Origin of the sequence: Peribacillus kribbensis DSM 17871 (genome assembly GCF_000430765.1) — a bacterium.
GTDB classification, from domain to species: domain Bacteria; phylum Bacillota; class Bacilli; order Bacillales; family DSM-1321; genus Paraperibacillus; species Paraperibacillus kribbensis.
This window is the reverse complement of the sequence record NZ_AUMQ01000016.1, coordinates 173,014-288,356: the sequence shown is the minus strand read 5'-3', so window position 1 is coordinate 288,356 and position 115,343 is coordinate 173,014. Positions and strand designations below refer to the sequence as shown.

At 40.4% G+C, this 115,343-nt stretch carries 97 protein-coding genes and 8 pseudogenes (1 of these 105 running past the window's edge); 83 read left to right on the top strand and 22 right to left on the bottom strand.

The genetic code is table 11. The features are described 5' to 3' along the window. Positions 1 to 117: 117 nt before the first annotated feature. From H539_RS0101340 to H539_RS0101290, 12 genes and pseudogenes are all read left to right on the top strand, one after another. Positions 118 to 423, top strand: a complete 306-nt coding sequence (locus tag H539_RS0101340; RefSeq protein ID WP_051348391.1) for a hypothetical protein — start codon at positions 118 to 120, stop codon at positions 421 to 423. 188 nt (positions 424 to 611) lie between these two features. Then, entirely contained in the window at positions 612 to 953 is a 342-nt protein-coding gene (locus tag H539_RS0101335; protein ID WP_051348390.1) for a DUF6678 family protein, read from the top strand. A gap of 111 nt (positions 954 to 1,064) precedes the next feature. Continuing rightward, positions 1,065 to 1,412, top strand: coding sequence for a hypothetical protein (locus H539_RS29960; RefSeq protein ID WP_051348389.1), 348 nt, complete (start codon positions 1,065 to 1,067; stop codon positions 1,410 to 1,412). 1,018 nt (positions 1,413 to 2,430) lie between these two features. Then, positions 2,431 to 2,697: a hypothetical protein gene (locus tag H539_RS0101325; protein ID WP_026692012.1), complete on the top strand. Its 267-nt coding sequence runs from the start codon at positions 2,431 to 2,433 to the stop codon at positions 2,695 to 2,697. Then, positions 2,694 to 3,074, top strand: a complete 381-nt coding sequence (locus H539_RS0101320; protein WP_026692011.1) for a spore coat protein — start codon at positions 2,694 to 2,696, stop codon at positions 3,072 to 3,074. Before H539_RS0101325 ends, H539_RS0101320 begins: the two co-directional genes overlap by 4 nt. A gap of 18 nt (positions 3,075 to 3,092) precedes the next feature. After that, positions 3,093 to 4,229, top strand: a complete 1,137-nt coding sequence (locus H539_RS0101315; RefSeq protein WP_026692010.1) for a zinc-dependent alcohol dehydrogenase — start codon at positions 3,093 to 3,095, stop codon at positions 4,227 to 4,229. A 19-nt stretch (positions 4,230 to 4,248) separates the two neighbouring features. Further along, complete coding sequence (locus H539_RS0101310) at positions 4,249 to 4,446, top strand: hypothetical protein (RefSeq protein WP_026692009.1); 198 nt, start codon at positions 4,249 to 4,251, stop codon at positions 4,444 to 4,446. 13 nt (positions 4,447 to 4,459) lie between these two features. Further along, on the top strand, positions 4,460 to 4,759 hold the full coding sequence (locus tag H539_RS0101305; protein WP_026692008.1) for a spore coat protein: 300 nt from the start codon (positions 4,460 to 4,462) through the stop codon (positions 4,757 to 4,759). 465 nt (positions 4,760 to 5,224) lie between these two features. After that, positions 5,225 to 6,031: an aldo/keto reductase family protein gene (locus H539_RS0101300; protein WP_026692007.1), complete on the top strand. Its 807-nt coding sequence runs from the start codon at positions 5,225 to 5,227 to the stop codon at positions 6,029 to 6,031. Between the two features lie 151 nt (positions 6,032 to 6,182). Then, positions 6,183 to 6,962: a PAS domain S-box protein gene (locus H539_RS0101295; RefSeq protein ID WP_026692006.1), complete on the top strand. Its 780-nt coding sequence runs from the start codon at positions 6,183 to 6,185 to the stop codon at positions 6,960 to 6,962. Positions 6,963 to 7,220: 258 nt separating this feature from the next. Continuing rightward, positions 7,221 to 7,304, top strand: a pseudogene (locus H539_RS31265) (VOC family protein); the annotation flags it as partial. Positions 7,305 to 7,464: 160 nt separating this feature from the next. Next, entirely contained in the window at positions 7,465 to 7,899 is a 435-nt protein-coding gene (locus H539_RS0101290) for a S1 domain-containing RNA-binding protein (RefSeq protein ID WP_026692005.1), read from the top strand. Between the two features lie 158 nt (positions 7,900 to 8,057). On the opposite strand, the gene H539_RS0101285 is transcribed toward H539_RS0101290, so the two are convergent. Together H539_RS0101285 and H539_RS0101280 are read right to left on the bottom strand one after the other, a co-directional pair. After that, entirely contained in the window at positions 8,058 to 8,240 is a 183-nt protein-coding gene (locus H539_RS0101285) for a hypothetical protein (RefSeq protein ID WP_026692004.1), read from the bottom strand. 635 nt (positions 8,241 to 8,875) lie between these two features. After that, positions 8,876 to 9,067 (bottom strand): hypothetical protein, encoded by a 192-nt coding sequence (locus H539_RS0101280; RefSeq protein ID WP_026692003.1) that lies wholly within the window; start codon positions 9,065 to 9,067, stop codon positions 8,876 to 8,878. Between the two features lie 321 nt (positions 9,068 to 9,388). Between H539_RS0101280 and H539_RS31260 the strand changes: the two genes are divergently transcribed. The 6 genes and pseudogenes from H539_RS31260 to H539_RS30500 form a co-directional block, all read left to right on the top strand. Continuing rightward, positions 9,389 to 9,487 carry a hypothetical protein gene (locus tag H539_RS31260; RefSeq protein ID WP_155889911.1) on the top strand — a complete coding sequence of 33 codons (99 nt, stop codon included), beginning with the start codon at positions 9,389 to 9,391 and terminating at the stop codon, positions 9,485 to 9,487. Between the two features lie 852 nt (positions 9,488 to 10,339). After that, complete coding sequence (locus H539_RS0101265) at positions 10,340 to 10,651, top strand: hypothetical protein (RefSeq protein WP_026692001.1); 312 nt, start codon at positions 10,340 to 10,342, stop codon at positions 10,649 to 10,651. Positions 10,652 to 10,921: 270 nt separating this feature from the next. After that, positions 10,922 to 11,023, top strand: a pseudogene (locus tag H539_RS31255) (ATP-dependent DNA ligase); the annotation flags it as partial. A gap of 276 nt (positions 11,024 to 11,299) precedes the next feature. Beyond that, positions 11,300 to 11,545 carry a hypothetical protein gene (locus H539_RS0101250; protein ID WP_026692000.1) on the top strand — a complete coding sequence of 82 codons (246 nt, stop codon included), beginning with the start codon at positions 11,300 to 11,302 and terminating at the stop codon, positions 11,543 to 11,545. Positions 11,546 to 11,943: 398 nt separating this feature from the next. After that, entirely contained in the window at positions 11,944 to 12,234 is a 291-nt protein-coding gene (locus H539_RS0101245; RefSeq protein WP_026691999.1) for a ribosomal protein L7/L12, read from the top strand. A gap of 130 nt (positions 12,235 to 12,364) precedes the next feature. After that, a pseudogene (locus H539_RS30500) lies at positions 12,365 to 12,752 on the top strand (transposase); the annotation flags it as partial. A gap of 210 nt (positions 12,753 to 12,962) precedes the next feature. Here H539_RS30500 and H539_RS0101240 read toward each other — a convergent pair. Both H539_RS0101240 and H539_RS0101235 read right to left on the bottom strand, forming a co-directional pair. Next, positions 12,963 to 13,193 carry a hypothetical protein gene (locus H539_RS0101240; RefSeq protein WP_026691998.1) on the bottom strand — a complete coding sequence of 77 codons (231 nt, stop codon included), beginning with the start codon at positions 13,191 to 13,193 and terminating at the stop codon, positions 12,963 to 12,965. Between the two features lie 470 nt (positions 13,194 to 13,663). After that, positions 13,664 to 14,072 (bottom strand): annotated as a pseudogene (locus H539_RS0101235) (IS110 family transposase); the annotation flags it as partial. A gap of 707 nt (positions 14,073 to 14,779) precedes the next feature. On the opposite strand from H539_RS0101235, the gene H539_RS0101230 reads away from it, so the two are divergent. The 6 genes from H539_RS0101230 (at position 14,780) to H539_RS31250 (ending at position 19,047) form a co-directional block, all read left to right on the top strand. Further along, positions 14,780 to 15,124 carry a hypothetical protein gene (locus H539_RS0101230; RefSeq protein ID WP_026691996.1) on the top strand — a complete coding sequence of 115 codons (345 nt, stop codon included), beginning with the start codon at positions 14,780 to 14,782 and terminating at the stop codon, positions 15,122 to 15,124. Between the two features lie 871 nt (positions 15,125 to 15,995). Further along, a complete protein-coding gene (locus tag H539_RS0101225) occupies positions 15,996 to 16,499 on the top strand; it encodes a DUF2716 domain-containing protein (protein ID WP_026691995.1) in 504 nt (167 codons plus the stop codon). A gap of 220 nt (positions 16,500 to 16,719) precedes the next feature. Further along, complete coding sequence (locus tag H539_RS0101220) at positions 16,720 to 17,160, top strand: GyrI-like domain-containing protein (RefSeq protein ID WP_035321715.1); 441 nt, start codon at positions 16,720 to 16,722, stop codon at positions 17,158 to 17,160. 118 nt (positions 17,161 to 17,278) lie between these two features. After that, on the top strand, positions 17,279 to 17,650 hold the full coding sequence (locus H539_RS0101215; RefSeq protein WP_026691993.1) for a VOC family protein: 372 nt from the start codon (positions 17,279 to 17,281) through the stop codon (positions 17,648 to 17,650). A gap of 128 nt (positions 17,651 to 17,778) precedes the next feature. Next, entirely contained in the window at positions 17,779 to 18,621 is an 843-nt protein-coding gene (locus tag H539_RS0101210) for a pentapeptide repeat-containing protein (RefSeq protein WP_035321772.1), read from the top strand. 165 nt (positions 18,622 to 18,786) lie between these two features. Further along, positions 18,787 to 19,047, top strand: a complete 261-nt coding sequence (locus tag H539_RS31250) for a hypothetical protein (protein WP_155889910.1) — start codon at positions 18,787 to 18,789, stop codon at positions 19,045 to 19,047. Between the two features lie 357 nt (positions 19,048 to 19,404). Here H539_RS31250 and H539_RS0101200 read toward each other — a convergent pair whose 3' ends face one another. From H539_RS0101200 to H539_RS0101185, 3 genes are all read right to left on the bottom strand, one after another. After that, positions 19,405 to 19,776, bottom strand: a complete 372-nt coding sequence (locus tag H539_RS0101200) for a cyclic-phosphate processing receiver domain-containing protein (RefSeq protein ID WP_026691991.1) — start codon at positions 19,774 to 19,776, stop codon at positions 19,405 to 19,407. Between the two features lie 616 nt (positions 19,777 to 20,392). Further along, positions 20,393 to 20,656 (bottom strand): GlsB/YeaQ/YmgE family stress response membrane protein, encoded by a 264-nt coding sequence (locus H539_RS0101195; RefSeq protein WP_026691990.1) that lies wholly within the window; start codon positions 20,654 to 20,656, stop codon positions 20,393 to 20,395. 963 nt (positions 20,657 to 21,619) lie between these two features. Beyond that, positions 21,620 to 22,381, bottom strand: a complete 762-nt coding sequence (locus tag H539_RS0101185; protein WP_026691989.1) for a PAS domain S-box protein — start codon at positions 22,379 to 22,381, stop codon at positions 21,620 to 21,622. 390 nt (positions 22,382 to 22,771) lie between these two features. On the opposite strand from H539_RS0101185, the gene H539_RS0101180 reads away from it, so the two are divergent. The 4 genes and pseudogenes from H539_RS0101180 (at position 22,772) to H539_RS0101160 (ending at position 27,552) form a co-directional block, all read left to right on the top strand. Next, the gene (locus tag H539_RS0101180; protein ID WP_051348388.1) at positions 22,772 to 23,605 is read left to right on the top strand and encodes an STAS domain-containing protein; all 834 of its coding nucleotides are present in this window, start codon (positions 22,772 to 22,774) and stop codon (positions 23,603 to 23,605) included. A 934-nt stretch (positions 23,606 to 24,539) separates the two neighbouring features. Next, positions 24,540 to 25,382, top strand: a pseudogene (locus H539_RS27480) (metallophosphoesterase family protein). A gap of 576 nt (positions 25,383 to 25,958) precedes the next feature. Further along, positions 25,959 to 26,921, top strand: coding sequence for a cation diffusion facilitator family transporter (locus tag H539_RS0101165; protein WP_026691987.1), 963 nt, complete (start codon positions 25,959 to 25,961; stop codon positions 26,919 to 26,921). Positions 26,922 to 27,126: 205 nt separating this feature from the next. Beyond that, positions 27,127 to 27,552, top strand: coding sequence for a MaoC family dehydratase (locus H539_RS0101160; RefSeq protein WP_026691986.1), 426 nt, complete (start codon positions 27,127 to 27,129; stop codon positions 27,550 to 27,552). A gap of 340 nt (positions 27,553 to 27,892) precedes the next feature. Here the strand turns inward: H539_RS0101160 and ade are convergent, their stop codons facing one another. Next, a complete protein-coding gene (gene ade / locus H539_RS0101150) occupies positions 27,893 to 29,653 on the bottom strand; it encodes an adenine deaminase (protein ID WP_035321712.1) in 1,761 nt (586 codons plus the stop codon). Positions 29,654 to 30,231: 578 nt separating this feature from the next. Between ade and H539_RS29955 the strand changes: the two genes are divergently transcribed. Then, the gene (locus H539_RS29955) at positions 30,232 to 30,675 is read left to right on the top strand and encodes a DUF5063 domain-containing protein (protein WP_162144673.1); all 444 of its coding nucleotides are present in this window, start codon (positions 30,232 to 30,234) and stop codon (positions 30,673 to 30,675) included. A gap of 430 nt (positions 30,676 to 31,105) precedes the next feature. Here H539_RS29955 and H539_RS0101135 read toward each other — a convergent pair whose 3' ends face one another. After that, positions 31,106 to 31,999, bottom strand: coding sequence for a DMT family transporter (locus tag H539_RS0101135; protein WP_026691983.1), 894 nt, complete (start codon positions 31,997 to 31,999; stop codon positions 31,106 to 31,108). A 699-nt stretch (positions 32,000 to 32,698) separates the two neighbouring features. On the opposite strand from H539_RS0101135, the gene H539_RS0101130 reads away from it, so the two are divergent. Then, positions 32,699 to 33,106, top strand: a complete 408-nt coding sequence (locus H539_RS0101130) for an NUDIX hydrolase (protein ID WP_026691982.1) — start codon at positions 32,699 to 32,701, stop codon at positions 33,104 to 33,106. A gap of 432 nt (positions 33,107 to 33,538) precedes the next feature. On the opposite strand, the gene gltC is transcribed toward H539_RS0101130, so the two are convergent. Then, positions 33,539 to 34,435: a glutamate biosynthesis transcriptional regulator GltC gene (gene gltC, locus H539_RS0101120; protein WP_026691981.1), complete on the bottom strand. Its 897-nt coding sequence runs from the start codon at positions 34,433 to 34,435 to the stop codon at positions 33,539 to 33,541. Between the two features lie 111 nt (positions 34,436 to 34,546). Between gltC and H539_RS0101115 the strand changes: the two genes are divergently transcribed. Next, the gene (locus H539_RS0101115) at positions 34,547 to 35,791 is read left to right on the top strand and encodes a cation:dicarboxylate symporter family transporter (protein WP_026691980.1); all 1,245 of its coding nucleotides are present in this window, start codon (positions 34,547 to 34,549) and stop codon (positions 35,789 to 35,791) included. Between the two features lie 273 nt (positions 35,792 to 36,064). On the opposite strand, the gene H539_RS0101110 is transcribed toward H539_RS0101115, so the two are convergent. Together H539_RS0101110 and H539_RS0101105 are read right to left on the bottom strand one after the other, a co-directional pair. Beyond that, positions 36,065 to 36,730, bottom strand: coding sequence for a phosphatase PAP2 family protein (locus H539_RS0101110; protein ID WP_026691979.1), 666 nt, complete (start codon positions 36,728 to 36,730; stop codon positions 36,065 to 36,067). A 402-nt stretch (positions 36,731 to 37,132) separates the two neighbouring features. Then, the gene (locus tag H539_RS0101105; RefSeq protein WP_026691978.1) at positions 37,133 to 38,053 is read right to left on the bottom strand and encodes a tetratricopeptide repeat protein; all 921 of its coding nucleotides are present in this window, start codon (positions 38,051 to 38,053) and stop codon (positions 37,133 to 37,135) included. A gap of 147 nt (positions 38,054 to 38,200) precedes the next feature. On the opposite strand from H539_RS0101105, the gene H539_RS0101100 reads away from it, so the two are divergent. The 27 genes and pseudogenes from H539_RS0101100 to H539_RS33335 all read left to right on the top strand — a co-directional run bounded on the left by H539_RS0101100 (position 38,201) and on the right by H539_RS33335 (position 76,073). Next, complete coding sequence (locus tag H539_RS0101100; protein WP_026691977.1) at positions 38,201 to 39,736, top strand: response regulator transcription factor; 1,536 nt, start codon at positions 38,201 to 38,203, stop codon at positions 39,734 to 39,736. A gap of 14 nt (positions 39,737 to 39,750) precedes the next feature. Beyond that, the gene (locus H539_RS0101095; RefSeq protein WP_026691976.1) at positions 39,751 to 41,511 is read left to right on the top strand and encodes a cache domain-containing sensor histidine kinase; all 1,761 of its coding nucleotides are present in this window, start codon (positions 39,751 to 39,753) and stop codon (positions 41,509 to 41,511) included. Between the two features lie 180 nt (positions 41,512 to 41,691). Beyond that, entirely contained in the window at positions 41,692 to 42,981 is a 1,290-nt protein-coding gene (locus H539_RS0101090) for an ABC transporter substrate-binding protein (RefSeq protein ID WP_026691975.1), read from the top strand. Between the two features lie 294 nt (positions 42,982 to 43,275). Beyond that, complete coding sequence (locus H539_RS0101085) at positions 43,276 to 44,124, top strand: carbohydrate ABC transporter permease (protein ID WP_245602109.1); 849 nt, start codon at positions 43,276 to 43,278, stop codon at positions 44,122 to 44,124. Continuing rightward, a complete protein-coding gene (locus H539_RS0101080; RefSeq protein ID WP_026691973.1) occupies positions 44,121 to 44,945 on the top strand; it encodes a carbohydrate ABC transporter permease in 825 nt (274 codons plus the stop codon). The genes H539_RS0101085 and H539_RS0101080 overlap by 4 nt, the downstream gene beginning before the upstream one ends. A gap of 23 nt (positions 44,946 to 44,968) precedes the next feature. After that, positions 44,969 to 47,998 (top strand): beta-galactosidase, LacZ type, encoded by a 3,030-nt coding sequence (gene lacZ, locus H539_RS0101075; protein WP_026691972.1) that lies wholly within the window; start codon positions 44,969 to 44,971, stop codon positions 47,996 to 47,998. Positions 47,999 to 48,482: 484 nt separating this feature from the next. Continuing rightward, entirely contained in the window at positions 48,483 to 50,729 is a 2,247-nt protein-coding gene (locus H539_RS0101060) for an alpha-galactosidase (protein ID WP_026691971.1), read from the top strand. 429 nt (positions 50,730 to 51,158) lie between these two features. Continuing rightward, a complete protein-coding gene (locus H539_RS0101055) occupies positions 51,159 to 53,063 on the top strand; it encodes a glycoside hydrolase family 3 protein (protein ID WP_218970907.1) in 1,905 nt (634 codons plus the stop codon). Positions 53,064 to 53,780: 717 nt separating this feature from the next. After that, on the top strand, positions 53,781 to 55,256 hold the full coding sequence (locus H539_RS0101050) for a CoA-acylating methylmalonate-semialdehyde dehydrogenase (RefSeq protein WP_026691969.1): 1,476 nt from the start codon (positions 53,781 to 53,783) through the stop codon (positions 55,254 to 55,256). A gap of 99 nt (positions 55,257 to 55,355) precedes the next feature. Then, positions 55,356 to 56,171, top strand: a complete 816-nt coding sequence (gene iolB, locus H539_RS0101045; protein WP_026691968.1) for a 5-deoxy-glucuronate isomerase — start codon at positions 55,356 to 55,358, stop codon at positions 56,169 to 56,171. A gap of 16 nt (positions 56,172 to 56,187) precedes the next feature. Next, complete coding sequence (gene iolC, locus H539_RS0101040; protein ID WP_026691967.1) at positions 56,188 to 57,183, top strand: 5-dehydro-2-deoxygluconokinase; 996 nt, start codon at positions 56,188 to 56,190, stop codon at positions 57,181 to 57,183. 3 nt (positions 57,184 to 57,186) lie between these two features. Further along, positions 57,187 to 59,094, top strand: a complete 1,908-nt coding sequence (iolD, locus tag H539_RS0101035; protein ID WP_026691966.1) for a 3D-(3,5/4)-trihydroxycyclohexane-1,2-dione acylhydrolase (decyclizing) — start codon at positions 57,187 to 57,189, stop codon at positions 59,092 to 59,094. A gap of 15 nt (positions 59,095 to 59,109) precedes the next feature. Continuing rightward, on the top strand, positions 59,110 to 60,003 hold the full coding sequence (gene iolE / locus H539_RS0101030; protein WP_026691965.1) for a myo-inosose-2 dehydratase: 894 nt from the start codon (positions 59,110 to 59,112) through the stop codon (positions 60,001 to 60,003). 18 nt (positions 60,004 to 60,021) lie between these two features. Next, positions 60,022 to 61,486: pseudogene (locus H539_RS27470) on the top strand (sugar porter family MFS transporter). Between the two features lie 41 nt (positions 61,487 to 61,527). After that, complete coding sequence (gene iolG, locus H539_RS0101020; protein WP_026691964.1) at positions 61,528 to 62,565, top strand: bifunctional inositol 2-dehydrogenase/D-chiro-inositol 1-dehydrogenase; 1,038 nt, start codon at positions 61,528 to 61,530, stop codon at positions 62,563 to 62,565. Between the two features lie 91 nt (positions 62,566 to 62,656). After that, a complete protein-coding gene (locus tag H539_RS0101015; RefSeq protein ID WP_026691963.1) occupies positions 62,657 to 63,520 on the top strand; it encodes a sugar phosphate isomerase/epimerase family protein in 864 nt (287 codons plus the stop codon). 126 nt (positions 63,521 to 63,646) lie between these two features. Then, entirely contained in the window at positions 63,647 to 64,486 is an 840-nt protein-coding gene (gene iolI / locus H539_RS0101010; protein WP_026691962.1) for a 2-keto-myo-inositol isomerase, read from the top strand. Between the two features lie 79 nt (positions 64,487 to 64,565). After that, positions 64,566 to 65,405: a class II fructose-1,6-bisphosphate aldolase gene (gene fba, locus H539_RS0101005; RefSeq protein WP_026691961.1), complete on the top strand. Its 840-nt coding sequence runs from the start codon at positions 64,566 to 64,568 to the stop codon at positions 65,403 to 65,405. 133 nt (positions 65,406 to 65,538) lie between these two features. Then, a complete protein-coding gene (locus tag H539_RS0101000; RefSeq protein ID WP_026691960.1) occupies positions 65,539 to 66,303 on the top strand; it encodes a DeoR/GlpR family DNA-binding transcription regulator in 765 nt (254 codons plus the stop codon). A gap of 1,263 nt (positions 66,304 to 67,566) precedes the next feature. Then, on the top strand, positions 67,567 to 68,535 hold the full coding sequence (locus H539_RS0100990; protein ID WP_026691959.1) for a sugar ABC transporter substrate-binding protein: 969 nt from the start codon (positions 67,567 to 67,569) through the stop codon (positions 68,533 to 68,535). 70 nt (positions 68,536 to 68,605) lie between these two features. After that, a complete protein-coding gene (locus H539_RS0100985; RefSeq protein WP_026691958.1) occupies positions 68,606 to 70,102 on the top strand; it encodes a sugar ABC transporter ATP-binding protein in 1,497 nt (498 codons plus the stop codon). 33 nt (positions 70,103 to 70,135) lie between these two features. Beyond that, entirely contained in the window at positions 70,136 to 71,134 is a 999-nt protein-coding gene (locus H539_RS0100980; protein ID WP_026691957.1) for an ABC transporter permease, read from the top strand. A 101-nt stretch (positions 71,135 to 71,235) separates the two neighbouring features. Continuing rightward, positions 71,236 to 72,285: pseudogene (locus tag H539_RS27465) on the top strand (Gfo/Idh/MocA family oxidoreductase). Between the two features lie 230 nt (positions 72,286 to 72,515). Further along, positions 72,516 to 73,376, top strand: coding sequence for a helix-turn-helix transcriptional regulator (locus H539_RS0100970; RefSeq protein WP_026691956.1), 861 nt, complete (start codon positions 72,516 to 72,518; stop codon positions 73,374 to 73,376). Between the two features lie 406 nt (positions 73,377 to 73,782). Further along, positions 73,783 to 74,706, top strand: a complete 924-nt coding sequence (locus H539_RS0100965) for a sugar phosphate isomerase/epimerase family protein (RefSeq protein ID WP_026691955.1) — start codon at positions 73,783 to 73,785, stop codon at positions 74,704 to 74,706. A gap of 36 nt (positions 74,707 to 74,742) precedes the next feature. Then, the gene (locus tag H539_RS0100960) at positions 74,743 to 75,909 is read left to right on the top strand and encodes a Gfo/Idh/MocA family protein (RefSeq protein WP_026691954.1); all 1,167 of its coding nucleotides are present in this window, start codon (positions 74,743 to 74,745) and stop codon (positions 75,907 to 75,909) included. Positions 75,910 to 75,917: 8 nt separating this feature from the next. Next, on the top strand, positions 75,918 to 76,073 hold the full coding sequence (locus H539_RS33335; RefSeq protein ID WP_162144671.1) for a VOC family protein: 156 nt from the start codon (positions 75,918 to 75,920) through the stop codon (positions 76,071 to 76,073). 1,597 nt (positions 76,074 to 77,670) lie between these two features. Here the strand turns inward: H539_RS33335 and H539_RS31240 are convergent. Beyond that, entirely contained in the window at positions 77,671 to 77,814 is a 144-nt protein-coding gene (locus H539_RS31240) for a hypothetical protein (RefSeq protein ID WP_155889908.1), read from the bottom strand. A 103-nt stretch (positions 77,815 to 77,917) separates the two neighbouring features. Continuing rightward, positions 77,918 to 78,355 (bottom strand): GlcG/HbpS family heme-binding protein, encoded by a 438-nt coding sequence (locus tag H539_RS27460; RefSeq protein ID WP_035321706.1) that lies wholly within the window; start codon positions 78,353 to 78,355, stop codon positions 77,918 to 77,920. Between the two features lie 202 nt (positions 78,356 to 78,557). Between H539_RS27460 and H539_RS0100940 the strand changes: the two genes are divergently transcribed. Further along, on the top strand, positions 78,558 to 78,815 hold the full coding sequence (locus H539_RS0100940; protein ID WP_026691953.1) for a hypothetical protein: 258 nt from the start codon (positions 78,558 to 78,560) through the stop codon (positions 78,813 to 78,815). Between the two features lie 263 nt (positions 78,816 to 79,078). Here H539_RS0100940 and H539_RS0100935 read toward each other — a convergent pair whose 3' ends face one another. Both H539_RS0100935 and H539_RS0100930 read right to left on the bottom strand, forming a co-directional pair. Continuing rightward, complete coding sequence (locus tag H539_RS0100935; RefSeq protein WP_026691952.1) at positions 79,079 to 80,383, bottom strand: ammonium transporter; 1,305 nt, start codon at positions 80,381 to 80,383, stop codon at positions 79,079 to 79,081. Between the two features lie 5 nt (positions 80,384 to 80,388). Next, on the bottom strand, positions 80,389 to 80,748 hold the full coding sequence (locus H539_RS0100930; protein ID WP_026691951.1) for a P-II family nitrogen regulator: 360 nt from the start codon (positions 80,746 to 80,748) through the stop codon (positions 80,389 to 80,391). Between the two features lie 486 nt (positions 80,749 to 81,234). On the opposite strand from H539_RS0100930, the gene H539_RS27455 reads away from it, so the two are divergent. Then, a complete protein-coding gene (locus tag H539_RS27455) occupies positions 81,235 to 82,752 on the top strand; it encodes a phospholipase C (RefSeq protein ID WP_035321704.1) in 1,518 nt (505 codons plus the stop codon). A 208-nt stretch (positions 82,753 to 82,960) separates the two neighbouring features. On the opposite strand, the gene H539_RS0100920 is transcribed toward H539_RS27455, so the two are convergent. After that, positions 82,961 to 84,469 (bottom strand): S8 family serine peptidase, encoded by a 1,509-nt coding sequence (locus tag H539_RS0100920; RefSeq protein WP_026691950.1) that lies wholly within the window; start codon positions 84,467 to 84,469, stop codon positions 82,961 to 82,963. 230 nt (positions 84,470 to 84,699) lie between these two features. On the opposite strand from H539_RS0100920, the gene H539_RS0100915 reads away from it, so the two are divergent. Next, positions 84,700 to 86,202, top strand: a complete 1,503-nt coding sequence (locus H539_RS0100915) for an amidase (RefSeq protein WP_026691949.1) — start codon at positions 84,700 to 84,702, stop codon at positions 86,200 to 86,202. Between the two features lie 34 nt (positions 86,203 to 86,236). On the opposite strand, the gene H539_RS0100910 is transcribed toward H539_RS0100915, so the two are convergent. After that, positions 86,237 to 87,733: a methyl-accepting chemotaxis protein gene (locus H539_RS0100910; protein WP_026691948.1), complete on the bottom strand. Its 1,497-nt coding sequence runs from the start codon at positions 87,731 to 87,733 to the stop codon at positions 86,237 to 86,239. Positions 87,734 to 87,947: 214 nt separating this feature from the next. Then, entirely contained in the window at positions 87,948 to 90,416 is a 2,469-nt protein-coding gene (locus tag H539_RS27450) for a discoidin domain-containing protein (protein WP_051348385.1), read from the bottom strand. A gap of 181 nt (positions 90,417 to 90,597) precedes the next feature. Here H539_RS27450 and H539_RS30490 point away from each other — a divergent pair. The 22 genes and pseudogenes from H539_RS30490 to H539_RS0100785 all read left to right on the top strand — a co-directional run. Further along, positions 90,598 to 90,807 (top strand): annotated as a pseudogene (locus tag H539_RS30490) (DUF2255 family protein); the annotation flags it as partial. A gap of 44 nt (positions 90,808 to 90,851) precedes the next feature. Next, entirely contained in the window at positions 90,852 to 91,832 is a 981-nt protein-coding gene (locus H539_RS0100900) for an aldo/keto reductase (RefSeq protein ID WP_026691947.1), read from the top strand. 136 nt (positions 91,833 to 91,968) lie between these two features. Further along, a complete protein-coding gene (locus tag H539_RS0100895) occupies positions 91,969 to 92,943 on the top strand; it encodes an aldo/keto reductase (RefSeq protein ID WP_026691946.1) in 975 nt (324 codons plus the stop codon). Between the two features lie 177 nt (positions 92,944 to 93,120). Beyond that, positions 93,121 to 93,360, top strand: coding sequence for a hypothetical protein (locus tag H539_RS0100890; RefSeq protein WP_026691945.1), 240 nt, complete (start codon positions 93,121 to 93,123; stop codon positions 93,358 to 93,360). Between the two features lie 489 nt (positions 93,361 to 93,849). Continuing rightward, positions 93,850 to 94,191 (top strand): YciI family protein, encoded by a 342-nt coding sequence (locus H539_RS0100875; RefSeq protein WP_026691944.1) that lies wholly within the window; start codon positions 93,850 to 93,852, stop codon positions 94,189 to 94,191. A gap of 330 nt (positions 94,192 to 94,521) precedes the next feature. Beyond that, complete coding sequence (locus H539_RS33025; RefSeq protein WP_281171365.1) at positions 94,522 to 94,647, top strand: hypothetical protein; 126 nt, start codon at positions 94,522 to 94,524, stop codon at positions 94,645 to 94,647. A gap of 236 nt (positions 94,648 to 94,883) precedes the next feature. After that, complete coding sequence (locus H539_RS0100865; RefSeq protein ID WP_026691943.1) at positions 94,884 to 95,360, top strand: CarD family transcriptional regulator; 477 nt, start codon at positions 94,884 to 94,886, stop codon at positions 95,358 to 95,360. A gap of 601 nt (positions 95,361 to 95,961) precedes the next feature. After that, positions 95,962 to 96,384, top strand: a complete 423-nt coding sequence (locus tag H539_RS0100860; protein ID WP_026691942.1) for an SRPBCC family protein — start codon at positions 95,962 to 95,964, stop codon at positions 96,382 to 96,384. A gap of 207 nt (positions 96,385 to 96,591) precedes the next feature. After that, positions 96,592 to 97,842: a Zn-dependent hydrolase gene (locus H539_RS0100855; protein WP_026691941.1), complete on the top strand. Its 1,251-nt coding sequence runs from the start codon at positions 96,592 to 96,594 to the stop codon at positions 97,840 to 97,842. 12 nt (positions 97,843 to 97,854) lie between these two features. Further along, a complete protein-coding gene (gene hydA, locus H539_RS0100850; protein ID WP_026691940.1) occupies positions 97,855 to 99,282 on the top strand; it encodes a dihydropyrimidinase in 1,428 nt (475 codons plus the stop codon). Positions 99,283 to 99,472: 190 nt separating this feature from the next. After that, positions 99,473 to 100,942, top strand: coding sequence for an NCS1 family nucleobase:cation symporter-1 (locus H539_RS0100845; RefSeq protein ID WP_026691939.1), 1,470 nt, complete (start codon positions 99,473 to 99,475; stop codon positions 100,940 to 100,942). A 566-nt stretch (positions 100,943 to 101,508) separates the two neighbouring features. Continuing rightward, the gene (locus tag H539_RS0100840) at positions 101,509 to 102,465 is read left to right on the top strand and encodes a sugar kinase (RefSeq protein ID WP_026691938.1); all 957 of its coding nucleotides are present in this window, start codon (positions 101,509 to 101,511) and stop codon (positions 102,463 to 102,465) included. Between the two features lie 162 nt (positions 102,466 to 102,627). Further along, entirely contained in the window at positions 102,628 to 103,638 is a 1,011-nt protein-coding gene (allD, locus tag H539_RS0100835) for an ureidoglycolate dehydrogenase (RefSeq protein WP_026691937.1), read from the top strand. A gap of 8 nt (positions 103,639 to 103,646) precedes the next feature. Beyond that, positions 103,647 to 104,666 carry a zinc-binding alcohol dehydrogenase family protein gene (locus tag H539_RS0100830; protein WP_026691936.1) on the top strand — a complete coding sequence of 340 codons (1,020 nt, stop codon included), beginning with the start codon at positions 103,647 to 103,649 and terminating at the stop codon, positions 104,664 to 104,666. Positions 104,667 to 104,680: 14 nt separating this feature from the next. After that, positions 104,681 to 105,322 (top strand): bifunctional 2-keto-4-hydroxyglutarate aldolase/2-keto-3-deoxy-6-phosphogluconate aldolase, encoded by a 642-nt coding sequence (locus tag H539_RS0100825; RefSeq protein ID WP_026691935.1) that lies wholly within the window; start codon positions 104,681 to 104,683, stop codon positions 105,320 to 105,322. Then, positions 105,319 to 106,395, top strand: coding sequence for a mannonate dehydratase (gene uxuA, locus H539_RS0100820; RefSeq protein WP_026691934.1), 1,077 nt, complete (start codon positions 105,319 to 105,321; stop codon positions 106,393 to 106,395). Before H539_RS0100825 ends, uxuA begins: the two co-directional genes overlap by 4 nt. Next, positions 106,392 to 107,228 carry an SDR family oxidoreductase gene (locus H539_RS0100815; protein WP_026691933.1) on the top strand — a complete coding sequence of 279 codons (837 nt, stop codon included), beginning with the start codon at positions 106,392 to 106,394 and terminating at the stop codon, positions 107,226 to 107,228. Before uxuA ends, H539_RS0100815 begins: the two co-directional genes overlap by 4 nt. A gap of 108 nt (positions 107,229 to 107,336) precedes the next feature. Continuing rightward, entirely contained in the window at positions 107,337 to 108,344 is a 1,008-nt protein-coding gene (locus H539_RS0100810; RefSeq protein WP_026691932.1) for a LacI family DNA-binding transcriptional regulator, read from the top strand. A 134-nt stretch (positions 108,345 to 108,478) separates the two neighbouring features. Further along, a complete protein-coding gene (locus H539_RS0100805) occupies positions 108,479 to 109,744 on the top strand; it encodes an MFS transporter (protein WP_026691931.1) in 1,266 nt (421 codons plus the stop codon). A gap of 287 nt (positions 109,745 to 110,031) precedes the next feature. Further along, entirely contained in the window at positions 110,032 to 110,382 is a 351-nt protein-coding gene (locus tag H539_RS29950; RefSeq protein WP_081415739.1) for an alcohol dehydrogenase catalytic domain-containing protein, read from the top strand. Positions 110,383 to 110,584: 202 nt separating this feature from the next. Continuing rightward, a complete protein-coding gene (locus H539_RS0100795) occupies positions 110,585 to 111,082 on the top strand; it encodes an LURP-one-related/scramblase family protein (RefSeq protein WP_026691929.1) in 498 nt (165 codons plus the stop codon). Between the two features lie 238 nt (positions 111,083 to 111,320). Beyond that, on the top strand, positions 111,321 to 112,277 hold the full coding sequence (locus H539_RS0100785; RefSeq protein WP_026691928.1) for an alpha/beta hydrolase: 957 nt from the start codon (positions 111,321 to 111,323) through the stop codon (positions 112,275 to 112,277). Positions 112,278 to 112,528: 251 nt separating this feature from the next. Here H539_RS0100785 and H539_RS0100780 read toward each other — a convergent pair whose 3' ends face one another. The 3 genes from H539_RS0100780 to H539_RS0100770 all read right to left on the bottom strand — a co-directional run. Then, positions 112,529 to 113,956, bottom strand: coding sequence for an amidohydrolase family protein (locus tag H539_RS0100780; protein WP_035321766.1), 1,428 nt, complete (start codon positions 113,954 to 113,956; stop codon positions 112,529 to 112,531). Positions 113,957 to 114,046: 90 nt separating this feature from the next. After that, positions 114,047 to 115,006, bottom strand: coding sequence for a dimethylarginine dimethylaminohydrolase family protein (locus tag H539_RS0100775; RefSeq protein ID WP_245602106.1), 960 nt, complete (start codon positions 115,004 to 115,006; stop codon positions 114,047 to 114,049). A gap of 12 nt (positions 115,007 to 115,018) precedes the next feature. Next, positions 115,019 to 115,343, bottom strand: the 3' end of a protein-coding gene (locus H539_RS0100770) for an amino acid ABC transporter ATP-binding protein (protein ID WP_051348384.1). Its footprint extends 404 nt past the window's final position; the window shows 325 of its 729 coding nt (coding positions 405–729); its start codon lies beyond the right edge, outside the window; it ends in the stop codon at positions 115,019 to 115,021.

Here is a 115,343-nt window from a genome sequence, read left to right as displayed (position 1 = left end):
ACCTTCTCCTTTCTATCAGGAACTTACCCTCAAAGTAAAAGATAAGAAATCGAATATGATGTTTAGAGAACAATACTGCTAATATAATAACAACCTTGGATTGCGGAGGAAATAGCTTTGAAGAAATGGCTTGCTATTCCAATTGTCCTTATTTTTTTATATCTTGTTTGTCATACGACACCTGAGTTATCCCTAAGAAGTCATGTTGGTTATATGGGGTATTTTAAATCTGCATTTACTAGCAGTATTGTAGAAGATGAGTATCATAATAAAATGGATAAAAAGAAGCTTCAAAAGGATAACGCTAAGTGTTACACATTAACAAAACCTCCGATAGAGGAAGCAACACAAGGAGTTTTAAGGAACTTTAAAGTGAAAAAGGTAGGTTTCTTATATTACACTGATTATTATGGGGAATTATAAAGCCACCTATCTGGGACTATTTAGGCCCTTTTTTATATTCGTAATGTAATATAAACATTTAACAGAACCAATTTTTTAAACAAGATTGTGAGATTTATTAAACAAACGGGTGGGGTAGTTGAAGTAGGTATCCCATTAATTGCCGTCGAATACATACATCAATGCCAAAGAATTGTGGTGATTAAATAATGAATGTTAATCAATACCAGCCTGCCATGAATAATACAGAGTGGGAAGAAATTAGATCAGCAATGCTTGATTCTCCAAATGCTCATCAATGGAGGACCAAAGACATTGAAACGGGTTACATATGCCCATGGGATGGAGAATGGTTCTACCATTTCAAAATTGATGGTGAATTGGATAGTTATAAGTCCATTTTGTGGCTAGAAATAAAGGCAGAAACTGAAGAAATAAGGAATGAGGTTTTAGAAATACTTAAAAAGATCCACGTCCCTGGAGAGGTACATGATAAAGTGATTAGGGTTTATGGCTTTATTGAAATGGGAAAGCCGGTTGACTATCTATAAATATTTTTTTACATATTTTACGGGTGCAAGAGTTGTAGATTAATCTGTCATTCTGAAGAGAATCTAGATACTCTGAATAATTATAAATCATATTAGACCGAGGTGTAATTGGTGGGAAGAAACCGATATGTAGGCAGCTGGTCTGAATCAGCTTACATCGAAATCGATTGGCCGTTTGATGAGGAAAACCTAGTTGATTTGTTAAAGGGTGTGGTAAATAAAACAAATCAATTTACTCATCAGCAGATTTGTAATTGGTGTGATAAGCACTATATGAAATATATAAATGAGGAAAAATCAGGTGATGAAAAGCTTTACGGCATATTAGGGGATATTTCTGCACAGTGGGATTTATATTTAACTAATACGTTCTCGCTTATAGAACTGCAACAGCTGGATTTTTCTAAAATAAAGCTCCCAATTGTATGGTTCGAGGACTGGTTAAAAGAATTAACATAAATTCTTTCTATCTAGTTTGTGAATTACGCTAAAGATACGTTGGTTGTAGAAAGGGTAGAGGGGTTCTAAGCATACGTTAATAGGAATGTGGGGAACTTTTATTTAATCATTATCTAGATCCTTATCAAGGAAAGAAGGATTTTTTATTTCTTTGATGCCTAACTTTGCCTTTAAGTAAGAAACCTCTTTAATTATCATCTGTGTATTTAACCGATTTAATAAACAACATCATTCGGCTGCTGAGGCAGCCTTTTGTTGTTGTGCTAACTAACAGGGCAGGTTTGTTAAAGAGGAATATAAATGATATCGGTAGAATAAGTAAATTGGATATAAATCTAATGTCTAAATATTAATAAAGGAAACTAACGAAGTAAACTAAAGTAAAGCTCAGGAGGGGGGAATATGAAACATTTGGGGAAGTTGTTTTTACAACTGCAATGAATTTGCTTTTTTGTTCAATCAGGATATCTTATCAAGCTGAAGAATATCCTGATTGAACAAATACAAAAAATGATTGGAGTCCTCTTATATGCATAGATTTCACTTACTTTTAATATTCTCCTTTAATCCCAAAAAACGAGCCGCGAATTGATCCAGCTAGTTTACTGATTCCCCTTTTACAACGAGGTATTCTCCACACTTGGTGACATAACAGAGAAAGTTACATTTAATAAATAAAATTCTTGAGGTCAGTTTACTTTATAGGAAACTGACCTTTTTAATTGGGCACAACTACTTCTAATTTTACATTGACCGGCCATAAATAGAGGCGGCTGGTTTTAACAATACAGACACGAACTTACGTACACTGACCAATAACCACAGCATAAGGAACTTTAATCCCCCTTTTTGTAAAACCTCTAATTTATGGACAAACATTGAAGTATATAAAGTCTCTACACTGTTTTCAACCACAGATGATTAATTTTCTTCCATCATTGTATTTCTGAGAGTATGAAAAATTTTTTTTTCGGCATAATACTATTGATTCAATTTGAATACATGGAGGGTGAAATGAATGGATAATCAAAAATTAGCTGCCCATGAGTCCTTGGACTTACATGAAGTCATAAATTTTAAGACGCTTTGTGTAGGGAAATCGAAATTAATGCAAGGACTGGTTTTTGATGATGATTTGAGAAATTTAATGAAAAAAGATGTTGAACAATCGATACAAGCGCTTGGACAGTTACAGGAAGTCTATAAACGAGCACCATTCGAAGCTCCTGTTCCTGAAAACCGCCCAACACCAACAGTAAACTTGAAAGGAGTGCATATGCATTGAACAATGACTATTTAGACCCAATAAACTCCATACATGTACCTGAGCTTGCAGACACCACTTTTGCTATGGACCTCCTTCTTCGTGCAAAAGAAGGGGTTCGGAATGTTGCTGTGGCATTAACCGAATCCGCGTCACCTGATGTTAGGGCCCTTTTGCGGGATCAGCTAATGCAGGGGATTGCGATGCATCAGGAAATTACAGACCTTATGATTAATAAAAAATGGTTCCATCCATACGAACTAAGTGAACAGTATAAACTAGATCAGCTCTCTGCAAATAATACGGTCATGATTGGCAAAATGAATCTTTTCCCTGTGGAGACTAATAGAAAAGGTTTGTTTGCCCAGACACCTGATGAACATTCTGATAAACAATAACCAAGGAGGCTGTATAGAATGAAGGCTGTAACGTATCAAGGCATTAAAAACGTTGAAGTGAAGGAAGTTGAAGACCCGAAGATTCAAAAGCCTGATGACATGATCATCAAAGTAACCAGTACAGCTATCTGTGGTTCCGATTTACATCTAATACATGGGATGATTCCTAATCTGCAGGAAAACTATGTTATTGGTCATGAGCCAATGGGAATCGTTGAAGAGGTGGGACCAGAGGTTACGAAGCTGAAAAAAGGTGACCGTGTAATTATTCCATTTAACATTGCATGTGGTGAATGCTTTTACTGCCAAAACCATTTGGAAAGCCAATGTGATAATTCTAATGAAAACGGTGATATGGGAGGATATTTTGGATATGCAGGAGTAACTGGCGGTCATCCAGGCGGGCAGGCAGAATATTTGCGGGTGCCTTTTGCTAACTTTACTCATTTCAAAATCCCTGAGTCGGTTGAAGAACCCGATGAAAAGCTTTCAGTTATCGCTGATGCGATGACCACTGCATTTTGGACTGTTGACAATGCGGGGGTAAAGAACGGAGATACAGTTATTGTTCTGGGCTGCGGTCCAGTAGGACTTTTTGCACAAAAATTTTGCTGGTTAAAAGGTGCAAAACGCGTGATTGCCGTTGATTATGTGGAATATCGTTTGCAGCATGCCAAACGTACGAACAAGGTGGAAACCGTAAATTTTGAAAAATATGAGAATACAGGCATGCATCTGAAAGAAATGACAAAGGGTGGAGCAGATGTTGTCATTGATGCGGTAGGCATGGATGGAAAAATGACTGATATGGAATTCCTTGCAAGCGGCCTCAAACTTCATGCCGGAGCATTTGGTGCGTTTATCATTGCGTCACAGGCCGTTCGAAAAGGCGGGACAATCCAAGTTACAGGTGTTTATGGCGGAAAATATAATGGATTCCCAATGGGTGATATTATGAATCGTAATGTTACCATCAAGACGGGACAAGCCCCTGTGATACACTATATGCCATATATGTTTGAATTAGTTCAAACAGGCAAAATTGATCCGGGAGATGTAGTGACTCATGTGCTCCCGCTCAGTGAAGCCAAACGGGGCTATGAAATGTTTGATACAAGAACAGATAATTGTATAAAAGTCGTATTGAAACCATAAGAAGGAGGTTTTTATAAGTATGAATTACGCTTTACATGAAGTTCTTGAGGTCCATGAAATGGCTGTATTTAAGACCACTTGTTTAACTAAGTCCAAAACTATGAAAGCCCTGGTTACAGATGAAACGCTAAAAGGTATTATGCAGCAGGACATTGATGTGTCCAGTAAACAGTTACAGGAATATGCTTCTATTTTATCTAACGCAGAGCAGCAGTGAGGAGATGAATAATATGAATCCAATCATTGAAAATTTAACTGGCATGAATGCACTCTCTGACCAAGTAATTGCCATGGATTTATTGATTTCAGCAAAAAGCGGAGTCAGAAATTATGCAATGGCAGTTACCGAATCAGGCACACCTGAAGTTAAAGAAATCCTAACCCGCCATTTAGTGGAGGCGATTGATATGCATGAGCAAATCTCTGCTTATCTTACAGAAAAAGGATACTACCACGCTTGGAATCCGAATGAACAATTCAATTTAGATGTTCAAAATATTAATACAGCATTAAATTTACCAACTCTATAAACAATGAAAGGAGGCTGACCCTTAGCCTCCTTTCATTTTGACTTGCATTTGATTATCACTGTCAGTTATATATATGCCATGGTTCAAAAGATTACTTATTCCGTATTGGAGTGTACTGGAGAAAGAGATAGTGAAAGAATACTTTAGAATAGTTGAAAAAGAGGAATGCCTTAAGCAAAAATGTTCATAGCTAACATTCGAAGATAAATAGAAAATACAGGCTCGATTCCACTAAAATAGGAACCGAGCCTATATTTAATTAAACCCACCGGCACCTTTTGTTGCCACATACACTCTGCACATGTTGAGTGCTGTGCGTTGCTGGAATTGAGAAAATAATTAGCAGAGGTTTCCCGATAATCTATAATGGATTCTCCGACTGCCATCTGATTTAGTCATATTGATTGATTCTTTATTCTAGTAAAGTTAAGGTAAGGTAAGAAACACAGCATAGGAGGAATTAGGATGAAAAATTTTAAATTAAACAATGGCGCTGGAATTCCAGTTGTTGGTAGCGGTGCAAATACTTACGGTAAAGAGGGGAACCAATACTCAGGTGCCTTAAGAGGAGACACTCAAGAGATCGACTGGGCAATTGAAAATGGCTACCGTCATTTTGACACTGCTCAAGCCTATAACAATGAAGAAGTACTCGGAAAAGGATTAAAAAAATCCTCTCTACCACGTGAAGATTTCTTTATCACTACAAAGCTAAATACATTTAAAGGTTTCAGCGGTGCAGACTGGGCGCACGCTGAAATCAAAAAAAGTTTAGAGAAATTACAAACTGATTATATTGATTTATTCCTAATCCATTCCCCTTGGGATAATCAAGATGAAATTTTGGAGGCTTGGAATATTTTAGAAGACTATTATAACCGCGGTGTATTTAGATCAATTGGCGTTTCGAACTTTGAAAAAGAACATCTTGATTTAATTCTTGAAAATGGCAAAATTAAACCTGCTGTTAACCAGATTGAATCTCACATTGGAAAATGGAATGAAGAATTAATTGATTATAATAAAGGAAATGAAATTGCAACTGTAGCATGGTCTCCATTAAGCGGAATCGATGAAAATGCTAAGAAGGTTCTAGATGAAATTGGTGACCAATACGGAAAGACATACGCACAAGTTGTATTACGTTACCAAATTGAACGTGATGTTATCGTCATTCCTAAGTCTCATAATAAAGAGCGTCAAGCACAAAGTTTAGATATTTTTGACTTTGAGCTAACAGCAAATGATCGGGAACGTATTGCTGCCCTTTAATTAAAGACAGATTTTAGCATTTCATTTTTGGGGTTTTGGAAGAATCCTCTAAAATGAAATGTTTTTTATTGAAATACAATAACTATTTATTTATTGTATAATGTTCATAGTTGAAAACTTAAAGCTTTTTGGTTAGGAGTGTTGGATTTTCATGGGAAATAATACGGATGAAAAATTATATCGTCATATCGTTGAATCGTCCACGGAGGCAATTATTATTCAACAAGATGAGAAATTTAAGTATATAAACCCTGCAGGAGTAAGCTTTTTGCGGGCCGATTCCAGTGAGTCAGTTATAGGTAGATCTATATACGATATCATACCAGAGGAGTATAGAGAGCTGACAGTAAGACACGCAAAATCGATCTTTGTTGAAAATAAACCAACTGGAATTGTCGAAAAACAATTAAAACGGTTTGATGGTTCACTCGTGGATGTAGAAACAAATTGTAGTCCCTTTTTGTATGAGGATAAAAAAGCGATTCAATCTGTCGTAAGAGATATAACAAAGCGTAAAGAAATTGAAAGAACACTCAAAAAAGTGTCCAAAGAAATTAACACACTATCAGCTCCAGTCGTCCCTATATTGGAAGGGGTCGCTGTGTTACCCCTAGTAGGTTCTATCAATTCTGAAAGAGCGAATTATATTTTAGAATATGTGCCTTTAAAAGTACAGGAACAGAATGTCCACACCTTGATTAGCGACTTTTCAGGCATCTATGAACTTGATGCAATGGTAATCCAATGTCTGTTTGAAACTAGTGCAATACTTGGTTTGCTTGGTGTTCGTTCTATTGTAACGGGAATAAGACCCCAAATTGCCCAAAGTGTTGTTCAACTCGGAGCCGATTTATCCCTAATACAGATATTTGGAACTTTAAAACAGGCAGTACAAGAGTTGGTGTTAAAGGATAGCTACGTAAGTATTTGAAAAGGATATCAACTAAATTCTGTGACTATTTTCTTATCCTTCTTCACTGCAGATTCGTTCTCTGGAGTAGGAGCCGCCATGAGACGGCTTTTTCTTATTGCTAATGGGGCAGGTTGGTTGAAGAAGGAATTTGTTTTTATATCTTGAATTTCTAATCTAATGGAAAATAAAGTAATCGAGCCGGTTTATTATGAGGCTGCCGAGGAATGTTTTGGATAACTAAAGTCAAAATGATATAAAAAAGTGGTCTGAAGAAATGAAACTATCTATTCTTTCTTTACAGAAGATGCGCTTTCCTTCCCAAAGGAACAGCAAGTAATGTTGAATTTTCAAGTTAATAATTTCTAAACGAAGCTATTCATGTTTGTTGAACAAACTGGTGCGTTGGTTGAAGTCTGATTTAGGTGCTTCAATTCTATCTATAAACTATCTAATTTGATATTACAACTATTCCTTTGTTATAATAAACTGTTTGTAACATATCGAGGAGGCACATTTTTTAATGTCAATAGAAATAGGAAGTAAGGTACAAGGGAAAGTAACTGGTATCACTAATTTTGGAGCATTCGTAGAATTACCTGGAGGAACAACAGGTCTTGTGCATATCAGCGAAGTTGCTGATAGCTATGTAAAAGATGTTAATGATCATTTGAAAATTGGCGATATCGTTGAAGTAAAAGTGTTAAGTGAGAAAGAAGGGAAGGTTGCCTTATCCATTAAGCAAACCATAGATAAACCTGAAAGGCAATCTTCTTATAAGGAACGTCCTCGCCCAGCTCAAGGAAGAGGGAATGATCGTTCTAAAGGTAACTTTAAACCAAGAGAAACCTTTGAGGATAAAATGTCTCAATTCTTAAAGAGAAGTGAAGAGAGCTTAACTTCTCTAAAACGTAATACGGAAGGAAAACGAGGTGGACGAGGAGGAAGACGTGGTTAACTTGCTGCGTTTTCATTTCTTCATCATTTAGAACAGAGGATCGCTGCGGCGGTTCTTTTCTTTTTGCGACCTGAACGTTAAATTGTAAATTCAATATACGGTAAAGCACTGTAAACAAAATTAATTAAAGGACTTCAAGGTGTGAAGTCCTCTGACCACTATCTTCCCTCTATCTCAAAGGTGGCATATCGTGTCAAGAGCTTTCCTTGCTCATTAAGCAATTCGGCTATTTTATCAAGGTCACCTTCCCATGTACCAGTATTGTAAAGCTCCCTCACTGCCATTTCAAATGAGAGCTGTTTTGATTTTCCATCCTTTTTGCTCGTCTTTATTACTCGCATGATAAAACTCCCTTTCAACTAATTATTATATTCCATCCAAAGGTAATAACATTCCTTACTATCAAGTTCTGCTAATCCGGCAGGAGAAATAATTGCTTGTTCTTGGCCCCAAGTGCTAACCTGAAATGTAACCTACAATATCATTTCGAGTATCATCATTGCTATTCTCATCTTCCTACCCATGCTGAAAATCTATATACAATATAGGATTGACATCCCCGCGAAACCAGTCGTGATGGACGTACGAAAAACCATTGCCGTCCCGCTCTGACAGTTGTGTTTGCTATGACTGCCGTCATGGGTCCGGGATGTAAGACTACAGCTACGGCCAAAGGTGGAATTCTTCGATTGTAGACTTAAAAGGACTCTTCACTGGTGTGGCCATGATTAGAGCAGGCAACATAACGCTCTTATTAACCTTACCATATTTTCCGTCATTGCAGGACGAGCTTATTTAATAAACTTAGTTTCTAGCAACAGCTTCGAAACGCGGGAAAACCGCAATCTGATGCATGAGGAGATTAACCTAACTCCTAATGGGAGAACTTTAACGGAAAAGTAAATAAAGAACGAATAAAAAACACAAGGGGGGATATTGCCGGTGCTTGAAGCCAAGAAGGGGTCGGCAGATTGACCTACCCCTTAGGCAAGTCAAGTGCTTGGTATGCTACCTGATATTTTCCTCCTTCAGCAACTTCTGCATGGTACAAAGCCTTCAGGGCAAAGTTTTTCTCAAGGTTGAGTTCATCCATCATTTCTTTTAAACGATTTTGCAATTCTTTATTTTCTTTGATCAGCTGTTTCATTTGCGATTTAATGTATTTCAAGTGATATTTTCCTCCTTTCGATCCCGTATTTGCTATCAAGTATTGCATTATCTTATCAAATATTTTAAATTTAGTCCTGTTTCCCCGGCAAACTACACATTTTCTTTAACTACCATGAAAATAGTTTCCTCTATATTGGAAAAAAGGCAATGACTATGAATACTCTGCTCAAACTTCTAAAAATAGAGGTCAGCGTTATTTTATATATTGGGTGGACTAAATTAAGGTCAGTATTAGTATTGACACGTCTAACTATTATCATTCTCTGTGGTGAATCGCTAATTTTTGTGATTCAGGGGTGGCTAACGGTGGGGGAGACAAATGTATAAAGAAAAGCACCGTTCACAGATTCATTTTTCACCAAAAGAAAAGTGGATCAACGATCCTAATAGAATGGTCTTTTTTAATGATGAGTATTAAACAATTTTAAGTCCGGATTTATTTTTGAATGGTTATTTATTAAACTATTAGGAAATAAAGATCAAGAAATCAGCAAGCTCTGAATACTACTTGCTGGTGCTATTGTAGTAACTATTTAAATGTTTTATAGTCAAAGCTGAACAATTCTATGCTTTGATAATTTTGGTTATATTGTTTGTTGGAGAGATTTAATACGAATCAAGAATATGGTATAGCAGCCTGGGCAATGGCTTTCGAATAGACCATGCATTTGTTACATCTGGTCGGAGAAGCAAACTAAGGAAGCTTCCTATAATCATTTGTATAGAGAACAAAAGAATAGCATCTCTTATGAAGAAAAACCTACAAAAAAAGGTTAAATTCAGTTATTTAAGGTAGTGAAGCAATAAGGTGTTGATCTCTGAAGGAATCTTCTGCAACCAGGAGGAATTCATATGAGACTAGAAATTATCATCTTAGGGGAAGGAGACTTGAAACTGACGATTTAGATTTTTTGATTCGTTTCCTAGAGAGGATGACAAGATAATCTTCAAGAAAGACAATCATTTAGTTGATCCAGCATTGTTCAGAAGAGTGCTTCGATTAAGCTTGCAGCCTCTGGGCGAGCCTAAAGTTCCACTCTATAGCACTCCAACAGACAAGAAAAAAGCTTTTCATGTTATCAAAGGGAACAAAAAGTGAAATAAAAATTCTATTAACCTTTATATATGTTGCCCTGGCTGCTATTGATATTTATCTTGTAAAACCATCTTATTCTGATATTTTTTGGTGGATTGTAATTTTAATTCTAATATGGTCAATGGATTTTAAACGTAACAAATAACCTGGAGGTTTTATCTGAGGAAATGAGTTTTGATTAATCATATCGTTGTTTATTCTGTAACAGGCGAAATAATGAAGTCGAATGGTTCAAGCTTATTTATGACTGGAAAAACAAGGACAGAATTTCTGAGTATTATTGCGAACGACATTATGGCGAAGTGGTCGCCTATGAAAACAAACAGCGCGCGGCATATGAGGAAACGATGCAACTATTTTAATGAAGTCAGCTCAATGCAACTTGCGATCCTACAGCTTGCAATGAAGGATTATGTTGAGAAGGTTAAAGCAGCTCCAGCTGAAAATGAGGAAGATAAAAAATTCTTGCAGGAGGTGGAGATTTGAAAGATATTTTACATCGATATAAATAATTGGGGGATTTGTTCATGACAAAAGTAATTGCGACAGACTTGCAAAATAATGAAGCCCTAAAAAATATTAATACATTTAGGGTAGCGCAAATGGCGGTTTGCTCGTTCAAATGTTTTGTTATTTTTAAGAGTCCTATATAATCGGTAGGACTTTTTTATTTGCACATAAAAAGACTCCAAGACACACGAACCTGGAGTCTCAATTCAGTCTAATTTTTAAGGAGACTAATCATCTATGACTAAAACAATAAAGTTATATACACGGCATAACAACGAAGTAACAAGTAAGTTACCGTAGTTGCAACAGGTAGATGTTCCGGATGGAACAGTACTGGATGGGGAAATCAAGAGGAAGGTTGCAATAAATTTTATTTAAGTGGAAGTTTACTAAGGATGAAAACATCCTCGAGTAAACAAGACAATAAATTTTTTACATTCGTACAGATTATCAAATAAATCAGCAGAAGTGCAAAAATTACCATCTTCACTTAAATCCCTCCTATCCAATTGCTACTACTATATTTTATAGGTTTTTACATTGGTTTGTTAATCAAAACTATAGGATATGCAGGAGAATATCTCCTCCTGTCGAAGTTTAGACAGGAGGGGGTGGGGAAACACAATGGAGACCTTTTATATTACTTTTTACATGAATAATGGTGAAAAGGTACAAACGAATATTGTAGAGAATGAAAGCTACGACTATTCAAAAATATTAGAACGTAGCGAAAGATGGCTCCAGGTAGATGAAAAAATCCTGAATTTAGACAATGTAAGTTATGTTATGGTTACCACTGATACTCAAGTGAAGGAAGAAGAAAAAAAAGCAAATGAAATATGGGGTAACATGAATAACATTAAATTTTAAAGGTCATCCCTCGGGGTGTTTTTTTAGAGTTATATCAATGGACTGGTCTATATAATCTCTATTAATGAACATAATAAAAGGGGAACATCTTACTTAAAAAGTAAAAGAAGAGTTAGATCCAGAATATAAAATAGTATTTATACCTGACAGTCTATGTGGCGTAAAGGTATCTGAAAAAGGGTAACGGTTCAGTTTGTCCAACAAGAAATTTAATGGGAAAATATATTGCTTTAAGCATCAAAAACCCTAATCACCTTACCCGATATGACTTATGGGGTTATATTCGTGAAAATAGATTTTAATCCGTTGAAGCCGTTCGCATTGGCTGATGGAGGATTAATTAAGACTAGGAGAATGTTTAAAGAATATTCCTGTATTATGAGTAAAGGAGAGATTGAATGGATGAATATTTTCATTGGATTATTGGAGGAATCTTACTGGTAAGTATGGCAATAGATAATCGCCTATTACGCAGTGAAATTGCCGAATTAAAACTAAAATTAGATAAAATCGCTAAGCATATTGGAGTAACTGATCAGGTTCCGGAAGAGATAGTTGCTGAATTGAAAGGTCTTATTGCAGAAGGTAAAAGAATTAAGGCGATTAAAAGATTAAGAACGGTTACTGGTTTTGGATTAGTGCAAGCAAAAGAGTATATTGATTCCTTAATTAGTAATGAAAAAACTTAGATATTCCTACGGGGCATTATTACTAGAATGATTGCCTTCGATTTGTAAATAAGGAGATTATTTAACTACGAGTGTATTAATCTATCAACGAGTAATCCAAACTTTTGTTTGAAGTATCTTGTTAAGCTAATATAAAATTATCCAATCCATTCCCGGGATAGTAGGAAAAACCGCGGCAACGATTATTTCCGATATCGGGGAAATTGACCGGTTTAATCACCCCAAAAAACTTGTAGTATATGCTGGAATCGATCCTAGTGTCTAATCATCAGCGTAAGTTTACAGCTACGATCAATCATATTACAAAAAGAGGTTCAAGCCGTTTACGGTACACTCTGTATATGGCCGTATTATGCGGTATAAAAAGCTCCGGAAACAAGAAATTAAAAGAATATTATGATTGAAAACGAAATGAGGGAAAGCCTTCAAAAGTAGCAATGATCGCTTGTGTAAACATGCTCTTACACTGGATTTATTCAATCCTAAAAAGGAATGAACAATTCCTAGACTTGGCTTAATCCACATGAAAATTGCACCTTATGAAAACCTTCCAATTGATAGTTGGAGAGTTATTTGGCATGTTTTTAAAAAGTAAAACACGGAAGAAAATATATCTTAATAAGAAGTTCTCGACTCCTATTAGCCAGTTTAGTTAAATAACGTTAATTAATACAACGCGTTTTTTTGAAGTAAAAAAAGGACTTTTTCAAGCCCTTTTTTTGGTGAATTTAATCTTTTGTTAGTAAATATGTTTTTTCCTGTATGTGAGGAGATAAAGATACTTCTTCAAACGATATTGTTCCAGTATCTTTTCCTTTTTCATCAGTAAGGAAATTTCCGTATAGTCGGTAAACTTGTTTATACATGCACTCCAGGTTCTTAGCAACTATGACAATCTGGAGTGTTTCACTATTTCTCTCTAGTTTTACAATATATCGTTTTCTTTGTTCGATTGCCATTTTGTTTCTCTCCTCGAAGGTTATCTGTTCTTTTTACCCTCGATTTACAAATAGAAACCAGGTAACCGGAGAATATTTGTGGATGAACAACAATAGAGCAAGAAAATAACGAAATGTTAATATTACTACTCGTTATCTCTTTTAGCTATTATGATTGGTTTTGTACTAATGTCAGGATTAATTTAGGATTTTTGTTTTTAATCCTTTACTTGTGAAGAAATGCACTTAAAGCTACGTGTGCTTATGTGAAAGATGGAATGGCTGCGGCAATCCCGTTCTCTAATGCAAACGGTACAGTTTAATCCATAAGGCATTGATAATATAGAAAAAGGAATTGTGTGAGAGGCAGAATTTTGAATAAAGATACTTTTTTGGAATTTTTTATAATGATATGATTATAGATTTAACAAAAGGCTTAAATATTATGGATAGTTGGATATTGACGCAAATAGTTAGATTTTTACTTAGTTTTATAGTACGCAGATTTAATAACTGAATTCCACGTTTTTTATAAGGCTCTAAATCCTCTTTATAGTACAGCTCACAGAGGTGGTGGGCATCGATCACATCTGTCTTTACCTTTCGTAAACTGGAATTCTTTGCCCGAAAAGAGATAAGGGGATTCACGATAATCATTAAATAATCTCTTTCCTCAAAGTATTGAACAATAGGTGTGTGATAATGTCCTGTGGATTCTAAAACAATGGGAGGACGAACTCCAGTCACACTTTCGATGTCTTGAAGAAATAAAGATAAGCTCTCTAATCCTTCGAGGGTATGTGCCCCCTTAAAACTATTTTTATAAGGTTTTTTCTTTTCCAAGTATGCTTGAACCTGACTTTCACCTTTTGCGATATCCAGACCTACCACTGGATTCATTCTTAGATCTCCTCCTCCTAAAAACTAACCGGTACCCCTAATCCTTCTTGTAGTATGACAGCTTCGCTTGTTATACGGGATCTAGTCCCAACCAGCCTCAATCGTTTTTCTACAAGTAGGGGGCGAACTGTTTACTTGACGGGATCTATGCTTAGTCCCACGGGTGCATCCGTTCTACCCCGGCTACCGCTATCATATATCGATATAAAAAATGATCAACCAAATATCTGGCTGACCTTATAATACGAACGGGTGCGTTAGTTAAATAAAGAGGCTGCTAAGCAGCCTCTTTTCTTGTTCAATAAACGGAGCGTTTTAGCTGAAGAAGGAATGGTATAATTTTTATTAAGTTGAATTGTCTATTGGTCATTTAGGTGGAGGAATTTGAGGCCTTTTTCGACCTTATGTATTAAAAATATATAAGAGTGAAATACGGGTGGAATTTTATGGGCAAAAGAGTCTTTATTTCTATATTGATCGCTGCAATTCTTTCCGTTGTTATTTCGTTCCATACTTCGTGCCATTGGCATTCACAATTTTCTTAGTGAAACTTCAACTGGTCAAGCATTTTTATATTTGGTTATTTGTTTATTGATTTTCTTTGTTTTTGGCTCTGTTAATGTATGTTGGCGATTTTCTTATTCAACTAACAGGGCAGATTAGTCGAATAACTTGATGGAGAAATTCTATTTTTGGGAGATGATTTATTGATATTAAAAGATGTTTGTAAATGCAAATTTACTAATTCATTTAAACTAGAAGCAGATTTTTCGGCTGACCCTATTTGGTGCAACGTTTGTGGCTGGAATCTTGATATAGAGGATTTCCCTTTATCAGATAATTTACAGAAAGAACTTTGGGAATGGGTATCGGAATATGGTAATTGGATTGACTTAGAAACCGATTCATTAAAGGAAAATGGTTTAAAAATAGAGGGGAATCACAATGAAAAAGGGTTTCAACTATTCCAAGAGGTGGAGAAACAGTTAGGTGAAAAATATCCAATCGTATTTGTTCCATCCAAATCAGCACAACTGTATAACATTTTTTGAAAAAGGTTAAATCTAAATTATTTTAAAGGAATGTTAAAATCTCCATAAGATAAAAAATTACCATCTTTACTAATAGAATAGTTATTATTAGAAAAATTTATAAAAGTTTCACTAGAAGAAGGAACAAACTTGGAGTATCTACCCTGTTTAGTGAAAATTAAAGGGAATTCCTTATTATAGACGAAGACTGAGAGGTATCTTTTTCCATCGTTTACCCCATCAGATTGATGCTTCGATATTATGTAATTACCATTAGTCATACTACTATCTATAGACCAATAATCACTTGAAAATGCAAATAGAGGAAACAATTTAACTATGCATATCAACATTATAAGAAAATTAAAAAGTGAAGGGACTGTCGACTTGCAATAAAAGAATAGAGCAAATGAGGCTGAAAGTGATATAACAATATCCATAAACCAGGCAAAGTGAGTCAAATTGAGGTTTAAAACCTTTGAATATAGAACAATATCATACTTTGTAGTCAATATTGTGATAAAAATCCTTATTAATAAATATAGAGCTGAAATAGCAATAATTCCTCTATAAAATTTTTCCTTTATAGGAGTCCTTTTTCATCTTTATCTTCTCCTTACTCAGACTTAATCCTGTACTACTTATCCGTCTGCTTTTTACTTTCAAAATTATTATCAGGTGATTATCTCACTCTCCAAATATTGTTTCCATCCAATTTATACTATAGCACATTAAAAAAAGGAAGATACTGGTTCTTCAACCAAAGGGTGCGTTAGTTTAAGATCTGTTGGCTGCTAGGCGGCCTTTTTTTATTCCACTAAAGGGGCAGGTTAGTTCCACAATAAATGATATATTAAACCTGATTAAAAGCGTCGTAAAGGTGGCTATTCAAATGCGAAATTGGATTGAATTATCTAAAATAGAAGCTAAAGAGGTATGGAATAGGATATATGATGAATTTAGTTTTGAACCAAGCATATCAAAGTTCCCATCTTTTGAAGTGCCAAGTGCATTTATCACATATGATGTATCCCCGTATCTAAATTGGTCCGGAGATTCAGATACTTATGATGAGATTTACAATGATCTAGAGGATAAGTCATTGCTGGTTTTTCAAGAACTCATACAGGAAAATGAATATATGTATGCATTAGATTGGCAACATCCAGGTTATTGGATAAACCCCCGTATGGAGTTTCCGAAAAGTGAATTTGATGAATGGACGGTACCTATTTTTCCAAACGGTGATTATTACTTTTTTATTCATAAGAATTTTGAATGGGGATTATTAGGACACCCTTGGGAAAAAACCATCACTATTTTTGGAAAAGAATTGATCAAAGGTTTTGAAAAACATAAACCAAGAATGTTTCAAAAAATATTACGTCAGGGATAATGTAAACCTTGTTTAACTAACGGGTGCTTGTTAATTAAAGAAGAAATGCCTACTTAGGCAGCCTTTTGCCTTGTTATTTTACTAACGGGGCAGGTTAGTTGGATAACTTTTTTATATATCAAAATGAAATCCTTACTTTAATGCAGGAAGTAAGGATTTTTTTGTTGAATAAATAAAATTAGGATATTTTGGAATTTTTATGTAAATAGGAGAGGTTAATATGTCAATGGTTAATAAAGAATTTAAACTAGTTGGATTAAAAGGTAGTGGGGAGTTTGTTAACTTTGGTAATGAAGTACCCTTGCTTGCAAAGCAACTATTAAGTCGCTCAAACGAAATCCTAAATCCTACAGAAACCGAAATTGCATTATTTGAGCCCAAAAAGAATGAGGAGCATAGGATCGGTCATTATTATGTAGGGTTAATTGTGAATGAGAAATTAAATGATGTACCAACAGGGATGGATTATATTGAAACAAATAAAAGTTACATAACTACAAGAGGCGATATATCTAAATTGGGTGAACTTCATCATAACTTATTGATTTGGGCAGAAGAACAAGGTTACCAAAGAGACCTTGATTCTTATATTATCGAAACATACCATCCTATGAGGGAAGGGGCAGAAGAGGTACAGATTTACTTACCAATTCAAGTATAAAAGTGCAGAACAAAACCTATTTCAACAAACGGGGCAGGTTAATTCAATAATAGGAAGGAAAAAGGTATATAGAAAGGGAACTATTTGATTTACCAGATTAAATAAAGGAGAAAAGGCTATGAGTAAATCATTTATTGAACAAGTACATTATATTAGAATTCCTGTAAAAGATTTAGAACTGTCTGCACAATGGTATAGAGATGTATTAGGGCTCCAGTTACTAAACATTACTGAGGAACTTGCAATTTTAAAAGTAAATGAAGGACCTTTCTTACTTATCTTAGTTCCTACCGAAGATGAAACATTTGCACATTTTACAATTGATAATGAACAAGAATTTAGCATTGGCTTTACAAGTCCAGAATTATCTAGATTTCATCAACACTTAATTAATAATCAAGTTAAGGTCGAGGATATAAAAGAAGATAATGGTTATGCCTTTTTCCACTTTTATGACCCAAATGGTAATAAACTTCAAGTACACTGGTAAGATTATAATAAAGAAATTACCTTATTCAACAAACGGGCAGTTACTTTAATAAGGATTTCATCCATCAACCCTAGAATAGTAATATCCAGTTAAATCAAAAGGGTGTGTAAGTATTGCCTCATAAATTGATGAATAATACCAATAATAAAAAATATTTGAGTGCTGACTGCGAGATTTGTTTTGGTTTATGTTGTGTAGCTTTATCATTTGCTGCCTCTTCAGATTTTGCTTTTGATAAAGGAGAAGGGACTCCTTGCAGAAACTTACAGACAGATTATCGTTGTGGAATTCATAAAAACCTAAGAATGAATGGCTTTCGAGGATGTACGGTATATGAATGCTTTGGGGCAGGTCAAAAGATTTCCCAAGTGACATATAAAGGAAATGACTGGCGGGAAAGTTCAGATACAGCGAAGGAAATGTTTGCTGTATTCCCTATTATGCAACAACTTCACGAAATGCTTTATTACTTAAATGAGGCTCTTAATTTAGAAGATGCTCGACCTATCTATATGGATTTAGAGCAGGCAGTGCAAGAAACCGAACATCTCACTTATTTAAGCCCAGAATCTATCTTAGCCCTTTATGTACCAAGCCATCGGGACAAGGTTAACGATTTACTTAAAAAAACGAGTGAACTAGTTCGAACAAAAGTCAAGAATAACAAATATCATAAAAGTATGAGAAAGAGAAAAATGATTAGGGGTCTTGACCTAATCGGTGCGAATTTAAGAGGTGCAAACCTTAGAGGATTCAATTTGAGAGGATCTCTACTTATTGCTTCTAACCTTCGAGACGCAGACTTAAGAGAAACAGACCTTATTGGTGCTGACTTGAGAGACGCTGATTTAAGAGGTGCTAACCTAAAAGGAAGTATTTTTCTTACTCAAGTACAAGTAAACTCGGCTAATGGCGATATTCATACTAAACTGCCGGCTTCACTAAATATTCCTGAACATTGGCTAGCTTAAGTTTTTATAAATCCATTCAACGTGCTTACATAAAAACGGGGTTGCGGAAGCAAACTTTTTAATTTCTAGAGGGCAATTTTGTGAAGAATAGCACTTAAAGTAACGGGGCGTTAGTTTAAGTACTTAAGACGCCAAAAAACTAGGTTGGTACCCTTTAATGATCTTGTGCAAATTACTTTATTCAAAAATAACCAACATATTACTAAGCAAGTTTCAGGTTATGGTACAGAAGATTACGGATTAAGTCCCGTACAAATGAATACAGAGGCATTTAGTCTGACATTAAATTTAACCTTAGAGGACGAAGAATTAGCTGATGTATTAACAAACGATGATATTAGTGAACTGGTAGAAGAAATGGAAAAGATATTAAACCTTTCAATTGAAGAAGGTGAAGGAAAAGAAGAGTTTTTTCTAGTCAAATAATGAATTTATTATTGCATTAACAGAATTACTCTTTTGAACTAACGGGTGCGTTAGTTGAAGATTCTTCGGCTGTTTAGGCGGCTTTTTTTTGTTTCACTAAGGGTAGGATAGTTAAGAAGAATTCTTTAGCGTTTTTTCTTATTGTTCTCACTGGGAAGGTTTATTTATAAGAGTATAAAAAAGAAAAAGTCCACAACACTGGCAGACTTTAAAATTGCTTTCTTTTTTCCTTGTCTTTTATTTCAAACGAGCTATCTCTTTTGGGCGGCATCTAAAAAAATTAATAATATAGTTCGGTATAGTAACTGAGTTAAATAAATAATGAAAATCCAGTGTTGAAATGTAAATGAGAAGGGTTTACCGTAGTTCCAAATAATGTTGAAGAACCTTTGGCGGGAAGAAATTTAGCGGCAGTGGTCTTAAGGATACAATAATGCTAGGGGACATAATAAAGTCGTGTTGTGCTTGTTTTAAACAGTTGTACATAGCTTTACCGCCAATGGAATTGGCAGAATGAATAGTTATACGTTTTGCGAATAGTTTTTCCTTAATCATTTCTTGAACAAGCATAAAACCATTTCTTGTTTTATTTAATAAATCGTGATCCAAAGAGAGATGTTTAATATCAAAGTTTTTCAACAGCTCTATACATTCATCAATGGTCTCGGCTAACACATAGCCATCAGGTGCTTTGCGATAGTCATCCAGGAAAATACTAATTGTCTCCATTTCTTATACTCCTTCCCTCATACAAGGGATGACTAAAAAAAGTCAGATATTCCTTGGATAAAATAGTTTTATATATTAAGTCTAACACAGCATTGAAACACCGATGGGATATTCGACTTTAAAAGTTAAAAAAAAACAAACTTTTTAAAATTATACTCTTTGTGTGCTTATTAAACTAAAAGGTGGTGCATTAGTTGAAGACTATTCGGCTGCTTAGGCAGCCTTTTGTTGTTGTACTAGTCGAACAGTAAAATAGAAAAAATGGTTATTTGACCATCTGGTGCAACGATTTATTAAGAAAAGAGGTGAAATATGAGGCAAATCTCATTGATTATATCAACGGAAATGTAAAAACAGACCAGGAAGCTTTTAAATTGTTTCGTAAATGGGTTTAGAAAGTATTGATTCCGCACCTACGGGATACAAGAAAGTAGCCTATTTTTCACTAACGGGTGCGTTAGTTGAAGAAGATATGCTGCTACGGCAGCCTTATTAATGAAGCCAATGAGGGCTATTTCGTGATAAAACAAAAAAGGTAAAACTCAGAAAATATAGAGTTTTACCTTTTTTTGAAGGGTCATTGCCTTCTATTAATTAAGTTAATATCATAGTGTTATTAATGTCTGTGATTTCGTCCTCTTACAGATTTCATAATAAAACTAACAATAAGGATTAAAATTATAGCTCCGATCAATGCTGGAATAATGGCAAAACTAGCAATATGAGGACCCCAATCACCAAAAATCAATCCGCCTAACCAGGCACCAATAAACCCGGCGATGATATTTCCAATTACGCCTCCTGGAACGTCACGGCCTAGAATCATTCCAGCTAACCAACCAATAATGCCACCTATAATTAATGACCATAAAAATCCCATTATATCAAGTCTCCTTCACTTATTTTCTGCGTCACCGCATATTTATATCTGCCCTCAACAGATATCTTTTAAACCAAAGAAGATTTTTTCAGACTTTTCAATAATAAGTGGCGAAAGATAATTGAAATCATACAACCCGAGTGTTTAATAGTGGGCAGGTTGAAGATGTTTTATAATCCCTGGTTGAAAAGCAAATCCCTAAAACTGAATTCCCGAGAATCGACTTCACCTTGCTAAGCTAACGGGTGCGAAAGTTGAAGAAGGCTGGGCTATTTACTGTCCCTCAATTCATCTTCCTGAATCAGAGAATAACCTCCGGAATTTTCCTAACATTACAAAAAAAATGTGGACTTTTGGTTAAAATCCCTATAACTTTTACACGAGGGGGTTAACTTGCTCCTTTACTATAAGGGTGAATAAAATTGAAGAATGATGAGTTATCCATTTTTGTAAAAGAAACTGAGATGTTGCTCAAAGAATACAAGGTTTGTGAAAACCTGGAAATAAAAAAGTTTATCCTTTTAGATCTTTACCTTATATGTAAAGCGATGAGGAAGAGTAAATAAAGGTTCTGGAGCAAGCTTTAATCCCTTCATTTTAGTTAGATAAATAAAAGAAAAGGGCAAAATTAGCGAAAGCTTAAACGCTCTGCCTAAAAAGATTCATATTTAACGGAGACAGGTAAAAGAATATAATCATACCTGTCTTTTTTTATTTTAGATTTATCTGTTGGTCGGAAAAAAGACGAAAATTGTGATGGAAACATAGCTTACTATTTGTGAATCAGTGCACTTAAACTAATGGGTGCTTTACTGCAATAATGGAATAAGGCTTTTATAATAAGTAACGGGCAGGTTACTTGAAGAAGGAAACAGATATACTTTGTGGAATTCAGTTATAAATATAGTCTTGGGGTGGTTAATACGGATAGTCTTATAAAAAGATTTAGATAAAAAAGGGAACTTAACGCTCCCTTTTTCGCTGGATGCAAAATTCTACCCCCTTCTGGAGGGTGGAAAACGTCCGGACGCCGGACAGGTTGATTTCGTAACGGGTCAGTCCGATGGCGAGTTCCGGGGAGATTCCAACGATGAAGCATTCAGTTCCCAGAAGGCGGACGGACGTAATCAGCTGCTGCATCCCTGCAAGGGAAAGATCATCGGCATGAGTGTATCCGGTTACATCAAGGAGAAGGACTTCTGCCTTTCCGTTCGATACATGGGTCAATGCCGTATGGATCAGGTCCGACATCCTCTCCCTCGTGAACCTTCCGATCAACGGAATGACAAGAATGCCGTCTAATACCGGTATGACAGGGGAGGACAGCTCTTTCACCAGGGAAGCGAGTTCCTCCTCCGCTTGTTTCCGGTCAGTAATGTCACGCCCGACGCTGATGGTCTGGATGATGCTGCCGGATGGATCCCGGATAATCTCGGTGGTCGTCTCATACCAGCGGTATTCGCCGTTTTTATGCCGGACTCGCCCGGTAAAGCGGAATGTGTTCTCGTCGATGAAAAGCGATTTACGGTAATCCTGCCATTTTCTGTTGGTATCCGGCGGGTTGAAGGAGGCAGCCGGCTTCCCGATGACCTCATCAGGGGAATACCCAAGGAGAGCCTCGACGGTCGGGGAAATATAGGTGAACACCCCGTCGGCAGAAAGGATGGAGATGATATTCTGGGATTTCTCGGAAATAAACGAGAACAATTCCTGTTTATTGACCATAGACTTGGACGAACCCCTTATCTGCTTCATTTTCTTATCATTATAACAGATGTAAGACAGGTTATGCCTGCCTTTTTCGTATTTTCTCATTCTATCATATGTCGATATAAAAAATGATCAACCAGAAATATCTGGCTGAACATATAATACGAAAGGGTGAGTTAGTTGAAAATAATAGAGACTGCTAAAGCAGCCTTTCTTAGAAATATTTATTGTAGATCTTGCCTTATTTTCCCGTTAAGATAGGCGTAGACTTATACAATCATCATGCGATACCTGTATGCCGAGTCGTTAACCGCAGTTATTTTTTCTGTTGTTTATCGTTGATAGACAAGTTTGCTTGCAACCAATATACTTAAAGAAAATATATACACTTAGGAGTATTGCTCTATGGGTTTTGAAAAGGTAAATACAATTGGAGAATTCGCACATTTTCTAAGTAAGAATGCTGAATCAATAAGCAGGGAAATTGTTAAATATAGTGTGAGTAAGATAGAAATAACATTACCGCAAGAATTAATAGATAAATCAATTGATACTAATGCTGAGTTTCTTCATTTTTTAGGGAATACGCTCTCATTTTCGAATGAAGAGGTTGAACCTAGATTCATTGAATGGCTCATTAAACAGGAAACACCGGAAGATGCTCAATATATTGAGGAATTATCGAGTCTTATAAAACCCTATGCGGAAACTAGACAGCTATTAATAAGAATCTTGTCTCGATTATGCATAGACCATAGACTAACTACTGAGGAAATTATCACTGTTACCAGTAGATTAAGTTATCTTCTCGATTTAAGTATTACTGAAACGATTCTTAAGCGAGAGAGAATAACAAAAGAAAGAGAAGAAAGGCAGAACCAGAAGATCACAGAACTATCTTCACCCATAATCCCTATACAAAATGGCATGGCGGTTCTCCCAATAATTGGAGATGTTGATGTAGAAAAAAGTGAATTTATTATGAATAGAGTCATACCCAAAGTTACTGAGTTGAAAATTGAATGTGTTATTATTGACTTCTCAGCTACTGCCAATATAGATTCCGAAATTGCGGCTCGAATCTTTACAATATATGATGTTCTTAGGCTGCTAGGGATCAATGCGGTGTTTACAGGGATTAGAACGGAATTAGTATCAAGAATTATCAACTCTGGTATCAATTTTTCGAGTATTAAAACTTACGCCACACTTCAACAAGCTTTACAAGATATTAGGTAATCGGTGCCTCTATAATGGGTAAGTTAGGTTTAGAAGCAGTGTGAACCATTATCATAGGTGACACGTTTTACTAAACAGCATATAGAACAGCAAAGGATCGCTGCGGCGGTTCTTTTCTTTTTGCGACCCGGAAGTTATTAGGGTGCTTCTAGAACTGTGAAATTTTTTTCAGGATTAAATTGGGAGTAAATCTTATTAAGCTAACGGTGCAAAATTTGAAAAAGGCAGGGCATTTACACCAGCCCTTTCTATTATTTGAATAACTCGGAAGTATCATTATACTTCCATCAACTTCATCTTCCTGGATCAGATGATTAATACCCTCTCATTTTTTCTCAATATTGCAAAAATGATTGGACTTTTGGTTTAAACACCTATAACGTTAACACTGAGGGGGTTAACTTGCTCCTTTACTATAAGGGTGAACTAAATTGAAGAATGATGAGTTATCAATTTTTGTAAAAGAAACTGAGATGTTGCTCAAAGAATATAGGGCTTGTAAAAACACGGAGATTAAGAAGTTTATCCTTACAGATCTTTACCTTATATGTAAAGCGATGAGGAATAAGTAAATATAGGTTCTGGAGCAAGTTTAATCCCTTCATTTCATAGAATTGTGTTTTCCTTGTCGGGGAGAGGGGAAGTCATCCGTAACAAAAAAAGAAGAATAAGTAAAAATTAGGGAGCTTAAACGCTCTTCCTAACCGATCGATATTTAACGGAGACAGGTAAAGAATATAATCATACCTGTCTTTTTAATGTAAGATCCACTCTGTTGTGGGTAAAGGTCCGGCTGCCAATCCAGGCAGCTTTCCTTATTTTATAACGTGAAGTTTATTTTACTGGGTTCCACTATATTCAATAAAATAATACGATAGGAATGTACGTTCGATTCCGGTTATTCTGTAAATTTTAGAGGAGGCAAAAAAAATATATGAAACATAGAATTGCTTTACTAGCAGATGTTCATGGAAATGTAAGTGCTTTAAAAGCAGTAGTAGAAGATTCTTTCAAGGAAGGTGTAACTGACTATTGGTTTTTAGGGGATTTAATCATGCCTGGTCCAGGAGCAAATGATTTATTTGAAATATTAGATAGTATTAAAGTGGCTGATTATGTTAAAGGGAATTGGGAAGACAGCTTCCTAGACGTACTGAATAAAAGGGTTGATTTTGATAATGCTACTGATATTTATATTTCTAGGTTAGTTCAGTATCAGTGTGAAAACCTGGATGAAAGCCATATTACACTTATCAGGAATTTACCATTACACATAACAAAAATAGTTAATAATTTATCTATTAGTATTAGCCATAATCTACAAAATAAAAATTATGGAGGAGATTTATCGCCCACAAATAATCAGAAAAATTTTGATTAGTTATTTGAGCATGATCACGATATTGCGATTTATGCACATACCCATCACCAATTGTTACGATATAGTAGCAATGATCAATTAATTATTAACCCAGGAACTATTGGACAGCCCTTTTACAGATGGGGCAAGTTCGGTTCTGACCTGCGTGCTCAGTATGCAATTCTTGAAATTGATGAGACCGGGATTGCTGAGGTGAGATTTAAAAAAGTTTTTTATGATGTAGAAAATGAATTAAAAAGAGCTATTATTCATAAACTTCCTTATTTTGATTTATATAGAGAAATGCTTGAGACAGGAAAAACCCATACCCATGATATTGAATTATTACAAAAGCTTAATGATAGACATAATTATACAGATGAAATACACAACTTTTTTGAAAAAAACTATTGGTAATGAAAGAAGAGCATCTAACAGGTACAAGAATTTCATATTTTTGCTGTGATATAAGGCGACATTTTACTTATTTTTATTAAAGGAGTAGTTTAGAAAAAAAATCTCCCTTGGCTTTGCAACTGAAGCAGCTAAAAGTTGATGGCTAAGTAGATGAATTCGCCCCCATTCTCCGTGTAGGCGGTAAATTATCGTTCATTGAGTTTGAAGGTTGTGACAAAATTTTTGGAACATCTTAATGTTTATCCCAAGAATGATAATTCGCATAATAGGAAATATTTGGTGGGATAGTTAGTAAGGGGCAGGTTAGTTAGAATAGTGAAAACGTGGTAGTATTTAAAGCAAAAGGATAATGTTAGGGAAAAGGGGTATGACTATGGATAATTAAAATGATATCCAATAATTTACAAAAGTTGATACATTATAACAAAAAAAAATGTGGTGAAGTAAAATTGATGGATTAGGTTGTTGAGTGACTATTAATAATGGTTCACGAGAAGTTTTAACGAATCGTAATTAAAGGTGTAGAAATGTGAACCGATATACAAGGTAAAGAATGATTATAAAGGGGGAAACCATTTGAAAGAACTATTTGTATTATTAAAACAAGGAAATAAATCGGCTTTAATGGCTGCCATTGTAAATGCCGTTATTGCGATCCTTCGCGGGACGGCTTTTATCTTTACCGGGAATGTGGCCATGTTCGCAGAAACGATGCATGCGATAGGTGATGCAGCCAACCAATTCTTTGTCTTTATCGGCTCCGCTTTATCCAAAAAAACACCTACCAAACGATTTCCAAATGGATTTGGACGATTGGTGAATTTGGTCCTGCTTGGGGCCGTCATTGTGGTAGCAATCATGAGCTTTGAAACCATAAAAGAGGGAATACATCATGTCCTTCATCCAACGGAGGCTGAAGGTTTCTTCATTGTTGTGGGGGTTCTCCTGGCTGGAGTCATCCTTGAATCGATTGTACTTGCAAAAGCCATGAAAGAGGTCATTCATGAAACTCACGCGGAGGCAAAAGGGCTCGGAATCCTTGTCCAAAGTTTTAAAAATGTAGGGAAGGCAACACCTGCTACGAAGCTCGTCTTTATGGAGGACTTGGTTGCTACAGGAGGAGGGCTACTGGCTCTATTGGCTGTTCTTCTATCTAAATGGACAGGCCAGCATGTATTAGAAGGACTTGCATCCGTTTTGATCGGTTTGATGATGTTGTTTGTTGTCGGAAAGGTCTTCCTGGATAATGCGGCCGGTGTTCTGGGAGAAGCTGACGATGAAATGGAAAACAAAATCGGACACATCCTCATCCAGGATCCTGAGGTAAAAGATATTCGGAACATCACAGTGATGAAGGAAGGGGAAACACTTCACGTAGAAGTAGAAGTGGAGCTAGAGGCATCTATCACCATCGAGGAAGCAGATGTGATTAAAGAGCGTTTAGCAGGTCAGGTCATGGAGCAGAAGGGCGTAGCTGATGTCCTTATCGAATTTAGCAAAGATGATGGAGAGGTAGATTGGAAAATACAATCCACGTAAAAGGGCAGCGGATTCTCCGCTGTTCTTTTTTTAAAAGCTAACAGATGTGTACAGAAGAGGGGCGCCAAGAATATTCACATATTAGGAATGCTGATTGTCATCGCTTTGATTTCCTTAATTATATTCCAGAACAGTACTCATTTTCCCGATTTTTGAATTATGCTAAAATAAATTGATTCAACAATGACAAAACAGAGGTGTAATAATGAAATTAGAAGAGTTTAACATTGGACAGGTGTTTAAAACTAAATCATTAAAACTAACAAAAGAGGATATTATGAGGTTTGCAGGTGAATTTGACCCTCAGTATATGCACGTGGATGAGGCAAAAGCAAGTGAGGGAAGATTTAATGGAATCATAGCTTCTGGTATACATACGCTAGCCATATCATTTAAGCTTTGGGTTGAAGAGGGAATGTATGGGGAAGATGTGATTGCTGGAACCCGTATGAATAATATTAAATTTATTAAGCCTGTTTATCCTGGAGATGAATTATATATAATTGTTGAGGTTATTGATATGAATTCAACAAAAATCGAAACAGGAATCCTTACTGTATCGTTATCTACCTTTAATGATAAGGATGAAAAAGTTTTTGAGGGTGAATTGTCCGTGTTGATAAAGCGATGAATGGTAATGGAAAAATAAAAAAACAAACTTCTTGTTCAACGAAACGTTGGGTTAGTTAAATAGAGAGGCTGCTACAGCAGCCTCTTTTCTAGTGCCACTACCATGAAAATTTAAATTCTGCCAAGCTCTTTTCGTACCCTAATAAACTTTTGATCAATGCAAGCTGAGCTGCACAGCTCTGTCTTAGCTGGTGAGGATGAATTTCTTTGTTTATTCCTGCTCAAGTAGCAATGGGCATGATGACATATCTCATTGCTCATACGGGAACCGTTCTGAAACAAAGATCATTGGATCCTTATCTTGAATTTAACATACTTTAATTGTTGAGCTGAAAAAGACTTTAAGCTTGTACTGAAATATGCTTAAAATTTTCAACATCAAATAATCCCACATCAGTTAATTTTAATGCAGGAATGACAGGTAATGCCAAGAAAGAAAGGGTTAGAAAAGGATTGAATTTCTTCGAAGCCTCTATGTAATCTAATCCTTTTTTTAATTCCATTAATTCACTGTATACCTTTTCTGCGGGTTCATCAGATAGTAAACCTGCAATAGGTAAGGCTAGAGAAGCTATTAATTTTTCATTTTCGACAATTACTAAACCTCCACCAATCTGTTTAACCGTTTCTATTGCAAATAGTATATCCTTGTCATTCGTTCCAGCTGTAATTATATTATGCGAATCATGAGCTATAGTAGTTGCAATTGCTCCTTTTTGAATGCCTAACCCCTTTACAATTCCCAATCCTATATGACCAGTCTGGTGATGTCTTTCTATAACAGCGAGCTTAAGTTGGTCTCGCTTGATGGAAGGCTGAAAGCACTTATTTATAACTTCTACTTCTTCTACTTGGTGTTTCGTTACTAAACTATTTGGGATGATTTCAATAACATGAGCTGAGTTACTTTCTCTCAACTGGATTTGAAGCTGCTCTAACGTAATATTCCGCATGTTTATACTACTTAGCAACGGCTTACTTGGATTTACTTTACAACTATCTTGATTCAGGTATTCTCCGTTTTGTGCTACTAATTTCCCGCCTGAATATACTTCTTCTATTTTAATCTGTTTTAAATCAGTCATTATTAGAAAATCTGCATCATACCCTGGAGCAATTGCCCCCTTGTGCTTTAATCCATAACATTCTGCAGGACTAAATGAAGCCATTTGAATGGCGTTAATTGGATCCACTCCATGTTGAATAGCTAATTTTACATTATGGTCTATACTTCCTTCATATAGTAAATCATCAATATGTTTATCATCTGTTCCAAATAAACAACGCCTTGCATTTTTATCCGTCACTACATCAATCAATTGTGGCAAGTCTTTAGCTACTGATCCTTGTCTAATAATAAGGTACATCCCTCGTTGCAAGCGGTCCTTTGCTTCACTAATGGATATAGCTTCATGATCTGTTTTAATACCTGCTGTCGTATATATGTTAATCGCATCTTGATCTAAGCCAGCAGCATGACCATCTATTTTAAAACCTTTTGCTTTAGCGTCGAATAGTTTATTTAACATACTTTCCTCAGCATGACTGACAGAAGGGAAATCCATAACCTCCCCCAGCCCTAAAACTCTTGGATGATTATAAAACGGGGCTAAATCTTCGGCTTTCAATATTGCTCCAGCATGTTCAAAGGGTGTAGCTGGCACACATGAAGGTACCATTATATAAACATTTAGCGGTAGGTCTTCAGTGCTATCTAACATATAATGAATTCCTTCAGTCCCTGCTACATTAGCGATTTCATGAGGATCAGCGATAATGGTTGTAACTCCATGTGGTAATACTACCTTTGCAAATTCTTTTGGTGTAACCATAGAAGATTCAATATGTACATGACTATCAATAAACGAAGGAGAAATATACTTACCATTTGCATCTATGACTCGTTCCCCTTCATATTCTCCAAGACCTACAATCACACCATCCTCTATAGCAACGTCTGCTTCGATTAGATCCTGATTAAATACATCTATAATTTTACCGTTCTTAATCACTAATTCTGCTTTTTTTCTTTTGGATGCAGCAGCAATTCTATTCTTTAGAAGTTCCTTCGATTCCTTTTGGGTATATTGCTTTTTTCTCATTAAAAATCCCCTTACTTTTTAAAGTTTTATCAAACACGCTATTTTAGGTATTCCCTTTTAGATCATAGGTTATATAGTAACATTTAAATTTTATATAGTCGGGAATATAGCTCATAATATACCGGTGTTAGAAAAGTGTATTAGTGAGTAACCCTAGGAATAAATAAACATCAAAATAATTAAGGTTTATTTAAAAAAGAAAAGTCAGTATATAGGAATCAAATTTAAAAAAGAAGGACTTACATTTAACTAAATATACTCGAATTGTCAAGAATAAATTGGAGAATTGAAAGGTTCTTAATTACATATCCAAACCCTTGGTACATAAGGGTATCGATATATTTTAATTATTTGGGATAGGAGTTTTTGACCACCGAAATACTGCATCACAACTAATGACCACAAAACATAAGGTTGTTTACCTTTATTTCACAAATAAATTTACAGAAAGATACCATAAGGAAACTTTATGAAACATTGTACTTAAACTATAGGGTACGTAAGTTCAAAAAGGATTTCAAATGATTTTATAGAAGTTATATTGAAAATACTTAAAGTTTTTAGGAGATAAAATGAAAATGAAAGAGCTTGATGACTTTTTTCATTCGGCGGTGCACTATTGCGGCATAATTGAAGATTGTGAATCCAATCAGATACATTCCAAATTAAAAACTCTCCTCGTATCTCTTTTAGAATTGTATTCCAAAGCAATCTTCCTTCCCGAAGTAGAACCCGGAAACTACGAGGGAACGGACCTTAATATAGTTGTACCAGAAATTAATTTTGGTCAATATGACCATTATTGGGAGGTTTTCAATCCTTACCACTTAGAAGAACCTGTCGGGGCAAGTTTATCAGATGACATATTAGATATTTATAAAGATATTAAAAAAGGCATACTCTTATACGAGAAAAACGAGCAATTAGAGGCTATTTGGGAATGGAAATTTGGGTTTGAAATTCACTGGGGCAGTCACGCTGTTGATGCAATCCGTGCTTTACATTCGGCAAATCTTAAGTAGTCCTTATTGAGTTAACGGGTGCGTTAGATAATTATCTAACGGGCAGCTTAGCTTAAAAATAGTTGGAAGTAAACTTATTTAGGGGGAACAAAGTGAATCTTATTGAAATGCCATTACCCGAATTATACTCCAAGATTGCAGCAGCCCCTTTGTATTTATTTCAACTAATTTGCTGTATTGGCTTCTTATTACTTACTCGGAAGGAAAAAGGGTGTCTCAAAATAATCCCACAAATCTATTCCCTTTTTATTATTGTTAATTACTTGGCTGCACTTTATTTTCGCTTTTTATACTAGCCTGTTTTTTAAGTTATTAAACTAAAGGGTGCGTCAGTTCAATAAAAGGGCTTCTACGGCATGAAAATCAGGGGATTTCTCTGAAAGTTACAAAACAGTGGGAAACGAATGCTTCCCACTGTATATTTATTACGTTATTTATCTGGTTTTTTCATTAATGGTACTGAAAAAATGGTTGATGGATTTTCGCTAACAAATGTTGAACCTAAAAGCAATGCCCCACCAAACATTTGAATAATAGTCATGTGTTCTTGTAAGATGATACCTGAAATCAGTATAGCTACAAATGGATCTACATAGCTTAGCATAGCAATACTCTGTCCCTTTAAATTTTGCATACCCGAAAAAAACAACCAAAATCCAAGACCAGTGTTTATAATTCCTAACAGAATTATAAAGGGAATGGATGAAGTTGATACTTCCAAGATACCGAGTCCCTCCGTAAGGAGCACGTATGGCAAGAGAAGTAAAGCAGTTGTTCCAAGTTGGATGATTGTAATCTCTAACTTGGCTAAGTTATGAATAAATTTATTCAATAACATTAATGAAGCGTAGAATGCAGCTGCAACTAATCCAAAAGAAATCCCAAGTAGATCTCCTTTTCCAGATGCGCTTATGCCGTTTCCAACAATCAATAACAGACCTAATATTGCTATACCAATACAAACAATCTTTTTGATAGTTAATTGTTCATTAAGAATAATTGGTGAGAGAAGCATAACAAACACAGGTGCAAAGTAATAGGCTAATGTAGCGTTAGTGACTGTTGTATAATTGTAGGATTGATACAGGAAAATCCAATTTCCTCCTAATGCAATAGCAGAAAAAAATAAAACGGAAGCATTAGCTTTCACTAATTTCCACGGAATAGATTTTTTCATCACCAAAAATACCAAAATTAAAAATAAACATCCGATTGAACTACTTAGTAAAGCTGTTTCACTCGAAGATAAATCAATGTATGTTACAACTAAACCAATTGTTCCAAAAATAATCATGGATAATATAAACTGAATGCTAGATTTCATCGTCTACTCCTTTGAATCTGCGAAACAGCTTATATTTCGCAGATCTTAATCTGTTTTAAAAATAAGCGTGTTTATGATTAGAAACGGTGGTGGTGGAGAAGTAGCTAGTCTAACACTTGGATTAATCATTGATTTTGATAATGGCATTATAAACTAACCTCCATTTTGTTAAGATTAAATAAGTATACAATAAAACTGGCATTTGTATTAATAGATACTTTAAAACCAATGTCGCTGATCATAATTCAGAATTAGGAGAATCAGCACTGTTTACTCAGTCATCTAATTTTTCCTTCAAAAGTCATTAGCTTCAAAGAGATTGGTCTTATTTTTTCCTTAGTAACATTTTTAAGTGTCAAAAAAACACTGAATTCCTGAGTAACTAAGCAGTCTTTTGTCCGACTAATCGAATAATGTCCAATACCTGATTCAGGTATTACGACTCATCCATTAAGTTTCATCATAAGAGTACTACCTATATTAAAATGGTTTAAGAACAATTTGGGTAAGAAAGTATTTTCTTTTGGGTAAAGTGTTTCAACTCATTCCATTTATAATATATTATAAACACTCATTATGGAAAATGTTGTTAAGTTCGAATTTCACACAGTTTTATTAGCGGCCAGGCTAGATTAGAAGGGAATTCTTTACATAAATCGAATTTTGGAGGTGTTCGAGAGAGGGGAGAGGGAGCATACTATGGAAAAGGTATTCACTCGTGTCCTAATAGGGGACAGGGACCATAATATTTTGGTCATTCAAGATAGAGAAAATGTGTGGAATTTCCCAGGCGGAAAAAAGGAATTAGGAGAAATGCCTCTGGAGTGTGCAAAACGGGAAGTTAAAGAGGAAACTGGCCTGATGGTTCATAAGCTTACAGAGGTCCATCAAGGAGATTTTTATTTTGGAACCATTAAATGGAAGGGTTATTTCTACTTTGCAGAGAGCGTAAGTGGAGTTCCCACTATGAATGAAGCGGATAAAATAAAGGATATAAGGTTTGTAAATCGTGACCATAAAGTTGATTTTCCAATTGAGTTATCGGGAGTCATAGAAAAAATTTTCAAAAGTAATCTGATCTATGGCAAGACAACGATCTGGATTTAGTTTTCAAGGCTTGGTTTTCATAAGTCCGGATTAAAGAAGATTAATTTGGAAAACAAATAAGTGACATAGGATAGTGCTAGAATTAAGAGAATGACAAAGGGCTTCATAGCCTTTTTTGCTTTAAAGGCTGCCCAGATCCATAAAACCAAACCTGCTGCTAACCCAATTAGTCGATCCAAATGTAATTCCCGCCTTTCTGAAATTAAAGCAAGTATATCAGGTTGTGATTCAATAAAACTTCATTTAATTGTTAATTCTCAATTACCAATAATTTCCTAATTATAAAAATCATAAACGATAAAAAAATCATAGTTTTGTTCGACATATCATAGGACAACAGGGCGGTTTTTGTTGGTTTACTAAAGATGAATGCCCGGCTTAAATGCCGGGCATTCTTTCTTTTTTGAGGGTTACTTTTTAACTTACCAATAATCACGAATTCCTATTTCTAAAATAGTTCAGGACAAAATCATAAAACAAATGTTCAGAAGGGGAGAGCTGGCGATTCTTAGGGACGATGACGCCCACGGTTCTCTTTACTTCGGGCTGGATGATGGGTAATTTGATGGTTCCAACAGGCAGATTGCCGTTTAGGGTGGTTTCAGGAAGTATGGAGATCCCGATTCCAGCTGAGACCAGCCCTTTCAGCGTGTCCAAATCCTCGCCTTCAAAGGGGATGAATGGACGGAAACCGGCCTGATGGCAGGAATCCACAACGATCTTGCGCAGAATAAAGTCTTCTGGAAATAACACAAAGGCATCCTCGGCTAATTCGTTTAATGATAAACATTCTCTTCCTGCCAGAGGGTGCTTTTCAGGCAAGAGGGCGAAAAAGTGCTCGGAAAATAAGATATCCGCATGTAAATCCGGGTCATGGGTGGGAACTGGTCCGATAAACGCCAAATCAATCTCCCGGTTCTTAATTCCTTCTTTTAAAAATGGATAAGATCCCTGCCGCAAATGAAACTTCACTTCAGGATACTCTCTTTTAAAAGCTGAAATAATTGCTGGCAGGGTGCTGCCCGCTAAACTGGAGGGAAACCCGATCCGGATGGTTCCGCGTTCCGGATCCAGATATTCATCGACCATCTGTTTGGCATGTTCAATTGCCTTTAACGCAATCACTGCCTGTTCTGAAAATATTCGTCCGATCAACGTTAACTTTACGTTTCGTCCTTCTCTTTGAAACAACTCCACTCCCAGCTCTTTTTCTAACAATCCAATCTGGCGGCTTAAAGCAGACTGTGCGACATGCAATTCCTCTGCGGCCTTTGAAAAATGCTCCAGCCGGGCAACTTCAATAAAGTATTTTAACTGTTTTAATTCCATATTCATGACCTTTCCATCTCGAATTGAGATGATTTCTATCTAAATTATATATTGTTCATATAAATAATTAAAATTAAACTTATATTATAACAACACGGGGAGTGGATTATGATGAAACGAATTGGATTAGCCTGGCAAATCTTCATTGGATTAATACTCGGTATTACGGTCGGAGGAATCTTCTATGGAAATCCCCACGTGGCAGAGTATCTGCAGCCAATTGGAAATATATTCATCCACCTGATCAAGATGATCGTCATTCCTATTGTGGTCTCCAGTCTTATTGTAGGAGTTGCTGGAGTTGGCGATATGAAGTCACTTGGAAAGCTTGGCGGCAAAACGATTCTTTATTTTGAAATCATTACGACCATTGCCATTGTAGTTGGATTATTAGCGGCAAATCTATTCCATCCAGGAACAGGTGTCGACCGCTCCCATCTGACAAAGACGGATATCAACGCATATGTATCCACCGCAAAGACGACTGATGAACATTCAATGGCCGACACGTTTGTGAATATTGTTCCGACCAATATCATACAATCAGCGGCCAATGGGGATATGCTGGCGATCATCTTTTTCTCGGTCCTGTTTGGGCTCGGAATCGCGGCCATTGGGGAAAAAGGCAAGCCTGTCCTGAACTTTTTCAGCGGGACAGCTGAAGCCATGTATTATGTAACTAACCAAATCATGAAAGCTGCACCATTCGGTGTATTTGCGCTAATCGGTGTGACCGTATCAACCTTTGGGTTATCTTCCTTAATTCCTCTGGGGAAACTCGTGCTGGTTGTCTATGGATCAATGATCTTCTTTATTATTGTTGTGCTGGGCTTCACAGCCAAAATAGCGGGATATAATATTTTCTTCCTCTTAAAATATCTAAAGGATGAATTATTATTAGGCTATTCCACGGCCAGCTCTGAATCGGTCCTGCCAAAAATAATGGAAAAGATGGAGAAGCTGGGCTGTCCTAAGGCCATCACTTCATTCGTTATCCCAACCGGCTATTCCTTTAACCTGGATGGATCGACTCTTTACCAGGCCATTGCTGCTTTGTTTATTGCCCAGATGTACGGCATTCATATGAGCATTGGACATCAGATCACCTTGGTTCTCGTATTGATGCTTACCTCCAAGGGAATGGCCGGTGTTCCAGGAGTCTCCTTCGTTGTACTTCTTGCCACACTCGGCAGTGTAGGCATCCCTGTTGAAGGACTCGCTTTTATTGCAGGAATTGACCGGATCCTGGATATGGCCCGCACAGCTGTCAATATTGTCGGCAATTCGCTTGCAGCTCTGGTAATGACTAAATGGGAGAGTAGAATAGAGGATAAACTAGAAGGAGAACATGTGTAAAAAGGCAGTAAATAACGGATATAGTATTTTTTGATTAAAAAATCTGGATAATGCTTCAAAAACATAATAAGGAACAATAGAGCTAGCGCAGTATTTCTGCCTTAGCAGATGCATCAGGATTGCCTGCCTGGCATGGCCCTGACGGAAGTATAAAGCTGACCATGTATCAGGCAGACCTGATCATCACTCTTTCGCAGCCAATCTCCCCATTGGCTGCGGCTGTTAATTAAGTGTTGCGGGTTTCTGCCTGTTTTGGTTAGTTTATACTTTTCTTTATCGTCCCTGATCAGAGATTCTTCTATACCTTCTTTCCTGATAGCGCTGATAGAACCATATGGAGAAGGTTAGCCAGAAGCCGCTGATGAAATAACCAGCTAGTATATCACTGGGATAATGAACACCAAGATAAATACGGCTGATCCCAATGGACAAAATCATTAGAATCGAAATACAAACTAATAAAACGCGTCCCCAATGCGTTTTAATATGCCGCCAGAGCAAAAAGGCCAAGGAGCCGTACAAAGCCAATGACATGGTCGCATGGCCGCTGGGGAAACTATAATTGGTCGCCTCGGCTAATCTATGCAAATCTGGCCGGGCCCTATGAAAGAATAACTTTAATGTGATAAATAACACATTTGCACCCGCCATAACGGCGAAAAATAAAATCAGTTCCGTTCGATGTTTCAAGACTGTATAAAGGAAAACCATGGTAACAAGGGATAGCACCACAACTGGAATGGTACCCCCAATAAAGGTGAAGAATTTCATGACAGCTGTAAGAGAGGCAGATTCAAAACCTTGTACAAAAGATATGATGGTACTGTCAAACCTTATAATGGTATGTTTGCTGACTAATACAGCCATTAGAGCAAAACCAAGCAATGAAAGCAAACAAAGAAGGAAGGCTTTACTAAGTTGTTTTTTTAAGTTCATCATGACTCACCTCGTTTTCATAGATCACGCTGAATAAAACTCATTAACAAGTTCACACTGGCTGATCATCTAAGGATAAAGATTAATCTAAAGATACCCTGAAAATCACCATGAAAACCCATTAAATAAGGAACTCTTTTTTGCAGATTATTAACAGTCAACTCCATCCTGAACGCCATGATTGTTTGGTTTTTTTGACGTTCATTCTTCAAATAAAATGAAATCCATTATAAAAGTGCATATTTTACAAAAGTCAACAAGATAGCGGGACATAATACTGATATCAAACTTATATAATCTACTGTGCTATTAAGACAGAAACCATTTTATGTACAGAGTCGAATGATATAAATTTATTAGAATGCAGTATTTAAGCAAGGGCTTCCGATTGGAGCCTCTCTTGAATTATTCCTGATATTCAGGATGCTTATGCCGTGTACACCCAAAAAGATAACAAGATGTCGTGATAAATACATCAAAATCCATGGGTGGAATAAAACCGGAGGAGATTTTTTCAAACATCTGTTCATAGTTTTTCTTTTCATCGAGCAATTTTTGAATGTATTCAGATTTATCGCTTTCAGACCAATCTTCATTTACTTCTTCATCATAGGCATTCTTCAATTCTGCCAAGTGTTCGTTTAAAGCCTGGTGGATAATTCCGTGGGCCCGCTCTGGATTATTTACCTTCAGCAGGGAAAAAACAAACCGGCTGACCCATGCTGTCTGCTTTCCATAAAAGTCCCATCCCTTTTCAAACCAATCTACAGCTTCTTCAAAACAGCCTAATTCCGCATACATATCTGCGAGATCCGCTTCACCGACAAACTCTTCATCTACTTCAGAAAAGGCATCGAGCCTCTTCTTTGCTTCTCCTGTGTGTCCCATTTCTATCAAACACTTTACATGACAGTACATCGTAAAATCTGATTCAGATTCAACGGCAGCAAGAAGAAAGTATTTGGCTGCTTCTTCACTATAACCAAGCTTATAATTAGCAGCCCCCAAGTTGTGATGAGCAGCCTGAGAGGGCTGGATGGAAATGGCCTTCAGCAGGACCTCTATGGCTTCCTTCCATTTTTGCTCCCGGCCATATATTTCACCCAGCAAATTATAAGGAAAATGGGAGGCGGGCTGCATCCTGATCGCCTCCTTCACTAATGGAAGAGCACTTGCATCATCGTCTTCTTCATTACTATAGATCCACGCAAGATTATTCAGTGATTGTACAGTTCTTGACTCCAGCACTGCTTTTTTAAATAATCTCAATGCTTCTTCATATTGATTTCTCTCAAGCAGCTCGTTTGCTCTTTGATTGGTATTCAAATAGTTTCTCCTTCTTGTCATAAGACTTCCATACCAGTATATCAGTTTACACCAGATTGATTTTGATAGCAGAAAAATTATATGGAGTAAGCCCTTTCATTCCTATAAAATGTAGGAATAAGTCTCATTAAACAAAGGGGGATGCAGATGCCGGCAAAAGAACGGTACCGGGTTTTGATTGTAGATGACGAGGTTCTCATCAGGCAGGGCATAAAGCATTATATCGATTGGGAGAGAGAAGGATATGAAATTGCTGGAGAAGCAGGGAACGGACAGGAAGCCCTGGAATTAATAGAATCCGCAAATCCGGATATCATCCTGACGGACATTGTCATGCCTGTTATGGACGGAGAGGAACTTACAAAGCAGATAAAAGAACGATATCCCGATATTGAAATCATAATTTTAAGCAGCTTTGGTGATTTTGATTATGTTCGATCAACCTTCCAGCATGGTGCTGTCGACTATATATTAAAACCAAAGCTTGATAGTACAGGACTTTTGGAGGTATTAAACCGGACAGCAGCTAAGATCCAATCAGTTGGAAAGATGGAGAAGAAGCAGGATAAGAAGGCTGCGGCTCAGGAAATGGTAAATAAGATTCTTAAGGGCTATGAGGCCCCAAACGCACACAGACTGCTTCCATACAAAAATTATTGTCTGGCGGGATTTGGAATGAAAGATCTGTTCGATGGAGAAGATCTTCCAAAGCCAGTTATCGAGTTCATTGAGGAAACCCTTAAGAGCGAGCTGGATCACGCTGTGTTGGTTCCCATCAAATCCACGCATATGGAAGCTTCCTTCCTCATCAATACGGACAGCGGCTGGTCCGCTGTTCATGAAGCTGTCTCGAAACTATGTATTAACACACCAACACTATATGGAGCCTTAAGTTCCTCCTTTACACATCTCAAACAAATCAGCGGGGAGCCGGTACGGCAATTGGAGAAGCTGCTTAAGCTTTATTTTTATTTTTCCGATTCTCTTCCTCTCACTCCTTCCATTCTGGAAACAAGGCCACAGGCTGCAGGGGAGTTCAATATGGAAGAATACTCTCTTGAATTAAGGCAGAAGAAGTTTGATTCTGCATTCCAAAATTTGAGAATTTATACAGAGACGCTGTCCCGTTGTTTCACGATGGACAGCTTTGAGTACAAAGCTTTCTTTAGCAATATCATTTTTAATTCCATCATCATCCTGGGCAGTATGGGGTATTCCGTAAAAGAGCTTGATCAGGCAAAGTATGCTTATTTAAAATTGATCGGCCAGTCCCAGACGGCCGGGCGTGTACGTGACCTGCTTGACCGATTTATCGAGGATTTGCATAACATTATGAATCAGGCCCATTCTGAAACCGCATCCATTAATATGGAGAGCATACGGAGTTTTATGATGGAACACTCTGCGGAGCCTATCACTCTTACAGACGTTGCTAAGCATTTTCATTTCAGCCCGTCTTATTTATCCTCGTATTTCTCAGCGAATAATATGGAAAGCTTTACGGAATATTTGAACAAAATCAGAATTAACAAGGCCATTAAGCTCCTGGCAGATAATCGGTATCCGATTTCTGAAATCAGCGCTAAAGCGGGCTATTCGGATCACAGCTATTTCTGCAAGGTATTCAAGAAGCTAATGGGCGTTTCCCCCAGTCAATATAAACGCAGATACATTACGAGATGAAGGATGGCATGCATATGAGAATGTTGCCTGAACGGCTCCGGCAGACAAGAATGTTTACCAAGCTTTTTGTGTTCGCAGTGTTCATGATCGTGACCGTTTCGATCACCATCACATGGACGACCATCAAGATGTCAGAACGATTCTTTATCGAGAAATTCAGCATTGTCAATTCAAGGGTCATCGCCCAGATGAAGGAACACTTCGAGGGCTACAGCAATGAAATCGCCGTTGCCTCGCAGAATTTGCTGCTCAGCAGGACTATCCGGGAAGGTCTGACGGAGAAACAGAATAATCTGCAGAAGATGAGCAGTTATTTTAATATGTCCCAGCAGCTCAAGCGTGTAAGGAGTAATCTGGATAATTACGATATGAGCATATTTGTCATGGGGAAAAACGGAATTGGGCATACGACAGAGAGAATTTATTGGCCGATTTCAGATGAGGAGCTGATTACAAGCCCCATCACCCAAAAAACCTATGCAGAACCCAAGAAGCTGATGTACCAGCTGGACACCCGAAAAGATGATGACGGCAAGATGAATCATTATATCGTCGCATCCCTTGCTTTAATGGACAGGATCTCGGGGGACATATACGGGACCATGTATTTTGCTCTAAATGAGAAGGAGTTCCGAAAATCCTACGTCCCTTATACCACAAAAGGAAGCAATGTCTTCATTGTCGATAAGAAGGGAGAGGTGCTGTCCAGTAATATGCCGTCCCTGATCGGAAAAAGAGATGCCAGGGTTTTGAACTATGTGAAAAAGATTGAAAACAGTAAGGATGGCTATATTGTGGAGAATTTTATGGGGAAAGAGCAGATCATCCTGATGCAATACCTTCCTTCCTATGATATGTACCTTTTCAATATCCTGGATAAAAAAGCTGCGGTCGAGGATGTGATCGACAAGCGGGCGATTGTGTTGATCTGTCTTGGGATCTTCCTTGCTGCTCTCATCATTGTCTTCCTCGGGACAAAGGAAATGACGAACTCTCTGACAAAGCTGGTCCGGCAGATTTCAAGCGCACCAAAGCACGGGTTTCATCAGCCGATCGAGGTAAATGGCACGTATGAGACAAAGCAGCTCGGCGAGGCATTCAATTCCATGTTCGATGAGCTGCACCGCTATGTCGATGAGCTCGTGGATGCCCAAAAACAGCGGCGTACCGCGGAGCTTGCGGCTCTTCAGCAGCAGATCAACCCGCATTTTCTATATAATACACTCACCTCGATTAAATTCATGGTGAGGCAGGGGAATGTCGAGGAATCGGAAATCACATTGAATTCCTTTATTTCCTTGCTGCAAAATACCATCGGAAATGTGAGTGAAACCATTTCCGTACGAGAGGAAATGGAAAATCTAAAGCACTATGTGCTTATCAACCAAAAGAGGTACGGAGAACGAATTAAAGTGAACTATTTAATCAGCCCGGACTGCCAGGAATATAAGATCCCTAAGTTAATTCTCCAGCCTTTTATCGAGAACTCTTTTTTTCACGCTTTTAATCAAAAGCCAGGCGGATATGTCCATGTTATGGTCTGGAAGGAAAATGAGGATTTAATCTGTGAAGTGTTGGATGACGGTGACGGGATGGAAGACTCTTCGGCAGGACGTTTGCCGCAAACGAAAAGGAAGCATCAGCTGTTTTCAGGGATTGGCGTCAAAAATGTTCACGAACGAATTCAACTGATATATGGAGAGGAGTATGGGGTTACGGTATCAAGTGAGGCAGGGGAAGGGACAAGGATCCGGATCAGCATGCCGGCAGCATGAACCTAAAAATAATCCAAATATCCAAAAATAATCATAAACCAGCCATGCTGGATCGTTGAACAGCTAAAAATAATCCAAATTCACAATAAAATCTTCCTAACAGCCTTTTGGATTAGAGTGATACCATAAATTTGTAGGTTGATAACGCTTACAAACTATTAAACTATTGGGGGTCATTCTATGAAAAAGATGCTTTCACTGCTCCTTGTCAGCATCCTTCTTTTATCCGCATGCTCCGGCTCAAAATCGAAAGATGCTTCGACCAGCAGCGGAAAGGACACAAAGGAAATTACAGTATGGGCTTGGGATCCAAACTTTAATATCAAGGCTTTGAATCTGGCAAAGGATGCTTACAAATCAGAAAATCCTGATTTGAACGTTAAAGTGGTGGAAAATGCCCAGGCGGATATCGTGCAAAAGCTGAATACAAGCTTGAGCTCCGGTACGACCAAGGGACTGCCGAACGCAGTCCTGATTGAGGATTACCGCGCACAGAGCTTCCTACAGGCCTATCCCGATATGTTTTATGAGATGACTGATAAAATCAAAGCAGATGATTTCGCTGCTTATAAAATACCGCCCACAAGCCTGGATGGCAAAAACTATGGGGTGCCGTTTGATACAGGCGTAACCGGCCTTTATATCCGGACGGATTATCTGGAAAAAGCGGGCTTAAAAGTAAGTGATGTGCAGGATATGGATTGGAACAAATATATTGAAGTCGGCAAGAAGATTAAAAAGGCAACAGGCAAGGTTATGCTGACACAGGATCCTAAGGATCTCGGCCTGATCCGGATGATGATCCAGTCAAGCGGTTCCTGGTATCTGAAGGAGGACGGCAAAACTCCTGATCTGGCCGGCAACGAAGCCTTGAAGGAAGCCTTCAAAACGTACAAAGCCATCTTGGATGCAGATCTTGTGAAGCCAGCCTCTGACTGGAGCCAGTTCGTAGGAGGCTTTAACAGCGGAGATGTGGCGACCGTTCCTACAGGTAACTGGATCACTCCGTCCGTTAAAGCGGAAGCCTCTCAATCAGGCAAATGGGCAGTGGTCTCCATGCCGCGCCAGTCGGATAATCCAAAATCTGTGAACGCCTCAAACCTTGGGGGAAGCTCCTGGTATGTATTGAATATTCCTGGCAAGGAAAAGGCTGCAGACTTCCTGGCCAAAACCTTTGGATCAAATGTGGACTTCTATCAAACTCTGAATAAAGAAATCGGGGCCATCGGCACCTATAAGCCCGCTGCAGAAGGGGGCGCCTATAAAGCATCAGATGACTTCTTTGGAGGACAGAAGGTCGTTTCCGACTTTGCTTCCTGGACCGAAAAAATTCCGCAGGTCAACTACGGCCTTCATACGTATGCCATCGAGGACATCCTGGCTGTGGAAATGCAGAATTATCTAAAAGGCAAGAATCTGGATAAAGCCCTGGAGGATGCACAGGCTCAGGCAGAAGCCCAGATCAAATAAGGATAAAAGCCCTGGGAATCTGCCGGCTTCTCCAATTAGAGCAGCATGCTGTCTAATGGATGGGCGAGTTCCGGGGCTTTTGTTTCTTGCTCATACCTGAATCTCATCTTCATTGGGTATGAAAAAACGGAAAATCTCCGACTATGATTCTCATGCTTACACGAAAAATGAATGAAGTCCAATGAATAGGAGTTGAAGAAGGTCATGCAAAAAACTGGCGAGGTGCTGGAACCTGCAAGGCCCGTTAAGGCAGTATCCCCCAAACGGCCGCTGAATTACCGGGTGCGGAATAAGATGATCGGCTGGTCATTCGTCCTGCTTTCAGCCATCATGATTTTAATCTTTTATTTTTATCCCATGCTTCAGTCTCTGCTGCTATCCTTCCAATCGGGGACAGGGGCTAACCTGAGCTGGGTCGGTGCGGCTAACTATACGAGGCTGTTCAAGGATCCGGTTTTCCTCATCACAGTGAAAAATACAGTCTTTTATTTGATCATCCAGGTTCCCCTGATGATTATCCTTGCCCTGGTTCTGTCCGTGCTGCTAAACAGCAAAACCTTAAAGTGGAAGGGGCTATTCAGGACAGCAATTTTCCTTCCAGCGGTTACATCGCTTGTCGCTTATTCGGTCATTTTCAAATACATGTTCGGCCAGGATGGGCTGATCAATGTCATGCTAATGAAGCTATCACTCCTAAGCGAGCCGATTCAATGGCTGACAGATCCGTTCTGGGCAAAAATCACGATCATCCTGGCGATCACCTGGCGCTGGACGGGCTATAATATGATTTTCTATCTGTCTGCCTTGCAGAACATCGATTCTTCCATATATGAAGCCGCCAAAATGGATGGAGCTTCGGCTTTTCAGCAATTTACCAAAATCACCGTACCGCTGTTAAAGCCGATTATCCTCTTTACATCCATTACTTCGACCATCGGGACTCTGCAATTATTTGATGAGGTCATGAATATCACAGCAGGCGGACCGGGGAATGCGACCATGACCATCTCACAGTATATTTACAATCTATCCTTCAAATATACTCCTGATTTTGGCTATGCGGCGACGGTATCTTATGCGATAGTTATTATGATCGTTATCTTTTCCATCATCCAGTTCAGAGTGGCAGGTGATAAAGAATGACAGGTATAAAAAAGGTATCGGCTTATGGATTGCTGGCTGTCGCTTCCATTATTTCGATCTTCCCATTCTTTTGGATGGTGATCAGCTCGACCAATAAATCGTCAGATGTCACTCAGGGGAAATTGCTGCCTGGTGCGGAGCTCATGAATAATCTCACGAAGCTGCTGGACACCATCGATTTGGTCCCGGCCCTGCTGAACTCGGCTAAAATCTCCATTTTGACGACGATCCTGGCCATGCTGATTGCTTCGCTTGCGGGATACGGCTTTGAAATTTACAGAAGTAAATCTAAGGACATCCTGTTTAACATCCTGCTTCTGTCCATGATGATTCCGTTTGCGGCGTTGATGGTCCCGCTGTTCCGCATGTTCGGATCCATTTCGCAGGTATTGCCGGCCATTGGAATTGACACGACGGCAGCTGTCATCCTGCCAACGGTCACAACTGCTTTCTTGATCTTTTTTTTCCGCCAGAATACAAAGATGTTTCCAAGGGAAATTCTTGAAGCAGGGCGAATAGATGGACTATCGGAACTCGGCATCTTTTTCAGGATTTATATTCCAACGATGAAAACCACTTATGCAGCAGCAGCCATCATTACCTTTATGGCCAGCTGGAACAGTTATCTATGGCCGCTCGTCGTGCTGCAGACACCAGAAAAAATGACGATTCCGCTTTTAATTTCCAACCTGGGCTCCAGCTACTCTCCTGATTTCGGAGTCATTATGACCGCCATTGTCATTGCTACGCTGCCTTCTGCACTCCTGTTTTTCCTGATGCAGAAGCATTTTGTTGCAGGCATGATGGGGTCAGTAAAATAAGATAAAAAAGGAGCATAAGAGATATGTCAGAAAATCCTTCAATTAAGTGGCTCTCAGATCCTTCTATCTATATGGTGAACCGCCTGCCGGCCCATTCGGATCATACGTATTATTCTTCCATGGATGAAGCCCGTAATGGTGAGCCGATGAATATGAGGTACAGTCTCAATGGAGATTGGAAGTTTTATTATTCGATTAATCCAGATAATCGTCCTCATGAGTTCTACAAGCAGGAGTCCAGCTGCAACGGCTGGGGGGACATCACCGTCCCGGGCCATATCCAGCTTCAGGGTCACGGGCAGCCGCAATATGTGAACACCATGTATCCATGGGATGGGCATAATGAGATCCGCCCGCCTGAAATCCCCCAGGATAAGAATCCGGTTGGAAGCTATGTGAAATACTTTACCCTGCCACAACATATGAAGGGGAATCCGCTTTATATCTCGTTCCAGGGAGTGGAGTCTGCCTTTTACGTCTGGCTTAACGGCCATTTTGTCGGCTACAGCGAGGACTCCTTCACTCCTGCAGATTTCGAGCTGACACAATTCCTGACAGAAGGCGAAAACAAGCTCGCGGTTGAAGTCTATCAGCGCAGCACGGGCAGCTGGCTCGAGGATCAGGATTTCTGGAGATTTTCAGGGATCTTCCGTGAGGTGTACTTGTACACAATCCCGGACATACACATCTTTGATGCCAGGATCAGGCCTGAACTCGACGATTCGTTCACAAAAGGAACCCTGCATGCCAGCCTGCAGTTAATGGGGGACTATAGCGGTGCCCAGGTTAGGGCTGCGCTGTATGATGCGGAGGGACGTCTTGCCGGTTCCGCAGATGCGGAAGTTGAAGGAGACAGGGCTGCCGTTTCCATTCAGGTGGAGCGTCCATCCTTATGGAGTGCAGAAGACCCTTATTTATACCAGGTTTTCTTTAAAGTGACGGATAGAGTTGGCCGGATTGTCGAAGTGGTGCCCCAGAAGGCTGGGTTCCGGAAATTCGAGCTAGTGGACAAGATTATGAAGCTGAACGGAAAGCGCATCGTCTTTAAGGGAGTCAACCGCCATGAATTTAATTGCCGCACAGGCCGTACGCTTACTAAGGAAGACATGCTCTGGGATATCAAGACCTTAAAGCGCAACAATATCAACGCAGTCCGTACTTCCCATTACCCGAACCAAACCTATTGGTACGAACTGTGTGATGAATACGGCGTGTATGTGATTGATGAAATGAACCTGGAAACTCATGGATCGTGGCAGAAGATGGGGGCCGTCGAGCCTTCCTGGAATATACCGGGCAATAAGCCGGAATGGCAGGACATCGTCATGGACCGTGCGATTTCGATGTATGAACGCGATAAGAACCATCCATCCATTTTAATATGGTCATGCGGAAATGAGTCTTATGCGGGGAAGGTAATCCTGAATGTTTCTAAGTATTTCAAGTCACAGGATCCTGGACGTCTTGTCCATTATGAGGGAGTCTTCCATAACAGAGACTATAATGAGACGAGCGATATGGAAAGCCGGATGTATGCGAAGCCTGCGGATATTGAAAAGTATTTGACGGAGGATCCTGAAAAGCCGTACATAAGCTGCGAGTATATGCATGCGATGGGTAATTCCATCGGAGGGATGTACAAATATACAGACCTGGAAAAGAAATATGAGATGTACCAGGGGGGATTCATCTGGGACTATATTGATCAATCCCTTGTCAAAACAGATCGGTATGGAGAAGAATTTCTGGCATACGGCGGCGACTTCGGAGACCGGCCGACCGATTACGGCTTTTGTACAAACGGCCTTGTCTATGCCAACCGGGAAGAATCTCCTAAAATGCAGGAAGTGAAATTCCTTTATCAGGACTTTAAGCTTGCTCCTGAAAAGGGCGGCACAACGGTTGTGAATGAAAGCCTTTTCTCAAGAGGTGAAGACTGCTTGCTTGAAGTAGCCTTATTTCATGAAGGCAGGGAAGTATACAGGGAGCAGCGTGAGGTGGCTGCTGAACCGCAATCTGAAGTGTTTATTGAGCATCGTCTGCCTGAAGCGCTGCTGGAGAAGGCCGGCGAGTACAGCATTCAATCCTCACTGAAGCTGAAAGAAGCTGCGAAGTGGGCAGAAGCTGGATACGAGATTGCTTTTGGCGAGCATATTTTCGAGGTGCAGGGCCAGGAGCCTGAGAACATTCAGGGTGAGCTTCGCACTGTAAGAGGAGATGTCAATATCGGGGTCCATGGCCGGGACTTTTCGATTTTGTTCTCCAAGCAGGCTGGCAGTCTGGTATCCATGAATTATGCCGGCAGGGAAATGATTTCATTCCCGCCGTATCCGCTGTTCTGGCGTGCCACAACCGACAATGACAGAGGCTTTGGCCAGAGCTTCCATTCCGGAGTCTGGATGGCCGCAAGTTTTGCCCGCAGGCATACGGCTGTTGAAGTAGTGGAGGAAGAAGACAGAGTCCAGGTGGCCTTTACCTATGCCTTCTCCATCCATCAGGAGATCGAAGTGAAAACTCTGTACACCGTTCTTGCTGACGGCAGCGTTCATGTGAAAATGTCCTACAAAGGAGCTGCAGGTCTGCCCCAGATGCCTTTATTCGGGTTGACGTTTAAAGTGCCGGCAGATTATGACCAGCTGAAATGGTATGCGATGGGACCTGAAGAGAATTATTCCGACCGTGCCAAGGGGGCAAGACTCGGAATCTTTGAAAATACGGTTGAGGAGAATTTCTCCGGCTACCTCATGCCGCAGGAATCCGGAAACCGGACCGGCGTCCGCTGGATGGAGGTTGTAAATGAGAGAGGACAGGGAATCAAGATTTCTTCTGTGACCGATCCGCTTGAATACAGCGTTTCACCATACACAGCACTGGAGCTTGAAAACGCCCAGCACCTTTTCGAGCTGCCAAACGTCCATTACACGGTCATCACTGTAGCGGGAAAACAGATGGGAGTCGGCGGAGATGACAGCTGGGGCGCACCTGTTCATGATGAGTATTTGATCCAGGGGAACGAAAATATAGAGTTTGAGTTTAAGATGGAGAGGATTTAATAGATGGCCTGCCTTTGGACCCCAGGGCAGGCTTCCCTGTAGGAATTTAGGATCTTCATTCATGGGGATGAAGGACAAAACCAGGTTCACGTGCAGGAGAACGGTCCTTCATTAGGGGGATGAAGGACAAAACCAGGCTCAAGTACAGGAGAACGGTCCTTCATCAGGGGGATGAAGGACAAAACCAGGGTCACGTGCAGGAGAACAGTCCTTCATCAGGGGGATGAAGGACAAAACCAGGGTCACGTGCAGGAGAACGGTCCTTCATAAGTGGTGTGAAGGACAAAATCAGGTTGAAGTACAGGAGATTTGTCCTTCATCAGAGGGATGAAGGACATAACTAGGTTAAAGAGCGGAAGAATTGTCCTTCATAAAGCGAATGAAGACTATAATGCCAGTGGAGAGATGAAAAAAAATCTTCATTTAATCTACTAAAATTAATTAGGGCTTCAGCTAATGAATTTCTATAGAGCAGGTGAGTATATTGGGCATACATATTAACCAGGAATTAAAGCAATTTCATCTTACCAATGGGAAGGTCAGCTATGTTTTTCATGTGATGAAGAATGGCCAGCTTGGCCAGCTATATTATGGAAAGGCACTTCGGGATCGGGAGGATTTTTCCCATCTGCAGGCCTATGACATCCCTACGGCGGCGAGCTGCCATGTATATGCGGATGACCTCGCATTCAGCCTGGAGACGATCAGGCAGGAGTATCCGGTTTACGGCAATTCTGATTTTAGGGAGCCGGCCATATCCTTAAGCAGGCCGGATGGTCCCTTCATCCCGAACTTCCAATATGAAAGGTATCAGCTGCTGAAAGGAAAGCCGTCCATGGAAGGACTGCCGGCCGTGTATACAGAAGACGACAGTGATGCCGAAACGCTGCAGATTGTTTTGCGGGATGGTCACCTTCAGGCAAAATTAATCCTCACTTATACCATTTTTACTCATCTGCCAGTGATTATAAGATGCGCAAGGCTGGTGAATGAGGGAGATTCCAAGTTTCATATCGAACGTCTCATGTCAGCATCGGTTGATTTTCCAGATAAAGATTACAGCATGATTCATCTTGCAGGGACATGGTCCCGCGAGAGGCATGTGAAGGAAAGGGTGCTGGAGGCTGGGATTCAATCCATTTCAAGTATCAGGGGGGCGAGTTCCCATCATCATAATCCGTTTCTCGCACTGAAAAGGCCGGATGCGACCGAGCATATGGGTGAAGTCTACGGATTCAATATGATTTACAGTTCGAATTTCCTTATGCAAATCGAAGTGGACCATTATGAAAATGTCAGGCTTTCAACAGGAATCCATCCTTTTGGTTTTAAGTGGGAGCTGAACCCTGGAGAAAGTTTCCAGGCTCCTGAAGTGGCAATGGTTTATTCAGACAAAGGCTTAAACGGCATGAGCCAGGCCTTCCATGACTTATATCAGGGGCATCTCATCCCGCGCCAGTGGCGTCATGAGACAAGACCGATCCTGATTAATAACTGGGAAGCGACTTATTTTGATTTTAATGAAGAAAAGCTCGTTAACATTGCCAGGTCCGCTTCTGAGCTCGGCATTGAATTATTTGTACTGGATGACGGCTGGTTCGGCAATAGGAATGATGATACCTCTTCCCTTGGAGATTGGGAGACCGACCAAAACAAGCTGCCGAATGGCATTGAAAGCCTGGCCGGAAAAATAAAAGGAATAGGGATGAAATTCGGACTATGGTTTGAGCCGGAAATGATTTCACCTGACAGCGAGCTGTACCGGAAGCATCCGGACTGGGCCGTTGGCATGAATAGCCAGCACCGGACTCTCGGCCGCAATCAGTTTGTTCTGGACTTCTCCAGGAAGGATATCGTCGACTATTTATATGAAAAAATGGCCGGTATCATCGAACGTACGGACATGGACTATATAAAATGGGATATGAACCGGAACATCACAGAAGCCTTTTCTTCTAAGCTGCCGCCTGACAGGCAGGGAGAATTTTTCCACCGGTACATCCTTGGAGTCTATGATTTATATGAAAGACTGACCTCCAGGTTTCCTCACGTACTTTTTGAATCCTGTGCCGGCGGAGGGGGACGATTTGATCCCGGAATGATGCATTATGCCCCGCAGGCATGGGCAAGCGATGACACAGATGCGGTTGAACGATTAAAAATCCAGTACGGTACATCCTTCGCCTATCCAATTTACAGCATCGGTTCCCATGTGTCAGCCGTTCCGAATCATCAGACACTGAGGAATACACCGCTTAAAACGAGGGCGGATACGGCCATGTTTGGTACGTTTGGCTATGAGCTGGATCCTTTAAGGCTTACGGAAGAAGAGCGGGAAGAAATTAAAAAGCAGGTCGCTGCTTATAAACAATACCGGAATTTAATCCGCGATGGCCGGTTTTACCGCCTGCAAAGCCCGTTTGAAAGCAATGAAACAGCCTGGATGATTGTCAGCAGGGAACAATCGGAGGCGCTGGTTGGCTGGTACAAAGTATTGGCCCAGCCAAACGGGCCTAAGCAGAAAACTCTTAAACTGCAAGGGCTGAACGAGACATTCAGCTACTCCATTAATGGAGAAAAAGCATACTATGGCGATGAGCTCATGCAGGCCGGGCTGATCCTCCCGGTTGAATTCAATGGCGTGAATGGGAAGATCGCTGAGCGCGGCGGGGATTATCAGTCGGGTGTTTTCCACCTTACCAAGCATCTGATGGCATTCGCGGGTAAATAAATGATCCACTGCATTCATTAACAGAGTTCAACATAAGGAACTGCCGCTTTGCCGACAGTTCCTTTTCTTTAAGTTAAATGAAGGGGAATTGTCCCTGTAAAGGTATAACCGAAAAAGGGCATCCAGACTCATTATGACTCTTCATGATCTTTCTGCATAGCTAAATAGAATGAATAAAACCACATAGGAACAAAGAATCATCCTCTCCTCCCTCATACCCAGCCTGCAATAATCCTCATAGTACTATGTTCCTGAAATCGGAATTTACAGCAATATAATCCATGTAATAGCAAAATAATCCATAATTCTACTAAAGATTAAGAAAATTTTGTATATTATACTCATTTTGTAAGCGTTGTCATTTGGTGCAAAGGAGGAAAGGATTCTTAAGGGGATAGCTGTAAAAAAAGGATATAGGAGGGAATCAGGTTGGCTAAGAAAAGAGTAAAGCATTCCATCTTTACTGGTTTAGTGCTGCTTACGCTGGTGGGTTCCACGATTGGAGGACAGTCGGGCATTGCAAGGGCTAAAGAGAAAATTGCTCCTTATCAAGACCCGAGAATCTCTGTAGAGCGGAGAGTAGATGATTTGCTTCGCAGAATGACACTTGATGAAAAAATCGGGCAGATGGTAGAGCCTGAACGAAATGCTGTTACGGCGGCTGATATTAAAGATTATGGGATAGGTTCTGTCCTTAGCGGCGGCGGTTCGCTGCCAACTACAGGCAATACACCCACTGATTGGGCCAATATGGTCGATAATTTCCAAAAAGGTGCCATGGACACCAGGCTGCACATTCCGATTATTTATGGAATTGACGCCGTACACGGCCACAATAATGTTTATGGGGCAACCGTATTTCCTCATAATATTGGCTTAGGGGCTGCGGACGATCTAAACCTGATGAAACGGATCGGACAGGCTACAGCCGAGGAAGTGCGTGCGACAGGAATTTCCTATGTGTTTGCTCCTGTCCTTGCCGCACCGCAAAATATCCGCTGGGGCCGTACCTATGAAGGCTATAGTGAAGATCCTAAGGATACAGGAAAACTTGGTTCGGCTCTGGTAAAAGGACTTCAGGGGAATGTAGGAGACAAAGATTTCCTAAAAGGCACTCATGTTGTGTCTTCGATTAAGCACTTTGTCGGAGATGGGCTGACTGAAGGCGGAGATGACCAGGGCAATGTGACCGAATATACGGATCAGGAGCTTCAGAAGTACATTAAGCCATATAAGACTGCGATAAAAGCAGGTGCCAGGACGGTCATGGTTACCTACTCAAGCATCAATGGCCTCAAGACACATGGCGACTACCATCTGATCACAGAAGTATTAAAGGGTGATTTGCATTTTACAGGCTTCGTAATTTCTGATTACAACGGTCCGCAGCAAATCGTTCCCAATGATTTCAGAGAGTCCATCAAACGCAGTGTGAACGCCGGGATTGACCTCTTTATGATTCCAAACGACTGGAAGAAATTCATTTCAGTGACAAAAGAGCTTGTTGCGACTGGTGAAGTATCCCAAAGCCGTATTAATGATGCGGTTACAAGAATCCTGCGCGTTAAGTTTGAAAATGGTCTCTTTGAACATCCATATGCAGACCGTAATTTAGTATCAAAAGGGATTGGCCAGGCTGAACACCGGGCCGTTGCCCGCGAGGCTGTCAGAAAATCTCAAGTATTATTGAAAAATGACAATCACATTCTGCCTCTTAAGAAGAATAATACCAATATTTTCGTAGCCGGCAAAAAAGCGGATAATATGGGCTACCAGGCTGGCGGATGGACCATCAGCTGGCAGGGAGGATCTCCTCAGTGGATGGGTCAGCCAGAAAAGAATTTAATACCAGGGACCACCATACTTCAGGGAATTAAAGAGGCAGCAGGTACAAAATCGAAGGTTGACTTCAGCGCAGACGGTTCAGGTGCCAAGGGACATGATGTTGCAGTTGTCGTAATTGGTGAACCGCCATATGCAGAAATGTTCGGAGACCGTGATGATTTAGGGCTGCTTCAGGAGGATATCGACCTAATAAACAAAGTTAAGGCTTCCGGAGTACCAATGGTTGTACTTCTTCAGTCCGGACGTCCAATGATCCTTACCGACCAGATTAAGGATATGGATGCGCTTGTAGCTTCATGGCTTCCTGGCAGCGAAGGGGAAGGTGTTGCTGATGTCCTATTTGGCGACTACCCATTCACAGGTAAGCTATCATTCACATGGCCGAGAAATATGGAGCAGGTGAACAGTCATGATAAATCAAACCCTCTTTTCCCGAAGGGCTATGGGCTGAAAATAAAACAAACCGGGAAGAAAGAGCATTCAAGATAATAGGCAGGAAACAAAGGCTGACAATTTTGTCGGCCTTTGTTTGTTATTGGTAAGTCATTCAGCAATTGGGATGTTTATCTCCATTGACTTAAGATCCCCGCTATTTTTGGGGAAGCCATGGATGTTCCGTGGAGATAGGCATATCCCTTATTATCCACCATGGTTACATATGCGCTTAAATAAGTTGGCAAAGTAGACAGTGCAGGTAAGTGATGAATGTTTTCACTAAATGCTTCCGAAAGATTTCAGTATATGCTGGCATCTTTGCGTACTCCAACATCTACTTCGCCTAAAGTTGATATATAAAACTAACTACTTTCCAAGAATATGTAATTTAAAAGATATTACAAATGAATTCGGCAATACAGGGGGAGATAATGCATGAAGTCATTTTTTATGTATAAGTAAATGGGTTTCTATGTTTAAAGTAAGTGACAAAGGCAGAGAGGCATGAAACTCTCTGCCTTTTTGTATTCACGTTCAGTTTAAATTCTGATAAATTAAAATAATTAAACATTATCGAATTTTATTATTGACTGAAAACGCTTTTAGGCTTATTATTGAATCAAATATAACCAATACTTAACCAAAACATCACAAATATTACACAAAAAGTTACAACTATCTTAAATTGTGTTGGTGAGATATTAAGAGATTACCAATTAGTTAAATCATCATTTAATAGAATGTAGATTAAATTCTAAGGAGGAAGAAAGTATGGCAGAAATAGCAACACAAGTAAGAATAATTAAGAACTACATAAATGGAGAATGGGTTGAAAGCAATACCACCAAATATGAAGATGTTTATAATCCAGCAACAAAAGAAGTAATGGCTCGCGTGCCACACTCAACAAAAGATGATGTACAATTGGCAGTAGAAGCTGGGAAAAAGGCGTTTGAAACATGGAAAAACGTTCCCGTTCAAAAACGTGCAAGAGTTTTGTTCAATTTTCATCAATTACTACAAGAAAATACAGAAGAGTTAGCTCGCTTAATCACAATTGAAAATGGTAAAGCACTATCAGAAGCAAGAGGGGAAGTGCTTCGAGGGCTTGAAAATGTGGAATTTGCAGCCGGCGCTCCCACTTTAATGATGGGTGACTCCCTATCCAACATCGCAACAGATGTTGAAGCAACCAATTATCGTTATCCAATTGGGGTTGTAGGAGGAATTGCACCATTCAACTTTCCAATGATGGTGCCTTGCTGGATGTTCCCAATGGCGATCGCAGTTGGTAATGCCTTTATATTAAAGCCATCTGAAAAAACACCGCTTTTAGTAGAGAAATTTGTCGAGTTATTTGAAAAAGCAGGACTACCAAAAGGTGTATTCAACGTGGTATACGGTACGCATGATGTAGTAAACGAAATCTTGGACAATAAAGAAGTAAAAGCAATTTCTTTCGTTGGGTCTAAGCCAGTTGGTGAATATGTGTACAAGCGTGCAAGCGAAAATTTAAAACGTGTTCAAGTTTTAGCCGGTGCGAAAAACCACGTTACAGTTCTAAATGATGCTGAACTTGACGATACGGTAACGAATATAATCGGCTCAGCATTTGGTTCTGCGGGCGAACGCTGCATGGCAACTTCCGTAGTAACTGTAGAAGAAGGCATTTACGATGCATTCGTAGCAAGGCTGGTTGAAAAATCAAAAGAAATTTCAATGGGTAACGGCCTAGACGATGGAATCTACTTAGGACCAGTGATTCGTGAAGAAAACCAAAAACGTACAATTGGCTATATAGAGAAAGGTGTTAAAGAGGGAGCAAAACTGGCACTTGACGGACGCGAGCGTGTACTAGAAGAAGGTTACTTCGTTGGACCAACCATTTTTGAAGATGTTACAACGGAAATGACGATCTGGAAGGACGAGATCTTTGCACCTGTTTTATCAATCGTAAAAGTACAAAATTTAAAAGAAGCTGTAGAAATTGCCAACCAATCTGAGTTCGCGAACGGCGCTTGCATTTTCTCAACCAATGCTTCCTCCATCCGGTACTTCCGTGAGAATATTGACGCAGGTATGCTTGGCGTGAACTTAGGCGTTCCAGCACCAATGGCATTCTTCCCATTCTCTGGATGGAAGTCTTCTTTCTTTGGTACATTACATGCAAACGGAAAAGACTCTGTTGACTTCTTTACTCGTAAAAAAGTTGTGACCGCACGATATAAAGCACCAATATTCGAATGAACATAAATAGGCATGAACCCCTCCTGTTCATTCCCACTTTTTAAAATGTAAGCGTAATCAGGTTTGTATTAGAATGAAAAAAATTGTGAGGTACTCAAAATGATCAAATTACTTCGAAAACCAGCTAATAATGAAACAACACCAGGTGTTACCATCATCCACGATGTAACAGAACAAAATTCTCCATTAGAATATGTTGGATTTAAAGTCATCGAACTCGTTCCAGATGCTAAATATTCAGAACAGTTAGGCAATAAGGAGTGCTGCATTGTTGCTTTAACCGGAAAAATTAGTGTGGCCGAGGGCGATCTAATATTTGAAAACCTTGGAACGCGCGAAAGCGTTTTTGAAAAGAAACCAACTGACAGCGTTTACGTTTCCAATCATCGCCATTTTGAAGTAAAAGCAGTAACAGAAGCTAGAGTGGTTCTCTGCTATTCCCCATCAGAACAACAACTGCCAACTAAGCATATCAAAGCTTCTAATAATCGTATTGAACAACGCGGAAAATTCAGTAATCAGCGCCTGGTTCACAATATCCTGCCTGATTCTGACCCATCCGCTAATAGTTTACTAGTTGTAGAAGTCTATACTGAAGCTGGAAACTGGTCGAGCTATCCACCGCATAAACACGACCAAGACAATCTTCCTGAGGAATCATTTTTGGAGGAAACCTACTACCATGAAATGAATCCGCAGCAAGGTTTCGTTTTCCAACGTGTCTATACGGATGACCGTTCCCTAGATGAAACGATGACAGTCGAACACGGTGATGTCGTCCTTGTACCGGCTGGTTATCATCCAGTAGGAGTGCCGGATGGTTATACCTCCTACTATTTAAATGTCATGGCAGGTCCAAAACGTATTTGGAAATTCTACAACGATCCTGATCACGAATGGATCTTAAACCGTTAAGGAGCTGTTTAATATCATGAAATATACATTTAATGAAGAAAGACAATTAGATCTAATTGCCATTGGACGTGCCTGCATCGATTTAAATGCGGTCGAATACAACCGGCCAATGGAAGAAACAATGACGTTTTCAAAATATGTTGGCGGTTCCCCGGCAAATATTGCGATTGGCTCCTCTAAATTAGGGCTAAAAGCCGGGTTTATTGGAAAACTATCGGACGATCAGCATGGGCGCTTCATCGAAAGCTATATGCGCGGTGTCGGGATCGATACTTCCAATATGGCTGTTGACAAAGAAGGTCATAAAACAGGTTTAGCCTTTACGGAGATTAAAAGTCCGGAAGAGTGCAGCATTTTAATGTACCGCGAGAATGTGGCAGACCTTTATTTGGCCCCATCTGAAGTGAATGAAGATTACATAAAAAAAGCGAAAATCCTGCTTGTGTCCGGAACAGCTCTATCGAAAAGCCCGTCACGTGAAGCTATTTTAAAAGCAGTTAGTCTTGCAAAGAGAAATGGTGTGAAGGTTGTTTTTGAATTGGATTACCGTCCCTATTCATGGGAATCTGTTGAAGAAACATCTGTTTATTATCAATTGCTAGCCGAACAATCCGATGTCGTGATTGGAACGCGTGATGAATATGACGTACTTGAAAACAAACATTTGGGCAGTAACGCAGTAACCATTGACTATTTGTTTAAACATACACCAGATTTAATTGTCATCAAGCATGGTGTCGAAGGATCCTATGCCTACACAAAATCAGGGGCAACCTTTAGGGGGCAGGCCTATCTGACAAAAGTGTTAAAAACGTTTGGTGCTGGTGACTCGTATGCTTCTGCTTTCCTTTTTGCCTTACTGACAGGCAAGGAAATTGAAACGGCCTTAAAATACGGGAGTGCTTCAGCCGCTATTGTTGTCAGCAAACACAGCTCATCCGAAGCAATGCCAACCACTGCAGAAATTGAACAATTAATTGCTGAAAGAACGGAAAAAGTTGAGGTGAAATAAGCCGTGGGTAAAATTCGATTAACAACTGCACAAGCTTTAATTAAATTTTTAAACCAACAGTATATTCATGTTGATGGGCAGGAGTATCCATTTGTGGAGGGTGTTTTCGCTGTATTTGGACACGGAAATGTCCTAGGTATGGGGCAGGCACTTGAACAGGATGCAGGCCATCTGAAGGTTATTCAAGGGAAAAATGAACAAGGAATGGCGCTTGCAGCAATGGCCTACAGCAAACAAATGCTCCGCCGGAAAATTTATGCCGTAACCACTTCTGTCGGACCGGGTTCTGCCAACCTTGTGACAGCAGCAGCAACTGCTCTTGCAAATAATATTCCAATGCTGCTCATTCCTGGAGATACGTTTGCAACAAGACAGCCGGATCCGGTCCTGCAGCAATTCGAACAAGAATACAGTGCAGCGGTTACAACCAATGATGCTCTAACACCAGTATCAAGATATTGGGATCGTATCACACGTCCAGAACAGTTAATGTCCAGCTTGATTCGCGCATTTGAAGTGATGACCGACCCTGGTAAAGCAGGTCCAGCAACGATTTGCATTTCCCAGGATGTCGAAGGCGAAGCATTTGATTATGATGAAAAATTCTTTGAAAGACGTATTCATTACCTTGACCGCAAGGCACCGGTTGACCGGGAATTAAAGGGTGCAGCGGAACTGATTAAAGCAAGCAAAAAGCCGCTTATTTTAGTCGGCGGCGGTGCAAGATATTCCGGAGCACGCGATATATTAATGAAAATTTCCGAAAAACACCATATCCCATTGGTGGAAACGCAAGCCGGCAAATCCACGGTGGAGTTTACGTTTAAAAATAATTTAGGCGGATTGGGAATTACCGGAACGTTGGCAGCCAACAAGGCCGCTCGTCAAGCTGACCTTATTATCGGAATCGGTACAAGATATACGGACTTTGCCACTTCTTCCAAAACTGCATTTGATTTTGAGAATGCCAAGTTCTTAAATATTAACGTCAGCCGCCTGCAGGCTTATAAATTAGATGCATTTCAGGTGGTAGCAGACGCAAAAACTACTTTAGAACAATTGGCACCATTATTAGACGGCTATGATAGTGAATTTGGTCCAATTGGAGAATTAAAAGAGGAATGGTTAGCAGAGCGTGACCGTTTAAGTAAAATCACCTTCAATCGTGAGAATTTCATTCCTGAAGTCAAAAATCACTTCTCGCAAGAAGTACTTAATGAGTATGCCGATACATTAAAGACTGAATTTGCTCAAACAACAGCTCTCATTACGATTAACGATATTGTTAATCCAGACAGCATTGTGATTAGTTCAGCCGGATCCCTCCCTGGAGACTTGCAGCGTGTCTGGAATCCGACCGTGCCGGAAACCTATCATCTTGAATATGGATACTCCTGTATGGGATATGAAGTATCCGGTGCATTAGGAATTAAATTGGCAGCGCCGCAGCAAGAAGTGTATACCCTTGTGGGCGATGGAAGTTTCTTAATGATGCACTCAGAGCTCATTACAGCCATCCAATATAATCAAAAAATTAATGTTATCCTCTTCGATAATTCAGGGTGGGGCTGTATCAATAATTTACAAATGGATCATGGCGGCGGCAGCTACCATTGCGAATTTAGAACCCATGATAATAAAATCCTCAATATTGATTATGCCAAAGTGGCAGAAGCATACGGGGCTAAAGGGTACCGGGTAAATACAAAAGAAGGTTTAGAAGCAGCTTTAGAAGATGCAAAAAAACAAGAAGTTTCTACATTAATTGAAATAAAAGTGCTGCCAAAGACAATGACAGACGGTTATGATAGCTGGTGGAATGTGGGTGTCGCTGAAGTATCAAATAAGGAAAGTATCCAGCAAGCCAATGAATTCCGAAAACAAAAACTAGAAACAGCAAAACAATATTAAGAGGAGAAGAATTTTATGGGGGAACAAACTATTCTATGGGGAATTGCACCAATTGGCTGGCGAAATGATGATCTACCCGAAATCGGTGCGGGGAATACCTTATCCCACTTGTTAAGTGATATTGTTGTAGCCGGCTTTCAAGGAACAGAGGTGGGAGGATTCTTTCCTGAAGCTCAAGTATTAAACAAAGAATTGAAGCTTCGAAACTTAAAAATTGCTGGACAATGGTTTAGCTCATTTATTATCCGTGATGGAATCGAAGAGGCAGCAAAAGCCTTTCATATAAATTGTCAATACTTAAAAGAAGTTCAGGCCAGCGTGGCGGTTGTTTCAGAGCAGACCTACAGCATTCAGGGAACAGAAAAAAATGTTTTCTCAGAAAAGCCTTATTTCACGGATAAGGAATGGGAAGAACTTTGTCTAGGACTTAACGAATTTGGAAAAATAGCCGAACAATATAATTTAAAACTAGTTTTCCATCATCACATGGGAACTGGTGTTCAAACGATTGAAGAAATTGACCGTCTGATGGAAAATACCGATCCAAGCCATGTTCATCTACTTTATGATACAGGCCATATTTTTGTCTCCGAAGGTGATTATCTTAATCTATTAAATAAACACCTAAATCGTATCAAACATGTCCACTTTAAAGATGTTCGCAAAGAAATGCTTGAACAATGTAAACATGAAGGAAAATCATTCTTGCAATCATTTTTAAGCGGAATTTTTACTGTACCAGGTGATGGATGCATTGATTTCACAAAAGTTTACGAGACATTAGTGAGCTGTAACTACCAGGGATGGATTGTTGTAGAAGCTGAACAGGATCCATCCGTTGCACACCCTCTAGAATATGCTCTCATTGCTCGTCATTATATTGATGAAAAACTATTAATTCATGTTTAAGCAGCAGGGGGCAACTATATGACAAAACAGGGAACAGTGAAACCTCGAAATCAAAAGTCATTTTTAAAGACCATTACGTTAGTGTCGACATTCGGGGTTTGCTTTTTGGTTGTGACACAGGAGTAATCAACGGTGCCTTGCCATATATGTCTAAATCGGATCAATTAAACCTGACTCCGGCAACGGAGGGACTTGTTGCAAGTTCCCTCCTCCTTGGAGCTGCACTTGGGGCGATGTTTGGGGGCAGATTATCAGACAAAAATGGTCGACGAACTAATATTCTAACTCTTGCCGTTCTGTTCTTTATTGCTACACTTGGCTGTTCACTTGCACCAAACGCTTCCATTATGATTGCCTGCCGTTTCTTGCTTGGTCTAGCGGTTGGGGGTGCATCGGTAACGGTACCAACCTATTTAGCGGAGATGGCGCCGATGGAGCGCCGGGGCCGGATGGTAACTCAAAATGAACTGATGATTGTTACCGGTCAACTTTTGGCCTTTACCTTTAATGCCATTCTCGGAACAACACTTGGGGAAAGCGGCAATGTTTGGCGGTTCATGGTTGTAATCGCGTCACTTCCGGCAGTTGTCTTATGGTTCGGATGCTGATTGTACCGGAAAGCCCGCGCTGGCTGGCATCTAAAGGAAAAATTGGCGAAGCCTTGAGAGTACTACAGCAAATCCGCGAGGAAAAACAGGCCCATTACGAGCTAAAAGAAATTAAATCAGCTCTTTCTGAGGAAAAAGAAGTCAGGCAGGCAACCTTTAAAGATCTAAATACTCCATGGATTCGCCGGATTGTTTTTCTTGGGATTGGAATTGCTGTAGTTCAGCAAATCACTGGTGTTAACTCAATCATGTATTATGGAACAGAAATTCTAAAGGACGCAGGATTCCAAACAGAAGCAGCTCTGATCGGAAATATTGCAAACGGTGCCATCTCCGTCCTGGCCACGTTTGTTGGAATCTGGCTGTTAGGCAAGGTTGGCCGCCGCCCGATGTTATTGACTGGACAAATCGGTACGACTGCAGCGCTCCTTTTAATTGGAATCTTTTCACTTGTATTGAAATGCTCACCTGCACTTCCTTATGTGGTGCTTTCGTTGACAGTAACATTCATGGCATTTCAACAAGGAGCCATTTCACCTGTAACCTGGCTTATGCTGTCAGAAATATTCCCGCTTCGATTGCGGGGAATTGGAATGGGCGCGACGGTGTTTTGCTTATGGATTACGAACTTCCTTATTGGATTATTATTTCCAGTACTGCTTGCCGGGATCGGGTTATCAACCACTATCTTCATCTTCACAGTGCTTGGGATAGGGGCCATTGCATTCGTGAAAAAATATTTACCGGAAACCAAGGGCCGCTCCCTAGAAGAATTGGAGCATCATTTCCGTACCTATGGTGAAAAAGGTGTGTCAAAGATGATTCAACCAAAATCGGTCAATAATCTTTCTAAAAATGTTTACTCGGATTTTTAAATATTTCTAGGCATTTTAGCTAATATAGGAGGAAATTTATCATGACATTAAAATTTGGTGTAGTAGGAACCGGTGCCATTGGCCGTGAACATATTAAAAGAATTACCAACACTTTATCGGGCGGGAAAATTGTCGCTGTCACCGATGTAAATCAAGAATCTGCAAAACAGACAGTCGAACAATTAGACTTGGATGCTGTTATCTATCCAGATGATAAAACACTCGTAAATGCTGAAGATGTTGATGCTGTCCTTGTTACCAGCTGGGGTCCGGCACACGAACAAACTGTATTGGCTGCGATTGAAGCAGGAAAATATGTTTTCTGTGAAAAACCGCTGGCAACTACAGCAGAAGGCTGCATGCGCATCGTTGAAGCCGAAATCAAGCATGGCAAGAAACTTGTTCAGGTTGGATTTATGCGTCGTTATGACCGCGGTTATGTGCAAATGAAGGAAGCAATCGATAATGGTTTAATTGGCGAACCACTAATGATCAAAGCTGCACACCGTAACCCAACTGTTGGTGAAACCTATACCACGGATATGGCGGTTGTCGATACTCTCATTCACGAGATAGATGTGCTTCACTGGCTGGTAAATGAAGATTACCAATCTGTCCAAGTGGTGTATCCAAAGAAAACGAAATATGCCCTGCCGCATTTGCAAGATCCACAATTGTTTACGATTGAGACACAAGGCGGAATCGTCATGAATGTAGAAGTATTTGTCAATTGTCGATTTGGATATGACATTCAATGTGAAGTAATCGGTGAAGATGGAACAGTAACATTGCCTGAACCGTTAAGTATCGGATTCCGTAAGGATGCAAAACTTGGAACGAACCTTTTAATGGATTGGAAAGACCGCTTTATTGATGCTTATGATGTGGAGATCCAAGACTTCATGGATTCTATTATGAAAACAGGGGAGCCTAATGGGCCTACCACTTGGGATGGTTATATTGCAGCTGTCACCACAGATGCATGTGTTAAGGCGCAGCAGACAGGGGAAAAAGAACAAATTACATTTAAAGAAAGACCAGCATTTTATAGTGAAAATACGTACTGTAAAACGGTTTAATTTTTTGAATTGAAAAGCATTTTTAATGGGAATGGAAAAATAATATTCATGTACATGGGCCCGTTTGCCCGCTATAGAAAGGGGATATAAAATGCGCTTAGCATATGATCCGTCACATTATCGCGACAATACGAATCTAAAAGATACAATTGATGCAGTTGCACGATTAGGGTATGAATGGGTAGAATTATCTCCTCGTAAAGATTTTATTTGGTTTTATGAATATCCAAAGGTTAATAGGCAGCTGATAAAAGATTTAAAAAGATATTGTGCCGATGCCGGTGTAAAAATCTCATCTGTACTTCCTGTTCAACAATGGTCTTCACCAAACGAACAGGAACGCCAGGCTGCCGTGAGAAATTGGAAACGCTGTATCGAAATCACTGCTGACCTTGGTGTAGATTTAATGAATAGTGAATTTAGCGGTGACAAAAGCCGCCCGGTTGAAAGTGAATCAGCTTTTGTCAAATCAATGGAAGAATTAATGCCGATTTTTGAAAAAGAGGGTATTAAGCTAAATTTACAATCCCATCCAAATGATTTTATTGAGCTCAACACGGAAGCCATTCGAATGATTCGTGCATTTGATAAAGATTGGATTAAGCTGGTTTATTCTGTAGCACATGCCTTCTTTTATGATGATGGTATTGGGGATGTGGCCAAACACTTAGATGAAGCAGGAGATCTGCTTGCTCATGTTCTTATTGCAGATACTCTAAATCATAAAGCCGCATTTGGATTACGCTATATTATTAATCCACCTAATGCCAATGTGACTATCCATCAGCATTTAAATCCTGGTGAAGGGGAAGTGAATTTTGATGTATTGTATCGGAAGTTAAGAGAAATGAAATTTGATGGAGTTTTAACAAATTCAGTTTTCGCTTACCCTGATAAACCAGAGTGGTCAAATGATGTCACGTTGAAATCCATCAGAGAAGGACTACATATTTAATTTTATTCTAAGAAGTCTATTAGGGATCAATGCTAACAATAATAGAAATAAGAAGTTATAACCATGATTTACCAAAACCCCTCAATAAAAAACGGGAATTGTATATTGGAAACGGAGAGGTTCCTAATGAAATTATGTTTTAACCAGGCTACTACACTGGAAAACTCTAATCTTAAAAAGGATCTGGAGCTTTGTGAAAAATATGGCTACGATTATATCGAAATCCGGACAATGGATAAGCTTCCTGAGTATTTGAGGGAAAATTCCATGGAAGATCTAGTAAACTACTTCAAAAATCATCGTATTAAACCATTAGCTTTTAATGCCTTAGTATTTTTTAATAATCGTGATGAAGAAGGTCATGCGGCTATTATTAATGAATTCAAAGGCATGCTGAAGGCAGGCAAAAAATTAGGTGTGAAGTATGTTGTAGCTGTTCCGCTTGTAACTGAGCAAAAAATCTTAAAAGAAGAGATTAAGAAAAGCTGTGTAGAAGTTTTAACAGAGTTATCTGATCTTGCAGAACCATATGGAATGAAAATTGCGGTTGAATTTGTCGGGCACCCGCAATGTACTGTCAATACTTTCGGTCAGGCCTATGATATTGTTGAGACTGTTAATCGTGAAAATGTCGGCTTAGTCCTTGACTGTTTCCACTTCCATGCAATGGGTTCTAAATTGGAAGATTTGAAAAATGCCGATGGTTCGAAGATCTTTATCCTCCATATGGATGACACAGAAGATTTTCCAATCGGGTTCTTAACGGATGATGATCGTGTTTGGCCGGGATTAGGTGCCATTGATTTAGACAGCATTTTATCTACGTTAAAACAAATTGGTTATTCTGAAGTAGCTTCTGTGGAGCTTTTCAGACCTGAATATTATGAATTAGATACAGATGAAAATATTAAGAAAGCAAAAGAAACGACCATTCAAGTGGTGTCAAGATATTTCGACCTCGAGTAATAAATAAGGGCTTATGTTATAAAGGGGAGGTGCAGATTTAGTGACGTTAGTATCTGGGGAAGAATATACACTCGTACCGATGAAAGAAATGCTGATTAAAGCCAAAGAGAGCGGTTACGCTATTGGGCAATTTAACATTAATGGCTTACATTGGGTCCAGGCAACATTGCAGGCAGCAGAAGAAGAACAATCACCGATTATTTTAGCGGCATCCGACCGCCTCATCGATTATTTAGGCGGCTTTCGGATGGTGGCGACAATGGTAAAAGAGCAATTGAAACAAATGAAGGTTACGGTTCCTGTCTCTTTGCACTTAGATCATGGCAAAAGTGTAGAAAGTTGTAAACAGGCCATTGATACAGGATTTACCTCCGTCATGATTGATGGATCACACTTTCCTATTCATGAGAATATTTCCATGACAAAGCAAGTGGTCGAATATGCGAGGGCTTTTGATGTAACTGTGGAAGCAGAAGTGGGGATGGTTGGCGGAAATGAAGATGGCTTAATCGGCGGAATTCAATATGCAGATCCAAATGAATGCTTACGACTCGTCAAAGAGGCAGAAATTGATGCATTAGCCGCTGCGCTCGGGTCCGTCCACGGACCATACCAAGGGGAGCCGAAGCTCGGCTTTGCTGAAATGAAGCAAATTTCGGAAATGACGGGTATACCGCTTGTGCTGCATGGCGGTTCAGGAATTCCGGATTATCAAATTGAAAAAGCGATTGCCCTTGGTCATGCGAAAATTAATGTTAATACTGAATGCATTCAAGCATGGACGAAAGCTGTTCGTGTCTTTTTAGAAAATGACATCAAGGTATATGATCCGAGGACCATTCTTACACCAGGCAAAGAAGCGATTATGAAAACAATAAAAGAAAAGATCAGATTATTTAAATCAAACCAAAAGGCTTAATTTAAAGGGATGCCTTTTCACACTTCGAAGGCATCCCTCTATTGATAGGATTGATGTTTTTATTATATAGTAAAAATATTCTAGATGATTGTATGTAATTTTTGTTGCAAGAATGAAGAGGAGGTGGGTTGAATTGATTAAGACACAGCGGATTAAACAAATCCAGGATTATATATTTAAACATCAAACCGCATCTCTTGATGAACTTTGTAATGTTTTTAATGTTTCAAAAAATACCATTAGGCGCGACATTCAAGAATTAGTTCTACTTGGGGAATTTAAGAAGGTTTATGGCGGTGTAGCTGTGAATGCGGAAGCACTTGTTTCGTTTAGCGACAGGAAAACGCGCAATCAACAGTCAAAAGAGTTAATCGCAAAAGCGGGTGCCTCTTATGTTGAAGACGGAGATGTTATTTTTATTGATTCAGGGACGACCACGGTAGAAATGATTGAATATATCAAAACGAAAAATTTGACGATTATTACAAACAATCTTGATTTTATGATTAAGGCGCTTCCATATGAAAATATAAACGTCATTTCAACAGGCGGAGCATTTGAACGAAAGACGAATTCGTTTATCAGCTTAAAACCATTTAATTTGCTGCAATCCTATAATATTAACAAAGCATTCATGGCTTCGACGGGTATTTCGTTAACCAATGGAGTGACAAATGCATCACCGTTGGAAAGTGAAACGAAAACGATTGCTGTGGAGAGAAGCTTACAAGTCTTTTTACTAATAGATCGGGATAAATTTGATAAATATGGTCTTATGACTTACTGCGGTCTTGATCAAATTAATTATGTTGTGACCGACGATCTTCCGAGTGAGGAGTATCAGGAATACTTTTTAGAGAATGAAATTGAGCTTATTGTTGCAAAAGATCAAGATTAAAACTTTGAAAAACCTCAGTCCGATTGTACAAACCATGAACTTTAGTCCATGGTTTTGTTTAGTTATCTCCCTTCTTAAAAAAGGGAACAGACTGAAAAGACTGTGAGTGGTTAATTGCGTACATTTCCTGTTAAAGATAAAACTATTTTTTAGCAGTATCGTTCATTTTTGCTTTTTCCATTTTATCTATGATCGGATGCTATCCCCCTATATGGAATCGATAGGGGGAAAATATACTACCGAGGTTAAATCGTTTATTTTAATGGGACCCCTTTCTATGCCTTCATCTGGTTCAAACACAAAGAAAGATAAAATCACACCAATAACCGCAATTCCTGCTCCCATCCAGAATGGTGGATGCCAGCATGTCATCCCCACTGATCAACAATATAGGTACTTAACCCCATCCTAAGAAGCTGGGCGAACACAATAACGAAGGAAATCATGCTCATGGCCCGATGAACTTAACATCTGAAAAAAACTTTGAATACAGGACTGCAAAAACAACCCACGATGCTGCAGTAATACCAGCAAGGCAGCGGGCAGCAAAAACCCCATATTAAATATCCGTTACCGAAAAGTTCAAACAGCCTAAGCGCGCTTTGGGATTGCAGCCGGGTTTTATTTGCTGGTGTAATTGGATTTCTAGCGGTTATTTTATAAGTTTTTGGGGAGAAATGATTCCTTCCCTGCTGCATTAGAAAGTGGAATAGATGTTTATCGTTAATCTAGTATAACGTCAAAATTAGTTAAACCAAGGGAATGCTTTCCTTAGTTCTTTTTTATTGCCTAATTCTTAGTTTTACTAGATTAATCAGTTATCTCTCGAAATAAACTGCTATTCAAAAGCTAATAATAAAAAATATCAGAATATAACAAAAATATATTGACTGAAAGCGCTTTTATAATTATCATAAAGTTACCAACATTTAATCAAAACATAACAAATATTTTGGCGCTTAAGCTATTGAGAAGATGAAAAACATTGACTGACAACAGTGAAATTAGTATATTTTTTAATCAAATTTAAATTGTTACCCAAAACATAACAATTTATTTAAAAAGAAAACAACCAAAAATTTAGAGGTTTAGTCATTTTAAGGGGGTGGGGATTTTTACCGGATTGATTTTTTTGAAGATTACGAATAAGGGGTTAAAGCTGAAGCAATCATCTGCTAAAAATGCAGAGCCAAAATTGGCGTGATTAAAATTCATCTGTGTTATTTACATAAATACGAAAAATTTAAGGGGGCTACATTTAACATGAATAAGAGATTAATGGGTTTATTAGCAGTTTTTGTTTTATTGGCGGGAATGCTGGCCGGCTGTGGATCGGCAACAACTTCAGGCAAGGATAAAAACCATATTGTCATTGGTGCCGCGATGCCTGTGTTCGACGATAAATGGTTATCTTACTTATATGATGGAATTAATCAATATGACAAAGCACATAAAAATGTTGAAGTGAAAATGGTAGATGCCAAAAATGACTCTAGTAAGCAAATGTCTCAAGTTGATACATTCATTACTCAAGGGGTAGATGCAATCATTATTAACCCAGTTGATACAGATGCTGTTGAGCCGATGGTCAATGCTGCAAATGACGCAAATATTCCAGTGATTATTGTAAATAGGATGCCAAGCAAAAAGGTCATGAAAAAAATCTATGCATATGTTGGATCGGAGTCTCTTGAGGCTGGAACAATCCAAATGAAAAAGGTAGCCGAGTTACTGGGTGGAAAAGGCGATATTGGTCTAATGAATGGTACATTGGGTCAAGAATCAGTAGTAAAAAGAACACAAGGTAATAAAGATGTTGTAAAAGAAAATCCAGGTATGAAAATTGTTCGTGAAGCTTCCGCTGATTATCAAAGATCCACTGGGATGACCTTGATGGAAAACTGGATCCAATCTGGAAAACATTTCGATGCCATTGTTGCAAATAATGATGAAATGGCAATTGGAGCGATTTCTGCCCTTGATGAAGCTGGTAAGCGTGGAAATATTATCGTTGCTGGAATTGATGGAACCATCGATGCTTTAAAATATGTTAAAGATGGCAAATTAAATGTTACCGCTTTCCAAGATGCAAATGGTCAAGGTAAAGGGGCAATTGAAGCAGCAATTGATGCTGTAAAAGGGAAAAAATTAAAAAATAAATTTATTAATATCCCATTCCAATTAGTTACAAAGGATAATGTTGACGAGTTCATCAAAAAATGGCAAAAGTAGTTCTTGATTGTAAGGGTCGCTTAGGATCGAGCTTCTGAGCGGCCTTTTTATTAAAATCTTAATCTAGGCGGTGACGAAGGTGAGTGAGTATATTCTAGAACTCGAAAACATTACAAAGGAGTTCCCTGGGGTAAAAGCACTAGATAATATTCAATTAAAGATAAGAAAAGGCTCTGTTCACGGTCTGATGGGAGAGAATGGGGCAGGGAAATCCACTTTAATGAAGATAATCTTTGGTATTTATACTCCAGACACAGGTATTATTCGGTTCAAAGGGAAAGAACTGAAGGTAAGCGGTCCAAAAGAAGCTGTTAAAAATGGTATTTCCATGATCCATCAAGAATTAAGTCCTGTCCCGCATATGACGGTTGCTGAGAATATTTTTTTAGGTAGAGAATTTTCATTTGGCAAGACTGGCTGGGTGAACAATAAAAAAATGGTAGAAGAGTCCAGGAGACTCTTTGAAACACTGAATATCAATATTGACCCTACCACAAAAATGAAAGATTTAAGTATTGCCAATATGCAAATGGTGGAGATTGCGACCGCCGTTTCATATAATGCTGATTTAATCATCATGGATGAGCCAACATCTGCGATTACAGATAAAGAAGTTGAACAGCTATTTGGAATTATTCGTTCATTGCAAGCCAAAGGGGTTTCCATCATTTATATTTCACATAAAATGGATGAAATTTTTAAAATCTGTGATGAATTAACAGTCTTTCGAGACGGTCAATATATAGGAACAAAATCGGCAAAGGAAATAGATGAAAATACATTAATTCAGATGATGGTAGGACGGGAAATCAAACAAGTTTTTCATAAAGAAAAAGCTGAATTGTTAGATGTCATCTTATCAGTCAAAAATCTTTCTAGGAAAGGCAAGTTTCAAAATATTAGCTTCGAACTTCGCAAAGGCGAAATTTTAGGAATTGCAGGTCTAATGGGAGCAGGAAGAACAGAGGTAATTGAGTGCATTTTTGGGATCGATACTCCTGATACGGGTGAGATTTACATAAATGGAAAAAAAGTTAAGATTAAAAGTCCGGAAGATGCAATTAAAAATAAAATTGCTTTGTTAACGGAGGACCGGAAATTAACAGGTGCATTTCTTCCTCTATCCATTAGGGAAAATATGATTATCTCAAATATTAATCGGTTTTTAAAGGGTGGCTATATCAATAAAAGATTAGTAAAAGAAAAATGTAATGAACAGGTCGAACTATTAAATATTAAAACCCCTCACCTTGATCAGCTTATTATGAATTTAAGCGGCGGAAATCAACAGAAAGTATTACTGGCAAGATGGCTTTTGAATGACCCGGATATTCTCATCCTGGATGAGCCAACAAGAGGTGTAGATGTAGGGGCTAAATCAGAGATTCATAAGTTAATGTCTAAACTCGCACAGCAAGGAAAAGCCGTTATTATGATTTCTTCCGAAATGCCGGAAATCTTAGGAATGAGCGACCGAATTATTGTTATGCACGAAGGCATTAAAAAGGGTGAATTAGGGCGTGAGGAAGCAAACCAAGAAAAAATCTTAGAAATAGCTTATCATTAAAATATTTTTGGGAATTCAAGAGGAGGGAATAAATTGGGTAATCCAACAAGTAGTACTGCTACAGCCGTAAACCAAGGTAGTGAGAGAAATCTTTGGAAAGAAAAGATCGGCCCATTCATTAGTAAATATGGAATTGTGTTTGTCTTATTAGCGATGGTTATTATCATGTCATTTCTGTCACCGTCCTTTCTTAAAACACAAAACTTATTAAACATTGTCAGGCAAATCTCATTTATTGGTATTGTTGGAATTGGCGTTACCATTGTTATTATAACAACCGGTATCGACTTATCTTCCGGTTCAGTTATTGCACTGACCTCCGTTATGGTGGCAAGTTTTGCACACCCTGGAAACTCTCTGATCATATCATTATTGATTGGTGTAGGAGTTGGGGTTGCCTGTGGAGCAATAAACGGGATTATTTCAACGAAGGGTAAGATTCCTCCATTTATCTCCACACTTGGTATGATGACAGCGGCAAGAGGTTTAGCCCTGTTATATAGTGATGGGAGACCGATTCCAAACTTATCTGATCCCTTTATGTTTTTAGGCAGGGGTGTAATTGCTGGAATCCCGGTTCCAATCATTATATTTGCTCTAGTAGGAATTGTTTCTCATATATTACTAGCTAAAACAAAGTTTGGTAAGTACACCTATGCGATTGGCGGTAACGTTCAAGCTGCAAAAATCTGCGGAATCAATGTTGATCGCTACCTGATATTAATTTATATTTATGCAGGATTGTTATCCTCAATTGCCGGTATGCTGCTAACTGCAAGGGTAAGTGTCGGTCAGCCAAGTATGGGTGTGTCCTTTGAGCTTGATGCGATTGCCGCTGCAGTTATTGGGGGTACAAGTTTAGCCGGTGGGGTTGGTACCATCCCTGGAACGATTATTGGTGCCTTAATTATCGGTGTCTTAAATAACAGCCTTGATTTATTAGGTGTATCTTCTTATTGGCAGCAAATTTTAAAGGGAGCAATCATTGTAAGCGCTGTTTTAATTGATTCTCGTAAGAATAAAAAAGCATAATAGAGAAGAGAAGCTGACAGGTCTGACTGCTAGAAGTCAGGCCTATTTAAGTGCCATTTTTATAAAATATTCCGTTAATCTATTAAAGGTGGAGATTTTAAATGAATAAGGTAAAGGTTGGTATCGTCGGTTTAGGAAGATTGGGCAGACAGCACGCGGAAAATTTAGCGTTTCGCATTCCAAATTGTGAATTATCAGCGGTTTGCAGTGTGATTCCGGAGGAAGTGGAACAAGTTCAAAAAGATTGGGATATTCCATATGCCTATATGAATTATGATGAAATGTTAAAAAACAAAGAATTGGACGCCATCTTTATTGCATCTCCTTCAAGTTTCCATTGCGAACAAATTGAGAAAGCTTTGACTGCCGGATTCCATGTGTTCAGTGAAAAACCACTTGGATTGTATTTAGAGGAAGCACTTCACGTCCAAGAGGTAGTAAACAAGTATAAGGATCAAGTATTTATGCTTGGGTTTATGAGAAGATATGATAAGTCATATGCCTATGCCAAAAAGAAAATTGAGGAGGGGAAGATTGGGGAGCCATTTTTAATCCGCTGCTACGGTCTTGATCCGGCAAATGCCATCAATGGATTTATGCAATTTGCGAAAAACAATTACAGCGGAGGTTTGTTCCTTGATATGGCCATCCATGATTTGGATCTTGCCAGATGGTATCTAAACGCAGAAGCCAGACAGGTATGGGCCATTGGCGGAGCCAGTGCCCATCCCGAATTTACGGAATTGAATGATGCCGAAACGGGTGTGGGCATGGTAAAATTTGCAGATAATAAAGTGGGGATTTTTGTAGCCGGACGTAATAGCGCGCATGGCTATCACGTTGAAACGGAAATTATCGGTACAAAAGGTACATTAAGAATTGGGACTATCCCGGAAAAAAATCTGGTTACTGTCTTTGATGAAACAGGAGCCGTAAAGGAATGTTCCGATGGATTTTAAGAGCGGTTTGAACAGGCCTACTTAAGCGAGGCAGAAGAGTTTATTTCTTGCATTTTGGAGAAAAGGAACCCGGATGTGACAGTGGAAGATGGGGTGTTATCAACCGCTCTCGGCTATGCTTGCAAAAAGTCATATGAAACAGGTGGGTTGATTACAGTTCAATCTCCATTTAACACACTTCAGGGTCAGTAATACTGTAACTTAGTATTAGAATTGAGTAGGAAAGCACCCTATTGACACTTAATGGTTGGAGGTGCTTTTTAATTAAAAAGTATTCCATGGTTAGTCAGGTTATTAGAATATAAAAGAGTTGCACAATATAGGATTCATCTTATAAAGTATAGCTAAATGCTATATTATCGAATATTCCCATTTATAAGAATATTTACAGCGCTGGTATCATAATAGTGAGGGATCAATTAATGACTCAATATTTTGTTAACAAAGATTTTCATCCCAGCTTTGAGGATGGTTCAATTCCTAAACTGCTCTATATCTGTAATGTTGATTCAACTCATACAAGCTTGCCTCGAACGTTGCATATGCATCATGATATTTTGGAAATTATCTATATCACAGAGGGTGGTGGTGGTCTTTTGATCGGTGATCGGCATTATAAAACCCTTAAAGGTGATATTTTAATCTATAACAGCGGTGTCCTCCACGATGAATATGGAAATTCAGATATGGATATGAGCGTTTATTGTTGTGGTATCACAAATTTAAAGCTGACTGGATTACCTAAAAATCATTTGGTTTCAAAGGGTACTTCATATGTTTTACGCAGCGGAGAGAATGCCTCGAATATTGAGTCATTAATGGAAATGATGTATTCACAAATTTCGGATGAAAAGCCTGGCGCCGAGGAAACTTGCAGCTATCTCCTTCGAGCGCTTATCATGTCTATATTACAAATTCCTCAAGAGAATCTTGAATTATCAAAATCCGAAGAATCCGTTCTTTCTAATAACATTAAATCTTATATTGATGAACATTATCAAGAAGATATTACATTGAATCTCCTTTCTCATAAACTTCATATAAGTCCCTATTATTTGGTCCATGCTTTCAAGGAATATACTGGGTTTTCCCCCATTCAATATATCATTCGGCGAAGAATTGGGGAAGCACAGTCATTACTCATTAACACGAAGGAAAGTGTTACGAATATTGCTGGCATGGTTGGTTACGATAATACCAGCTATTTTACGACCCTATTTTCTAGGAATGTCGGTATGTCTCCCAAAAAATATCGACAGTTATGGACTAAAAATGAAAGGTAGGAAGTGTTCCACAAAAATTGTTAATACATAAAAAAGCCCACATCTTGCGTTATTTCATTTAAGATGGTGGTGGGCTTTTTTCATACTCTGAAATGATTCCGTTAGAAAGCTGTTTCACTACAATTGTTTGGATGTCTCCAATTAAATATTGTAAATGCTTGTTCGATGTAAATGAACTTATTGAATATAGCGAATAGATAATCTTTTTATCTTAAGGGGATAGTTCTAACCGGGCTATTACCTTTTTATTACTGTCCGTTTCGGAAATGACTTTACCAATTAAAAACAAGATAGTGAAACTTTTTCTGTTATATGAAGGAAAATCAGCTTAAATCAAACAATATATTGAAAGCGTTTGCTTATATTAGAGATTTATAATTAAGGCATAAGTTTTGGAGGTGTTCAAATGAGTATAATAATCTCAGGAGCCCCTTGCTGCTGGGGTGTGGATGATCCCAAGAACCCTTATCTGCCTCCATGGGAGAGGGTGCTAAATGAGGCAGCACAAGCTGGTTATAAAGGGATTGAGTTAGGACCCTATGGATATATGCCTATGGATATTGAGAGAGTGCAGGAAGAGCTTTCTAAAAATGATTTGACCATTATTGCAGGGACTATTTTTGATGATTTAGTATCAGAGAGTAATATTGAAAATTTATTACAACAGGTTGATGATATCTGTTCTTTGATAACGAAACTTCCTCCTTCTCCAAAGGAAGAAGGACAAAAATTCCCGACCCCATATTTGGTAATTATTGATTGGGGGCATGATGAAAGGGATTATCATGCCGGCCATCCTGAACGGGCACCAAGGTTATCCACGCAGGATTGGAACAAAATGATGAACCATATTCGTGCTATTTCCGAACGTGCGTGGAATCTATATAGTGTACGGCCGGTCATCCATCCGCATGCCGGGGGATATATTGAATTTGAAGACGAAATCAAGAAACTTCTAGAAGATATTCCCTATGAAACTGCCGGACTTTGCCTGGATACTGGGCATCTTTATTACTCAAAAATGGATCCGGTGCAGTTGCTTAGAGATTATGCAGACCGAATGGATTATATCCATTTTAAGGATATTGATCTGGAAATCTATCATCAAGTAATGGGTGAACAGATTCGATTTTTTGATGCCTGCGGTAAAGGGGTGATGTGCCCAATCGGTCAGGGTATTATTGATTACAATTCTATTCATCAATTGTTAAAAAATATTAATTATCACGGTTTTATCACAATTGAACAGGAACGGGATCCAAGAAATGCGGATACTAGTTTACGGGATGTAAAACAGAGTGTTGATTATTTAAAAAGTGTTGGATATTGACGAAAAATAGATTTTTTAGAAAAGGAGAAATTAAAAATGATTTATGGTGAAAAGAATGTGGAAAAACCAATCCGGTGGGCAATGATAGGCGGCGGACGAGGAAGTCAAATTGGATATATCCATCGCTCAGCTGCACTGCGTGACTATAATTTTGAACTAGTGGCGGGCGCTTTTGATATTCATCCGGAGCGCGGTAGAGATTTTGGCGTAAATTTACATGTTGATCCAGAACGCTGCTATCCTGATTACAAAACGATGTTTGAAGAAGAGGCGAAACGGGAGGATGGCATTCAAGCTGTTTCGATCGCCACTCCAAACGGCACTCACTATGAGATTTGCAAAACTGCGCTGAACGCTGGTGTGCATGTGGTTTGTGAAAAGCCGTTATGTTTTACCATCGAAGAGGCAAATGAACTAGAGGCTGTTGCGAAAAAGATGAATCGGGTTGTGGGTATTACGTATGGTTATTCCGGTCATCAGGTCATTGAACAGGCACGTCAAATGATTGCGAATGGCGATCTAGGAGAAATACGAATTATTAATATGCAGTTTGCACACGGTTTCCACTCTGGAGCTGTGGAAGAAAATAATTCCAGTACAAAGTGGCGAGTGGATCCAAAAATGGCAGGGCCAAGTTATGTTTTGGGTGATTTAGGAACACATCCCCTCTACTTGTCGCAAGTGATGCTGCCAAATTTAAAAATCAGAAAGCTAATGTGTACACGCCAGAGCTTTGTTAAGAGCCGTTCCCCGCTAGAGGACAATGCCTATACCATCATGGAATATGATAATGGTGCCATTGGGACTGTCTGGTCCTCTTGTATAAATGCTGGTTCCATGCATGGACAAAAGATCCGTGTAATCGGCTCCAAGGCGAGTATTGAATGGTGGGATGAACAGCCTAATCAGCTTCGTTATGAAATTCAAGGGAAACCGGCACAAATTCTAGAACGCGGGATGGACTATCTTTATCCTGGGTCATTAGCAGATGACCGCATCGGCGGCGGACATCCTGAAGGATTATTTGAAGCGTGGTCGAATCTTTACACCCGGTTTGCCAAGGCGATGGCCGCAGTAGATCAGGGAGAAACGTTAGAAAATATTTGGTACTCAGGAATTGAGGCAGGAGTAGAGGGGGTCCGGTGGGTTGAGAATTGTGTACGGTCTGCAGATAATGGTGCTATATGGGTTGAATATCAATAACAGTGGATATGGGTATCAGGATAATAAAAAGAGTTGAACATTTTGGTATTATCGTATCCGAGATGGATGAGTCTATAAACTTTTACGAGGTTCTTCTTGATTTTAAGGTTCGTGTTAGAAGCAATAATGGAGAGAAAGAGCTTACCTTTTGGGATTATATTTGAAAACGAGTGAACGCAAACGTGGGATCAATGACCGAAATACCAATCGTTTTACAGCTGGTGGAAGAAAGAATTGAATCTTAGTTTAAGTATTTTAAATAAAAAGTTTTTAATAGGATATGACTAAATTGCCAATTCCCTTTTGTGTTACTGAATTGGCGTTTATACTATTCTAAATTTTCATCTGAACCGCCCTTACCTTGGTAAGATGGATCCCTTAGGAATATTTTTGTTTATCTTAAATAGGTTTCAATACGAATATTTCCGTATGAATCTTCTGCTTTTCTGTAGACTTTCACCATAGTCTTATTTAATTGAAGTAATTTTTTTCATTTTTTTCTTGCACCCTTATTTTACTTATGCCTTTATTATTGTCCCTTTATGAGGGAAAACGGGAAAATTCACTATGAAAGCGACAAAATTGGAACTAACCGAGTAAAAGGTAGTATTTTCTCATTATTTTACGATTTTGGGTAGTTGCTTAGGACTACTAATTGCCAAAAGTCAGCCTCTGAATTTTTTCCAATAAGCAGCAAAAGGCTGAATTGCTTTGATTCAGCCTTTTGCCAAAATTAAAACTCCAGAAAATTTTTCGGCGTTAAATTTTTTTGTCCAGTCCTGATTTCCCAGCCGTACCCCTAATGGTACCATGGATGCAGGATGGGTAATGGTGATGATGATGGAAACCATATCCTCCATACATGTACGGTTTAAATCCTACACCGATGGTTGGATAACCCAAAACACGAGATACGATTGAAGAAAACACACTAACACATTCTGTAAATGATAATAAGAAAAGCTGGGATATTGTAGCACATCATTTTACTGGAAAGGATGCTTTAACTTGTTATGGACCGTTTGCCCAAACGGAAGATGAATTAAGACTATTTGATGAATTAGCAAACAATAAAGTTCTGGATATTGGTTGTGGCAGCGGACATTCCTTACTTTATATGAGTGGGAAAGGTGCGGGAATTATGGGGAGTTGACTTATTAGAGAAACAAATTAAGACGGCAAATGAAACCTTTAAGAACTTAGAAACGCACCTATACTGTGCACCAATGGAAGAAGATATCGGTCTAGGAAAGTATATATAGATTACTACAATACGAAACAAATAAAAGCAAAATTAAATCAGGTCCGGTTCTATACCGAACTTAGTTTTACCAAGCTGTCTTATGAAATAACCGCTTTATTCTTTAAAAACGCTTAATAATCGAAGTAAGCAGGCTGTCACCACAAGTGACAGCCTTTAATATTGGGCCAAATGGTCAAATGGTTTATACCAGGTTTTCTGCAAGCCTTTAACCGTTCTATTTAATTATTGTTCTTGCTTTTTCCAATTCGTTTTAAACATCAATATTAGCAGCCTTCAACAGATTGAGAACCGGGCATCGGCTGTCTGTTGTCTCTTGCAGCTGGCGGATATGATTTCCTATTCCTAATAAAAAAATTCCTAGGAGGGTGGTGTGGACAACCAATCTAAATAATCTGCCTGTTTTTTCTGGGATCCACTACAATTATTAATCTAGAAAACCTTTAACTTATTATATTTTTTCTATTACATCTTCACATTGACTGTAAAAAGTATCTAAATTAATTAATATAGGGATTAACACAAAGCAGCTTCAGATTAACCTGCTTCATCGATACCTTATAGGGCTGGATTCCATAACGTGTGCTTTTTGCTTTTAAGACAGGGAGAATCGGTAATGCATCCACAAATTTTATTAAAGACAATTCAGGCCTCCCTAAAAATTAAAATGAACATTCATTTAATTATTTATCTACCGTTTTGTGTGCGGATAGCTGTTATAAGGAGTGATTTCCAGCCGACAAAACACTATTCCCTGGGTCCATGGGAATAACCATGCCCATACAAGCTGTCAAAAACTTGAACAGCAGCCGCTGCAACCTCCATATCATGTTCAACAGTGCTGCCGCTGGCTCCGACGGCACCCACAATATGGCCATCCATTACTAGCGGGATTCCGCCACCAAAAATGACAATGCGGTCATCAGTGGTGTTTATGCCATACAATTCAGCATTTGGACGAGCCATTCCCGCTAAATAGGAAGTGGGCATTTTCAAGGCAACTGAAGTCCAGGCCTTTTTTTGAGCAAGGGAAATACTGGAGATCCAGGCATCATTCATGCGGTGGCAGGCGATTAAATTCCCGCCTTCATCAACAATGGCGATCACTTCTGAAATACCGAGCTCCCTTGCTCTCCTTTCTGCGCCTTTTATTAACTTTTTTGCCATTTCTAACGTTAAAATCATTGAAAAATCTCCTTTATGACGGGAATTTGCGTATAGAGCAGTGTTGAAATTGTTGTTTGTATTATATGCTCATAAATAAAAGAGGGTAACACTTTCCGGCTGTAATTAGTGCAGTCCTCTTTGCCATGATTTCGATCATTCCAGTGAGAATGCCGAGTGTGTATGATAATAAGCCCGATTGATGGAACTAGTACTCGGGAGATTGAATAATGAAGATCAACGTGCAAGCGTTGCTATATGGGTTGAAAATAAAACAAACCGGGAAGAAAGAGCATTCAAGATAAAAAGCAGGCACCAAGCTGTTAAGGCTGGGCTCACCAGGGGCTGTCAAGCAAGTCAGGTAAACTGGCTTGCTGAATGGTCTCTTTCTGTTCAGGGCGTGGGCCGCGATAAGGGGATGATAAACAATCTTTTAATGGAGGGCTCGCCCTTAGCCGGGCGGCCAGCAACAGTTCTATAAAGGGAGATTTTCCCCTTAACTCCAGAAATGGAGCTGGTTTGGGATGATATAAGGGGAGATTTTCCCCTTATGCAGCGTAAAATCTTTGATTTTGGATTTTTTCGAGTGGATAGAGGGAATTTCTCCCTTTATTAATATGTTTTTTCACAAAAAAATAAATTAAGCGGAATTTTTCCCTCTATTTATCAGCATCGGTATGAAGAATTCGATCGAACAAAAAAAGCAGGTGGAGAAAACAGCCTTTTCTCCACCTGCTTTATTAACTATTTTACCAGTCGTTCTTTATTAGTGGGAGCGATCGATATCCCGGTTGTTTCTTCAAAATTATACAAATTAACAGGAAGGTCCGTGAAACGCTCTAATTCATTATAGGCTGGAATTCCGTGGTAGGACATATCCAAGCCTTCATCTTCTTCACTTTCGCTTACTCGGAAACCAACGGTCTTTTCGCATACCTTTGCCATAAACGAACCGCCTATTACTCCCCAAACCACGACTACTGCTGCACCCAATATCTGTACTTTAATAAGAGAAAACTCACCGGTTGTTAATAATCCATGAGACGTATCAAACAATCCAACTGCAAGTGTCCCGAACACTCCATTGAAGCCGTGGACAGCCACTGCGCCCACTGGGTCATCCACCCTTAAATAGTCCACGAGCAACGTGGCATAAATCACAATCAGACCGCTTATAGCGCCTATCAGGATTGCACTCCATTCTGAGACGTACGCACAGCCTGCCGTTATGGCCACCAATCCAGCCAACACCCCATTAATCGTCATGCTCGGGTCAGCTTTACCAAATTTTTTAAGGGTCATAAACAAGGCCGCAGAACCGCCAGCTGCACCAGCAAGCATCGTATTGATGGCAATAGGGGCAAGGAGTTTATTGGAAGCATCTAAGGTACTTCCTGCATTAAAAGCAAACCAGCCAAACCATAAAATAAACGCACCTGCAGATGCTAAAGGAATATTGCTTGGTGCGAATACATTGGCACTTCCATCTGAATTAAATCTTCCTTTTCTCGGTCCTAGCCATTTTGCCATTGAAAAAGCAGCAAAGCCTCCTACCGCATGGATAGCCGCCGAACCTGCAAAATCCTTCATTCCTAATTTCGCCAGCCACCCATGGCTGTTCCAGATCCAATGGCCTGAAAGTGGATAAATGATGATGCAGATCATGGCTGCTGTTAACACATAGGCTTTAAAGCTCATACGCTCGGCAACCGCACCCGACACAATGGAGATACAAGCTACTGCAAACCCCATTTGAAACAATACAAAAGCTGCGCTGGGCAATTCAATGGAAAGGTGTATCTTTTCCGGACTGCCAAATAATGATGTGCCAATCAATCCAAAGGTATCTTTTCCGTACATTATACCAAAACCGATTAACCAAAAAGCCAAGGCTCCAACCGTTAAATCCACGAATATTTTCATGGTAACATTTACAGCATTTTTAGTACGGACCAAACCAGCTTCCAGTAAGCTGAATCCGCCTTCCATAAATAGCACCATTGCCGCAGCCAGCACAACCCATACGGTATTGATATACATCAGTTCCATGAACGTTATCCCTCCTTATCTACTAGTTCATCAATATCAAAGTCTTCTTTTCCTGTTCGTATGTTATAGGCTTCGATAATTGGATAAACGTAAATCTTACCGTCGCCATCCTCTCCGGTCTGGGCAGATTCAACAATGGCCTTGATGGTACGTTCCACCATGTAATCTGAAAGAACAATCTCCAATTTTACCTTTGGGTGAAGAGTGACATTATAATTTTTGCCGCGGTAGACTCCATGTGTGTCCTTTTGTTTCCCTCTCCCGACTACCTGCGATACGGTAAAGCCTGTAACTCCTATATTTTTCAACCTCTTAATCGTTTCAGTCAGCCTTTCAGGTCTTATAATCGATTCAACTTTTTTCATAGATATACACCCCCAACCTCATGTGAGGTTTTCTTACATCTTATGATATATGATATATCTTTTAAAAATGGTCGTCAATTTTTTTCTCGTTTTTAATTCCTTCATTGTTCTTTGTAAAAAGTATAATCCAATGTAAAGATGTACTTTTATATGGAGAGATGAAGCAGATAAATAAAAGTGGAATATTTATCCCTTTTAGTAAACATTTAAATAATTGAGCAGCTAAATACGATTCAGGTCTTTTTTGTGCGCATATCAGTAAAAAAAGTTTTTAAAATCAGCACATCGGGTAAATTACAATGTTTGGAGGATTTTCCAACTCATAAAAGGGAGGGGGTCGTTAAAAGAGAGGTAAACATACAATTGAAAAGCATGCAGTATGCTATCCTTCTGAAGAATTTACTATTTCGTAACACTGAGTTCATAAGTTCTTAACAATGGAGGCGTAGGGTTATAAGCGTAATAGATTAATAGGAGGCGGTATTTTTGAAGAAAAGGAACTTAGTTAAAGCCATCAATGTGTTGAGTGCTGCCGCACTGGCCACGTTGCTTTCTGTATCACCAGCTGTACATGCAAAAGATAAGGTCCAGAAAGAAACCAAAACCCCGATTAAGCATGTTGTCGTGATATTTGGTGAGAATGTATCATTTGACCATTACTTTGGTACGTATCCTTATGCTCTAAATATTAAAGGCGAGCCTCAGTTTAAAGCAAAGGCTAATACTCCTGAAGTAAATAATTTGTTAACACCAAAGGATTACAATCATACCCAGCCGGACATTTCTAAAACAAACCTTATTACGAATAACCCAAACACCGCAAATCCTGTCCGCCTGGATCGTTCACAGGCCATGACAGCTGATATGGATCATAACTACCATGATGAAATTGCAGCTGCTAATAAAGGAAAAATGGACAACTTTGTCACTGGCACTGGAAAAGGATCCAGCCTGGTCATGGATTATTATGATGGAAATACCGTTACGGCCCTTTGGAATTATGCCCAAAACTTTGCTATGAGCGACAATTCCTTTAATACCGTTTACGGACCTTCAACTCCAGGGGCAATCAACCTTATATCAGGCGAAACCCATGGGGCAGATTTATTTGACAAGAACGGACAAAAAGTGACGAATGATATCCTGAATGAATACGAAAACAGGACACTAACCGGAGATCCAAATCCTTATTTTGATAAGGCTTCAACAGGCGCGACCGCCAAAATGGATGACGCGAATAAAAATGTCGGCGACCTGCTTAACGCAAAGGAAGTTACCTGGGGATGGTTCCAGGGAGGATTCGCCGATCCCAATGCCAAGCATAAAAATGTAGGCGGGGCAGAGGTTACAGACTACAGTCCGCACCACCAGCCATTTGAATATTATAAATCTACTGCTAATCCAGATCATAAAGCACCAAGCTCAACCAAAATGATCGGCAGGACAGATCAAGCGAACCACCAATATGATATGAAGGATTTCTGGAAGGCGGTTGATTCCGGAAATATGCCTAGTGTAAGCTATCTAAAAGCCCCTATGTACCAGGATGGACATGCAGGCTATTCAGATCCGCTTGATGAGCAGCACTTTATCGTCAATACCATTAACCACCTGCAAAAAACGTCTGAGTGGAAGGATACGGCTGTCGTCATTGCTTACGATGATTCAGATGGATGGTACGATCATGTTTACTCACCTGATAACGGTCAAACCGAAGAATCAGGCAAAGCGGGTTATGGTCCAAGACTGCCGCTTCTGGTTGTTTCTCCTTATGCCAAAACAAATTATGTGGATCACTCCCTAACCGATCAAACCTCCATCCTTAAGTTCATTGAGGACAACTGGAAATTAGGTCGTATAGGCGGGGACTCTCTTGATAAAAAAGCAGGCAGCATGGAAAACATGTTTGACTTTAAAAAGGGACCAAGCCATAAAAAGATATTCCTTGATGAGGAAACCGGCCAGCCGGTAAATGGAAATAGTTTAAAGCCACACCAACATTAAGCAAAACCATCATACAATGAAAACAACCAGTATCTTACTAGATACTGGTTGTTTCACTGGCTGCCAGTTCATCGTAAGATCTTCAGGGAACCATTTTATCTATTTCTCATACATTTTTTCTCAACTCAAAACACCTCCGGGTTACTCGGAGGTGTATTAATGCGTCTCATTTTTAGCTAGGCTATTGTCTTTAAGGGCCTAAACAATCCTATTTTTTTGATAATGCAGTATAAGCATTTGCATCCCCAAAACCGAATAATGCATCTTGTCCTTTTTTACCGTAGTCTAAGGCTGTTTGCTTAATAGCAGCCTTTACCTGGGAAGGGGAATACTCAGGATGCTGGGCTTTGATTACACCGGCAATACCGGCAACCTTCGGTGAGGCCATGGATGTTCCGTGGAGATAGGCATATCCCTTATTATCGACCATGGTTGCATATCTATCTAGATAGGTTGGCCAAGTAGAGAGTGTACGATAAGTGAAGTCACGCTTGTTTAAATAATTTCCTGCAGGATCATTGCGATACAGGGAATCATATAAAGGACCGTTATCTCCGCCAGGAGCAGAAACATCGATAAAGCTATTACCATAGTTTGAATAGAAGGCCAATCCATCTGTTGACCACTTATTAGAGGAAGAAACGGTAATGACTCCTGGTGTACCTCCCGGAGTTTCAATGGCAACACCTTTGTACACCAATCCAGGTACAGCATACGCTTCATTCATATAATCGGTTAAGGACTTTTTATCACCATAATTAAGGGATTCGTTTCCTGCTGATGCAACAACGGTTACATTATGCTTTACGGCATAATTCACGGCACGCTTCCAAAGCAGTACGTCCGCGATGTCAGTATAACGAGTTCCGTCAAAATAGTACTTCAGATTGTCAAAACCGCCGATTGACATATTAATAACATCCACTTTGTCATTGGCTGCATCCACGATCGCATCCACAATCGGAGCAGTAGGGGCACTTCCGCTTGCATCGAAAATACGATATGCCCTTACTCCAAGATTTGGCCCAACCCCTTTAATTTTGCCGTTCCCCGCAATGGATCCTGCGACATGGGTTCCATGTCCGTTTGTATCTTTGACATTGGACTCGCCGCCCGTTTCCGAAGGAACGTTCCCATAATATCCGCCTGCTGGCACATAATTTCTGCCGCCGGCAAAGTTTGCTTTCAGGTCAGGATGATCGGCATCAATTCCTGAATCGATGATACCCACAACAGCTTTATGGTTAACGTTTCCGTTCACCTTGGCTCCGCCTGTTTCTATCTTGTAGGAATCCTTGTTATGGGTCAGTTTTTGCATATCCCATTGCTGGCTCCAGTAAGTTCCATCCTCGTCCGGTGTAACATCGACTCTCTGCCCGTCTGCTCCTGCCGGATCCACATTATCCAGCTTGTAGGTTTTCTCTACATTCACGGCGGATACATTCGAGTTTTTTCCCAGCTTGTCCAGAAAAGCAGGATCAGAAGAACTGACCTCTACACCGCCGATTTCAGGCATGGCAGAAAGAACAGTGCCGCCTGCATTTTTTATGGCAGTTTGATAGCCAGAAGGAAGAGAGGATTGATTGTAGGCAATCAGATATTTTTTTGCTTCTGCATTTGCATATGCTGTATCCATAGTGTTCACAGGGATTGCGGCCAGACTTAATGCGAGAAGGCTGCTTGCCACGATCCCCAGCCCTTTTTTCGACTTTTTCATTTTTTTGCCTCCTAAAAATTAGTACCACTTTCTATCATTTTATTTGAATATTTTTCGTATTCATATGAAATCCTTTCGTTAAATAACGACAACAAAAGAGAGGATAATGATGAAATCTGTTACAAAAAAAGTCTCACTTTTAATTTTCATCCTTCTATAATTTGACGACTAATGGAAATAACGGTGTATAATTAAATGGTAACGCTTTCATTTGAAAAGGAGGAAAGAAAATGTCACTTTCGGATCAATTGTCTTATATGTCGGTTGCAGAGCTATCATCTAAGATATTGCGTAAAGAACTATCTCCTGTAGATGTAATAGAAGCGGTTATTAGTAGAATTGAAGCAAGAAATAAAAGTTTAAATGCCTTTGTTCATGTGGACTTCGAAGGGGCAAGAGAAAGGGCGAAGAAAGCGGAAGAGGAGCTCATGTCTGGAGTGGAGCTTGGAATCATGCATGGAATTCCATCAGCGATCAAGGATCTGTTCGATTTTAAACCAGGCTGGCCCTCTACTTTTGGCGGCATTCGGGCATTAAAAGAGTATATCGCTGATTTCTACTGCCCTTATGCAGAACGTATGGAAAATAGCGGGGCAATCCTCATAGGAAAGACAAACAGCCCTGTCATGGGCTTCCGCGGTACATGTGATAATTATTTATTTGGTCCGTCACGCAATCCTTTTAATCTAGCAAAAAATACCGGCGGCTCATCCGGTGGAAGTGCGGCAGCGGTGGCTGATGGGCTGCTCCCGATTGCAGAAGGCACGGATGGAGGCGGCTCCATCCGTATACCTGCGGCATGGTGCGGCTTATACGGGTACAAGGCATCCTTCGGGCGTGTTCCCTCCATTGCGAGACCAAACGCGTTCGGCGGCATCAATCCATTCCTATTTGAAGGAACCTTAACAAGGAATGTGGAAGACGCAGCCATTGGGTTAACGGTACTTGCGGGGTATGATCCAAGAGATCCTTTTAGTCTGGATGATAACGTAAACTATTTATCCGCATTGAGGAAGTCTGTCAAAGGCATGAGAATTGCTTATAGCCCTGATTTTGATATCTTCCCGGTGGATCATCAGATTGCGGAAACCGTAAAAAATGCGGTACAGGTATTTGAACAAGCTGGTGCCCATGTAGAAGAAGTGAAGTTCGGCATTAACCGGGATCAGCGTGAATTAAGCGATTTATGGTGCCGATTAATTACACCGATCAATATCGATTCCCTGGAAGGATTCAAGGCGCAGGGCATTGATATCCTGAACGATCATAGCGATGATCTGCCTCCGGAGTACAGGGAGTGGGTTGAAAAAGGCTATAAGATGAATGTCCTCGATATCAACCGGGATCAGCACATGCGCACAGAAATATACGACGCTATCCAAAATATCCTGAATCAATATGATTTAATTATCACTCCGACTGTAGCAGCCCTGCCTGTTGATAACGCAACTGACGGAAATACAAAGGGTCCGGCTCACATCAATGGAGTGGAAGTCGACCCATTGATTGGCTGGTGTCTAACTTACTTTACGAACTTCACCGGCCACCCTTCTGCCTCCATCCCGGCAGGTTTATCAAAAGAAAATCTTCCGATCGGGATGCAAATCATAGGCCGCCGATATGCGGATACAGATGTATTGGCAGCCAGCAGCGTCTTTGAAAGGATGAGACCCTGGAGTCATATATATGATATTTGTAAGAACAGGGATTCCGGGAAGGTATACACAACTTGATCCTCTCTGGGTCTTCATACAAAACAACCAGTATCTATTCGATACTGGTTGTTTCAGTGACTGCAGCGTTTCCACTTGCCTGAGTCAATTCATTAAGGCTGACAATCATCTTCTCCAAATCAATAAAACTTGAACTGATGGCTTCAATCCGGTCCGTCTGGAGCTGGAGTGCAGCGCTCATTTCTTCAATGGAGGCACTGGATTCTTCTGTGACATGGGAGATAGTGCCGATTTCTTGGCCGATGGACTGGGCGTTTGTATCGATATCAAGCAGCATTTCTTGTATTTCTCCAGCTTTTGCTGAAACGCCATTCATATTTTCCGTGATCTTGTAGAATATATCTTTGGAAGTTTCGGCTGTCTTTTGGCTGTGTTCGATAGCTTCATTTCCTTTTTTAATCTGTGAGGATACGGCTTTTGTCTGGTTTTCAATATCCTTCAATATGCTTGCGATATCCTTCGCGGAGGATCCGGCACCTGTGGCGAGCTTCCTAATTTCGTCGGCCACGACGGCAAAGCTTTTTCCATATTCACCTGCCCTGGCTGCTTCAATCGATGCATTCAATGCGAGCAAATTGGTTTGGCTGGCAATCCCTTCGATGGCTTTTAAAATCGTACTGATGCTTTGCGTCCTATCCTCGAGCGCTGACATCAAATCAACAGTTTCCTCCTGTATTTCAACTACACTCTGAAGCTCAGTCTGCAAGCCTTGAATCATTTCATTTCCTTGGTTGGTGACACTGGAGGTCGAGATGGAAAGGTCCTTCAACCCCTTGGAACGTTCCGAAACACCGGTAATATAGTCATTCGTTCCGGAAATCTTTTCATTAATATCCACGATGCCGGCTGCCTGCAGTTCGATTCCTTTTGCCGTTTCTAGATAACCGGCAGAAATCTCTTTGGAAATTTCCATTGTATGAGTAACATTTTCAAATAGGATTTTTCCAAATTGTTCAACCTTCTCTATGGAGATTTTTATTTCAGAAAGAAGGTCTGTTACCTTTTGTTCATTTTTCTTAACGTCCATTACTACCCTTTTACCAAGCATGGTGATCGAATAGGCAACAATCCCAATCATAAAAATAAGGATGTATATGACGATGTAGTCCAATATTTCTTTTCCTTGATAGGAAGGGTTAAAAAAGATGAAGATCGTATTTACCGCTAAGGCGTATGAGGTGGCAATAATAATTACTTTGCTATCTAAATAAATCAAGGAAAGGACGATATACAAGGGAATGGCGCCCCAGATTTCACCTGTAGGAACAAATCCCAAGAAAATTAAGGCCAACACAAAAGACGTGGCGGTAATATAGTACTTTCCTTTTTGGGACTGGTAAGTCTTTTTATAAACCAAATACAGCAGGCCGGACAAAATGGGGATCATGATGCCTGTGATCATAAATGATTTCCATGTGAAGAGATGGAAGAGTGTGAATACTAAAAAGATGGGCAGGCAGGATATCATTAACGCAATCTCGGCGAAAGTCAGTATTTTAGAGCCGAATTTATCATAAACAGAAGCTTGCATGGTGTGTCGTTTTCCTCCTTTTTATAGTAGATAAGACCTATGTATTCTTACAACTTATATATCGTCAAATAGTTTCATGTTTTAATATCTTTCTAATAAAATACTTTTTATTCGAGATAAAACAATGTATTCGTAATAGTACCAACAAAAAAGGCAGCTTTACTAAGCTGCCTTCAATAGGAATGAAACATTTGAAAATTAAAAGAGAAAACGCTTATTCACCAACTTGTATCACAGTAAACTCAGCAATGGACCACCAGCTGGAGGCTGAACCAGTCTGCACAACCTTGATATAGCGTGCATTCTGCTGCGGAAAGTCCACAATCACCTTTGCTCCGCTTCCAGTCCCAGCTGCAGCCGGAAATCCCCAATTGACACCGTCATTGGAAACATACACTTCATAGCCTCTGGCATAATCATTAGTGCTTCCTGCGGAGTCCATCACGATCCGGTTGAAGCTTTTGGCTGACTGCATATCGATGGTCAGTGACTGACCCGCTTTCATGGCCTGTCCAGCGCTCCATCGCGTATTTGAATTTCCATCCAGCACAGCGTTCGGATCGCCGCTGCTCGTTGTTACATTCGTGGAAGCCTTCCATCCTGTCCGGTCTAAGACTGATTCGGCCTTGCCTGTCACGGCGCTTGCGGTATTACTGGATCCTGACGTATTGCCGGAGGAATCCTTGGCCTTTACAAAATAATTATAGGCAGTCGAGGACTTCAAGCCGGTGTCTGAATAGGTCATTGAAGTAGTGGAACCAATATACACACCATCCCGGTAAATTTCATATTCTGATACTCCTGTGTTGTCTGTGGCAGCACTCCAGTTTAGTTTGATTTCACTGCTTGAAACAACGGAAGCAGTCAGATTAGCCGGTGCTTCTGGTGCGACGCGGTCGCCGCCTGCAAATGCTGTAACAGTCTGCCTCATGGCATTTCCGGCAGTGCCGTACACTCGGCCCCCGGCATCATTAATCACATGGGTGATTTCACTGCCAGCCATACCGTTCAGCCAGATGGTGGTCATATTATGCATGTTCACACCCTGACGATCTGGAACCTCAATAGCCCGGTGCAATTTAACTGCAGCATCCCTGAAGTAGGAATATACCCCAAGCCCCCAGGCTTCATGTGAGGCCGCTGAGTCACTTACTTTATAGGAAGCATATCCGTTGATTGTTCCATTATGGCTCATCCAGCCTTCCTGGTTTGGAACATCATATGGAATCTCGGATTGATAGAAGTAAGTCCGTCCTCCATTGCCGTTCCACACCACCTGGTACTTTTGAAAGTGTTCCACAAACAGACCGTAAAGGGTAACGTCATCACCATTAACCGTCAGTCCATTGTCTGCGGTGTTCACATCCCAGCCCACTTCATTTCCATGGTCCGCACGCCAAATCCAGAAATGATCGCCGATTACATCATTGGAGTTGATTTCAAGGCTGGTTTCGGCTCTGCCAACCTTTTCTCCTCCTCCAACCCGGAAGAAAAGATCATAAAGAGAGATGGGGTTTGCCGAATGGTCTTTATGGCTGCCGTTCGTTCCTACCTTCAGCAGAGAAGGGGAGCTCTTTGTACCTGCGTCAAAAAGGAGGCCGGCAATCTTCACTCCGTCCACATCCAGAACCTTCATCGCTTCTTTGCCGTTATCCGGGATCAACGTCGCGAAGCCAAGTCCCATGACAACTGTATTAGGCACCCGTACATGTATAGGTTCCTTCAGGTGGTATACTCCTGGAGTGAACAGGATGTTTTTCCCCTTGCTCAGTGCAACATTGATGCTTCCTGAGGTAGAGGTATCCGGATCAGCGATATAAAATGTATCCAAAGAAAGAGACTTGCCTGGTGTGGGGCCGTTTTTCCAGGTCACTCCCTGAGAATTCTTCTGGAGATCCGGTACAAACACGTTATACTTTCCGGTTTTATCCATGTACAAATAAGGCTTTTCCCCTATCACAGGAGTTTTCTCGATAACCGTGAAGGGATTGTTCGGGAAGGAAGCGGCATGAGGTTTCTGATCCCCCACCATTACCGTATTCCAGACACTGTTGGTCCAGTTGGGATATTCATTGTTCCTTGAGAAGAATTGCTGCTGGGAAGCGGGGATGACCTGCTTGTCCATGATGGAATCAGCGATATACCCGCCGCTTGACCAGCCGGCATTCCAGTTCTTATCAAAGTCAAACAGCTGCAGCTCTCCCATGATATGTACCCGTCTCATCGGGGCAGCCTGTGATACCGCATAGCGGGTAACACCGTTTGCTGGCTTAATGCTCAGGTTTTCGACAGAGCGCCAGAAATTCTGGGTCGCGTTGCCGTCAAACCATTTGGCATCCACATTCAGTCCGCCATTAATCACCACATCAGCAGGATTCTTCCCGAGACCGGCCACTGTCGTATAAAACCCAACTTTGATGTTAATATTGTAGGTTCCAGGCTTAAACAGAAGCTCGTATTTTTCCTTGCCGAACTGATTGGTTTCCTGGGCTTTGAACACGTCATCACAAATTTTTTGAATGTCTTCACTGGGCATGGAAGGATCAAAAACATACACATTGGGACCGAGAGGGGACTTGTTTGCTTCGTTTATGCTCGCAGCATGAGAAGAAGAAGGCTTAAAGAGTAAGAGAGTCATAAACAAGAGTACTAGGGTAACTGGCCAAAAAAACCTTTTTTGCATGGGCTAACCTCCTGATTCTTTATTTACAACGTCGTTAAGCAGTTTGTGGTCCTCCTTATTTTAACAGAAATGTAAACGTATACATAGAGTTCTGCATTGCGAAAATGATAGACTAGTAATTAGAATTACTATTAAAGCTAGTATGTACAGAGAAAACTGGAAAAGCTAGCGTTGGTACCAGTCCGCAGTAAAGCAGAAATCGGGGAGGGTCACTGTCGCCGGCATAACGAAGGAAGTCAAATTTGGGGCGGTCGACGGCCCCATTAATAACCTCATCGACAATGCCTGCCGCAAGAAGTACCATAGCAGTCCTTATCTTGATTCGATGATCAGGACGCGTGCCAGGGCTGCGACAGTCCAAGTGATACCAAAGCCGCCAATTATAGATTAGCGAATTAATAATCAATCCTATAAGGAAGGGTGAGGAAAAATTCAATGGAATATGTGAAACTCGGTAATACAGGATTGGATGTATCACGTCTTTGTCTCGGCTGTATGAGTTTTGGTGAAGCCCAAAAGTGGATTCATAAGTGGGTGCTTAATGAAGGGAACAGCAGAACAATTATAAAAAGAGCCCTGGAGCTTGGTATTAATTTTTTTGATACGGCAAATGTTTATTCAATGGGAACAAGTGAGGAATATCTTGGACGGGCACTAAAAGACTTCGCTAATCGTGATGAAGTGGTAGTTGCAACCAAGATCCACGGTCAGATGCATAAGGGTCCTAACGGAGCCGGTCTTTCAAGGAAGGCAATCATGAGTGAGATTGATAAGAGTCTTAAAAGGCTGGGGACGGATTATGTGGATCTCTATATCATCCACCGTTGGGATTATAATACTCCTATTGAAGAAACAATGGAGGCACTGCATGACATTGTGAAGGCGGGTAAAGCAAGATACATCGGAGCTTCTGCCATGTATGCCTGGCAATTTCAAAAGGCATTACATATTGCCGACAAAAAGAATTGGACGAATTTTGTATCCATGCAGAATCACTTGAATCTCATCTACCGTGAAGAGGAGCGGGAAATGCTGCCGCTTTGTAAGGAAGAAGGAATTGGCGTAACTCCTTACAGCCCTCTTGCATCGGGGAGATTGACGCGTGATTGGTCGGAAAAAACGTATCGTTCTGAAACCGACCAAATCCAAAAATCTAAATACGATGCGACCGCTGATGCAGACCGATTGGTAGTAGAACGAGTTTCAGCAATCTCAGAAAAATATGGGGTTCCACGCATCCATATCGCCCTTGCCTGGCTGCTGCAGAAGGAACCGGTAACATCTCCTATTATCGGAGCTACAAAAATATCTCATCTCGAAAATGCTGTTGGTGCTCTAACCACTAAGCTAACAGCTGATGACATTGCTTATCTAGAGGATCCATATGTACCACACCCTATAGTTGGACACAACTAATTCAAATATTTGTTTCTCTTGAAAATCATTCGCTGTCTCCTGTAATGTATAAAAATGATTTTATTCTCACCATTCCGGGAATAAGGAGGGCAGGAATAACAAAAATCAAATCTCGTATGTTGAAAGTGGTGGAACAATGAAATCAGGCAAATTGCAAAATATGAATATCCCTCCAATCGCTCTTGGTACATGGTCATGGGGCACAGGCGGAAACGGCGGGGATGCTGTTTTTGGAAATCATCTTAGCGAAAAAGAATTAAAGCCTGTTTTTGACACGGCAATGGAAGCCGGATTTAATTTATGGGATACTGCGGCTGTATATGGGATGAACGCTTCAGAGAACATTTTAGGAAGCTTTATTAAAGATCGGAAAGATGTGCTCATTTCCACTAAATTTACGCCGCGGATGGCTGGGGATAATGACAATGCGGTTGAGGAAATATTGAATGGAAGCCTGGACCGGCTCGGTCTTGAGTATGTGGATATTTATTGGATTCACAGCCCGGAGGATGTACAGAGATGGACACCCAAACTGATTCCTTTAATGAAAAGCGGAAAAGTAAAGCATGTTGGTGTCTCCAATCATAATTTGGAAGAAATTAAACTAGCAGCAAGCATTCTGGCACAAGAAGGGCTGAAGATTTCAGCTGTACAAAATCATTACAGCCTGCTTTACCGGTCCTCGGAAGAAGCCGGAATCATAGATTACTGCAAAGAAAATAATATGGTGTTTTTCTCGTATATGGTCCTGGAACAAGGAGCTTTAACAGATAAATATAATAGAAATAACCCCATGCCAAGCGGTACCAGAAGAGGCGAGGCCTTTAATCAAGAGGTTCTGGCCAAGATTGAAAGCTTAATCCAAGAGATGAAAGAAATCGGCAGCAAACACCAGGCATCAACTGCCCAGATTGCAACAGCCTGGTCCATGGCGAAAGGGACCGTACCGATCATTGGTGTGACGAAAACGTCCCATATTGAGGATGCGATCAAAGCTTCAAAGATCAATTTGACAGATCAGGATGTCCGCAAACTTGAGGAAGCCGCAAAAGAAACCGGTGTGGAAGTAAAAGGCGCATGGGAAAAGTCCATGCATGAATCGAAAGAGTGAACTCGGCCAGCAGGATAACTCATAACGCATGCTAGCTTAACAGTTTTGAATTAACCTTTTCTATCCATATATACAATCTTACGTATTTATGTTATGATTGTATGAGTAAAATATTATGTCGGGACTAATAGACTTTCCTTAGTCACTCCCCCATAGTGGAAGGGAGGCTAAGACGATATGTCCTTAGACCATACAAGAACCATGCTGGAAACCTTAAAACAGTATCCCGACTGTGAGATTTCTTTAACCTTCAATGATCCTGATCAACAGCCGTTATTGTCTGTTTGCTATAAAAATAATAGCATAGAAATAACCAATATTCAGACACTTGTTGTTGACACATATGACGATATTGAATCAACTCTAAACGCTATTGAAAAAACAATAAATGACTTTTACCAAAAAACCTCTAATTAATTGGAGGTTTTTGTTTATTATTCAGTTTGCAAGTAAAAACTTATTTACCAGATTAAGTACATGAAATTGAAAAAAAGGGTAGATAGAATGTGAAATGGGGCTTAATCTCTTCATTCCCATTATATTGATTGTAAGCGTTTGCATATGCAGGGCCGAATATGAGGTGGTCCATTCAAAAGGCAAAGTAAAGACTCCTTGAACAGGATGAGAAGCGCCAGGTGACTATAGCCCTTGTCCCGAAGCATAAAATTCCTTATTTGAGATTCATTTTAATGAGTGGATGCAAAAAGTACTCACGATATTGGAGAAGATGAATCAGCGTACCATAAATGATCCGGGCGATTCAGCAAAAAAATGGATTTTGGATAATTTTGGAGAAATATCACATTGATAACATTGCCAGGGCCATCCATATGAATCTCACTTATTTCTGTGAGCCTGTGATAGGAGTAATTGCCCTTTAATTTAATAATACGAGGAGGAGAAGTCATGACACAGTATTTGGTTACGGTTCACCACCCTAACGACTACGACCCGGCCGTCGCAGAGGACGAAGCGATGTCCCGCGATATCTATGAACTCAACGAGGAAATGAAGGCCGCCGGTGTCAGGGTTTTTGTTGGCGGTCTGTACCCGGCAAGCAGCGCTGTATCGATGCGGGCGCAGCCTGGTGGTGAGGTGCTTACTTCTGAAGGGCCATACCTTAAGACCAAGGAGTGCGTGGGCGGTTTATGGGTGCTGGAAGCCGCTGATCTGGACGAGGCACTCGAGTGGGGGAGGAAGGCCGCCGTTGCCTGTCGAGTACCGATCGAGGTGCGCCCGTTTCGCTGATAGAGGCTCCGACTGAAGCAACTGAGCGGCATGGACGGGAACCGCAGATCTATGTAATCTTCGTCGCAAGTAAACCGTACCACGGTGCTTCAGTTCCATTTTTGTGATATAGCACAGGCGATGAGTCCCGATGTCGGACAATCCGATTTAGCCTGCACATTACTTTCGCAGGACCAAATGCCATCTTGGCTGTAATCTGTTAAAAATGGTGCTACAACCATTTGGGAACGCTGGAACTCGTAATCCAAAGAAGAACGTTTTGGTCCAGTAAGTATGTATTCCTTTAATCATTTTTTGAGATGGCACCATTGGGGAATGGAGTATAGTGACTTGGCTGGTATCTCTAGCGATACAGCTATGCCTGGTTTCAAGCAAAACATTCTTAAGCCTACTATTGACCATGACAAACGGACCAATAAGTTCCGTTCCATTATTGCAGGCTCTAAGCAATTATAGGAAGAAGATAGATGGCCTGACAGTTCAGCTGTTGGGTTCTTTTTATTGGCTCTTTTCGTAAACTTGTGTGGCTATTAAATGAATGTGTATATTTTGGTAATGCGACACGATTCCTATTGTTTTTGCCTTTTCTGATTTTTAAAGCAAAAGTTGTTGACACTGAAAATAAATTTATGATATTATTGAAAATTTGATAAAAAATAATATGTATGTTAAGGTTAAGAAGGTTACAATATATGGAGGTGGATTATTTGTTTCAAATTGGCGATAACATTGTTTATCCAATGCAAGGAGCAGGAATAATTAAGGCCATAGAAGAAAAGGAATTCTCAGAGGAAAAACAACAGTATTATGTCATAAAAATGTTAATCAGTAATATGCAAGTCATGATTCCTACGGGTAAAATATTGAGTTCAGGTATACGTCCTATTACTGACATAGTTGCATTAAAGCACATCATTAATATTTTTCATCATGGGGAATCAGATCGATTACTGCCGTGGAAACAAAGGTATAGAGTAAACTCGGACAAAATGAAAACAGGAAAAATCCAAGAATGTACTGAAGTTGTACGTGATTTAATGCGTATGAAGAAAGAAAAAGCACTTAATACAAGTGAAAAAAAAATGTTAGATAACGCACATGAATGTTTGATTAGTGAACTGGAATTAATTAAAGGGATTACTGAAAATCAAATAAAAAGTTTCTTTTAAAGGTATTTTAGAAAATGTATTACATCTCCCAAATTTATTATTAAATGTAAATCTTTTCAAAGACATTCACTTCTCCAACCTTTAGAGTCATTAACCTCATTTGTATTTCTACAATCTTATCCATTTTTATTATTTAAAATTCTTTTACGAACGGGAAATTTCATCAATAACTCGATAAAATAGTCACTTGATTTTTGTGATCCTGATTCACACTGGCACGGACAAGGAGCCGTAAGGATGAAAGAGAGGTAGGGCTTTCATTGTTTTAGGTATACAATATATATTACTTAAGTCATTATTTCTAGAAGAAAAAACATTTAAGCTTACCTCAATCTTAAAAAATTTTTTACATCCACTGAGACAGTGAATAGTAATTGTTTATCTTCTTTACGTAAAGGTAAAACTGTTTAATTTTATTAAACAGGAAAGGCAGGCTTTATGGGAGGCTGTTTCTTTTTTGTTAAACAAAGTATCCCACTCGACGGCGTACTAATGCGATTACATCCTGAACTTTTCATCGAAAACTCCCTAAAAATCTCTTATAATAGAAAAAGGCACCTGGTACAGACCTCTTGAAATTTTTTTAAAGGAGGCAATGATCGTGCAAACAACCAAAATTACAGTTGCAGCAACCGTCCAGGCCCCGGTAGAAAAGGTGTGGAAGTATTGGACAGAGCCAGAACATATCATGAAATGGAACAATGCTTCGGAGGATTGGCACACACCATCTGCTGAAAATGATGTAAGAGCAGGCGGTAAGTTCGTCACCCGAATGGAAGCGAAGGATGGCAGTGCAGGTTTTGATTTTGGCGGTACTTATGATGAAGTGACACCACATAAGGTTCTTGCTTACACCATGGATGATGGAAGAAAGGTTACCATCACGTTTGAAGGCAGAGGAAACGAAACCGAAGTAACGGAAACGTTTGACGCTGAAGCCGCTCATCCCATTGAGTTTCAACAGCAAGGCTGGCAGGCGATCGTAAACCATTTTAAAACATACACCGAACAGACAGACGATTAAAAAGTTTTATCATAACATATGGCTTATCTGGGAATAAAACCTTCCTTCAGATACAGCCATTTTTTTATTTTCGGAAAAAACTCCTATTATTCCTTTAAAAAATCTTCAATTATTTATTCAAATTTACTCCCTCCAATGGCTAATTATTTCAAATATGTTTAAACATTTAAAATATTCTGATAGTATTTGATAGTAAGGAGGGATGTTATGGATATAAGTATTGAAAGAATTAGTAGCGATTTGGAGAACGTAGTAAGGTTCAATCAAACTCCCGGTAATGGATGCACCCGCTTCTCGTATAGTAAAGAAGATCGGCAGGCAAGGGATTACATAATGGAATTAATGAGCGGGCTTGGAATGTCCATTAACGTGGATGGAGTCGGCAATATCCGTGCCAGGTTCGGAATGGAATCGGAAAGTCCGGCCATCATGATAGGCTCTCACATTGACACGGTTGAAAACGGCGGGAAATACGATGGTTTAATTGGTGTTCTGGCTGCTTTAGAAACAATCAGGGTTTTAAAGGAAGAAAAGGCCGTGCTGGATCATCCGATCGAATTAATTATTTTTGCCGAGGAAGAAGGATCAAATTTTGGCGTAACGATGCTTGGCAGTAAAGTGTTAACTGGGAAACTCACGATTGATGAATTAAAATCGCTTAAAAACAAAAATGGCATATCAGCTTATGAAGTCTGTAAAAATTTTAATCTTAACATTGAGGGTATTGAAAAAGACGTGATTAAAAAAGGTGAAGTGCTATCCATGATAGAGCTGCATATCGAGCAGGGGGCTGTCCTGGAAACAGAAAAAAAGTCTATTGGAATTGTTCAGGCCATCACGGGGATGAAGACATTCAAAGTAACACTTGAAGGAGATTCCAATCATGCTGGCACAACACCGATGAATTTACGAGCCGATCCTATGGCAGGTGCTGCCAAAGTTATTGCTTCGATTCAGCATGCGGCCAGGAATCTTGCCTTGCCCACAACTACAGCGACGGTTGGAAGGCTTTTTTGCACGCCGAATATGGCCAATGTGATTCCAAAAAAGGTAGAGTTTTATATCGATATAAGGGATGTCGAGCCGGAGGGCATTAAAAGAGTAGTCGATTACATTACGGAAAGGTTATGTGAGGTTTCCAAAGAGGATTGCCTTAAGAGCCGTATCGAATTAATTGGGAAATCCAGCAGCGTGAAGCTTTCCTCAAGTGTGATCTCTTTAATGGAACAGGCAGCTGCCGAAAGCGGCGCACCTTATATGAAGATCAATAGCGGCGCTGTCCATGATTCAGCCATGATGGCGGATGTGACAGATGTGGGGATGATTTTTATACCGAGCATTGGAGGAAAAAGCCATTGTCCGGAAGAATATTCAAGAGTAGAGGACATCAAGGCTGGCTGCAGCTTGCTGCTCAAGACAGTGAAGTCCTTGGCTGTTAGAAAAAGCATTGAAATTTAAGGAGGGAAAGAGATGAGTTTGCTTATTAAGGGCGGAACCATTGTAACAGCTGTGGATGAGTTTGTCGGGGATATTTTAGTAGAGGGAGAAAAGATCGTCGCCATTGGCGAGAATCTGCATGCTTCGGCGGAAAATGTCATTGATGCGGCGGGCAAATATGTGCTGCCTGGCGGGGTGGATCAGCATGTGCATTATTCCTTTGATTTTAAAGGACAAAGAGTCAGAGGATTTGAAACATCAAATGCGGCAATTGTCGGGGGAACCACCACCGTTATTGAATTTGTCAACCAGGAGCATGGGAAGGGAATTGCCGAATCGATTTTTGACTATGACAAAAAGGAAGTCGCCCATGTTGCATCAGTGGACTATGCCTATCATGGTATCGTATGTGAACCTTCGGATGAATTGTTTAAGGAAATTCCGGATCTTCCTGGACAAGGCCTTCCTACGATTAAATTATTCATGGCCTATAAAGGACAGCCGTTTCACAGTGATGATGAGGCACTTTTTAAAGCGTTAAAGGCGGCAAAAGAGGCAGGGGTGACTGTCATGGTTCACGCCGAAAATGCAGATGTGATTGATATCCTGCAAAAGGACTGCTTGGCTAAAGGATTAACAGACCCTTATTATCATGCAGAATCAAGGCCGCCTCTTGTAGAAATTGAGGCTACACAGCGGGCCATCTATCTGGCACAAATGGCTGAGGCACCCATTTATATCGTGCACGTCACGGCCAAGGAAGTGATGGAAACCATCAGAAACGCCGCCAACAATGGAGTTCCGGTATATGGAGAGACATGTACGCATTACCTTATGCTGGATAAAGAGGATTTGGCCAAGCCGGATTTTGAAGGCGCCAAATATGTATGCTCTCCGGTATTACGAACGGAAAAAGACCGCCATGCCCTTTGGGAAGCCATCAATAATGGCTGGTTAAATGCTGTAAGCTCTGACCACTGCGGCTTTGATTGGAAGCATCAGAAGCATATGGGAAGGAACGACTTTACCAATATACCAAATGGTTCCCCGGGTGTGGAAAATCGGTTAGCAATTCTTTGGACGTACGGAGTGAAGAAAGGGAACATTTCAAGGCAGCGGCTTGTTGATTTATATGCGACTACACCTGCCAAAATCAATGGCTTGTCCCATCGCAAAGGTCATATCGGTGTTGGAATGGACGCGGATCTTGTGGTATACGATCCCAATCATACGTCGATCATTAGCGCGGAAACCAGTCTTCATGGCGTTGATTTTAATATTTATGAAGGATTTGAACAAGAAGGCAAAGTGGATAAGGTATTGCTCCGCGGCAAACTTATGGTGGATGACGGTAAATTCATTGGCGAAAAAGGGGATGGGCAGTTTATTCCTGGAACAGCTTATGGTTTATGCTATGAGTCTAGCAATAAAGAAAAACAGGATCAGCCTGTCAACGTATAAAACATACCTCAAAAAATCCATCCTTTTTACAGACATGGAATCAGTAAATGGGAAACATGACCCGGTTTTCTTTAAAGAAAGGCTGTCCAGCGGCCGGGTTTTAACGATCTTGGCAGCGAATCCTGCATAGAGTCGGCACCCCAGTTCTAATAATCTACGGGTAGTGAATAAGAAAGGGGTTTAGTGTTGTATGCAAAGCCATAAAAATGAAATAAGTTCAAGTTCGCTGACGAACCATGACTTGGTACCCACAACGGCAGAACAACGAACATGGAAAACGGCTAATTTTGTTTCGATGTGGGTAGGGGCCCTTAACAACATTCCCACGTATGTAACCATCGGTGGTTTAGTCGTTTTAGGTTTTTCTCCATTGCAAGTCATTGGAATTGTTTTGGTGGCGTCGCTTATCCTCTATGCAGCTTTGACACTTAACGGCCATACAGGTTCTAAATTTGGAATTCCTTTTCCGGTTATAGCCAGAACCTCCTATGGAATCCGCGGCGCTAATATACCTGCCCTTTTACGGGGATTTGTTGCCATAATGTGGCTGGGTATACAAACCTTTGCGGGAAGCACAGCACTAAGGATCGCGATTTCGAGTATGTGGCCTGGCTGGGACAGCTTTGGGGGCGGTTCGAAAATCTTAGGCATCGATTTACCTGGACTACTTTCCTTTTTAATTTTCTGGTCTTTGCACCTTCTTGTGCTGAAGTCAGGAATGGAATCGCTGAAAAAGTTCCAGAAATGGACGGGCCCGATTGTGGGGATTGTGATTATCGCAATGTTGATATGGGCCCTGAAGACGGCGGGAGGAATGAGTGCCATTTATTCGCTGCCCAGCAAATATGATACGTTCGGGAAAGCGTTCTTTCCTTTCCTTGCAGCTGTTACGGGTGTGATCGGTTATTGGGCTACTTTAATCTTAAATGTACCCGACTTTACCCGATTTGCCAGATCACAGAAAGACCAAATTAAAGGCCAGCTCATTGGATTGCCGGTTATTTTCACAGTGTTTACCTTTGCTACTGTCACAATTGTAGGAGCAACTGCCGTCGCTTATCACACACCCCTGTCAGATCCTGTTGAGACATTAAGACATTTCAATAGTCCGTTTCTTATTGCTATTTCGGCATTTCTTCTTTCTTCTGCCACGGTAACGGTCAATGTGATTGCGAATATGGTGTCCCCAGCCTATGACCTGGCAAATTTGTTTCCTAAGTATATCGATTTTAAACGCGGATTTTATATTACAGCCTTTCTGGCTCTATTCACATTTCCATGGGAGCTTATGAAAAATGCGGATTCCATTTTCACCATGTTAAACATGATAGGAGGATTTCTTGGCCCTGTTGCGGGCGTTATGATCGCTCATTACTTTAACATAAAGAAGCGCGAAATCAATATGAAAGATCTCTACACCTACCGAGGAGAATATATGTATTATAAAGGGTATAACTACCGGGCGTTCCTCGCCACTGTTGTGGGGGCTGTCCTGGCCTTGATCGGCCAGTTCGTACCCGCCATGAAGAATGTATATGAAGTTTCCTGGTTTGTCGGGGTCATTACGGCCTACATTTTATACATTGTGCTGATGCGTGTCCATCCTCCTGCCACGGTGACAATGCCTGCACATGTGGAAGAAGAAAGAACACACGCATAGACACCCGATGTTCTCATTTCCTTGCAGAGTGTCCAAAACGGCAAGCGGCATCAAAACACGATTTAGTAGTCATACTATATAAACTAGAAATGATAAAGCGGCTGCTTTGGCAGCCTTTTCTTTTTCACTTTAGAAGGTGATCTTTGCCTTGTACATGGGTTACCTTAGTAGACTATTATTTATATTTCTAAGCTCTGTACCTCAACTTTCTAAATTACAATTTCAGAGTTTCATACCCAAACATTTCAAAGTCTTAGTAATTTAAGAATGATTATGAAACTTTTTTGCTGTTTGTAACTGTGTAAAATAATTGATGTTAGGAGCGGCGAATCGAGTTACACGTTTTGAAAATTATTTTCCAATAATATCGAAGATACACAATAACGCTGAATACCTTTTGTAAACAGTTTTTTGAAAGTCGATATATTTTTAAAAATTTGAAATCTTTTTCTTGTAAATTGAAAAGGCTTTCAATTATACTGATACTAAACCGTTTTACAAAAACGGTTTAGTAAATATTTATGGATAAAGCTAGGAATGTGAAATCTGAAAAAGGAGGAATAAATGTGGCGTCAAATATAGGAGTATTGACTCTTGGGGATGCAATGATAACGCTTAATCCCTCAGAAACAGGGCCCTTGCGGTTTGTCACGAACTTTGAGCGAAAAGTCGGGGGAGCTGAACTGAATTTCGCGATTGGCTGTGCCCGGCTTGGTTTACGGTCTAAGTGGATCAGCCGCTTAGGAAATGATGAATTCGGGCGCGTTATCTTTAATTTCGCCCGGGGAGAAGGAGTGGATATGGATGATGTAACATTTGTGGACGGTTATCCTACTTCACTGAATTTTAAAGAAATTCGGGAAGACGGTTCCGGCAAAACCTACTATTACCGCCACCAGTCCCCCATCCTTACATTACAGCCAGAAGATATCACCAAAAAAATGTTCAACGGAATCCAGATCCTGCATATTTCTGGCGTTTTCCTGGCTATCAATCCCAAGAATCTCGACATTGCAAAACGACTCATTGACATTGCAAAAGAAAAAGGAATTCCTGTTTCATTTGATCCGAATATCCGTTTGAAGCTTTGGACCATTGAAGAAGCGAGGAAAGCGTATTTCGATATCTTGCCTTCAGTTGATATCTTGTTGACAGGGCTTGAAGAGATTGAATTAATCCTTGGCAGTGATACAGAATCGTCCTTAACCCAATTTGCCGATACATATCAGATCGACCAGCTTGTCATTAAAGATGGAGCAAATGGTTCTAAGCTGTTTACTGGCGGAACGTGGTACCAGGAAAAGGCTTTTCCGGTCAATCCTATTGATACTGTGGGGGCAGGGGATGGCTTCGATGCTGGGTATATCTATAGTTTCCTAAAAGGGGAAGATTTCCGGGAAAGGCTTCGTTTTGCCAATGCAGTGGGTGCCATTGTGACGACGGTATCCGGTGATAATGAGGGATTGCCGTATTTGGAGGAAGTCTTGAATTTAACGAACAACGAAAAGGTCATTGAACGATAAGGGACGATGGAGTAAAAGCAAGTCCTGCAATGGTTCGAATCAGCTTTATCATCCAACAAAGCAGCGGTAGAAGGGAAAAAGCCCGCGAATCAGCCATAATTCACCGTTTGGATGAGGGCAATATCAATGTATACATACAAATTGAGGGTAGGAGGAAAAAATATGTCAACGAAAGTGATCCAAGCAGAAGAAGCAAAACATTTAGCAAGCAAGAAACTACAGGAGGCGGGCCTTATACCTGAGCACGCGGAGAAAGTAGCGGAGGTACTCGTCCATGCAGACCTTAGAAATGTAAATTCTCACGGTGTGCTCCGGACAGAACATTATGTAAACCGCCTGAATGCAGGTGGAATCAATCCCAACGCCCAGATAACCTTCAAAGCAACAGGGCCGGTGACCGGGATCGTTGACGGAGATGACGGATTTGGACATGTAATCGGGGACGTTGCTATCAACCACGCCATCGAAATGGCAAGAGAAAACGGTGTCGGAATGGTAACAGCTATTAACAGCAGCCATTGCGGAGCATTAAGCTATTTTGTACAAAAAGCGGCAGAAGCCAACCTGATCGGGATGGCCATGACCCATACAGACAAACTCGTCGTACCTTTCGGGGGAAGAGCCCCTTTTCTAGGGACAAATCCCATTGCATACGGTGTACCGGCTAAAACGAAAAGACCATATATCCTGGATATGGCCACGTCCAATGTAGCACTAGGGAAAATCCTGCAGGCGCGTGAAGAAGGAAAAGAAATCCCAGCAGGCTGGGGTGTCGATGAAAACGGGGCAGCCGTGACGGACCCAAATAAGGTAGTATCCCTATCCACATTCGGCGGGCCGAAAGGTTACGGTCTTTCCGTGATCGTCGATATCTTTTCCGGGCTATTAGCTGGAGCGGCTTTTGGCCCCCACATCTCCAAAATGTATGGAGATCTTGATAAAAAGCGTAAGCTGGGACACTACTTCTGTGTAATCAATCCGTCGTTCTTCACGGACATTGACGAATTTTTAGAACAAATGGATAGGATGTTGGATGAGCTGCAAGAAGCTCCCCCAGCTCCTGGTTTCGATCGAGTTTATGTACCCGGAGAGATCGAACAGCTGCATGAGGAAAGAAATAAAGAACGCGGCATAGAGATTGCAGCGAGTGTCTACGAGTTTCTAAAAAAGTAGGTGGAGTGATGAAAGCCGTTCAGGTCCAAAAACCGCATCAGCTTGAAATGATCGAAGTAGACATGCCGGAACTGAAAAAACCATCGGACGTGCTCGTGAAGGTAAAGCGAGTGGGGATTTGCGGCTCTGATATGCATATTTACCATGGCACAAATCCCCTAGCCACATTGCCGCGCGTCGTTGGGCATGAAGTAGCGGGAGAAGTAATGGCCGTCGGAACAGATGTGGAAAGGTTAAAAGTCGGGGATCACGTCGTGGTCGAGCCTATCCGCTGTTGCGGCTCTTGTTATGCCTGCCGTAAAGGCAGACCGAATGTATGCGCCTCACTTTCCGTATTTGGTGTCCATGAAGAAGGCGGAATGAGGGAATGGTTTGTACTTCCTGAAAAGCAGCTTCATCCTGTGGATCCTGAGATCCCGTGGGAAGAGATTGTGATGGTGGAGCCCTATACGATCGGTGCCCAGGCGGTATCGAGAGGCGAAGTAGAGGCAGGGGACACCGTTCTCATTCAAGGAGCAGGACCTATCGGCATATGCGTCTTAAAATTGGCGAAACTCCAGGGTGCTTCTGTCATGATCACCGATCTGAATGAAGAACGGTTAGAATTTGCGAGGCTGAATGGAGCGGATGTGACCGTTCGTGCGGCAAAGGAAGATGTGCAGCAAAGGGTCCGGGATTGGACAGAAGGCGAAGGAGCCAATGTGGTGATAGATGCCGTTTGTCTCCCGCAGACCTTTGAATTATCAATAGAAGTTGTTTCCGAGGCAGGCAGAGTGGTGGTTCTTGGGTTCGATGGACGAGCATCGTCCATTCCGCAGCTTCCCATCACAAAAAAAGAAGTGACCATATCGGGTTCGAGATTGCAAACGTTTCAATTCCCTAAAATAATAGATTTGTTGAATCAAGGAAAGCTGCGCCATGACGGGCTGGTAACACACTCATTCTCTTTTGAACAAGTAAAAGAAGCGTTCGCATACGTTGAAGAACATCCAGACTTGGTGAGAAAAGCAATACTCGTATTTGACTAAAGGGAGGTACAAACATGATTCCAAAACATTCCATCATTTCAAAAATAACAGAAAGTAAGGTGGTGGCCGTTATCCGCGGCGAGGATTCAGGGGAAGCGGTTCAGCTATCGAAGGCAGCCCTTGAAGGCGGGATCTCCGCAATCGAGCTTACTTATACAACCCCGAATATCGGAGAAGTGTTTCGGGAATTAAGAACGACGGAAGCACTATTGGGTGCAGGCTCTGTCTTGGATGCGGAAACTGCTCGACATGCCATGTTAGCAGGAGCACAGTTCATTGTGAGCCCGTATTTCAATCCGGATGTTGCCGTTTTATGCAACCGGTATGGAATACCCTATCTTCCAGGCTGCATGACGGTCCGGGACATGGTCACAGCCCTTGAGCATGGCTGTGATGTGTTAAAACTGTTTCCGGCCAGTGAATTTCCCCCGTCATTTATCCGCTCTGTCAACGGGCCGGTACCGAATGCACGCATCATGCCGACCGGCGGCATTAATTTAGAAAATATAAATGAGTGGCTGCAAGCGGGAGCGGTGGCCGTCGGGATTGGGAGCGACTTAAACAAAGCTTATCGTAATGGCAGTTACCAGGCGGTAGTCGAACTCTGCAGGCAATATACCGATAGGGTTACGCAGGTCAGCGAAGGCGTACGATGAATATTACATTTAGATGGTATGGCCGCGACAATGACACGGTCACTTTGGAAAACATCAAACAAATTCCCGGCGTCAAAGGGATTGTATGGGCACTTCACCATAAGCCGGTCGGGGAAGTGTGGGAAAAAGAAGAGATAAAGGCAGAAATTGATTATATTACATCCCATGGCTTTCATGCTGATGTGGTGGAAAGTGTCAATGTTCATGAGTCTATCAAGCTAGGCGATAAGGATCGCATGACCTATATCGAGAATTACAAACAAACCATCCGGAATCTATCAGAGTTCGGAGTGAAGGTCATTTGTTATAATTTCATGCCGATTTTCGACTGGACACGGACCGATATGTTTCACCCATTAGAAGATGGATCTACCGCCTTGTTCTATGAAAAAGGAAAAGTAGCTCACCTGGAACCAGAAGAATTGATCCGCACGGTAACGGAAGCTTCAGAATTAACGCTTCCTGGCTGGGAACCAGAAAAACTGGCTCATATCTCCGCCCTGTTTGAGGCTTATAAACAGGTTGACGAAAAGCGGCTGTGGGAAAACCTGGAGATTTTCCTTAAGGAAATCTTGCCAGTAGCCGAAGCTGCTGGTATAAAAATGGCCATCCATCCGGATGATCCACCTTGGTCCATCTTTGGGCTGCCAAGGATCATCACAGGGCCAGACAGTTATGAAAAGCTTATAACCATATCAAATTCACCCTCAAATGGGTTCACCATGTGTACCGGATCCATGGGGGCAAATCCTGCAAATAATATGGTAGAAATCGCAAAGAAATACGCCAATCGCTCTCCATTCTCACATATTCGAAATGTGAAAATCTATGAGAATGGAGATTTCATAGAAACCTCCCATTATACTCAGGATGGATCTATTAATATCCAAGGCGTGGTAGAGGAATTGAATAACCAAAACTATGAAGGCTACGTACGGCCGGATCACGGCCGCCATATTTGGGGAGAAAAGTGCAGGCCGGGATACGGACTCTATGACCGTGCGCTTGGCATTATGTATCTGCTTGGATTATGGGATGCCTATGAAGCTGAAAAGAGAGTTGGTGCGAAATGATACCGATTCATGAGAACCTAAGCGGAAGGGTAGCAGTCATCACAGGCGGAAGCGGGGTTTTATGTTCCCAAATGGCCCGGGAGCTTGCTCGCCACGGGGTAAAGGTAGCCGTTTTAAACAGGACGGCTGAAAAGGGCCAGGAAGTAGTGGATTCCATATCCAAATCTGGCGGTACGGCACTTTCTATCGCTGCGGACGTCCTGGATAGGAACTCGCTGGAAAACGCCAAAAAGGAGATCTTAGACAGGTATGGCCGTGTGGATATCCTGATAAATGGTGCTGGCGGCAACCATCCGGATGCGATTACCGATGCAGAAACGTACGAAGAGCATACCACGGGCACCTCTTTTTTCAAACTGGATGAAACTGGATTCTCCCAGGTTTTTGCGTCAAACTTCACAGGATCCTTCCTGTCGAGCCAGGTATTTGGATCATCGTTATTGAAAGCTCCGGCTCCGGTTATACTGAATATTTCTTCCATGAGTGCCTATGCTCCTATGACCAAGGTTCCCGCATATAGTGCGGCAAAGGCATCCATCAATAACTTTACCATGTGGCTGGCCGTACATTTTGCGGAAGCCGGATTGAGAGTGAATGCCATTGCACCCGGCTTCTTTTTGACCACCCAGAACCGGGACCTGCTGCTGAAGGAAGATGGAAGTTACACCGAAAGATCTGCTAAGATCTTGAACGGAACGCCGATGAAGCGTTTTGGGAAACCCGAAGATTTGCTGGGAACCGTGCTTTGGCTTGCAGACGAAAGTTATTCAGGATTTGTAACGGGGGTAACAGTTCCAGTCGATGGTGGATTTATGGCTTACTCCGGTGTATAAGTTCATCAGGGACGGAATTCTGGAAATCTGAATCCAGTGTAAGACGTTCCTAGTACAAGTTGTAGAAAAATTGTTTTATAATGTCAACGAAAATGCCGGGGTAGATAAATGAAAAAAATGACTATAATAGATGTTGCAAAACGTGCGAATGTCTCAAAGAGTACTGTTTCACAATATTTAAACAAACGCTACGATTATATGAGTGAAAAGACCCTGAAAAGGATTGAAGAAGCGATTAAGGAATTGAATTACCAGCCGAACATCGTCGCCCGCAGCTTAAAACAGAAAGCAACCTTTACCGTAGGAGTGATCGTTGCCAATATCCTTCATTCCTTTTCTACACATATCATCCGTGCTATTGAAAACTTTTTTAACGACCAGGGATTTCATATCATTGTTTGTAATGCGGACGATGAGCCTGGGAAGGAAAAACAATATATCCAAATGCTGAGGGCAAAGCAAGTGGACGGAATCATCATTTTTCCGACCGGAGTCAATCTCGATTTATATCAACATATGATCCAGGATAAGTTTCCAATTGTCTTCATGGACCGGACCATTGAGGATCTTGATATTGCAACGGTGATGCTCGATAACCATTTGGCTGCCAAATTGGCGGTGGATCATTTCATCGAGAAGGGGTATGACAGGATAGCCATCCTGACCACCTCCATCATCCGAAATATCAGTCCTCGTGTGGAAAGGATTGAAGGATATGAAGCTGCACTGGAGTCACATGGAGTTAAGATCAGAAAAGAGTATATCAAGACGGCAGATCAAACGATGTTTTCCAGTGTCCTTGAGGAACTGTTCAGCCTTGATAAACCACCGGCGGCTCTTCTCGCCGGAAATGATATCGTGCTGGATGAAACACTTAAATACATCAGCGATCGAGGTTTGAGAATTCCAGAAGACGTGGCGGTTATCGGGATTGATGATGTTCCGTATGCCAGTTTCTATACACCGCCGATCACAACGGTCTCTCAGCCCGTCCTAGAGATGGCTAAGCAGGCAGTGGACTTATTGCTGGATCAGATGAAAGAGAAAGATCAGAATAACAAGGCAGCAAGCGTCATCAGGATGAGTCCTAGTCTCATTGAGAGAAAATCCTGTTAATCTAGGGGGCTGCACCGAATCAAGCATAGGTTAACACAGTTCTTCTATCGCAGGGTTCTAATAGTAAGAATATCTAAAAATGTAAACGCTTCATGAGTATGGATTAGCATTAAGTATATTGAGGAGGAAATTCAATGTTCTCGAAAGGTAAGCTTGCCGTAATTATTCTCTTGTTCGCAGCTGGAATCATCAACTACCTGGATCGTTCTGCCCTTTCCATAGCGGCACCCTTCATTACAGACGATCTAAAACTTTCACCGACGCAAATGGGGATCATCTTCAGTAGTTTTTCAGTAGGTTATGCGATTTTTAACTTTATCGGAGGAATGGCTTCGGATAAATATGGGGCAAAACTCACGCTCTTTGTCGCGATGATTGTTTGGTCCTTATTCAGCGGTGCGGTTGCACTTGCTATTGGGTTCACGAGTCTTATCATCATCCGTGTCTTATTTGGAATGGGAGAAGGTCCTTTGTCGGCTACTATCAATAAGATGGTCAATAACTGGTTTCCTTCAGATCAGCGCGCATCAGCCCTCGGCTTAACAAATAGCGGAGGACCACTTGGCGGGGCCATTTCAGGACCGATTGTCGGGTTCATTGCCCTTTCTTACAGCTGGAAGGTCTCTTTCCTTCTCATTATGATCATTGGTCTGGTCTGGACAGTAGCTTGGTGGAAATTCGTTAAAGATAAACCTTCAGATGCTCAAGTCACAACAAGGATCAAGAACCAAGTGGCTGCACATGAAAAACGGCCGTTAACCTTCTACTTAAAGCAAAAAACCGTTCTTTTTACAGCTTTGGCCTTCTTTGCCTATAACTATATCTTATTCTTCTTTCTTACTTGGTTTCCGAGTTATTTAGTAGATGCAAGGGGAATGAGTGTGAAAAACATGAGTATCATAACCGTCATTCCATGGATCTTTGGGTTTATCGGCCTTGCGGCAGGTGGATTCGTCTCGGATTACGTGTTCAAGAAATTTGCAAGAAAAGGCATACTATTCTCTCGTAAGGTTGTATTGGTTTCCTGTTTGTTTACATCTGCCGTGTGTATAGGTCTAGCTGGTCTTGTAACAACTACAGTCAGTGCAGTAGTTTTGGTTGCACTTTCTGTGTTCTTCCTATATTTAACAGGTGCGATTTATTGGGCAATCATCCAGGATGTCGTTGATCAGAATAACGTGGGATCTGTTGGCGGATTTATGCACTTCCTGGCAAACACAGCAGGCATTATCGGACCAACCGTAACGGGTTTCATAGTTGATAGATCTGGAACATTCACGGCTGCATTCCTATTGGCAGGCGGATTAGCGGTTGTTGCTTCCCTTGCAGTTATCCGCTTTGTGCAGCCGATCATTATGACGACACATACGAAAAGAGATAAAATAGCGGTTGGTAAATAAGAAGTACGAACAATTAAGATTTTCTCTGGTGCCATATAAAACGCTTGACAAGCTCTGATAAGAGGTCTCTTAAGGGTATTTTCCTTAAGAGACCTTTTTCTCAAACCTTGCATTTTACAGCAGGATCTTCTGATTTAAGGACCGAGTTACAAACGAAGGAGACTTATTTAGTAGGGATAAAACATGAAAACGATCGTTTGCGAGAGTCATGGTAGAGAGAGATAAACCGGCAACAAAACAGGGGGAAGCCCTAGTAAAAATTCACCGAATCGACATACGCGGCAGATATCTATGCCTATCACGGCCTCCAGCCGTTCTTTACTTACCTCAGGGTTCTAGGAATGAATTGCTCAGGCGAAATTGTGGAGTTACATGAAGATTGTGACCTTTCAGTCGGTGATAGGGTAACGATCATACCTTATCTGGAATGTTGCAGCTGTATTGCCTGTATAATTGGAAAACCGAACTGCTGCAGAAACATTAAGGTTTTAGGTGTTCACACAGACGGAGGAATGCAGGAAGACAGTATTCCAGTCAGCCTTATTAAAATCAATCAATTAACGTTCGGTTTTTTATCTATTAATTTACAGGTGAAGGCAGCCAGTATCGTCGGATTTCAAAGAAAATCCGTTTGTTGAAGAACTGGTCAAGAAGGCTGAGAGACCATCATCAAGAATATTTTTGATGATTTTTTATGTTAGTTGAAAACATTGCCCATTTTTGCCTAATTTAATATAGGGTTAAGTAAGTCTTCTGTTTATTTGTCCTGTTTTTAAAGTGTCGTACATATCCTATTTAAAAAAATCTTTAATAATAGTCCATATCATTGGAGGGCAGTGTATGAAGCAGCTTTATATTAAGCAGAAGGTATTCAGTCTTGGAGGCAAATTTACGGTGAAGGATCATGAAGAGAAGGATGTTTATTATGTGGAGGGCAGTTTTATGCAGATTCCAAAGACCTTCTCCATCATGAATACAACTGGAGAGCAAGTTGCGCTTATTACGAAAAAGGTATTCAGCTTTTTGCCGAAGTTTTTTGTTGAGGTGAATGGCCAGGAAGTGTTAACGATCAAGAAAGAGCTCTCTTTCTTTAAAGCGCGTTACTCGATCGACACAGCAGGCATTGAAGTGCGCGGTGACTGGTGGGGAATGGATTTTGAAGTCCTGCAGAACGGGGAAACGGCAGGCAGAGTGAGCAAGGAGTGGTTCACATGGGGAGACAGCTATAAGGTCCAGGTCCTCAAGGAAGAGATGGAGACCATTCTTATTGCACTGGTCGTGGCCATCGATTGTGTGAAAGCTGATGAGTCAGCCGCTTCTTCGGGGGCTGTGACTTAAAGGTTAGATAGTTTTGCCTAGTATAAGCGGGAGAATCCTGTATGGATTTCCTGCTTTTTTGATGGAGTCAAATGTATATAGGATTAGCTTCCATAAAGATAAAGTATTTGAAGTTTCAAACGATTGAATTGACAATTCTGGGACATCAATTACAATTTAATTGTGATAGCATACAGCTAGGATTCTTCTTAGATTACACTTCAATTTTGAAAACGATTACAAAAGGGAGTGTCAGGATATGAAAAAGCGGATCAATCCAGAATTGCTGGCAAACTTAGAAATGTTTCAGGACTTTGATTTACGTCCGGAGTTATTGCAGGCCATGAGAGAGGGAGCGGCTCAAATAAGGCAGCCAGCGGCTTTAGATGAGTCCCTTTCCATAACAGATGAAGTAATCACAGGACCTGATGGGAATGGATTGCCTCTGCGGATTTATCGTAATAGATTCAGTACAGAAACACAGCCTGTTCTGCTGTGGATTCATGGAGGCGGGTATATCCTGGGATCCATAGATGATAATGATGACCTGTGCATGGCTTTTGTTAAAGGAGCAGACTGTGTGGTCGTCTCTGTAGACTACCGCTTAGCACCTGAACATCCTTATCCAGCACCGCTCGAGGATTGTTATTCAGCCTTAACATGGATTGCCGATCATTCAGACTCTTTGAACATTGACCCAAACCGGATTGGTGTGGCAGGTGCGAGTGCAGGCGGCGGATTAACAGCGGCATTGACTCTGCTGGCACGCGACCGCCAATATCCCTCCATATGTTTTCAAATGCCGCTTTATCCTATGATCGATGATCGAAATAACACTCCGTCTGCCAATGAAATTACAGAGGGACTTGTCTGGAATCAGAAGACAAATGAAGCAGGCTGGAGAATGTATTTAGGAGATTTATATGGAACAGATGATATTCCTTCCTATGCAGCCCCGGCCCGTGCAGAGGATTACAGCGATTTACCATACACCTACACCTGTGTCGGTCAATTAGATCCCTTCCGCAGTGAAACCCTGACTTATATATCACGGCTGGCAGAAGCAGGTGTCGACGTCGAATTTCACTTATACCCTGGAGCCTATCACGGGTTTGAGGGATTAAATCCGGATGCCGAGATTTCTGTCCGCGCGGTGACCGAGTATATACAGGCCGTTAAGAAAGGTTTTGAAAGAGCTGTGAAGGTAGAGGTTTAATCTTTAGTAGACGAACCCCTCACAAATAACATTTGTGAGGGGTTTTTCAATCTCAAAATATGCCCGGAAACCGGCTTTTAGTACCTGTGTTGCATCATTATCATGGGACTTTCTGAGAAAAACCTATCCGTTTTGCCAGTAAATGCAGGTTTACGTTGAACTAAAAAAATATTATCAGACTTGTTCCCAATTCGCATAACAAACAACTTTTTGGTGTAAGTATCCAAAAGAAAACAATTTGAATCAGTTTTTTACAATTCGTCTCTGTCCATCATAGCAAGAAGAGGGCTTTTGGAATAGACCATTTCTCCTTTAGCCTTTTCACTGATCGAATCCGCAGAGATCTGCAAATCACGTATTGCTTGCTTCTCGTTTACCGTTGTAAGGATGCGGTTTTTCATGATGAATTTCCCGTCTATTATAACGGAGTCAACTTCACTGCCATTCGCTGAATAAACCAGGTTTGGTACGATATTTCGAATAGGAGAAGTGATGATCGGGCTCATACTGGGTGCCTCTAAATTTATGATTAACATATCAGCTTTTTTTCCTGTTACTAAAGAACCTACTTGATGATCTAATCCAAGGGCCTTTGCGGATTCTATGGTAGCTAACCGGAGGGCTTTGGCTGCTGGGAATGTTGCCGGATTTCTGGTTTTAACCTTATTGAGAATCGAGACAAATTTCATTTCATTAAACATGTTGTTGCAATTATTCCCCGGAGCCTGATCAGAGCCTAACGCAGCAGTTCCCTTCGCTTCTAAAAATTCCAGAATTGGAGGTATAATTCCATCGATAATGCCGATGCTGCCTGAGCAATTGATCATAGATGCCCCCCGCTTAGCAACTAACTCAGTTTCTTCCCTGGTAGCTTCTGTTAAATGGACAGCCAACAATCTTTCGTTGATGTATCCGATTTCTTCCAGAAAAGGAATTGAACGCTTCCCGTAGCGCTTTTCCATTTGATAAATTTCACGATCGCCCTGCGCCACATGCATGTGTAATTTTGTATCGTATTTTTCAGCCAGGTTTTTTATCTCTTTCAGCAATTCCAAACTCATCATATCCGGCCCATGAGGTCCTAATAGACATGTGATCCGTCCATTTTCTGACTCGTGCCATTTGTTTAAAAGCTCTAGATTATTTTGGAGCTTTTTTTCTCCAATGGATGAATAGAAAGGATAAAGTTCACCTACAGGCACATCTCCCATATCATCGGGTATTTCATTTACTAATTCAGCGACACGCGCCCTTGCACCTATTTTGGCGTAATTCGTAACGAGATCGTTCATATTTGTATCATAATCACAAAAGGTTGTGGTGCCTGCTTTAATGCCTTCAATGATGTTGACCATCGAGCCCGCTTTACTATCCTTTGGTGTAACAAACTTCATAAACGGCCATAGGCCTTCCTGCATCCAGTTTGTCATATCCTGGGCTACACCCCTTAGGACCGCGAATCCGGTATGAATGTGCGCATCTATCAGTCCTGGCATGACTAGCTTATTTTTTGCATCCAATAACTCATCGGCAGAAAACTGTGACAAAACCTCGCTTGATGTTCCTACAGCAGCTATTTTGCTGCCTTTTATAGCAATAGCACCATCTTCAATCATCCCAACACCAGGTCCGTCCATTGTCATTACATAGGCATTCGCAATAATTAAATCGACCTTCAATGTTTTTGCTCCCCTCATCATGAAATGGTTCTTTTTTACCCTCATTTACAATAGGAAAGGCGGGAACGCATTTCCCGCCTGCCTGATTAACTAGTGACAGGGGGCTCTTTTCAAAAAGGCTGTCATACAATGGACAGCACCCCAGCCATTCATAATTTCATCAATCTCAATCTCGATGACTTCAACATCATGGGATTCTAATAATTGTTTTGTTTCTGGATTGTTGGAAGGCATCACTACTTTACCCGGCTCTAAAGCGACGAAATTCATGCTCATTCCAAGCTTTAATTCTTGGATATCGGTTAATTCGATAAGTTCGATGCCCAAATCGATTAATTGTTTGGCACAATCATAGGTTACATGCCATGGGAATATTACTAGTTTCTTAGTGTCCACCATATTCATATAACCATCCAAATGAATGGACCCATAAGGAATCTGTGTGCGGACGATATTTTTAACCCCAATATTTCGCAATTCAGCTTCTACCTGCTGTGCACCTGACTCGTTTGTTCTGCTTCCTGTACCAATCACAACCGTTTCGCGATTGATCCACATTGCACTGGCACCTTCAAAATATCCGTTCCCATTGATTGTCTTTATAATCGGTACTCCAAGGGAAGCAAGGGTTCTCGCTACAGCCTTCTCTTCACCCCGCCTCGAGGGGATTGCAGGCCTGCAGACAATTGCTCCCTCAGGTGTCATAAACATGAGATCTCTCATAAACATCGCATTTGGACGGTCTGTGCGCTGTCCGTCTATATAGTAAACTTTTACTCCATGTCCACGGTAAATTTCAGCAAGTACATCTTGCTGTGCTCTCGCCCTCTCAGGGTTAATAGGAGCACGAAACCGAAATTCTGAAAAATTTTCTGCCGTAATTCCTTCAATTTCTTTTCCGGGCCGATGCATTAATACTGCCTGAAGCTTACCAACCTCTGAATCACAATACCAATCTCCCCATAAATGATTCATTTCATCAGAAAAGGTAGTTTCTGCGGGAAACCAGCGTTCTCCCTGAACTATAACCTGATTAATAGTTTTGCTCATAATCTGCACTCCTTAATGGTTGAGTACTTTAGATAAGAAGTCCTGTGCTCGAGCTGATTCAGGATTGCTAAAAAATTTTTCTGGCGGAGCAACTTCTACTATTTTACCATCAGCCATAAAGACAATTTGTTCACACATTTCCCTCGCAAAGCCCATTTCGTGTGTTACAACCATCATTGTCATTCCTGTTTTGGCCAATTTCCGGATTGCATCTAACACTTCTTTGATCATTTCAGGATCGAGGGCTGAGGTTGGCTCATCAAATAACATTACTTTAGGATCCATAGCAAGTGCACGCGCTATGGCGACCCGCTGCTGCTGGCCTCCTGAAAGCTTT

Excerpts from the sequence above, each read along its gene's own strand:
- H539_RS0100910 (WP_026691948.1), bottom strand. The coding sequence starts at position 87,733 with ATGCAAGCTTCTGTTTATGATAAATTCGGCTCTAAAATACTGACTTTC.
- H539_RS0100970 (WP_026691956.1), top strand. The coding sequence starts at position 72,516 with ATGACTCAATATTTTGTTAACAAAGATTTTCATCCCAGCTTTGAGGAT.
- H539_RS0100875 (WP_026691944.1), top strand. The coding sequence starts at position 93,850 with ATGACACAGTATTTGGTTACGGTTCACCACCCTAACGACTACGACCCG.
- H539_RS0101015 (WP_026691963.1), top strand. The coding sequence starts at position 62,657 with ATGCGCTTAGCATATGATCCGTCACATTATCGCGACAATACGAATCTA.
- H539_RS0100845 (WP_026691939.1), top strand. The coding sequence starts at position 99,473 with ATGCAAAGCCATAAAAATGAAATAAGTTCAAGTTCGCTGACGAACCAT.
- H539_RS0100990 (WP_026691959.1), top strand. The coding sequence starts at position 67,567 with ATGAATAAGAGATTAATGGGTTTATTAGCAGTTTTTGTTTTATTGGCG.
- H539_RS0101185 (WP_026691989.1), bottom strand. The coding sequence starts at position 22,381 with ATGGTCAATAAACAGGAATTGTTCTCGTTTATTTCCGAGAAATCCCAG.
- H539_RS0101195 (WP_026691990.1), bottom strand. The coding sequence starts at position 20,656 with ATGGGATTTTTATGGTCATTAATTATAGGTGGCATTATTGGTTGGTTA.
- H539_RS0100960 (WP_026691954.1), top strand. The coding sequence starts at position 74,743 with ATGATTTATGGTGAAAAGAATGTGGAAAAACCAATCCGGTGGGCAATG.
- fba (WP_026691961.1), top strand. The coding sequence starts at position 64,566 with ATGAAAGAAATGCTGATTAAAGCCAAAGAGAGCGGTTACGCTATTGGG.
- H539_RS0101095 (WP_026691976.1), top strand. The coding sequence starts at position 39,751 with ATGAGAATGTTGCCTGAACGGCTCCGGCAGACAAGAATGTTTACCAAG.
- H539_RS0101305 (WP_026692008.1), top strand. The coding sequence starts at position 4,460 with ATGAATCCAATCATTGAAAATTTAACTGGCATGAATGCACTCTCTGAC.
- H539_RS0101130 (WP_026691982.1), top strand. The coding sequence starts at position 32,699 with ATGGAAAAGGTATTCACTCGTGTCCTAATAGGGGACAGGGACCATAAT.
- H539_RS0101325 (WP_026692012.1), top strand. The coding sequence starts at position 2,431 with ATGGATAATCAAAAATTAGCTGCCCATGAGTCCTTGGACTTACATGAA.
- H539_RS0101245 (WP_026691999.1), top strand. The coding sequence starts at position 11,944 with ATGGATGAATATTTTCATTGGATTATTGGAGGAATCTTACTGGTAAGT.
- iolG (WP_026691964.1), top strand. The coding sequence starts at position 61,528 with ATGACATTAAAATTTGGTGTAGTAGGAACCGGTGCCATTGGCCGTGAA.
- H539_RS0101335 (WP_051348390.1), top strand. The coding sequence starts at position 612 with ATGAATGTTAATCAATACCAGCCTGCCATGAATAATACAGAGTGGGAA.
- H539_RS0100900 (WP_026691947.1), top strand. The coding sequence starts at position 90,852 with ATGGAATATGTGAAACTCGGTAATACAGGATTGGATGTATCACGTCTT.
- allD (WP_026691937.1), top strand. The coding sequence starts at position 102,628 with ATGTCAACGAAAGTGATCCAAGCAGAAGAAGCAAAACATTTAGCAAGC.
- H539_RS0101080 (WP_026691973.1), top strand. The coding sequence starts at position 44,121 with ATGACAGGTATAAAAAAGGTATCGGCTTATGGATTGCTGGCTGTCGCT.
- H539_RS0101285 (WP_026692004.1), bottom strand. The coding sequence starts at position 8,240 with ATGCGAGTAATAAAGACGAGCAAAAAGGATGGAAAATCAAAACAGCTC.
- H539_RS0101220 (WP_035321715.1), top strand. The coding sequence starts at position 16,720 with ATGTCAATGGTTAATAAAGAATTTAAACTAGTTGGATTAAAAGGTAGT.
- H539_RS0101110 (WP_026691979.1), bottom strand. The coding sequence starts at position 36,730 with ATGATGAACTTAAAAAAACAACTTAGTAAAGCCTTCCTTCTTTGTTTG.
- H539_RS0101250 (WP_026692000.1), top strand. The coding sequence starts at position 11,300 with ATGGAGACCTTTTATATTACTTTTTACATGAATAATGGTGAAAAGGTA.
- H539_RS0100855 (WP_026691941.1), top strand. The coding sequence starts at position 96,592 with ATGGATATAAGTATTGAAAGAATTAGTAGCGATTTGGAGAACGTAGTA.
- H539_RS0100930 (WP_026691951.1), bottom strand. The coding sequence starts at position 80,748 with ATGAAAAAAGTTGAATCGATTATAAGACCTGAAAGGCTGACTGAAACG.
- H539_RS33335 (WP_162144671.1), top strand. The coding sequence starts at position 75,918 with ATGGGTATCAGGATAATAAAAAGAGTTGAACATTTTGGTATTATCGTA.
- H539_RS0100920 (WP_026691950.1), bottom strand. The coding sequence starts at position 84,469 with ATGAAAAAGTCGAAAAAAGGGCTGGGGATCGTGGCAAGCAGCCTTCTC.
- H539_RS0101300 (WP_026692007.1), top strand. The coding sequence starts at position 5,225 with ATGAAAAATTTTAAATTAAACAATGGCGCTGGAATTCCAGTTGTTGGT.
- iolC (WP_026691967.1), top strand. The coding sequence starts at position 56,188 with ATGAAATATACATTTAATGAAGAAAGACAATTAGATCTAATTGCCATT.
- H539_RS0100795 (WP_026691929.1), top strand. The coding sequence starts at position 110,585 with ATGAAGCAGCTTTATATTAAGCAGAAGGTATTCAGTCTTGGAGGCAAA.
- H539_RS0101310 (WP_026692009.1), top strand. The coding sequence starts at position 4,249 with ATGAATTACGCTTTACATGAAGTTCTTGAGGTCCATGAAATGGCTGTA.
- iolB (WP_026691968.1), top strand. The coding sequence starts at position 55,356 with ATGATCAAATTACTTCGAAAACCAGCTAATAATGAAACAACACCAGGT.
- H539_RS0100915 (WP_026691949.1), top strand. The coding sequence starts at position 84,700 with ATGTCACTTTCGGATCAATTGTCTTATATGTCGGTTGCAGAGCTATCA.
- H539_RS0100830 (WP_026691936.1), top strand. The coding sequence starts at position 103,647 with ATGAAAGCCGTTCAGGTCCAAAAACCGCATCAGCTTGAAATGATCGAA.
- H539_RS0100810 (WP_026691932.1), top strand. The coding sequence starts at position 107,337 with ATGAAAAAAATGACTATAATAGATGTTGCAAAACGTGCGAATGTCTCA.
- H539_RS0101240 (WP_026691998.1), bottom strand. The coding sequence starts at position 13,193 with ATGGCAATCGAACAAAGAAAACGATATATTGTAAAACTAGAGAGAAAT.
- H539_RS0101215 (WP_026691993.1), top strand. The coding sequence starts at position 17,279 with ATGAGTAAATCATTTATTGAACAAGTACATTATATTAGAATTCCTGTA.
- iolE (WP_026691965.1), top strand. The coding sequence starts at position 59,110 with ATGGGGGAACAAACTATTCTATGGGGAATTGCACCAATTGGCTGGCGA.
- H539_RS27460 (WP_035321706.1), bottom strand. The coding sequence starts at position 78,355 with ATGATTTTAACGTTAGAAATGGCAAAAAAGTTAATAAAAGGCGCAGAA.
- H539_RS31260 (WP_155889911.1), top strand. The coding sequence starts at position 9,389 with ATGTATAAAGAAAAGCACCGTTCACAGATTCATTTTTCACCAAAAGAA.
- H539_RS0101090 (WP_026691975.1), top strand. The coding sequence starts at position 41,692 with ATGAAAAAGATGCTTTCACTGCTCCTTGTCAGCATCCTTCTTTTATCC.
- H539_RS0101200 (WP_026691991.1), bottom strand. The coding sequence starts at position 19,776 with ATGGAGACAATTAGTATTTTCCTGGATGACTATCGCAAAGCACCTGAT.
- H539_RS0100935 (WP_026691952.1), bottom strand. The coding sequence starts at position 80,383 with ATGGAACTGATGTATATCAATACCGTATGGGTTGTGCTGGCTGCGGCA.
- H539_RS0100815 (WP_026691933.1), top strand. The coding sequence starts at position 106,392 with ATGATACCGATTCATGAGAACCTAAGCGGAAGGGTAGCAGTCATCACA.
- H539_RS0101290 (WP_026692005.1), top strand. The coding sequence starts at position 7,465 with ATGTCAATAGAAATAGGAAGTAAGGTACAAGGGAAAGTAACTGGTATC.
- H539_RS0101180 (WP_051348388.1), top strand. The coding sequence starts at position 22,772 with ATGGGTTTTGAAAAGGTAAATACAATTGGAGAATTCGCACATTTTCTA.
- H539_RS0101315 (WP_026692010.1), top strand. The coding sequence starts at position 3,093 with ATGAAGGCTGTAACGTATCAAGGCATTAAAAACGTTGAAGTGAAGGAA.
- ade (WP_035321712.1), bottom strand. The coding sequence starts at position 29,653 with ATGAGAAAAAAGCAATATACCCAAAAGGAATCGAAGGAACTTCTAAAG.
- lacZ (WP_026691972.1), top strand. The coding sequence starts at position 44,969 with ATGTCAGAAAATCCTTCAATTAAGTGGCTCTCAGATCCTTCTATCTAT.
- uxuA (WP_026691934.1), top strand. The coding sequence starts at position 105,319 with ATGAATATTACATTTAGATGGTATGGCCGCGACAATGACACGGTCACT.
- H539_RS0100895 (WP_026691946.1), top strand. The coding sequence starts at position 91,969 with ATGAAATCAGGCAAATTGCAAAATATGAATATCCCTCCAATCGCTCTT.
- H539_RS0101135 (WP_026691983.1), bottom strand. The coding sequence starts at position 31,999 with ATGAAATCTAGCATTCAGTTTATATTATCCATGATTATTTTTGGAACA.
- H539_RS0100775 (WP_245602106.1), bottom strand. The coding sequence starts at position 115,006 with ATGAGCAAAACTATTAATCAGGTTATAGTTCAGGGAGAACGCTGGTTT.
- H539_RS0101210 (WP_035321772.1), top strand. The coding sequence starts at position 17,779 with ATGAATAATACCAATAATAAAAAATATTTGAGTGCTGACTGCGAGATT.
- H539_RS0100785 (WP_026691928.1), top strand. The coding sequence starts at position 111,321 with ATGAAAAAGCGGATCAATCCAGAATTGCTGGCAAACTTAGAAATGTTT.
- H539_RS0101100 (WP_026691977.1), top strand. The coding sequence starts at position 38,201 with ATGCCGGCAAAAGAACGGTACCGGGTTTTGATTGTAGATGACGAGGTT.
- H539_RS0101050 (WP_026691969.1), top strand. The coding sequence starts at position 53,781 with ATGGCAGAAATAGCAACACAAGTAAGAATAATTAAGAACTACATAAAT.
- H539_RS29955 (WP_162144673.1), top strand. The coding sequence starts at position 30,232 with ATGAAAGAGCTTGATGACTTTTTTCATTCGGCGGTGCACTATTGCGGC.
- H539_RS0100805 (WP_026691931.1), top strand. The coding sequence starts at position 108,479 with ATGTTCTCGAAAGGTAAGCTTGCCGTAATTATTCTCTTGTTCGCAGCT.
- H539_RS0101160 (WP_026691986.1), top strand. The coding sequence starts at position 27,127 with ATGAAATTAGAAGAGTTTAACATTGGACAGGTGTTTAAAACTAAATCA.
- iolI (WP_026691962.1), top strand. The coding sequence starts at position 63,647 with ATGAAATTATGTTTTAACCAGGCTACTACACTGGAAAACTCTAATCTT.
- gltC (WP_026691981.1), bottom strand. The coding sequence starts at position 34,435 with ATGGAATTAAAACAGTTAAAATACTTTATTGAAGTTGCCCGGCTGGAG.
- H539_RS0101115 (WP_026691980.1), top strand. The coding sequence starts at position 34,547 with ATGAAACGAATTGGATTAGCCTGGCAAATCTTCATTGGATTAATACTC.
- H539_RS0101225 (WP_026691995.1), top strand. The coding sequence starts at position 15,996 with ATGCGAAATTGGATTGAATTATCTAAAATAGAAGCTAAAGAGGTATGG.
- H539_RS0101295 (WP_026692006.1), top strand. The coding sequence starts at position 6,183 with ATGGGAAATAATACGGATGAAAAATTATATCGTCATATCGTTGAATCG.
- H539_RS0100890 (WP_026691945.1), top strand. The coding sequence starts at position 93,121 with ATGTCCTTAGACCATACAAGAACCATGCTGGAAACCTTAAAACAGTAT.
- hydA (WP_026691940.1), top strand. The coding sequence starts at position 97,855 with ATGAGTTTGCTTATTAAGGGCGGAACCATTGTAACAGCTGTGGATGAG.
- H539_RS0100865 (WP_026691943.1), top strand. The coding sequence starts at position 94,884 with ATGGAGGTGGATTATTTGTTTCAAATTGGCGATAACATTGTTTATCCA.
- H539_RS0100965 (WP_026691955.1), top strand. The coding sequence starts at position 73,783 with ATGAGTATAATAATCTCAGGAGCCCCTTGCTGCTGGGGTGTGGATGAT.
- H539_RS0101085 (WP_245602109.1), top strand. The coding sequence starts at position 43,276 with ATGATCGGCTGGTCATTCGTCCTGCTTTCAGCCATCATGATTTTAATC.
- H539_RS27450 (WP_051348385.1), bottom strand. The coding sequence starts at position 90,416 with ATGCAAAAAAGGTTTTTTTGGCCAGTTACCCTAGTACTCTTGTTTATG.
- H539_RS0100825 (WP_026691935.1), top strand. The coding sequence starts at position 104,681 with ATGATTCCAAAACATTCCATCATTTCAAAAATAACAGAAAGTAAGGTG.